This window comes from Curtobacterium sp. MCLR17_039 (genome assembly GCF_003234745.1).
Taxonomy (GTDB): Bacteria; Actinomycetota; Actinomycetes; order Actinomycetales; family Microbacteriaceae; genus Curtobacterium; species Curtobacterium flaccumfaciens.
Map to the genome: position 1 here is coordinate 171,789 of NZ_QKTF01000001.1, position 115,343 is coordinate 287,131.

At 71.4% G+C, this 115,343-nt stretch carries 98 protein-coding genes, 7 tRNA genes, 1 other RNA gene and 1 pseudogene (2 of these 107 cut by a window edge); 33 read left to right on the plus strand and 74 right to left on the minus strand.

Features of this window, described 5'->3' with window-relative positions; genetic code table 11:
* From DEJ00_RS00780 to DEJ00_RS00815, 8 genes and pseudogenes are all read left to right on the plus strand, one after another.
* Nucleotides 1–839: the 3' portion of an exodeoxyribonuclease III gene (locus DEJ00_RS00780; protein WP_111056136.1), read on the plus strand. The gene continues 19 nt to the left of window position 1, outside the view; 839 of the gene's 858 nt are visible here — the last part of the coding sequence; its start codon lies beyond the left edge, outside the window; it ends in the stop codon at nucleotides 837–839.
* A 41-nt stretch (nucleotides 840–880) separates the two neighbouring features.
* Entirely contained in the window at nucleotides 881–1,891 is a 1,011-nt protein-coding gene (gene trpS, locus DEJ00_RS00785) for a tryptophan--tRNA ligase (RefSeq protein ID WP_111056137.1), read from the plus strand.
* A gap of 2 nt (nucleotides 1,892–1,893) precedes the next feature.
* Complete coding sequence (locus DEJ00_RS00790; protein ID WP_181440049.1) at nucleotides 1,894–2,448, plus strand: GNAT family N-acetyltransferase; 555 nt, start codon at nucleotides 1,894–1,896, stop codon at nucleotides 2,446–2,448.
* Nucleotides 2,449–2,503: 55 nt separating this feature from the next.
* Nucleotides 2,504–3,619 carry a bifunctional diaminohydroxyphosphoribosylaminopyrimidine deaminase/5-amino-6-(5-phosphoribosylamino)uracil reductase RibD gene (gene ribD, locus DEJ00_RS00795; protein ID WP_071244344.1) on the plus strand — a complete coding sequence of 372 codons (1,116 nt, stop codon included), beginning with the start codon at nucleotides 2,504–2,506 and terminating at the stop codon, nucleotides 3,617–3,619.
* A 29-nt stretch (nucleotides 3,620–3,648) separates the two neighbouring features.
* A pseudogene (ribA, locus tag DEJ00_RS00800) lies at nucleotides 3,649–4,278 on the plus strand (GTP cyclohydrolase II); the annotation flags it as partial.
* Between the two features lie 219 nt (nucleotides 4,279–4,497).
* Nucleotides 4,498–5,877: an MFS transporter gene (locus DEJ00_RS00805; protein ID WP_071244347.1), complete on the plus strand. Its 1,380-nt coding sequence runs from the start codon at nucleotides 4,498–4,500 to the stop codon at nucleotides 5,875–5,877.
* Nucleotides 5,878–6,137: 260 nt separating this feature from the next.
* Complete coding sequence (locus DEJ00_RS00810) at nucleotides 6,138–6,353, plus strand: hypothetical protein (protein ID WP_027466417.1); 216 nt, start codon at nucleotides 6,138–6,140, stop codon at nucleotides 6,351–6,353.
* 7 nt (nucleotides 6,354–6,360) lie between these two features.
* Entirely contained in the window at nucleotides 6,361–8,214 is a 1,854-nt protein-coding gene (locus DEJ00_RS00815; protein ID WP_111056139.1) for an ABC transporter ATP-binding protein, read from the plus strand.
* A gap of 46 nt (nucleotides 8,215–8,260) precedes the next feature.
* Here the strand turns inward: DEJ00_RS00815 and DEJ00_RS00820 are convergent, their stop codons facing one another.
* The 16 genes from DEJ00_RS00820 to DEJ00_RS00895 form a co-directional block, all read right to left on the minus strand.
* Entirely contained in the window at nucleotides 8,261–9,769 is a 1,509-nt protein-coding gene (locus DEJ00_RS00820; protein WP_111056140.1) for an NAD-dependent succinate-semialdehyde dehydrogenase, read from the minus strand.
* Entirely contained in the window at nucleotides 9,766–10,386 is a 621-nt protein-coding gene (locus DEJ00_RS00825) for an isochorismatase family protein (protein ID WP_173034561.1), read from the minus strand. Before DEJ00_RS00825 ends, DEJ00_RS00820 begins: the two co-directional genes overlap by 4 nt.
* A gap of 23 nt (nucleotides 10,387–10,409) precedes the next feature.
* Nucleotides 10,410–11,921: a D-alanyl-D-alanine carboxypeptidase/D-alanyl-D-alanine-endopeptidase gene (dacB, locus tag DEJ00_RS00830; protein ID WP_111056142.1), complete on the minus strand. Its 1,512-nt coding sequence runs from the start codon at nucleotides 11,919–11,921 to the stop codon at nucleotides 10,410–10,412.
* Between the two features lie 73 nt (nucleotides 11,922–11,994).
* Nucleotides 11,995–12,990 (minus strand): Gfo/Idh/MocA family protein, encoded by a 996-nt coding sequence (locus tag DEJ00_RS00835; RefSeq protein WP_111056143.1) that lies wholly within the window; start codon nucleotides 12,988–12,990, stop codon nucleotides 11,995–11,997.
* A 93-nt stretch (nucleotides 12,991–13,083) separates the two neighbouring features.
* The gene (locus tag DEJ00_RS00840; RefSeq protein WP_051596899.1) at nucleotides 13,084–13,524 is read right to left on the minus strand and encodes a BLUF domain-containing protein; all 441 of its coding nucleotides are present in this window, start codon (nucleotides 13,522–13,524) and stop codon (nucleotides 13,084–13,086) included.
* A gap of 192 nt (nucleotides 13,525–13,716) precedes the next feature.
* Nucleotides 13,717–14,511: a glycoside hydrolase family 16 protein gene (locus DEJ00_RS00845; protein WP_027466412.1), complete on the minus strand. Its 795-nt coding sequence runs from the start codon at nucleotides 14,509–14,511 to the stop codon at nucleotides 13,717–13,719.
* 180 nt (nucleotides 14,512–14,691) lie between these two features.
* A tRNA-Thr gene (locus tag DEJ00_RS00850) sits at nucleotides 14,692–14,764 on the minus strand.
* A 44-nt stretch (nucleotides 14,765–14,808) separates the two neighbouring features.
* The gene (locus DEJ00_RS00855; protein ID WP_035808852.1) at nucleotides 14,809–15,444 is read right to left on the minus strand and encodes a TetR/AcrR family transcriptional regulator; all 636 of its coding nucleotides are present in this window, start codon (nucleotides 15,442–15,444) and stop codon (nucleotides 14,809–14,811) included.
* Between the two features lie 24 nt (nucleotides 15,445–15,468).
* Entirely contained in the window at nucleotides 15,469–16,611 is a 1,143-nt protein-coding gene (locus tag DEJ00_RS00860) for a DNA polymerase III subunit delta' (RefSeq protein ID WP_027466411.1), read from the minus strand.
* Nucleotides 16,612–16,636: 25 nt separating this feature from the next.
* The gene (tmk, locus tag DEJ00_RS00865; protein WP_111056144.1) at nucleotides 16,637–17,272 is read right to left on the minus strand and encodes a dTMP kinase; all 636 of its coding nucleotides are present in this window, start codon (nucleotides 17,270–17,272) and stop codon (nucleotides 16,637–16,639) included.
* On the minus strand, nucleotides 17,269–20,088 hold the full coding sequence (gene topA, locus DEJ00_RS00870; protein WP_111056145.1) for a type I DNA topoisomerase: 2,820 nt from the start codon (nucleotides 20,086–20,088) through the stop codon (nucleotides 17,269–17,271). The genes tmk and topA overlap by 4 nt, the downstream gene beginning before the upstream one ends.
* Nucleotides 20,064–20,543, minus strand: coding sequence for a hypothetical protein (locus tag DEJ00_RS00875; protein WP_111056146.1), 480 nt, complete (start codon nucleotides 20,541–20,543; stop codon nucleotides 20,064–20,066). The genes topA and DEJ00_RS00875 overlap by 25 nt, the downstream gene beginning before the upstream one ends.
* 1 nt (nucleotide 20,544) lies before the next feature.
* The gene (locus tag DEJ00_RS00880; RefSeq protein WP_181440050.1) at nucleotides 20,545–20,850 is read right to left on the minus strand and encodes a TadE family type IV pilus minor pilin; all 306 of its coding nucleotides are present in this window, start codon (nucleotides 20,848–20,850) and stop codon (nucleotides 20,545–20,547) included.
* 10 nt (nucleotides 20,851–20,860) lie between these two features.
* Nucleotides 20,861–21,100 carry a DUF4244 domain-containing protein gene (locus DEJ00_RS00885; RefSeq protein WP_027466407.1) on the minus strand — a complete coding sequence of 80 codons (240 nt, stop codon included), beginning with the start codon at nucleotides 21,098–21,100 and terminating at the stop codon, nucleotides 20,861–20,863.
* An 84-nt stretch (nucleotides 21,101–21,184) separates the two neighbouring features.
* Nucleotides 21,185–22,018: a type II secretion system F family protein gene (locus tag DEJ00_RS00890; RefSeq protein WP_181440051.1), complete on the minus strand. Its 834-nt coding sequence runs from the start codon at nucleotides 22,016–22,018 to the stop codon at nucleotides 21,185–21,187.
* Nucleotides 22,015–22,944: a CpaF family protein gene (locus tag DEJ00_RS00895; RefSeq protein ID WP_111056149.1), complete on the minus strand. Its 930-nt coding sequence runs from the start codon at nucleotides 22,942–22,944 to the stop codon at nucleotides 22,015–22,017. Before DEJ00_RS00895 ends, DEJ00_RS00890 begins: the two co-directional genes overlap by 4 nt.
* Nucleotides 22,945–23,750: 806 nt before the next feature.
* On the opposite strand from DEJ00_RS00895, the gene acs reads away from it, so the two are divergent.
* Nucleotides 23,751–25,712 (plus strand): acetate--CoA ligase, encoded by a 1,962-nt coding sequence (gene acs / locus DEJ00_RS00900; protein ID WP_111056150.1) that lies wholly within the window; start codon nucleotides 23,751–23,753, stop codon nucleotides 25,710–25,712.
* Nucleotides 25,713–25,783: 71 nt separating this feature from the next.
* On the opposite strand, the gene DEJ00_RS00905 is transcribed toward acs, so the two are convergent.
* Complete coding sequence (locus DEJ00_RS00905) at nucleotides 25,784–26,245, minus strand: RidA family protein (RefSeq protein ID WP_027466403.1); 462 nt, start codon at nucleotides 26,243–26,245, stop codon at nucleotides 25,784–25,786.
* The gene (locus DEJ00_RS00910; RefSeq protein ID WP_017888699.1) at nucleotides 26,242–26,400 is read right to left on the minus strand and encodes a DUF4177 domain-containing protein; all 159 of its coding nucleotides are present in this window, start codon (nucleotides 26,398–26,400) and stop codon (nucleotides 26,242–26,244) included. Before DEJ00_RS00910 ends, DEJ00_RS00905 begins: the two co-directional genes overlap by 4 nt.
* A gap of 50 nt (nucleotides 26,401–26,450) precedes the next feature.
* On the opposite strand from DEJ00_RS00910, the gene DEJ00_RS00915 reads away from it, so the two are divergent.
* From DEJ00_RS00915 to DEJ00_RS00935, 5 genes are all read left to right on the plus strand, one after another.
* Nucleotides 26,451–29,015, plus strand: coding sequence for a transglycosylase domain-containing protein (locus tag DEJ00_RS00915; protein ID WP_071247319.1), 2,565 nt, complete (start codon nucleotides 26,451–26,453; stop codon nucleotides 29,013–29,015).
* Complete coding sequence (locus DEJ00_RS00920; protein ID WP_027466402.1) at nucleotides 29,012–29,968, plus strand: metallophosphoesterase; 957 nt, start codon at nucleotides 29,012–29,014, stop codon at nucleotides 29,966–29,968. The genes DEJ00_RS00915 and DEJ00_RS00920 overlap by 4 nt, the downstream gene beginning before the upstream one ends.
* Before the next feature lie 93 nt (nucleotides 29,969–30,061).
* Nucleotides 30,062–30,135: transfer RNA gene (locus tag DEJ00_RS00925), tRNA-Pro, on the plus strand.
* A gap of 156 nt (nucleotides 30,136–30,291) precedes the next feature.
* Entirely contained in the window at nucleotides 30,292–31,326 is a 1,035-nt protein-coding gene (locus DEJ00_RS00930; RefSeq protein ID WP_111056151.1) for a sensor histidine kinase, read from the plus strand.
* Nucleotides 31,323–31,940 carry a response regulator gene (locus tag DEJ00_RS00935; protein ID WP_111056152.1) on the plus strand — a complete coding sequence of 206 codons (618 nt, stop codon included), beginning with the start codon at nucleotides 31,323–31,325 and terminating at the stop codon, nucleotides 31,938–31,940. The genes DEJ00_RS00930 and DEJ00_RS00935 overlap by 4 nt, the downstream gene beginning before the upstream one ends.
* Before the next feature lie 80 nt (nucleotides 31,941–32,020).
* On the opposite strand, the gene DEJ00_RS00940 is transcribed toward DEJ00_RS00935, so the two are convergent.
* The 13 genes from DEJ00_RS00940 to ffs all read right to left on the minus strand — a co-directional run bounded on the left by DEJ00_RS00940 (nucleotide 32,021) and on the right by ffs (nucleotide 54,069).
* Entirely contained in the window at nucleotides 32,021–33,067 is a 1,047-nt protein-coding gene (locus DEJ00_RS00940; RefSeq protein WP_035808847.1) for an LLM class flavin-dependent oxidoreductase, read from the minus strand.
* Between the two features lie 252 nt (nucleotides 33,068–33,319).
* Complete coding sequence (locus DEJ00_RS00945; protein WP_071247330.1) at nucleotides 33,320–33,946, minus strand: thymidine kinase; 627 nt, start codon at nucleotides 33,944–33,946, stop codon at nucleotides 33,320–33,322.
* Complete coding sequence (locus DEJ00_RS00950) at nucleotides 33,946–34,647, minus strand: response regulator transcription factor (RefSeq protein ID WP_071247332.1); 702 nt, start codon at nucleotides 34,645–34,647, stop codon at nucleotides 33,946–33,948. Before DEJ00_RS00950 ends, DEJ00_RS00945 begins: the two co-directional genes overlap by 1 nt.
* The gene (locus DEJ00_RS00955) at nucleotides 34,634–35,905 is read right to left on the minus strand and encodes a hypothetical protein (RefSeq protein ID WP_111056153.1); all 1,272 of its coding nucleotides are present in this window, start codon (nucleotides 35,903–35,905) and stop codon (nucleotides 34,634–34,636) included. Before DEJ00_RS00955 ends, DEJ00_RS00950 begins: the two co-directional genes overlap by 14 nt.
* Nucleotides 35,902–37,122, minus strand: a complete 1,221-nt coding sequence (locus DEJ00_RS00960) for a sensor histidine kinase (RefSeq protein WP_111056154.1) — start codon at nucleotides 37,120–37,122, stop codon at nucleotides 35,902–35,904. Before DEJ00_RS00960 ends, DEJ00_RS00955 begins: the two co-directional genes overlap by 4 nt.
* Nucleotides 37,123–37,292: 170 nt before the next feature.
* Nucleotides 37,293–38,411, minus strand: a complete 1,119-nt coding sequence (locus DEJ00_RS00965; protein ID WP_111056155.1) for an Rv2578c family radical SAM protein — start codon at nucleotides 38,409–38,411, stop codon at nucleotides 37,293–37,295.
* Between the two features lie 58 nt (nucleotides 38,412–38,469).
* A complete protein-coding gene (locus DEJ00_RS00970) occupies nucleotides 38,470–39,957 on the minus strand; it encodes a malate:quinone oxidoreductase (RefSeq protein ID WP_111056156.1) in 1,488 nt (495 codons plus the stop codon).
* A 96-nt stretch (nucleotides 39,958–40,053) separates the two neighbouring features.
* Nucleotides 40,054–41,106, minus strand: coding sequence for an aspartate-semialdehyde dehydrogenase (locus DEJ00_RS00975; RefSeq protein ID WP_111056157.1), 1,053 nt, complete (start codon nucleotides 41,104–41,106; stop codon nucleotides 40,054–40,056).
* A gap of 43 nt (nucleotides 41,107–41,149) precedes the next feature.
* Nucleotides 41,150–42,415: an aspartate kinase gene (locus DEJ00_RS00980; RefSeq protein WP_017888681.1), complete on the minus strand. Its 1,266-nt coding sequence runs from the start codon at nucleotides 42,413–42,415 to the stop codon at nucleotides 41,150–41,152.
* A 116-nt stretch (nucleotides 42,416–42,531) separates the two neighbouring features.
* On the minus strand, nucleotides 42,532–43,131 hold the full coding sequence (gene recR / locus DEJ00_RS00985) for a recombination mediator RecR (protein ID WP_017888680.1): 600 nt from the start codon (nucleotides 43,129–43,131) through the stop codon (nucleotides 42,532–42,534).
* Nucleotides 43,131–45,965 carry a DNA polymerase III subunit gamma and tau gene (locus DEJ00_RS00990; protein WP_111056158.1) on the minus strand — a complete coding sequence of 945 codons (2,835 nt, stop codon included), beginning with the start codon at nucleotides 45,963–45,965 and terminating at the stop codon, nucleotides 43,131–43,133. The genes recR and DEJ00_RS00990 overlap by 1 nt, the downstream gene beginning before the upstream one ends.
* A gap of 164 nt (nucleotides 45,966–46,129) precedes the next feature.
* Nucleotides 46,130–53,740 carry a choice-of-anchor G family protein gene (locus DEJ00_RS00995; RefSeq protein ID WP_111056159.1) on the minus strand — a complete coding sequence of 2,537 codons (7,611 nt, stop codon included), beginning with the start codon at nucleotides 53,738–53,740 and terminating at the stop codon, nucleotides 46,130–46,132.
* 232 nt (nucleotides 53,741–53,972) lie between these two features.
* Nucleotides 53,973–54,069, minus strand: an RNA gene (ffs, locus tag DEJ00_RS01000) — signal recognition particle sRNA small type.
* A gap of 37 nt (nucleotides 54,070–54,106) precedes the next feature.
* Here ffs and DEJ00_RS01005 point away from each other — a divergent pair.
* Nucleotides 54,107–54,781 carry an SDR family oxidoreductase gene (locus tag DEJ00_RS01005; protein WP_027466391.1) on the plus strand — a complete coding sequence of 225 codons (675 nt, stop codon included), beginning with the start codon at nucleotides 54,107–54,109 and terminating at the stop codon, nucleotides 54,779–54,781.
* A 141-nt stretch (nucleotides 54,782–54,922) separates the two neighbouring features.
* On the opposite strand, the gene DEJ00_RS01010 is transcribed toward DEJ00_RS01005, so the two are convergent.
* A complete protein-coding gene (locus DEJ00_RS01010; protein ID WP_027466390.1) occupies nucleotides 54,923–56,119 on the minus strand; it encodes an acetate/propionate family kinase in 1,197 nt (398 codons plus the stop codon).
* A gap of 49 nt (nucleotides 56,120–56,168) precedes the next feature.
* A complete protein-coding gene (gene pta / locus DEJ00_RS01015; protein ID WP_071405020.1) occupies nucleotides 56,169–58,277 on the minus strand; it encodes a phosphate acetyltransferase in 2,109 nt (702 codons plus the stop codon).
* Between the two features lie 121 nt (nucleotides 58,278–58,398).
* Here pta and DEJ00_RS01020 point away from each other — a divergent pair.
* Both DEJ00_RS01020 and DEJ00_RS01025 read left to right on the plus strand, forming a co-directional pair.
* Nucleotides 58,399–58,483 (plus strand) — tRNA-Ser (locus tag DEJ00_RS01020).
* A 301-nt stretch (nucleotides 58,484–58,784) separates the two neighbouring features.
* Complete coding sequence (locus tag DEJ00_RS01025; RefSeq protein WP_027466388.1) at nucleotides 58,785–59,426, plus strand: hypothetical protein; 642 nt, start codon at nucleotides 58,785–58,787, stop codon at nucleotides 59,424–59,426.
* 70 nt (nucleotides 59,427–59,496) lie between these two features.
* Here the strand turns inward: DEJ00_RS01025 and DEJ00_RS01030 are convergent, their stop codons facing one another.
* On the minus strand, nucleotides 59,497–61,539 hold the full coding sequence (locus DEJ00_RS01030) for a helicase HerA-like domain-containing protein (RefSeq protein WP_111056160.1): 2,043 nt from the start codon (nucleotides 61,537–61,539) through the stop codon (nucleotides 59,497–59,499).
* 41 nt (nucleotides 61,540–61,580) lie between these two features.
* Nucleotides 61,581–62,837: a multidrug effflux MFS transporter gene (locus DEJ00_RS01035; protein WP_111056161.1), complete on the minus strand. Its 1,257-nt coding sequence runs from the start codon at nucleotides 62,835–62,837 to the stop codon at nucleotides 61,581–61,583.
* A gap of 225 nt (nucleotides 62,838–63,062) precedes the next feature.
* Between DEJ00_RS01035 and DEJ00_RS01040 the strand changes: the two genes are divergently transcribed.
* On the plus strand, nucleotides 63,063–63,644 hold the full coding sequence (locus DEJ00_RS01040) for a TetR/AcrR family transcriptional regulator (RefSeq protein ID WP_139179218.1): 582 nt from the start codon (nucleotides 63,063–63,065) through the stop codon (nucleotides 63,642–63,644).
* A 105-nt stretch (nucleotides 63,645–63,749) separates the two neighbouring features.
* On the opposite strand, the gene DEJ00_RS01045 is transcribed toward DEJ00_RS01040, so the two are convergent.
* The 5 genes from DEJ00_RS01045 to DEJ00_RS01065 all read right to left on the minus strand — a co-directional run bounded on the left by DEJ00_RS01045 (nucleotide 63,750) and on the right by DEJ00_RS01065 (nucleotide 70,451).
* Nucleotides 63,750–64,322 (minus strand): substrate-binding domain-containing protein, encoded by a 573-nt coding sequence (locus DEJ00_RS01045; RefSeq protein ID WP_027466385.1) that lies wholly within the window; start codon nucleotides 64,320–64,322, stop codon nucleotides 63,750–63,752.
* 30 nt (nucleotides 64,323–64,352) lie between these two features.
* A complete protein-coding gene (locus DEJ00_RS01050; RefSeq protein WP_111056162.1) occupies nucleotides 64,353–65,795 on the minus strand; it encodes an MFS transporter in 1,443 nt (480 codons plus the stop codon).
* Between the two features lie 90 nt (nucleotides 65,796–65,885).
* A complete protein-coding gene (locus DEJ00_RS01055) occupies nucleotides 65,886–67,031 on the minus strand; it encodes a cystathionine gamma-synthase (RefSeq protein WP_017888669.1) in 1,146 nt (381 codons plus the stop codon).
* 13 nt (nucleotides 67,032–67,044) lie between these two features.
* Nucleotides 67,045–68,409, minus strand: coding sequence for a cystathionine beta-synthase (locus DEJ00_RS01060; RefSeq protein WP_027466384.1), 1,365 nt, complete (start codon nucleotides 68,407–68,409; stop codon nucleotides 67,045–67,047).
* Between the two features lie 167 nt (nucleotides 68,410–68,576).
* Nucleotides 68,577–70,451, minus strand: a complete 1,875-nt coding sequence (locus DEJ00_RS01065; protein WP_027466383.1) for an ABC transporter ATP-binding protein — start codon at nucleotides 70,449–70,451, stop codon at nucleotides 68,577–68,579.
* A gap of 126 nt (nucleotides 70,452–70,577) precedes the next feature.
* On the opposite strand from DEJ00_RS01065, the gene DEJ00_RS01070 reads away from it, so the two are divergent.
* Nucleotides 70,578–72,002, plus strand: a complete 1,425-nt coding sequence (locus tag DEJ00_RS01070; protein ID WP_111056163.1) for an amino acid permease — start codon at nucleotides 70,578–70,580, stop codon at nucleotides 72,000–72,002.
* A 162-nt stretch (nucleotides 72,003–72,164) separates the two neighbouring features.
* Here DEJ00_RS01070 and DEJ00_RS01075 read toward each other — a convergent pair whose 3' ends face one another.
* The 6 genes from DEJ00_RS01075 to DEJ00_RS01100 form a co-directional block, all read right to left on the minus strand.
* Nucleotides 72,165–72,455, minus strand: a complete 291-nt coding sequence (locus DEJ00_RS01075; protein ID WP_111056164.1) for a hypothetical protein — start codon at nucleotides 72,453–72,455, stop codon at nucleotides 72,165–72,167.
* Nucleotide 72,456: 1 nt separating this feature from the next.
* The gene (locus DEJ00_RS01080) at nucleotides 72,457–73,077 is read right to left on the minus strand and encodes a hypothetical protein (protein ID WP_111056165.1); all 621 of its coding nucleotides are present in this window, start codon (nucleotides 73,075–73,077) and stop codon (nucleotides 72,457–72,459) included.
* A 293-nt stretch (nucleotides 73,078–73,370) separates the two neighbouring features.
* Nucleotides 73,371–73,754 carry a 50S ribosomal protein L7/L12 gene (rplL, locus tag DEJ00_RS01085; RefSeq protein ID WP_027466380.1) on the minus strand — a complete coding sequence of 128 codons (384 nt, stop codon included), beginning with the start codon at nucleotides 73,752–73,754 and terminating at the stop codon, nucleotides 73,371–73,373.
* 51 nt (nucleotides 73,755–73,805) lie between these two features.
* A complete protein-coding gene (gene rplJ, locus DEJ00_RS01090) occupies nucleotides 73,806–74,321 on the minus strand; it encodes a 50S ribosomal protein L10 (protein ID WP_017888663.1) in 516 nt (171 codons plus the stop codon).
* A gap of 279 nt (nucleotides 74,322–74,600) precedes the next feature.
* A complete protein-coding gene (locus DEJ00_RS01095) occupies nucleotides 74,601–76,115 on the minus strand; it encodes a cell wall metabolism sensor histidine kinase WalK (RefSeq protein WP_051596890.1) in 1,515 nt (504 codons plus the stop codon).
* Nucleotides 76,112–76,852: a response regulator transcription factor gene (locus DEJ00_RS01100; RefSeq protein WP_017888661.1), complete on the minus strand. Its 741-nt coding sequence runs from the start codon at nucleotides 76,850–76,852 to the stop codon at nucleotides 76,112–76,114. The genes DEJ00_RS01095 and DEJ00_RS01100 overlap by 4 nt, the downstream gene beginning before the upstream one ends.
* A 103-nt stretch (nucleotides 76,853–76,955) precedes the next feature.
* Between DEJ00_RS01100 and DEJ00_RS01105 the strand changes: the two genes are divergently transcribed.
* The 5 genes from DEJ00_RS01105 to DEJ00_RS01125 all read left to right on the plus strand — a co-directional run bounded on the left by DEJ00_RS01105 (nucleotide 76,956) and on the right by DEJ00_RS01125 (nucleotide 82,481).
* Nucleotides 76,956–77,990 carry an acyl-CoA dehydrogenase family protein gene (locus tag DEJ00_RS01105; RefSeq protein WP_111056166.1) on the plus strand — a complete coding sequence of 345 codons (1,035 nt, stop codon included), beginning with the start codon at nucleotides 76,956–76,958 and terminating at the stop codon, nucleotides 77,988–77,990.
* Nucleotides 77,987–79,342, plus strand: coding sequence for a bifunctional PIG-L family deacetylase/class I SAM-dependent methyltransferase (locus DEJ00_RS01110; RefSeq protein ID WP_258373477.1), 1,356 nt, complete (start codon nucleotides 77,987–77,989; stop codon nucleotides 79,340–79,342). Before DEJ00_RS01105 ends, DEJ00_RS01110 begins: the two co-directional genes overlap by 4 nt.
* The gene (locus DEJ00_RS01115; RefSeq protein ID WP_258373478.1) at nucleotides 79,339–80,049 is read left to right on the plus strand and encodes a glycosyltransferase family 2 protein; all 711 of its coding nucleotides are present in this window, start codon (nucleotides 79,339–79,341) and stop codon (nucleotides 80,047–80,049) included. Before DEJ00_RS01110 ends, DEJ00_RS01115 begins: the two co-directional genes overlap by 4 nt.
* A gap of 129 nt (nucleotides 80,050–80,178) precedes the next feature.
* Nucleotides 80,179–81,714: an ABC transporter permease gene (locus tag DEJ00_RS01120; RefSeq protein WP_111056169.1), complete on the plus strand. Its 1,536-nt coding sequence runs from the start codon at nucleotides 80,179–80,181 to the stop codon at nucleotides 81,712–81,714.
* Between the two features lie 101 nt (nucleotides 81,715–81,815).
* Nucleotides 81,816–82,481, plus strand: a complete 666-nt coding sequence (locus tag DEJ00_RS01125; RefSeq protein ID WP_258373489.1) for an ABC transporter ATP-binding protein — start codon at nucleotides 81,816–81,818, stop codon at nucleotides 82,479–82,481.
* Nucleotides 82,482–82,515: 34 nt separating this feature from the next.
* Here the strand turns inward: DEJ00_RS01125 and DEJ00_RS01130 are convergent, their stop codons facing one another.
* The 6 genes from DEJ00_RS01130 to DEJ00_RS01155 form a co-directional block, all read right to left on the minus strand.
* Entirely contained in the window at nucleotides 82,516–83,469 is a 954-nt protein-coding gene (locus tag DEJ00_RS01130) for a biopolymer transporter Tol (protein ID WP_111056170.1), read from the minus strand.
* A 146-nt stretch (nucleotides 83,470–83,615) separates the two neighbouring features.
* Complete coding sequence (locus DEJ00_RS01135) at nucleotides 83,616–84,455, minus strand: carbohydrate ABC transporter permease (protein ID WP_017888647.1); 840 nt, start codon at nucleotides 84,453–84,455, stop codon at nucleotides 83,616–83,618.
* Nucleotides 84,448–85,443: a carbohydrate ABC transporter permease gene (locus DEJ00_RS01140; RefSeq protein ID WP_027466372.1), complete on the minus strand. Its 996-nt coding sequence runs from the start codon at nucleotides 85,441–85,443 to the stop codon at nucleotides 84,448–84,450. The genes DEJ00_RS01135 and DEJ00_RS01140 overlap by 8 nt, the downstream gene beginning before the upstream one ends.
* A 217-nt stretch (nucleotides 85,444–85,660) precedes the next feature.
* A complete protein-coding gene (locus DEJ00_RS01145) occupies nucleotides 85,661–86,962 on the minus strand; it encodes a sugar ABC transporter substrate-binding protein (protein ID WP_071247367.1) in 1,302 nt (433 codons plus the stop codon).
* 114 nt (nucleotides 86,963–87,076) lie between these two features.
* Nucleotides 87,077–88,228 (minus strand): Gfo/Idh/MocA family protein, encoded by a 1,152-nt coding sequence (locus DEJ00_RS01150; protein ID WP_111056171.1) that lies wholly within the window; start codon nucleotides 88,226–88,228, stop codon nucleotides 87,077–87,079.
* The gene (locus tag DEJ00_RS01155) at nucleotides 88,225–88,971 is read right to left on the minus strand and encodes a sugar phosphate isomerase/epimerase (RefSeq protein ID WP_111056172.1); all 747 of its coding nucleotides are present in this window, start codon (nucleotides 88,969–88,971) and stop codon (nucleotides 88,225–88,227) included. Before DEJ00_RS01155 ends, DEJ00_RS01150 begins: the two co-directional genes overlap by 4 nt.
* 144 nt (nucleotides 88,972–89,115) lie before the next feature.
* On the opposite strand from DEJ00_RS01155, the gene DEJ00_RS01160 reads away from it, so the two are divergent.
* The gene (locus DEJ00_RS01160) at nucleotides 89,116–90,327 is read left to right on the plus strand and encodes an ROK family transcriptional regulator (RefSeq protein WP_110863395.1); all 1,212 of its coding nucleotides are present in this window, start codon (nucleotides 89,116–89,118) and stop codon (nucleotides 90,325–90,327) included.
* Between the two features lie 67 nt (nucleotides 90,328–90,394).
* Nucleotides 90,395–91,066, plus strand: coding sequence for a YqaJ viral recombinase family protein (locus tag DEJ00_RS01165; protein ID WP_111056173.1), 672 nt, complete (start codon nucleotides 90,395–90,397; stop codon nucleotides 91,064–91,066).
* A gap of 3 nt (nucleotides 91,067–91,069) precedes the next feature.
* Here DEJ00_RS01165 and DEJ00_RS01170 read toward each other — a convergent pair whose 3' ends face one another.
* From DEJ00_RS01170 to DEJ00_RS01195, 6 genes are all read right to left on the minus strand, one after another.
* Nucleotides 91,070–91,678, minus strand: a complete 609-nt coding sequence (locus tag DEJ00_RS01170) for a Pr6Pr family membrane protein (protein WP_071247379.1) — start codon at nucleotides 91,676–91,678, stop codon at nucleotides 91,070–91,072.
* Nucleotides 91,679–91,779: 101 nt separating this feature from the next.
* The gene (gene rplA / locus DEJ00_RS01175; protein WP_017888639.1) at nucleotides 91,780–92,469 is read right to left on the minus strand and encodes a 50S ribosomal protein L1; all 690 of its coding nucleotides are present in this window, start codon (nucleotides 92,467–92,469) and stop codon (nucleotides 91,780–91,782) included.
* A gap of 90 nt (nucleotides 92,470–92,559) precedes the next feature.
* Nucleotides 92,560–92,991 (minus strand): 50S ribosomal protein L11, encoded by a 432-nt coding sequence (rplK, locus tag DEJ00_RS01180; protein WP_017888638.1) that lies wholly within the window; start codon nucleotides 92,989–92,991, stop codon nucleotides 92,560–92,562.
* 158 nt (nucleotides 92,992–93,149) lie between these two features.
* Nucleotides 93,150–94,199 (minus strand): transcription termination/antitermination protein NusG, encoded by a 1,050-nt coding sequence (gene nusG / locus DEJ00_RS01185; RefSeq protein WP_071406319.1) that lies wholly within the window; start codon nucleotides 94,197–94,199, stop codon nucleotides 93,150–93,152.
* Nucleotides 94,200–94,334: 135 nt separating this feature from the next.
* On the minus strand, nucleotides 94,335–94,598 hold the full coding sequence (gene secE / locus DEJ00_RS01190) for a preprotein translocase subunit SecE (protein WP_371830607.1): 264 nt from the start codon (nucleotides 94,596–94,598) through the stop codon (nucleotides 94,335–94,337).
* A gap of 35 nt (nucleotides 94,599–94,633) precedes the next feature.
* A tRNA-Trp gene (locus DEJ00_RS01195) sits at nucleotides 94,634–94,706 on the minus strand.
* Between the two features lie 152 nt (nucleotides 94,707–94,858).
* Here DEJ00_RS01195 and DEJ00_RS01200 point away from each other — a divergent pair.
* A complete protein-coding gene (locus tag DEJ00_RS01200; RefSeq protein WP_071247383.1) occupies nucleotides 94,859–96,085 on the plus strand; it encodes a pyridoxal phosphate-dependent aminotransferase in 1,227 nt (408 codons plus the stop codon).
* Between the two features lie 100 nt (nucleotides 96,086–96,185).
* On the opposite strand, the gene DEJ00_RS01205 is transcribed toward DEJ00_RS01200, so the two are convergent.
* From DEJ00_RS01205 to DEJ00_RS01215, 3 genes are read right to left on the minus strand one after another with little or no spacing between them, the layout of a single operon-like run.
* Complete coding sequence (locus DEJ00_RS01205) at nucleotides 96,186–97,214, minus strand: UDP-N-acetylmuramate dehydrogenase (protein ID WP_111056174.1); 1,029 nt, start codon at nucleotides 97,212–97,214, stop codon at nucleotides 96,186–96,188.
* Nucleotides 97,215–97,216: 2 nt separating this feature from the next.
* Complete coding sequence (locus tag DEJ00_RS01210; protein ID WP_027466539.1) at nucleotides 97,217–97,642, minus strand: MaoC/PaaZ C-terminal domain-containing protein; 426 nt, start codon at nucleotides 97,640–97,642, stop codon at nucleotides 97,217–97,219.
* On the minus strand, nucleotides 97,639–98,088 hold the full coding sequence (locus DEJ00_RS01215; RefSeq protein WP_111056273.1) for a MaoC family dehydratase N-terminal domain-containing protein: 450 nt from the start codon (nucleotides 98,086–98,088) through the stop codon (nucleotides 97,639–97,641). Before DEJ00_RS01215 ends, DEJ00_RS01210 begins: the two co-directional genes overlap by 4 nt.
* A 131-nt stretch (nucleotides 98,089–98,219) precedes the next feature.
* Between DEJ00_RS01215 and DEJ00_RS01220 the strand changes: the two genes are divergently transcribed.
* Together DEJ00_RS01220 and DEJ00_RS01225 are read left to right on the plus strand one after the other, a co-directional pair.
* Nucleotides 98,220–98,618: a hypothetical protein gene (locus tag DEJ00_RS01220; protein ID WP_111056175.1), complete on the plus strand. Its 399-nt coding sequence runs from the start codon at nucleotides 98,220–98,222 to the stop codon at nucleotides 98,616–98,618.
* Nucleotides 98,619–98,730: 112 nt separating this feature from the next.
* Entirely contained in the window at nucleotides 98,731–100,626 is a 1,896-nt protein-coding gene (locus DEJ00_RS01225; protein ID WP_111056176.1) for an ABC transporter ATP-binding protein, read from the plus strand.
* Between the two features lie 93 nt (nucleotides 100,627–100,719).
* Here DEJ00_RS01225 and DEJ00_RS01230 read toward each other — a convergent pair.
* From DEJ00_RS01230 to DEJ00_RS01250, 5 genes are all read right to left on the minus strand, one after another.
* Nucleotides 100,720–100,793: transfer RNA gene (locus DEJ00_RS01230), tRNA-Met, on the minus strand.
* A gap of 32 nt (nucleotides 100,794–100,825) precedes the next feature.
* Nucleotides 100,826–100,897 (minus strand) — tRNA-Thr (locus tag DEJ00_RS01235).
* A gap of 93 nt (nucleotides 100,898–100,990) precedes the next feature.
* Nucleotides 100,991–102,151, minus strand: a complete 1,161-nt coding sequence (locus tag DEJ00_RS01240) for a M23 family metallopeptidase (RefSeq protein ID WP_111056177.1) — start codon at nucleotides 102,149–102,151, stop codon at nucleotides 100,991–100,993.
* A 148-nt stretch (nucleotides 102,152–102,299) separates the two neighbouring features.
* Nucleotides 102,300–103,130 carry an inositol monophosphatase family protein gene (locus DEJ00_RS01245; RefSeq protein ID WP_111056178.1) on the minus strand — a complete coding sequence of 277 codons (831 nt, stop codon included), beginning with the start codon at nucleotides 103,128–103,130 and terminating at the stop codon, nucleotides 102,300–102,302.
* Between the two features lie 58 nt (nucleotides 103,131–103,188).
* A tRNA-Tyr gene (locus tag DEJ00_RS01250) sits at nucleotides 103,189–103,273 on the minus strand.
* A gap of 163 nt (nucleotides 103,274–103,436) precedes the next feature.
* Between DEJ00_RS01250 and DEJ00_RS01255 the strand changes: the two genes are divergently transcribed.
* Both DEJ00_RS01255 and cls read left to right on the plus strand, forming a co-directional pair.
* Nucleotides 103,437–103,925, plus strand: a complete 489-nt coding sequence (locus DEJ00_RS01255) for a YajQ family cyclic di-GMP-binding protein (RefSeq protein ID WP_017888627.1) — start codon at nucleotides 103,437–103,439, stop codon at nucleotides 103,923–103,925.
* A gap of 33 nt (nucleotides 103,926–103,958) precedes the next feature.
* A complete protein-coding gene (cls, locus tag DEJ00_RS01260) occupies nucleotides 103,959–105,419 on the plus strand; it encodes a cardiolipin synthase (protein WP_111056179.1) in 1,461 nt (486 codons plus the stop codon).
* Between the two features lie 36 nt (nucleotides 105,420–105,455).
* On the opposite strand, the gene DEJ00_RS01265 is transcribed toward cls, so the two are convergent.
* The 4 genes from DEJ00_RS01265 to DEJ00_RS01280 form a co-directional block, all read right to left on the minus strand.
* Nucleotides 105,456–106,571: a heparan-alpha-glucosaminide N-acetyltransferase domain-containing protein gene (locus DEJ00_RS01265; RefSeq protein WP_111056180.1), complete on the minus strand. Its 1,116-nt coding sequence runs from the start codon at nucleotides 106,569–106,571 to the stop codon at nucleotides 105,456–105,458.
* Between the two features lie 5 nt (nucleotides 106,572–106,576).
* On the minus strand, nucleotides 106,577–107,950 hold the full coding sequence (locus DEJ00_RS01270; RefSeq protein WP_071247400.1) for an FAD-dependent oxidoreductase: 1,374 nt from the start codon (nucleotides 107,948–107,950) through the stop codon (nucleotides 106,577–106,579).
* Between the two features lie 83 nt (nucleotides 107,951–108,033).
* Entirely contained in the window at nucleotides 108,034–109,110 is a 1,077-nt protein-coding gene (locus DEJ00_RS01275; RefSeq protein ID WP_027466355.1) for a polyprenyl synthetase family protein, read from the minus strand.
* Between the two features lie 31 nt (nucleotides 109,111–109,141).
* Entirely contained in the window at nucleotides 109,142–109,933 is a 792-nt protein-coding gene (locus DEJ00_RS01280) for a demethylmenaquinone methyltransferase (RefSeq protein ID WP_017888622.1), read from the minus strand.
* Between the two features lie 86 nt (nucleotides 109,934–110,019).
* Here DEJ00_RS01280 and DEJ00_RS01285 point away from each other — a divergent pair, with 86 nt between their 5' ends.
* Complete coding sequence (locus tag DEJ00_RS01285) at nucleotides 110,020–111,279, plus strand: isochorismate synthase MenF (RefSeq protein WP_111056181.1); 1,260 nt, start codon at nucleotides 110,020–110,022, stop codon at nucleotides 111,277–111,279.
* Nucleotides 111,280–111,345: 66 nt separating this feature from the next.
* On the opposite strand, the gene menD is transcribed toward DEJ00_RS01285, so the two are convergent.
* Together menD and DEJ00_RS01295 are read right to left on the minus strand one after the other, a co-directional pair.
* A complete protein-coding gene (gene menD / locus DEJ00_RS01290) occupies nucleotides 111,346–113,094 on the minus strand; it encodes a 2-succinyl-5-enolpyruvyl-6-hydroxy-3-cyclohexene-1-carboxylic-acid synthase (protein WP_111056274.1) in 1,749 nt (582 codons plus the stop codon).
* The gene (locus DEJ00_RS01295) at nucleotides 113,087–113,446 is read right to left on the minus strand and encodes a PLDc N-terminal domain-containing protein (RefSeq protein ID WP_111056182.1); all 360 of its coding nucleotides are present in this window, start codon (nucleotides 113,444–113,446) and stop codon (nucleotides 113,087–113,089) included. The genes menD and DEJ00_RS01295 overlap by 8 nt, the downstream gene beginning before the upstream one ends.
* Before the next feature lie 65 nt (nucleotides 113,447–113,511).
* Here DEJ00_RS01295 and DEJ00_RS01300 point away from each other — a divergent pair, with 65 nt between their 5' ends.
* Nucleotides 113,512–113,847: a DUF4229 domain-containing protein gene (locus tag DEJ00_RS01300; protein WP_111056183.1), complete on the plus strand. Its 336-nt coding sequence runs from the start codon at nucleotides 113,512–113,514 to the stop codon at nucleotides 113,845–113,847.
* A gap of 39 nt (nucleotides 113,848–113,886) precedes the next feature.
* Here DEJ00_RS01300 and DEJ00_RS01305 read toward each other — a convergent pair whose 3' ends face one another.
* Complete coding sequence (locus DEJ00_RS01305) at nucleotides 113,887–114,888, minus strand: 1,4-dihydroxy-2-naphthoate polyprenyltransferase (RefSeq protein WP_071247407.1); 1,002 nt, start codon at nucleotides 114,886–114,888, stop codon at nucleotides 113,887–113,889.
* Nucleotides 114,889–114,893: 5 nt separating this feature from the next.
* Nucleotides 114,894–115,343 carry the 3' portion of an AMP-binding protein gene (locus DEJ00_RS01310; protein WP_111056184.1) on the minus strand. It continues 726 nt past the right edge of the window, so only the last 450 of its 1,176 coding nucleotides appear in the window; its start codon lies beyond the right edge, outside the window; its stop codon occupies nucleotides 114,894–114,896.

A 115,343-nucleotide genomic window follows, 5' to 3' on the forward strand; every position in this document is an offset into this window, starting at 1 on the left:
CATCCGTCAACGTGAACGGCGTCCGCGCCGCCTTCCGCAAGGGCATGGGCGACTGGCTCGCCACCCGCGACGTCGACGTGCTGGCCCTGCAGGAGGTGCGCGCGTCGAGCGACGACCTGGCGGCGCTGCTCGGCGACGAGTGGGACATCGTGCACGACCCGGCGACCGCGAAGGGCCGGGCCGGCGTCGCGATCGCATCTCGACACGGTGCTGGTCACAAGCGTGCCCAGCTCCACCGCGTCGCGCTCGGCCCGGACGACTTCGACTCGGCCGGCCGCTGGCTCGAGGCCGACTACGAGATCGGCGGGACGACCGTCACGGTGGTCTCCACGTACGTGCACTCGGGCGAGGTCGACACCCCCAAGCAGGACGAGAAGTGGAAGTTCCTCGACGCGATGACCGAGCGGCTGCCGGCGCTCCGCGAGCACAACCCGCTCGCGGTCGTCGTCGGTGACCTGAACGTCGGGCACGACGAGCGCGACATCAAGAACTGGAAGGGCAACGTCAAGCGAGCCGGCTTCCTGCCGCGCGAGCGCGCCTACTTCTCGCGGTTCTTCGGCGCCGATGGCGAACCGGTCGAGGGTGCCGACGGCTCCACGGGTCCCGGGCTCGGATGGGTCGACGTGGGCCGCGCCCAGGCCGGCGACGTCGACGGCCCGTTCACGTGGTGGTCGTGGCGCGGGCAGGCGTTCGACAACGACACCGGTTGGCGCATCGACTACCAGATGGCGACGCCCGACCTGGCCGCCAAGGTCACGGAGTACACGGTCGACCGCGCCGCGGCGTACGACCAGCGATGGTCCGACCACGCCCCCGTGGTCGTCGACTACGAACTCTGACCCCTCTTCTCTCGCTTCACCTGACGCACCGGAGCACCACCATGACCAAGACCCGCATCTTCTCGGGCATCCAGCCGTCCGCCGGATCGCTGCACCTCGGCAACTACGTCGGGGCGCTCATGCAGTGGAGGACCCTGCTCGACGACTACGACGCCATCTACTGCGTCGTCGACATGCACGCGATCACCTCGCCCCAGGACCCGACCGAGCTCCGCGCGAACACCCGGGCCACCGCTGCGCAGTACATCGCGTCGGGCATCGACCCGTCCAAGGCGACGCTGTTCGTGCAGTCGCACGTGCCCGCGCACGCCGAACTCGCCTGGGTGCTGAACACCCTGACCGGCTTCGGCGAGGCGAGCCGGATGACCCAGTTCAAGGACAAGTCGGCACGCCAGGGCGCCGAGGCCGCGTCGGTCGGGCTCTTCACCTACCCGATCCTGATGGCCGCGGACATCCTGCTCTACGACACCAGGGTCGTGCCGGTCGGCGACGACCAGCGCCAGCACGTCGAGCTCACGCGCGACCTGGCCGGACGCTTCAACTCGCGGTTCGGTGACACCTTCGTCACGCCCGAGGCACGCATCCTGACCGAGACCGCGCGCATCTACGACCTGCAGGACCCGACCAGCAAGATGAGCAAGTCCGCAGCGTCGGACAACGGTCTCATCCGCCTGCTCGACGACCCGAAGCGCACGGCGAAGAAGATCAAGTCGGCGGTCACCGACGCCGAGCGCGAGATCCGCGCCGACCGCCAGGCCAAGCCCGGTGTGACGAACCTGCTGTCGATCCTGTCGGCGTTCACCGGCACCTCGATCGCCGCGCTCGAGGAATCGTTCGCCGGCAAGGGCTACGGCGACCTGAAGGGCGAGGTCGCCGACGCCGTCGTGGCCGAGCTCGAACCGGTCCGCGCCCGCACACTCGAACTCCTCGACGACCCGGCGGAGCTCGACCGGCTGCTCGCCGTCGGCGCCGACCGCGCCGAATCGATCGCGCAGGAGACCCTGGCCCGCGTCTACGACCGCATCGGGTTCGTCCCGCGGTTGCGCGGCTGACCGTGCTGCCCGTCACGCTCGAGTCGGCGCGGGTCCGGCTCGACCTGCCCACCCGCGCCGACACCGCGGCGATCACCGAGGCCTGCCAGGACCCGGAGATCGTCCGGTGGACGACGGTGCCGACGCCGTACCGCGAGCAGGATGCCCGGACCTTCGTCGACGCCCTGGTCGGACCGGGGCGGGCCTCGGACCGCGAGTACACGTGGGCGATCCGACCGGCCGGTTCGACGTGGCTCGTGGGCATCATCAGCTACCGCACCGCGGGTCGTGACCTCGGGTTCTGGCTCGCACCGTCCGCGCGCGGCGCCGGGCTCATGCACGACGCCGTCCGGCTCGTCGTCGACTGGGCGTTCGAGCAGGGCGCGCCGGACGTCTACTGGGAGTGCTACGAGGGCAACACGGCCTCGGCGGCGGTCGCCCGTGCGGCCGGGTTCTCGTACACCGGCCTCGGCGCAGCCCGGGTTCCGGACCGGGACGGCGGCCCGACCACAGCGTGGACCGCACTGCGACGCGCCGACGGCACACCCGCCTCCGAGCTCCCGTGGCCCAGCGCCTGAACGCGCTCACAACCGTGGTGACGTGTCACCCAACCGCCGCCGGTAGGCTCGGCCCGTGAGCGACACGGCACGACCCACCGAGGTCCGGGCAATGCGCCGCGGGCTCGAACTCGCGGCCCTCGGGCCCGTCGTCGGCGACCACGCCCGCGTCGGCGCCGTGATCCTCTCCCCCGCCGGCGAGGTCCTCGCCGAGGGGTGGCACAAGGGCGCCGGCACCCCGCACGCCGAGGTCGACGCGATGGCCAAGGTCGATCCGGCACTGCTGCGTGGCGCGACGGCGGTCGTCACCCTCGAACCCTGCAACCACGTCGGGCGCACCGGGCCGTGCGCCGTGGCACTGCTCGACGCCGGGATCGCCCGGGTCGTCTACGCGATCGACGACCCCGGAGCCGACGTGCACGGCGGCGCCGACCGACTCCGCGCCGCCGGGGTCCAGGTCGTCTCCGGCGTCCTGGCCGACCAGGCCGAGGCGTTCCTCGAACGGTGGCTGCTCTCGGTCCGGCTCGGCCGACCGTGGGTCACCGTGAAGTGGGCTTCCAGCCTCGACGGGCGCGCCGCCGCTGCCGACGGCACGAGCAAGTGGATCACCGGCGCCGCCGCACGGCAGCACGTCCACGAACAGCGCGCCGCCCACGACGCGATCCTCGTCGGCACCGGCACAGTCCTGGCCGACGACCCGAGCCTGACCGCCCGCGGGGACGCCGGCGAACTCCTCGCCGACCAGCCGCTCGCCGTGGTGCTCGGTGACCGCCCGGTGCCGGCCGACGCCGCGGTCCGTCGGCACCCCCGCGGGCTCGTCACCCTGCCCGGACACGACCTGGCCACCTCGCTCGGTGCCCTGCGCGGGCACGGCGTGCACTCGGTCTTCGTCGAGGGTGGTCCCACGGTCGCCTCGGCGCTCATCGCCGCCGGACTCGTCGACGAGTACCTGGTGTACCTCGCCCCGGTGCTGCTCGGCGGACCCCGTGTCGCCCTCGACGACCTGGGGGTGGGAAGCATCTCCGAGCGTCGGCGGTTGGACGTACTATCGACCACCAGCCTCGGCCCCGACCTGCTGGTCCGAGCCCGACCGCACCGTCCGCAGCACCAGAACCAGCACCGCCAGCAACAGCAGCACGCGACACCCGGGCTCGGGAACGACGGGCCCACGAACGACCGGAGCACCCCATGACCGATGCGCTGACCTCCCCCACGCCGGGGAGCCCGGTCAAGTTCGAGGTGTCGACGAACGTGCCGACCACCCACGGCACCTTCCAGATGCGCGCCTACCGCGACCTCGTGACGAGCGCGGAGCACGTCGCGATCATCGGCACCCTGCCGGACGGCTCGATGCCCACCGACGGGGCACTCGTCCGGGTGCACTCCGAGTGCCTGACCGGTGAAGCCTTCGGGTCGTTGAAGTGCGAGTGCGGCCCCCAGCTCGACGCCGCGCTCGACACGATCGCCGCCGAGGGCGGTGTGGTCATCTACCTGCGCGGGCAGGAGGGCCGCGGCATCGGTCTCATCAACAAGCTCAAGGCCTACCGCCTGCAAGAGGACGGTCTCGACACCCTCGACGCCAACCTCGCGCTCGGCCTGCCCGCCGACTCCCGCGCCTACGGCGGCGCCGCGGGCATCCTCGCCGACCTCGGCATCACCCGCGTCCGGCTGCTGTCCAACAACCCGGAGAAGCGCCGCCAGCTCGAGGAGCACGGCATCACCGTCGACTCGCTCGTGCCGCTCGTCGTCGGCATCTCGGCGCAGAACGCCGGGTACCTGGACACCAAGCGCGACCGGATGGGCCACCAGTTGCCGGAGCACCTCGAAGCCGGGGCCGGCGCGGGCGCCTGAGCGCGCGCCGGTGACGGACGCTGCGGCCAGCTGACTCTGGGCTGATTCGCAGGCAGACGACATCTGTCGTATGATCGGGCTTCCGTCACAAGCGGTCCCCCTCAGCCGAACGCACCCGATCGGTGCCCGCGCCACCCCGCGCGAACCGATCGGTGTCCGCCGTTTCGGATCCTCGTGTTCCCCGTCGGGAGCACGCAGCACGGAAGACCCCGCACTGTCATGACCGCCGCCCCGGCACCCGCAACGCCCACCTCCGCTCCGGCACCCGCCGGCAACCCGCGCTCCCGCGTCGTCATCGCGAGCCTCGTCGGCACGTCGATCGAGTTCTACGACTTCTACGTCTACGCGACCGCCGCGGTGCTCGTCTTCCCGACGCTGTTCTTCCCGAACGAGGACCCGACGGCCTCGCAGCTGTCGTCCTTCGTCACGTTCGCCCTGGCGTTCTTCGCCCGGCCGGTCGGGTCGATCATCTTCGGGCACTTCGGCGACCGGATCGGCCGCAAGACCACCCTCGTCGCATCGCTGCTCGTGATGGGCACCGCCACGTTCCTGATCGGCTGCCTGCCGACGTTCGACACCATCGGGGTCTGGGCCCCGGTCCTGCTCGCCGTGATGCGCTTCGCCCAGGGCGTCGGGCTCGGCGGCGAATGGTCCGGCGCGGCCCTGCTCGCGACCGAGAACGCGCCGAAGGGCAAGCGCGGCGTGTTCGGCTCGATGCCGCAGCTCGGCGCCCCGATCGGCTTCCTGCTCGCGAACGGCCTGTTCATCGCGATCAACGCGGCGATGCCCGCCGGTGCCGACGGCACCCCGAACGCCGACTTCCAGGCGTGGGGCTGGCGCATCCCGTTCCTGCTCTCCGCCGTGCTCGTCATCATCGGCCTCTACGTGCGCTTCAAGCTCGTCGAGTCGCCCGTGTTCCGCGGTGTGCAGGAGTCCGGCACGGTCGCGAAGGTCCCGCTCGGCCGGGTGTTCCGCACCTCGTGGCGGGCCGTCATCGTCGGCACCTTCGGCATGGTCGCCACGTACGTGCTCTTCTACTTCATGACGACGTTCACGCTGTCGTACGGCACGACCGGCGCCGAGGCGAGCGCACTCGTCCCGAAGGTCGGCCTCGGCTACACCCGTGGCGAGTTCCTGACGCTGCTCATGATCGGCGTCGTGTTCTTCGGCATCTTCACCCCGATCGCCGGGCTGCTCGCCGACAGGTTCGGCCGCCGCAAGACCCTCATCCCGACCACGATCGGCATCGCGCTGTTCGGCCTGACGTTCCAGTTCTGGTTCGCGGCGTCGAGTGGGCCGATCACCGTGGTGACGTTCCTCATCGTCGGGCTCTCGCTGATGGGGCTGACCTTCGGTCCGATGGGTGCGCTGCTGCCCGAGCTGTTCCCGACGAACGTCCGGTACACCGGCTCGGCCATCGCGTACAACGTCGCGTCGATCCTCGGTGCGTCACTCGCCCCGACCATCGCGTTGGCACTCTGGAAGCCGGACGGCGACATCTTCCTGGTCGGCCTGTACCTGACGATCGCCGCGGTCGTGACGCTGGTCGCGCTGCTCTTCGTGCGCGAGACGAAGTCGAAGGACATCGCCGACGCCTGATCGGCGACCACCTGACGGACGGGAGGCCCGGTGCCAGCTGGCACCGGGCCTCCCGTCCCTCGTGTGCCCCCCCGCCGCGCAACACGCCGTCGTGTCAGCGGGACGCCGCATGCCCTCCGAGACGCCGCCGGATTCGGCGGCGTCTCGCGCGCGTGGCGGCGTCGAACGAAGACGCCGGCGTCTGCGCACCCGGTGCAGCGCGGCGAAACGCCGTCAACGCAGGTTGACGGATGTCGGTGCGTCAATGTAGGTTGACAGGCATGGACCGACCGACCATCACGAGCCTCGCGGCCGGAGCATCGGGGGACGACCCGTTCTCCGCCCTCGCCAACGTGCGGGAGCTGCGCCGTGAGCTCGACCGGACCGAAGAGCTCGCCGCGCGACGTGCCCGCACCGCCGGCGCCTCGTGGCAGGAGATCGCGACGCTGCTCGGTGTCAGCCGACAGGCAGTGCACAAGAAGTACGGCAGAAACTAGGAACACGATGAGCTTCCCCTTCGCACGCCCGAAGACCTCCGACGGCCCCCGCGCCACGTTCGGTCGCCTGCTGTCCTACCTGTTCGAGAACAAGCCCGCGATGGTCGTGATCATCGTGCTGAGCGTCCTCGGTGCGGGGGCCTCGCTCGCGCAGCCGCTCCTGGTCAACCAGGTCATCACCGCGGTGCAGCAGGGCAACACCCTCAGCACGCTCGTGTGGCTGCTGGTCGGGCTCGTCATCGTCGCGGGGGTGCTGAACGGTGTGCAGCACTTCCTGCTGCAGCGCGCGGGCGAGGGCGTCGTGCTCTCCACCCGCCGCAAGCTCATCGCCCGCATCCTCAACCTGCCGATCTCGGAGTTCGACGCCCGCCGGACCGGCGACCTGGTGTCCCGCGTCGGCAGCGACACCACGCTCCTGCGGGCCGTCCTGACCCAGGGACTGATCGAGTCGATCGGCGGCGCGCTCACGTTCGTCGGTGCCATCGTCGCGATGGCGATCATCGACCCGCTGCTGCTCGGCATCGTGATCGTCATCGTCCTGATCGCCATCGTCGTCGTCGGCGGGCTGAGCCGTCGCATCCGGGTCGCCTCGAAGCGTGCGCAGGAGAAGGTCGGCGACCTCACCGCGGCCGTCGAACGCGGGATCGGCGCGGTCCGCACCATCCGAGCGGCCGGCGCCACCGAGCGCGAGGTGCGCGAGGTCGACGGCCACGCGACCGAGGCCTACAAGCGGGGCCTCGACATCGCCAAGATGTCCGCCTTCGTCGTGCCCGTCGCCAGCATCGTCATGCAGGTCGCGTTCATCGCCGTCCTGGGCGTCGGCGGGGCACAGGTCGCCGCCGGCACCATCACCATCGCGACGCTCATCACGTTCATCCTGCTGCTCTTCATGATGATCATGCCGCTCGGCCAGGCGATGGGCGCGGCCGTGGCCGTCGCCCAGGCGCTCGGCGCGCTCGGTCGGATCGAGGAGATCCTGCACCTGCCGACCGAGTCCCAGGACGACGAGTCGGTCCGACCCGCCGCAGCGGTCCCCACCGACGACGCCATCGCGTTCGAGCACGTGTCGTTCCGGTACCGCGCCCAGGCGGACGCCTCGGGTGCCGACGGCGCGGTCGCGTCCGACCCCGCGGACCGTCCAGGAGGCCCGGATCACGTCGACGACGAGCGCCCGGCCGACGACGTGGTGCTCCACGACGTGTCGTTCCGGGTGCCCCGCGGCTCGCGCGTCGCACTCGTGGGCCCGTCCGGTGCCGGCAAGTCGACGACCCTGGCGCTCATCGAGCGGTTCTACGACCCCACCGACGGGGTCATCCGCCTGGGTGGCATCGACGTGCGCGGCATGGATCGCGACGAGCTCCGAGCCCAGATCGGCTACGTCGAGCAGGACGCCCCCGTGCTCGCCGGCACGATCCGCGCCAACCTGCTGCTCGGGTCGCCGAACGCCACCGAGGACGACTGCGTCCGGGTGCTCGAGGCGGTCAACCTCGGCGAGGTCCTGCACCGCGATCCCCGCGGTCTCGACGCGCAGGTCGGTGAGGACGGCGTGATGCTCTCCGGTGGGGAACGGCAGCGCCTGGCCATCGCCCGCGCGCTGCTCGCCGCTCCCCCGATCCTGCTGCTCGACGAGTCGACGTCGTCACTCGACGGGGTCAACGAGCAGAAGATGCGGCTCGCGATCGACGCCGTCGCCGAGGACCGCACCCTGCTCGTGATCGCCCACCGGTTGTCGACGGTGGTCGACTCCGACGTGATCGTCGTGCTCGAGCACGGCCGCGTCGTCGGCAGCGGCACGCACTCCGAGCTCGTGGAGTCGACGCCGCTCTACCGCGACCTGGCGAAGCACCAGCTGCTCGTGTGAGTTCGGGGACGGCCGCGAGCACCGCGGCCGTACCGTCGACTCGGACTCAGGCGGCGAACGGGTCCGGCGTCAGCACGTAGACGGTCTCGAGGTACTCCTCGATGCCCTCGTGCGATCCCTCGCGGCCCAGGCCCGAGGACTTCACGCCGCCGAACGGGAACGCCGCATTGGACACGACGCCCGTGTTCAGCCCGAGCATGCCCGTCTCCAGGCGTTCGGCGAGCCGCTGGCCGCGCCGGAAGTCGGTCGTGAAGGCGTAGGCGATGAGTCCGTACTCGGTGTCGTTCGCGAGCCGGATCCCCTCGTCCTCGGTGCTGAAGCGCGTCACCGAGGCGACCGGTCCGAAGATCTCCGTCGTCATGATCTCCGAGCCGGGCTGCACGTCGTCGATCACGGTCGCCTCGTAGAAGGTGCCCGGGCGGTCGATCCGGTGGCCGCCGGTGACGAGCCGGGCACCGCGGCCGACGGCGTCGTCGACGAGCGACGCGGCCTTGTCCACGGCCCGGTCGTCGATGAGCGGTCCGAGCGTCGTGCCGTCCTCGGTCCCCCGGCCGACGCGCAGGGCGTCCACCTTCGCGGTGAGGGCGGCGACGAACGCGTCGGCGATGCCGTCCTGCACGAAGAACCGGTTCGCAGCGGTGCAGGCCTCGCCCGTGTTGCGGAACTTCGCGAGCATCGCCGCGTCCACCGCCTCGTCGAGGTCCGCGTCGTCGAACACGAGCAGCGGGGCGTTGCCGCCGAGCTCCATGCTCGTCTTGAGCACGTTGTCCGCCGCCTGCTTGAGGAGCGCCGAACCGACGGGGGTCGAACCGGTGAACGTCAGCTTGCGCAGGCGCGGGTCGGCGATGATCGGCTCCGACAGCCCCTTGGCGTCACTCGACGGGATCACGTTGAGCACACCGTCCGGCAGCCCGGCACGGCGGAACAGCTCGACCAGGAACAGGGTCGTCAGCGGGGTGAGGTCGGCCGGCTTCGCGACCACCGTGCAACCAGCGGCCAGGGCCGGTCCGATCTTCCGGGTCGCCATCGCGAGCGGGAAGTTCCACGGCGTGATCGCGTAGACGGGGCCGACCGGACGCTTCAGCACGATCGCGCGGCCGGTGCCCTCGGGGTTCGTGCGGTAGTCGCCGGTGATGCGGACCGCTTCCTCCGAGAACCACCGCAGGAACTCGCCGCCGTAGACGACCTCGCCGCGGGCCTCGGCCAGCGGCTTGCCCATCTCGAGCGACATCAGGGCCGCGAGGTCGTCGGCGTGCTCGTGCACCAGGTCGAAGGCCCGGCGCAGGATGTCCGACCGTGTGCGCGGGGCCGTTGCTGCCCAGGACTCCTGCGCGGCGGCCGCGGCGTCGAGGGCGGCGATGCCGTCCTCGGGGGTGGCGTCCGCGACCTCGGCCAGGACGGCACCGGTCGACGGGTCGTGCACGGCGAACGTGGACCCGCTCGACGAGGCACGCCACGTGCCGCCGATGAAGAGTCCGGTGGGGACGCCCTCGACGCGGACGTGCTCGTCGGCGACGGTGGTGGTGGTGGTTTCGTTCGTGGTGGTGTCGGTCACAGTCGTGCTCCTCCTGGGTTTGCGAGGCCCTCGTCCATGTCGCTGCGGTCGACGTGTCCGCCGGCCGCCCGGATCTCGTCGAGCGCCCGGGCGCTGCGCTCGGCGTCGACGCCGGCCACCAGGTCCTCGTACACGGCGACGTCGAGGCCCGCGGCACGGGCGTCGAGTGCCGAGGCCCGGACGCAGTGGTCGGTCGCGATGCCGACGACGTCGATCGTGTGCACGCGGCGCTCGGCGAGCACGTCGGCCAGCGGGACGCCCGCTTCGGTCACGGCCTGGAACGCCGAGTAGTCCGGCGTGCCCTGGCCCTTGAGGACGTCGACGTCGATCAGGGCGGTGTCGAGATCGGGGTGGTAGTCGGCGCCGGGCGTCCCGGCGACGCAGTGCACCGGCCACGTGTCGACGAAGTCGGGTCCTTCGGGTCCGGCGAAGTGTCCGCCGTTGTCGTCGTCCCCGTGGTGCCAGTCGCGGGACGCCACGATGAGGTCGTACTCGTCCCCGTGCCGACCGAGGAACGCGGTGATGCGCTTCGCGAGCGCCGCTCCCCCGGTGACCGCGAGCGCACCGCCCTCGGTGAAGTCGTTCTGGACGTCCACGACGAGCAGTGCTCTTGCCATGGGTCCATCCAACACCCGTCGGCTCAGGAGCCGGTGAGCTTGCTCCCGCACGAGTAGGTCGCGGCGGTCACCGCGTCGAGTGCCGGCAGTGCCGCCGCACGCGGCGAACCGATGGCGTAGAAGGCGAAGGTCAACCGGGACCCGTCGGCGGCGTCGATGTAGCCGCCGAGCGTGTTCGCGCTGTCGATCCAGCCCGTCTTCGCGTGCACCTTGCCACGGGCGACCGCGTTCGCGCCGGTGAACCGGCTGGCGAGGGTACCGGACTGCCCGGACACCGGCAGGGCGTTCGCGAGCGTCCCGAGGCCCTTCGCTCCGGAGGCGACCTGCACCATCAGGTGGGCGACGAACTCCGGTGACACGGCGTTCGAGGCGCTCTCGCCCGAGCCGTCCTTGATCACGATGCCGGCCGGGTCGAGGCCGTAGGAGCGCAGCGCCGACTGGTACACGGACGACAGGGACGCCGCCGAGCCGTTCGACCCGGACTCCTTCGAGGACACCCGGGCGAGCATCTCGGCCAGGGTGTTGTCCGAGTTCGGGATCATCTGCCCGATGAGCGTCGACACCGGCTGCGAGGAGACCGTGGCGATCGTCTCGGTGCCCGTCGTCGCCCGCTTGACGATCTGCGCGGAACCGGCGCCCGCGACTCCTGCGTTCGCCAGTGCCGTGCGGAAGGCGACGCCCGCCCGCCCGACGGGGTCCTCCGACCGCGGTGACGTCGCCGCTGCGGGGTTCGCTCGGTCGCCGTCGACCATCAGCGCGGTGACCTCCGGCTGGTACCCGATGGTGCGCTCGGAGACCGGCCACGTGGGGTCCCAGGCGTCGGCATCGCTCCAGTAGGAGTCGTCGGTGACGATCGTGGTGACCGGGGCGGCACCCACCTTCGCCTTCACCTGCTGCGCCAGCTGGGCGAGGGTCGGGGCGCCCGGGTACACGGTGCCGCCGCCGGCGGACAGCGTCGCGTCACCGTGCCCGACCAGGGCGACGGTGTTCGCGGACTCCCGTGTGACGGTCGTCGGGATGCGGTGGTCACCCCCGAGCACGGAGAGCGCGGTCGCCGACGTCAGGGTCTTCATGACACTGCCCGTCTGGGCGGCCCGCTCGCCGTGCTTCGAGAACAGCACCTTGCCCGTCTCGGCGTCCATCACGTACCCCTCGAAGTCGCCGAGGCCGCTCGCCGACGCAGCCGTCGCGATCGAGCAGGTCCGGAGGGCGGACGGGCCGGCGAGGTCGTTCGGCACCGCGCGGGCGTCGGCGGTCGGCGTCGGGGACGGCTTCGCCGTCGGGCGCTTCGTGGTGGTCGTCCGGTCCGGAGCCGAGGACGCGGTCCGGGTCGAGCTCGGCGCGGCAGCAGTCCGGGAGTCAGGGGTCGTGGCCGCTGCGACGGCGACGGCCCCACCGGAGCCGACCACGAGCAGCGCCGCGAGACCACCCGCGATCCAGGGGACCGGGCGTCGTGCGGCGGAGGCGCGCGCCGCGGTGACGGCGGCGCGGAACCGCTCCGGGACGGAACGCGGGGTGGGCTGCTGCTCGGACATCGTGACCGATCCTACGGAACTGCGGCAGGAGCCTCCAGGCCGGGGGCGGGATCCGTCGAGGACGGGTGCCGGATCAGGGAGCCGTGCCGGGACCGTCGGCGGGGTACCGGACCCCGACCTGGCGACGTGCCTCGTCCAGCACCGGCATGATCGCGACGGTCTCGTCCGGGTCCATCGGGCCGCCGTCGTGGCGGCCCGACGTGATCATCGTCTCGAAGGCGCGTGCCTCGTGCTCGTAGCCGGCGAGCTCCTCGCGACCGTCGAACTCCTCGACCACGGCGCCGTCGCGGTCGCGGATCCGCCAGGTGGTCGGCGTGTACCAGGTGGAGTCGAGGTCGATGCGGCCGGTCTCGCCGATGATCGACGCCGTGTTCGGGCTCCGCAGGTCCATCCCGAAGTGGATCATTGACTGCGCGCCGCCCGGGTGCGTCATCACCAGGCCCATCTGCTCGTCGACGCCCTGCTCGCTCAGCGTGCCCGCTGCGACGAGCGCGGTCGGCACGCCGAGCACGTCCACCGCGAAGGACACCGGGTAGATCCCGAGGTCGAGCATCGCTCCCCCACCGAGTGCCGGGTCGCGCAGCCGGTGACCCGGGTCCGTCGGGAGGGCCTGGTGGTGTGTCGCCTCGACCACCATCGGGCGACCGATCCGACCCTCGGCGACGATCTCGCGGATCATCGCCATCTGCGGCAGGAAGCGGGTCCACATCGCCTCCATCACCGCGACGCCCGCGTGCCGAGCTGCGTCGACGACCGTACGGGCCTCCTCCGCGGTCATCGTGAAGGCCTTCTCGACCAGGACGTGCTTGCCCGCCCGGATCGCGAGCAGGGCGTCCTCGGCGTGCCGGACGTGCGGGGTCGCGACGTAGACCGCGTCGATGCGCTCGTCCGCCACCAGGTCCTCGTAGGAACCGTGGGACCGCTCGATGCCGAACTCCGCGGCGAAGGCCTCGGCGTGTTCGCGGGTGCGGCTGCCCACGGCGGTGAACACGATGCCGGCCGCGGTGCAGTCGCCCACGAAGGACCGTGCGATGCCGCCTGTGCCGATGACTCCCCAGCGAACCGTCATGGGTCCTGTCTACCAGCGCGAGGTGGGCCGCGGCGGCGCTGTCAGCGGCGGTGGCCGCCTCGGGTCGTCAGCGGCGGTGGCCGCCTCGGGTCGTCAGCGGCGGTGTTTGCCGAGCGCCGCGTCCGGGGCGGCCATCGGGTGGTTCCGGAACCAGCGCAGGAGCTCACGGGCACGGCTCGTGTCGGCGCTCGCGTCGCCCTCGGCGAGGAACGAGTCGAAGCCGTCGGGCAGGTCGGCGTCCGGTTCGCGGTGGAACGCCATCTTCCACTCGCCGAAGCGCCGGGTGTGGATGCGCTCCTCGACCAGCAGGCCGACGTCGGTGTGCCGCGGGTCGTCGATGATGCGCTGGTACGTCTCGAGCACGGCCGCCTCAGGGCCCTCGAGCAGCTGCATGAACCGGCCGTCCTTGTAGACGAGCAGACCGGACAGGCCGGACGCGGTGTTGCGGACCCGTGCGTGCTCGAGCAGCGCGTCGAGCCGCTCCTGGTCGAACACCTCGTTCGCCGCGCTCATGTAGACCAGGGACAGCAGCATGACGACCTCTCGGTGACGACGGAACGTGTTCCCTCTCATCGTGGACCGCACCGAGCCCGTCGGGCAGCCCCAGAACGGGGATCGTTCCCGTCCGCGCGCCCGCGTCGAGGTTCGGGTCATCGACGCGAGCACACGGGTGTCGGGTCGTACGACCGGACTGATTCGGAGCCCCCGTCCGGGGGGATTGGTCACTCACCTGTCGTAGGTGCGGACCCAGTCGATCTGGACGTGCCCCGGGTCGCCCCAGTTGCCGGTCTGGAACATGTAGCGGTGCGGAGTGGTGGGGACGTTGCGCGGCACCGTGAACACGAGCTTGCCGTCGAGGTAGTACCGGACGCTCTTGCCCGGCACCCACTCGGTCGTGTAGGTGTGCCACTCGTTCCAGGACACCCGGGTGTTGTAGTGCTCGAAGCGGCGCTCCAGCCCGGGCAGCATCGAGTGGTGGAAGACACGGGGCGACCCGTCGAACTGTCCCTCCGGGTAGCTCAACTCGCCGTCGGCCCAGGCGTTCGACGTCGGCCACAGCATGACCGCGATCCCGTTGCCGTCTCCGCCGGTCGCCCGCGCTCGGATGCTGAAGGTGCCGCCGACGTGTGACCACGCGCCGGTGGGTGTGCCGAACGTTCCGGCAGCACCGTGCTCACCGTCCATCGCGACGTCCAGGTAGCCGTCGTGGGCGCTGACGACCTCGTTCGAGTAGTACTTGCCGCCGGTGCCGTCGGGGTACGGCTGCCACGAGTTCCGGTACGTCTCGGCGAAGGGGCCGCCGGCTGCGGCGGGGGTGTCGAAGTCCTCGGAGAAGGTCGGCTCGCGGTCCGCCAGGTACGCGGGGCCGGTCGCGGACGCCGTCGGGGTCGCGGACGAACCGGTGCTCGGCGACGAGGTCGACGCGGACGTCGCGACGGACTCGGGCACGGCTGCCGCGGTCACCGCGAGGGCTCCGGCGGTGGCGGCGACCACGACGATGACCAGGACACGCTTCAGCACTGCGTCATCGCCGGTGGAGCGCTGGGCTGGTGGTCGGTCATCGTGTCCCCCGTATCGCGGACAAGGCTAGCCCGCGATCACGCCCGACGTCTGCCCCTCGGGCGAGGGACACGGATTCGTCCGGAATACGAAAACCCCGGTCAGAGCCACTTCGAGTGGACCTGACCGGGGTGTTCACGGAGCCGCCTGTCGGAATCGAACCGACGACCTATTCATTACGAGTGAATCGCTCTACCGACTGAGCTAAGGCGGCGCACACTCCATGTCCGGAGTGGCACGAGCAATGACTATACAGGTTCAGACGAGTGAACGCGAAACCAGCACGCCGAGCTCGGCGAAGGACCGTTCGAGCTCGTCGACCAGGTGTGTCCCGGCTTCGGAACCCGACCACTCCCACCATGCGTGGCGCAGGGCGGCGAGGGCGACGATGGCCGCGAGACCGGCGCGGCGACGAAGCGCCTCAGGGTCCGCGGCGAGCTCCGGGTCGGCGTCTTCGAGCCGCCGTGCGACGGCCGCCTGCAGCTCCGCCTGGAACTCCTTCATGGACGCCATCCGACGGCTGAACAGCTCCGGGTTCGCGCGGAGGACCTGCTGACGCTCCTCGATGAGCCCGCGCTCCTCGATCAGTTCGCGCGTGGAGTGCACGAGGAGCGTGCCGATGTCCGCGAGCAGGTCACCGCTCGGACCACCGTCGACGAACGCCTGCAACGCCGCGTCGTCGGGTAGCTGCGGGTCGTCCCCGAGGATCGCCTGTTCCTTGCTCGGGAAGTAGTTGAAGAACGTCCGCGGCGAGACGTCGGCTCGCCGGGAGATCTCGTCCACCGTGACCGCGCCGAGGCCGTCCTCGAGGGCGATCCGGAGCGCAGCCTGCTGGATGGCGCGCCGGGTGGCGCGGCGCTTCCGTTCGCGCAGGCCGGGTTCAGCGTCGGGCATGCCGTGATTGTCGCACGCCGTGCCTCAGCGGCGGGCGCGGGCGATGGTGACGAGCAGTGCTTCGAGCGCCAGGAGTGCCGCCACGTTGGCCGCGATGCGCTGGCGCGCCAGGGCGACGGCGTCGAGGACCTCGAGCGCGGCAGCGGGCGGTGTCGTCGGCAGCGCGTGCTCGAGCTGGTCTCGCATGGCCAGGTTGACCGGTTCCGCCGGGGCTCCGAGCCCCAGCAGGAGCAGGTCGCGGTACAGCGAGGAGACGTCCACCAGGATCCGGTCGAGGCCGTCGCGCAGGCTGCGGGTCGCACGGCGTTTCTGATCGTCCTCGAGGGCGCGGAGCTGTGACCGGAGCGCCGGCGGGATCGTCCCGCCGGGTTCGACCCCGAGCGAGCGCAGGGCCGCGTCGCGCTCTTCGGAGTCGCGCTGCTCGGTGATGGACTTGGCGTCTTCGTCGGCGACGGCGAGGAGCTCGGCGGCCGCCATGACGGCGTCACCCACGCTCCGCACACCGAGCACGGTCGTCAGGGTGCGGCGTCGGCGGTCACGTGCGGGCTCGCTCGTGGCCAGGCGCTGCGCCATGCCGATGTGGCTCTGCGCCTGACGAGCAGCATCCATCGCGAGGGCGCGGTCGACACCGGTCCGGGCGACGAGCAGGTCGGCGACGGACTCGATGCCGGGCACGCGCAGACGGACCGAGCGGACGCGCGACCGGATCGTCGGCAACAGGTCGGCTTCACTCGGGGCGCAGAGGATCCAGACCGTGCGCTCCGGGGGTTCCTCGAGCGCCTTGAGCAGCAGGTTCGAGGTGCGCTCGGTCATGCGGTCGGCATCCTCGATGATGACGACGCGGTAGCGCCCGACCGACGGCGAGTAGTACGACGAGGTGACGAGCTGCCGGATCTCGTCGATCGTGATGATCACGCGCTGGGTGGTGAGCACCGAGACGTCGGGGTGGGTCTTCGCGGTGATCTGCCGCAGGGTGTGGTCGTCGTCGGGGCCGTTGCCCACGAGCGCCGCGGCGAAGGCGGTCGCCACGTTCGACCGACCCGACCCGGGCGGGCCGGTGATGAGCCACGAGTGCGTCATGCCACCGGTGCCGTCGGTCGACTCGGCCGCGTTGCGCAGCGACGCGACCGCTTCTTCCTGCCCGGTCAGGCCGTCCCACACGCTCACGGGACCATCCTGTCAGTGACCACCGTCATGCCGGGTCGATCCCGACGAGCGGAGCGACCGCTCGACGGACCGCGTCCTGCACGGCGTCGGTCGGGTCCGAGGCGTCGACCACCAGGAAGCGCGCCGGCTCAGCCTCGGCCATCTCGAGGAAGGCCTGACGGACGGACTCGTGGAACGCCGCGGCCTCGGACTCGAGGCGGTCGAAGGTGTCCCCCCGTGCCGCGGCCACCCGGGCGCGTCCGACAGTGACGTCGAGGTCGAGCAGGATCGTGAGGTCCGGTGCCAGACCGTCCGCTGCCCACTCCGAGACGGAGCGGACCTGCTCGGCGCCGAGCCCGCGCGCGACGCCCTGGTAGGCGACGGACGAGTCGATGTAGCGGTCCTGCAGGACGACCTCGCCACGGGCGATCGCCGGACGGACGACCGTCTCGACGTGCTGGGCACGGTCGGCCGCGTACAGCAGCGCCTCGGCCCGGGGAGCGACGTGGCCCCGCTCGTGCAGGACCATCTGCCGGATCTGGACGCCGAGGTCCGTGCCGCCGGGTTCGCGGGTGCGCACCACGGTCCGGCCGTGCGCGCCGAGCCACGCCGAGAGCAGCTCCGCCTGGGTCGTCTTGCCCGCGCCGTCGCCGCCCTCGAGCGTGATGAAGCGACCGGTCACTTCTTCTTGGCCGCCGTCCGACGAGCCGGGGTCTTCTTCTTGACCGGCCCCTTGGCACGCTTGTCGGCGATGAGCTGCACCGCGCGGGCGTGGTCGACGGCCTCGACGTCCTCGCCCTTCGGGATGGTCGCGTTCGTCTCACCGTCGGTGACGTACGGGCCGAACCGGCCGTCCTTCATCTTGATCGGCTTGCCGGACACCGGGTCGGCGTCGAACTCCTTGAGGGCGGCGCTGGCGGTGCGGTTGCCGCCGTACTTCGGCTGCGCGAACAGCTCGAGTGCACCGGGCAGGTCGATGTCGAAGATCGCGTCCTCGCCGGGCAGGGTCCGGGTGTCGGTCCCCTTCTTCAGGTACGGCCCGTACCGGCCGTTCTGCGCCGTGATGTCGTTGCCCGTCTCCGGGTCCTGGCCCACGACGCGGGGAAGGTCGAGGAGCTTCAGCGCGGTCTCGAGGTCGACGGTCTGCGGGTCCATCGACTTGAAGAGCGAGGCGGTGCGTTCCTTCGGCGCCGCGGCCTTCTTCGTCGTCTTCTTCGCGGGCGCCTTCTTGGCGGGGGCCTTCTTCGCCGTCGCCGTCTCGCTCGTCGCGGTCGCAGCAGCTGCCTCGGCCGCCGGGGCCTCTGCCGCTGCGGGTGCCTCGACGACCTCGCCGGTCTTCGGGTCCACGGTGGGTTCGGGCTCGGGGGTGCGCTCCGTGACGTAGGGGCCGAAGCGGCCGTCCTTCGCCAGGACTTCTTTCCCGGTCTCCGGGTTGATCCCGACGACGCGGTCCCCGATCACCGGGGCGTCGACGAGTTCCTTCGCCTTCTCGACGGTCAGTTCGTCGGGAGCGAGGTCCTCGGGGACGTTGACACGCCGCGGCTTCTCGGGGTCATCGCTCGGCACCTCGATGTAGGGGCCGTACCGACCGATCCGGAGCGTGAGGCCCGGAGCGAGCTCGACCGAGTTGATCTCGCGGGCGTCGATCTCACCGAGGTTGTCGATGACGGTCCGCAGGCCGCGCTGGTCGTCGTCGCCGCCACCGAAGTAGAAGCCCTTGAGCCAGTCCACGCGGTCGGCGTCGCCGCGGGCGATGCGGTCGAGGTCTTCTTCCATCTCGGCGGTGAAGTCGTACTCCACGAGCTCGCCGAAGTACTCCTCGAGCAACCGCACCACGCTGAACGCGATCCAGTTCGGCACCAGCTGCGTGCCGCGGAGCGAGACGTAGCCACGGTCGATGATCGTCGGGCTGATCGTGGGGTAGGTCGACGGACGCCCGATCCCCAGCTCTTCCAGCGTCTTGATGAGGCTCGCCTCGGTGAAGCGCGGCGGCGGGGTGGTGTCGTGCCCCTTCGCCTCGACGTCGGTGACCGCGAGGTGCTCGCCCTGGGCCACGTTCGGCAGGGCGACGTCCTGGCCGGCACGCTCGGAAGACTCGTGGCGGTCCTCGTCACGGCCTTCTTCGTAGGCGCTGAGGAAGCCGCGGAACGTGATGACGGTGCCCGAGGCGGTGAACTCGGCGTCGGTGCCGTTCGCGGTCGACGCGATGCCCTCGACCGACTCGGCGGAGGAGATGCCGAGCACGATCGACGCGGTCGAACCCTTGGCGTCCGCCATCTGGGACGCGATGGTGCGCTTCCAGATGAGGTCGTAGAGGCGCCACTCCACACCGGTCAGGGTGCCCTGCAGGTCCTGCGGGGTGCGGAAGGAGTCGCCGGCGGGACGGATCGCCTCGTGCGCCTCTTGCGCGTTCTTGCTCTTGCTCGCGTAGAGACGCGGCTTGTCGGGCACGGTGGCCGAACCGTACAGGTCGGCTGCCTGCTTGCGAGCGGCGTCGATGGCCTGCTTCGAGAGCGAGACCGAGTCGGTGCGGATGTAGGTGATGTAGCCGTTCTCGTACAGGGTCTGCGCAGCACGAGCGGTCTGTCGCGGGGACAGACGGAGCTTGCGCGCGGCTTCCTGCTGGAGCGTCGACGTGGTGAACGGGGCGGCCGGGCGTCGCGTGTACGGCTTCGAGTCGACGCTGCGGACGGTGGCGTCACCGGCGCGCTCGAGGACCGTCGTCAGCGACGCGGCAGCGGCCTGGTCGAGCCGGACGACGTCACCGCTGAGCGTGCCGCGGTCGTCGAAGTCACGACCGGAGGCGACGCGGGTGCCGTGGATCCGGGCGAGTCGCGCGGAGAAGGAGGACTCGCCGGCCTTCTCGAACCGGGCGGAGAGGTCCCAGTAGTTGGCGGAGACGAAGGCCAGGCGCTCGCGCTCACGGTCGACGACGAGACGGGTCGCGGCGGACTGCACGCGGCCGGCGGACAGACCGGGGGCGACCTTGCGCCACAGGACCGGGGAGACCTCGTACCCGTAGAGACGGTCGAGGATCCGGCGGGTCTCCTGCGCGTCGACGAGGGCGGTGTCGAGCTCACGGGTGGCTTCCTGCGCGCGCTGGATCGCCTCCTTCGTGATCTCGTGGAAGACCATCCGCTTGACGGGAACCTTCGGCTTCAGGACCTGCAGCAGGTGCCACGCGATCGCTTCACCCTCGCGGTCTTCATCTGTTGCGAGGTAGAGCTCGTCGGCGTCCTTGAGGGCACGCTTCAGCTCGGAGACGGTCTTCTTCTTGGCGTCGGACACGACGTAGTACGGCTCGAAGCCGTTGTCGACGTCCACCGAGAACTTACCGAGGGAGCCCTTCTTGAGCTCGGCCGGCAGGTTCTTCGGCTCGACGAGGTCACGGATGTGTCCGACCGAGGCCTGGACTTCGTATCCGTCACCGAGGTATTGCGCGATCGTCTTCGCCTTCGCAGGGCTCTCGACGATCACGAGCTTCTTCGTGCCTGGCACGTGTCTCCTTGATCGATGGTGCTGATCGGCCCTGTCCACGAGCGTGTCCGGGTCGACCGGGACATCGGTGACCGCGGGCCGACAGGCACACCATACACATAGTGTTCGGGCGGGTCGCCTGCCGGACCGGCCACCGCGAGTGCGCCGACGACGAACGGACCCGTGCCCACGACCACGCGGACCCGGGCCGTGGTGGCGACGAGTTCGCAGGCGTCGAGGGCGGCCCCGTTCGCCGTGGCGATCCGGGTGGCGACCGCGCAGGGGTCCCCCGGCACCAGCCCGGTGGCGGCAGCCGCGGTGCCCACGGCGGCTGCGTCGGCGGCGCCCTGGGCCCGGATGGCCTGCGTGCGGTGACCGGCTGCGGCGAGCGCCGACGACCCGACGAGGACACCCACGCCGAGGACCGCCACGAGCAGCACGGTCGCCGAGCCGCGTTGGCCGTCGGGACTCGTCACGTCAACCCCCTCGGGCCGCGGCGCACCCCGTCGCGGTCAGTGGGAGTGCCGCGGCGGGACCGGTCGCGCCGCGCGTGGCGTCGACGCAGACCAGGTCGCCGTCCGACCGGACGACGACCGAGACCCCCGGGACGATCCGGTCGGCCACTGACCGCCCCTGGCTCTCGTCGTCGCGCCCGATCGCCCGGGCGGCGGTGGCTGCGGCGAGTTGCAGACGGCCCTGCGCGTCGACGACGAGGACCGCCGCGACGAGGGCGGTCAGCACGATCGCCACCACGGGGAGCGCCACCGCGAACTCGACGGTCACGGAGCCGCGCTCACAGCGAGAGCGCGCCACGGACGAGGTCGGTGAGGATGGTCTGGACCTCGCCGGAGCGCATGACGGCGACGAGCACACCGGCGAAGGCCACGGCGGCGAGGATGACGACCGCGTACTCGGCGGTCGCCGATCCCCGGTCGTCCCGCAGTCGTGACCCCCAGCGGGCGACGAGGGGGCGCGGGTGACGGTGGCGGATGGTCCGACGGGTGCGGTTGCCGGGGGATGACGTGGTGCTCATGGTGTCCGTCCTTTCTGTTCGGTGGGATCAGCGTGTCCGGGCCGGGGTGTCGACGAGGCGGTCCCGGTGGCATCTGTGGAGAAGTCACGCAGTACCGCCCACCGTGGAGGAGAGGACCCCCACCACCACGGGCACCACCCCCACGAGCACGAACGCCGGCAGGACGCAGACCCCGAGTGGCAGCACCAGTCGGACGGCCAGTCGTTCCGCCGCCACGAGCCCGTCGGCAGCGGCCTCGTCGCGCACGTCCTCGGCGGCGCGGCGGAGCAACCCTGCGGCGGGGACCCCTGCACGCCGGGCGAGGTCGAGGACCTCCCGCAGCCGGTCCAGCTCTCCGGCGGGCGCGGCGGCTCCCGCGGACGCCTCGGCGACGGCCTGCCCGGCGGTGGTCCACGACCCGCCTCCGGCGACCGCCACAGCCCAGGCGTCGAGGAGCACCCCGGGGACGCGGCCGTCGGGCGTCGCGGAACGGACCAGCCGGGCGGTCCACCTCCGACCGGCCAGGACGAGGGCCGCCGCGGTGCACGAGCACGCCCAACCGGCCGGTGAACCGACCAGGACCTCGACGGCACCGGCGCCCCAGGCCGCACCGAGGCCCAACCCGAAGAGCGGCAGCGCGAGCACGACCCGGGCGCTCGTCCGCGGACCGGCCAGGGCAACCCGGATCGCGCGGTCCGAGGCGGCGGCCCGTCGGAGCGCGCCGGCGAGCCCACGGAGGGTCTCCGCGACGGGCGCTCCCGTCCGGTCCGCCACGCGGAGGACGACGACGATGTCGTGCTGCGCGGGTCCCCCGACCCCGGGCAGTCCGCCGACGAGCCGCCAGGCCCGCGGCGGCGGGACCCCCGCCGCGACCAGCGTCGCCACCCGGTCGAGCACCCCGGCAACCCGCGCCGGGCCGTCGGGTGTGGGTCGGCTCACCGCAGCCCGTCCACCGGGCGCACCTCGAGCCTCCCGTCCGGGCCGACGCACAACGTGCCCACGCCGCCGAGCCGCCGCTGTCCTGCTCGTCGTTCCACGTGCAGGACCAGGTCGAAGGCGCTGACGGCCTGCCGGGCGAGCGCCTCGGCACCGAGGCCGGCGAGTGCGCCGAGTGCTTCGAGGCGAGCGACGACGTCGGCGATGCCGTTGGCGTGCACGGTGCCGGCTCCCCCGTCGTGCCCGGTGTTCAGGGCGGAGAGGAGTTCGCGGACCTCGGCACCGCGGCACTCCCCCACGACGATCCGGTCGGGGCGCATCCGCAGCGCCTCGCGCACGAGCCGGTCGAGGCCGAGCGCGCCGACCCCCTCGGCGTTCGCCTGCCGCGCCTCGAGCGCGACGACGTGCGGGTGGGCGATCCGGAGCTCGGCGACGTCCTCCACCGTCACGATGCGCTCGTCGACGGGGACGTTGCCGAGCATCGCCGCGAGCAGGGTGGTCTTGCCGCTGCCGGTCGCGCCGGTGACCAGGACGTTCCGGCGCGCGGCGACGGCGTCCTCGACGACCGACCGCGGGACGAACGCGAAGGTGCCGCCGCGCTCGAGGGTGGCGAGGGAGGGACGCTGGACCTGTGGTAGCCGGATCGACACGGCGGTGCCGCCGACGGACACCGGAGCAAGGACGACGTGGACCCGGACGCCGTCGCCGTGCCGGACGTCCGCGCACGGGGTGGTCTCGTCGACGTGGCGACCGCCGAGCGCGACGAGCCGGGTCGCGAGCTCGCGGGCTCGCGCTTCGGTCAGTCGCGGCTGGACGGCTTCGAGCCCGGTCCCGCGGTCGACCCACGTCCCCACGCCACCGAGCACCAGGACGTCCGTCACGGTGGCATCCGCCACCAGGGCGGCGAGTTCCTCGAACTCGACTACCACGGCGGCCCGGCGACGAGTCGGCTGCGCGGTTCCGGGCAGGAAGGGGGCCGACGGAGCGAAGGGCCGCGCCGGTGCCGAGAACACAGGCGGTGTCGACGCAGCAGGCGCCGAGGCGTGAGACGGCGACGCGGCGGACACCGACGCCGACGCGCGGGGAAGAAGAGGAGCACGGTGCAGGGGCATGCCGCCGACGGTAGGGAGCGCGCCACCGCCCCGGAGAGACGGTCCCCACTTCTGTGGACAACGTCGGAATGCCCTACCAACGGACCGGTTTGTCCCCCGAAACGGAAAGCCGTACCCCGGTCGATGATGCGACACCGACGCGCTCGGGGTGACCCACCACCCCCGCTTCCCCCGGCCGGACTGCACGTAGCACCTGCTACGCAAGAACATGCAGAATGCATGCACGAGCATGGACCGGTCTGTCCACGCGACCGGCGTCCCTGCGCGGATCGGGGCACACGACGGCGCCCGACGAGCAACCCTCGCTCGAGTCGGACCCCGGGAAACAGAAGAGGCGGCACCGGTTGGGGGGAACAGGTGCCGCCTTGACATCGAGGGATTGGGGGGAATCCGATTCGATGCCGCCGGAAACGAGTCCAGCGGGAACTACTGTACCCCACGATCGGCCCTCGAGGGCAACCCCGGACACGACGTCCGGGCGTGCCGCGCCCCGACCCGGCCGAGGGGTAGTCTCCGGATGCACGCACGCACCGGCGACGGATGCACGCAGGCACCGGCGAGGGATGCACGCACGCAACCACGACGGATGCCACCAGAGGCCGCAACGACGCGAAAGGACATCGATGTCCACTCCGACCCAGACCGACCCCCGAGGCGACGACGGAGCGACCTTCGCGCCGCCGCCCGAGTTCGTGGCCGACGCGGTCGCCGGCGAGGACCTCCACCGCGCGGCAGCAGCCGACCGCGAGGCCTTCTGGACCGAGCAGTCCCGCTCCCTGCTCGACTGGCGCACCCCGTTCACGCAGACCCTGGACTGGTCGGGCGCCCCGTTCGCGAAGTGGTTCGCCGACGGCACGCTCAACGTCGCCGAGAACTGCCTCGACCGACACGTCCGCGCCGGCAACGGCGACCGGGTCGCGATCCACTTCGAGGGCGCTCCCGGCGACACGCGCCGCATCACCTACGCCGAGCTGACCGCCGAGGTGCAGCGCGCCGCGAACATGCTCACCGACCTGGGCGTGGGCCGGGGCGACCGGGTCATCGTGTACCTGCCGCTCATCCCCGAGGCCGTCGTGACGATGCTCGCCGTCGCCCGCATCGGTGCCGTGCACTCGGTCGTCTTCGGCGGGTTCAGCGCGGAGAGCCTCCGCGCCCGCATCGAGGACGCCGGCGCGAAGCTCGTCGTGACCGCGGACGGCGGGTGGCGGCGGGGTGCCGTCTCACCGCTCAAGCCCGCCGTCGACGAGGCACTGACCGGCGAGGGCACCGACACGGTCGAGCACGTCCTGGTCGTCAAGCGCGGCGGCAACGAGATCGCCTGGAACGACCGCGACCTCTGGTGGCACGACGAACTCGCCAAGGCGGCACCGACCCACGAGGCCCCGGCGTTCCCCGCCGAGAACCCGCTGTTCATCCTGTACACCTCGGGCACGACCGGGAAGCCGAAGGGCATCGTCCACACCTCCGGCGGCTACCTGACGCAGGCGGCCTACACGCACAAGAACGTCTTCGACATGCACCCGGAGAAGGACGTCTACTGGTGCACCGCCGACATCGGCTGGATCACCGGCCACTCCTACGTCGTCTACGGCCCGCTCGCCAACGGCGTCACCCAGGTGCTCTACGAGGGCACCCCCGACGAACCGAAGCCCGGGCGCTGGTGGGACCTCGTCGACGCCTACGGCGTCACCGTCCTGTACACCGCACCCACGGCGGTCCGCGCGGCGATGAAGGCCGGCCGCGAGATCCCCGAGGCGCGCAGCCTCGAGACCCTCCGCCTGCTCGGCAGCGTCGGCGAACCGATCAACCCCGAGGCGTGGCAGTGGTACCGGCAGGTCATCGGCCACGACCGCACCCCGATCGTCGACACGTGGTGGCAGACCGAGACCGGCGCGATCATGATCTCCGCCCTCCCCGGCGTCACGAAGCTCAAGCCCGGCGCCGCGCAGACGCCCCTGCCCGGCATCGTCGCCGAGATCGTCGACGACGACGGCAACCGCGCCGACCCCGGCGGCAGCGGCTACCTCACCATCACCGAGCCGTGGCCCTCGATGGCCCGCGGGATCTGGAACGACCCGGACCGCTTCGTCGAGACCTACTGGTCACGCTTCCCCGGCCGCTACTTCGCCGGCGACGGGGCACGGCTCGACGGGCAAGGCGACATCTGGGTGCAGGGGCGTGTGGACGACGTCATGAACGTCTCGGGCCACCGTCTGTCGACGGCCGAGATCGAGTCCGCGCTGGTCGGCCACGAGGGCGTCGCCGAGGCCGCCGTGGTCGGTGCCGCCGACGAGACCACCGGGCAGGCGGTGGTCGCGTTCGTGATCCTCACCTCCGAGGCCGCAGCGGACGTCGACCGCCAGGCCGCAGCGACGGAACTGCGCAACTGGGTCGGCACACGCATCGGCGCGATCGCGAAGCCCCGCCAGGTCGTCATCGTGCCGGAGCTGCCGAAGACACGCTCCGGCAAGATCATGCGCCGCCTCCTCCGCGACGCGGCCGAGGGCCGCCGCATCGGCGACACGACCACGCTCGCCGACCCGACGATCATGGCGACCATCGCGGAACTCATGGAGTCCCGGTGACGACGAGCAGGGCCTCCAGTCAGATCCAGACTGGAGGCCCTGCTCGCGTCCTGCGTTCGGCTGACGGTCCGTCAGGCGGTGAGCTCCACCACCAGCTCGACCTCGACCGGTGCGTCCAGCGGGAGCACCGCGACGCCCACCGCGCTCCGCGCGTGGACGCCGGCGTCCCCGAAGACCTCGCCGACCAGGGTCGACGCGCCGTTCGCGACCCCGGGCTGACCGGTGAACGACGGGTCCGAGGCGACGAAGACCGTGACCTTGACGACCCGCGCCACGCGGTCGAGCGAGCCGGCGACCGACTGCACGGCGGCCAGGGCGTTCAGCGCGGCCACACGAGCCTGGGCGGCGGCGGTCTCGGCGTCGACGTCGGTGCCGACCTTGCCGGTCACGGGCAGGGCACCGTCGACGAACGGCAGCTGACCGGCCGTGTAGACGTACTGCCCCGTCACGACGGCGGGGACGTACGCGGCGACGGGCGCGGCGACCGCGGGGATCGTCAGGCCGAGGGCGGCGAGCCGGTCGGAGACGCTCATGCGTCGGCCTTGGGGCGCTTCAGGTAGGCGACGAGACCGCCTTCTGGCCCGGTGACGATCTGGACCAGTTCCCAACCCTCGTCCCCGTAGTTGTTGAGGATCGCGGTGGTGTTGTGGATCATCAGCGGCGTGGTGAAGTACTCCCAGCGAGTCATGCGGTTCCTTGCCAGCCTTTCAGTCGGGGGTGTCGTTTAGGCTGCATCCTATGTCTGCCCAGAAGACGTCTGCATCGCGGACCAAGCCCGTCTCAGCAGTCGGCGCCTTCATCGGATTCGTCGGGTTCAGTGCCCTCGCCGGCCTGCTCGTCACGATCGGTGTCACCCCGGCCATCGCGGTCGCCGGTGTCACGACGACGTCCACCATCGGCGTGTTCGAGTCCCTGCCGGAGTACATCGAGATTGGTGACCTCCCGCAGCGCAACGAGGTCTACGCGTACTCGGGCGGCAAGTCCGTGCACTTCGCGACCGTGTACGACCAGAACCGCGAAGAGCTGAAGTTCGACCAGATCAGCGAACAGCTCAAGAACGCCGCGATCGACGGCGAGGACAAGCGCTTCTACGACCACGGCGGCGTCGACATGACGTCCCTCGTCCGCGCCGGTGTCGGCAGCCTCGCGGGCGGTCTCGGCGACTCCGGCGGTGGCTCCACGCTGACGATGCAGCTCGTCCGCAACATCAAGATGCAGCAGGCCCTCGAGCTCCCCACGAAGAAGGAGCAGGTCAAGGCCTACAACGAGGCAGTCGAGCAGACCATCCCCCGCAAGCTCGAGGAGATGAAGCTCGCGATCGGGCTGGCGAAGAAGTACTCCAAGAAGGAGATCCTCACCGCTTACCTGAACATCGCCTACTTCGGCGACCAGACGTACGGCGTGCAGGCCGCCGCGCAGCACTACTACAACAAGAGCGCGACCGACCTGACCCCGGCCGAGGCGGCGTCACTACTCGCCATCGTGCAGTACCCCGAGGCGCGCAACCTGTCGAACCCGAAGAAGTACGAGGCGAACGTCGCCCGGCGCGACGTCATCCTGAAGTCGATGTACGCCCAGAAGAACCTGACGAAGGCCGAGTACGACCAGGCCGTCGCCTCGAACCCGAAGGACTACGTCCGCCTGACCCAGCCCTCGCAGGGGTGCCGGGCGTCGGTCGGCGACGGATCGCAGTTCTTCTGCGACTACGCCGTCAAGGTCGTCAAGGAGATGTCGCAGCTCGGATCGTCGCAGAAGGCCCGTGACACCGCGTGGCGCAACGGCGGCTACAAGATCCAGACGACGCTGAACATCGACCTGAACGCCGAGCAGAAGCGGCTCGTCAACACCTACGACAACAAGGCCGAGACCGGCCTGGCGCTGGGGGCCACGCTCAACTCGATCGAGGCGGGCACCGGTCGCATCCTGACGATGGCGCAGAACAAGGACTACGACCAGTCGCTGAAGTCCGCGCCGACGTCGACCTCGATCAACTACAGCGTCGACTACAAGTACGGCAACTCCGGCGGCTTCCAGACCGGCTCGACGTACAAGCTGTTCACGCTCCTCGCCTGGCTCAAGGCTGGTCACGGTCTCAACGAGGTCGTCAGCGGCGCACCACGGAACATGTCGTCCGGCTGGACCGCCTGCGGGTCACCGATCACCGCGGGCAACTACAACCCGAAGAACGACAGCCCCGGCGAGAGCGGCAACTACACGGTGGCCGCCGCGACCGCCGGCTCCATCAACCTGGCGTTCCTGAACATGGCGCAGAAGCTCGACCTGTGCGACATCCGCGACACGGCGGAGTCCCTCGGCGTGCACCGCGCCGACGGCGGCGAACTGCAGTACACCCCGTCGTCCGTCCTCGGCGTCAACGAGATCGCACCGATGACGATGGCAGCCGCCTACGCCGCCGTCGCGAACAACGGCATCTACTGCAAGCCGATCGCCATCGAGCAGGTCACCTCCCCCAGCGGCAAGCAGCTCGGCGGACAGACCAAGGACTGCAAGCAGGTGCTCGACCCCGAGGTCGCCCATGCCGCTGTCTACGCCATGAAGGGCACGATCGCCAGCGGTACCGCCCGCGGCGCGCAGACCCCGGACGGTACCCAGCTGTTCGCCAAGACGGGTACCACCGACACCGCGAACCAGATCTGGCTCGTCGGGTCGAGCTCGCGGGTCGCGACGGCGTACTGGCAGGGCAACACCGACGGCAAGCTCAACAACCTGCGGCACTACAGCAACGGGGTCAACGGCACGTACGCCGGTGTCCGAGCGAGCGTGTGGCAGCAGGCGATGACCCCGATCAACGCCGCCTACCCCGCCGGTGCCTTCACCGACCCGAACACCTCCGCCCTCCGCGGCAACAGCAAGGCGCTGCCGGACCTCCGCGGGAAGACGGCCGACGAGGCCCGCGCCGCGATCTCGGGTGCCGGCTTCACCTACGTCGACGGCGGCGCGCAGCCGGGCGCCGGCAAGGCCGGAACCGTGACCTCGACCTCACCGTCGGCCGGTTCGCTGCTGTCGTCCGGGTCGAGCGTCACCGTCTACACCTCCGACGGGTCGCAGATCACCGTGCCGTCGGTGACGGGCAAGCCCCTCTCCGACGCACGCGCCCAGCTGAACCAGGTCGGGCTGACGAACGTCGCCATCGCCGAGCAGTACGCGAAGGGCGGCGGCGACAAGGAGTGCCGTGTCGCCTCGGTCGAGCCCGGCGTGCACACCGACGCCAACAAGGACTCGACGGTCACGCTGACCCTGTACGGCGACAAGAACGGCAAGGCGCCCAAGGACTGCAAGTGACCCGCGGTCGTACCGCACTCGGGGTCCTCGCAGCCGGCGCGGCCGTCGGTGCCGCGTCGGCAGCGTGGGGTTCGCTCGTCGAGCGTCGCCGTTTCGGGATCCGGTGGGAGACCGTCCCGGTGCTCCCGCCGGGCTCCCGTGACGTCACCGTCCTGCACCTGTCCGACATCCACATGGCCCCGTGGCAGGCCGACAAGCAGCAGTGGCTGCGCGACCTGAGCCTGGTCGAGCCGGACTTCATCGTGAACACCGGGGACAACCTCGGCCACGCGACCGCGAACGCCGCCGTGGAGTACGCGCTCGAGCCGTTCCGCGGCGTGCCCGGGGTCTTCGCCTACGGGTCGAACGACTTCTTCGGGCCCTCCCCGCGCAACCCGCTCAAGTACTTCTCCGGGCCGAGCCGGATGCACAAGGCCGCGGAGCCCGTCGGGCTCGACATCGATCGGCAGACGGCGTTCTTCGAGTCGCTCGGCTGGCTCGATCTGAACGACCAGGCGCACGCGATCGAACTCCGCGGCTCCCGCTTCGAGCTGTTCGGCACCTCGGACGCGCACCGCGACTGGGACCGGCTCGACCTGCTCCCCACCAACGTCGACGAGATGCGCAGTGACGTGCCGTGGTCCGAGGACGAGGACGGCCCCGCGCCGGTCGCGATCGGTGTCACGCACGCCCCCTACCGTCGCGTGCTCGATGCCTTCGTGACCCAGGGCGCCGACATCATCTTCGCCGGGCACACCCACGGCGGTCAGGTGGCGGTCCCCGGGGTCGGTGCGCTCGTGACGAACAGCGACCTCCCCCGCCGGTACGCCAGCGGGCTGCACAAGTGGGAGCACCGCAACCACTGGTCGTGGCTCGAGGTCTCCGCGGGCCTCGGCACCTCGATCTACGCGCCCGTCCGGTTCGCCTGCCGACCCGAGGCGGTCGTGGTCACCCTCTCCGCACGGGCGTCCTGACCCGACTCGCCCGGGAGTTCGCCGGATGGTCGTGAGCACCCTGGATCATCGGATAGTATTGTCGGGTTGCTCCGGTACGGAGTGATCACACCGCGGGGTGTGGCGCAGCTTGGTAGCGCGCCTCGTTCGGGACGAGGAGGTCGCAGGTTCAAATCCTGTCACCCCGACACTGTGTTGAGACAGTACGAAGAAGGCCCTGGTTCTCCGGAACCAGGGCCTTCTGCTTTTCCCGGGCGCAGCTCGACCGCCGATGGGTCGCACGACCCACTCGGTCCGTTCGTCCCCCGCTGCGAGCACCACCTCCCGCTACGCTCGCAAACGCCATGCAGAACGACCATCCCCTCGCCGCCGTGCTCACCACGATCGCTGCGGAGTTCCCCGACATCGCGGACGACCCGGTGCTCGCGGGGAACCTGACGGAGAACGTCACGTCGATGATCGCCGAGGCCCACGAGCGCTACGCGGCGGGGACCGACGGCAGCGTCGTGAGCCACACGTTCCTCGACCCCGAGCACCTGGCGACCGGCAGTCTGCACGCCGAGCACGCCCAGCACCCGGCCGGCGCGATGCTCGCGGCGGAGATGCTCTTCGACGCCTACCTGCCGGTCTTCGTCGACGAGGTCGGCGCGGCGTCCACCGCCGAGGTCCTGCGGGCCACCAGAGCCCTGCACGCCGGCATCTGGAGCCGGTTCCCGGCCGGAGCGGTCGCGTACACGGAGGCGCTGCGTCAGCGCGTCACCACGGCACACCTGGACTCCCGCACGCAGATCGCGCGAGACCTGCACGACCGCGTGGCACACGGCATCCTCGCCGGGTTGCAGCGCCTCGACCTCGTCCTGTTGACGGACCCGACCGCGGACGAGCGCGCCGCGCAGCTCGACGACGCGGCACGGTTGCTCCGGAGCGCGCTCGGCGACGTGCAGGACCTCGCGGTGAGCCTGCACGCCCGCGTCGGTGACGCACTGCTGGACGACGCGCTCCGCCGGCACGTGCACGACCTGTTCCCCGACGACGATCGCCTGTCCATCGAGTCGACGGGCACCTCCGGTCCACTGCCGAACTGGCAGGCAGAGGAAGCGCTGACGATCCTGCTCGAGGCGCTCACGAACCGCGGCAAGCACGCCCCGGGGTCGACGACCTCGGTGCGCTTCGCGTGGTCCCGCGCTGCCGTGGTGGTGACGGTGACCGACGACGGTCCGGGCTTCGACGTGCACAGCGATGCCGACGGTCGCCTCGGGCAGCAGACGATGCGGGAGCGTGCCGCGGTGATCGGCGCTCGGCTCGACGTCGAGAGCACCCGCGGCAGCCGACAGCACGGCACCACCGTCCGTCTGAGGATCCCGAGGGGCGCCCTGTGACCGTCACCCACGTCGCCATCGTCGACGACCACCGGCTGTTCCGTGAAGGGCTCGCCACCATCCTGGCCGCGGTCCCCACGATCCGCGTCGTCGCACACGGCGAGCGACCGGCCGAGGTGCTCGACTCCCCCGAGGCCGCCGCGGTCGACGTCCTGTTGCTCGACGTCGAGCTGGACGGTCCTCCGGCACGGACGACGATCGCCACGATCCGCCGCACCCGCCCGGACATCCGGGTGGTGGTGCTCACGATGCACCGGGACGCGGTCCTCCGCCGCACCCTGCTCGACGCCGGCGCGGTCGACTTCGTCACGAAGGACACCCCGAGCCGCGAACTCGTCGACCGGATCGCGCGTGCGGCACATGCCGACGCGGCTCCGGTCACGTTCCCCGTCGACCTGGTCACGGAGGCCCGTGCCGGCTCACCGCTGAGCGACCGCGAGCTCGAGGTCCTGCGACTCATCGCCGCCGCACGCACCAACGCCGAGATCGCCGCCGACCTGCAGCTCGCGATCGGCACCGTCAAGCGGCACGTCTACAACGTGTTCCGCAAGCTCGACGTCGGCTCCCGCGTCGGTGCCGTCGCCGCGGCCACGCGCCTGGGCCTGCTCACCTGAGGCTCCGCGGAACTCCGTGAGCAGCAATGGTCGGGTGCCCAGTGGACACCCGACCATTCCTGCTCACGAAGCGACCCCGACTAGACGGACGCAGCAGCCGCGCCCGCGGGCACGAGCTTGCCGGCGGCGTGCAGCCCGGCCACGACGTCGAGCGCCTGGTGCCGGTACCGCGCCTGCGCAGCACCGGGCGACACGATCACGCCGTTCGCCCCGGTCGACGCCACGAGTGCGTTGATCTTCTCCGCGACCTGCTCGGCGTTGCCGTAGGCCTGACGCTCGGTACGGGCGGCGATGAACCGACGCTCGAGGTCGTTGAACTCGTACGCACGCGCCTCGTCCATCGACACCGGCTCGGGCTTCCGGCCCGAGCGCATCCGGATGAACGAGATCATGCCCGGGGCGCTCTGCTCGTCGATGACGGCGGGGTCCTCGTCGGTGACGACCTGCACGCCGATCAGCGCGTTCGGCGTCTGGCGGAAGCGCGACGGACGGAACGAGTCGCGGTACAGGGCGAGTGCGGCCTCGGTGTTGTCCGACGCGAAGTGGTGGGCGAACGCGAACGAGATGCCGAGCGCACCGGCGACCTGGGCGCTGTAGCCCGAGGACCCGAGCAGCCAGAACTCCGGCACGTCGCCGTAGCCAGGCACGGCGCGGATGCCGGCGAGCGGGTTCTCCGCGCCCATGCCGGTGAAGAACCCGATCAGGTCGGCCAGGCGGTCCGGGAAGTCGTCGACGTCGAGTCGGTCCGTGCGGCGGAGGGCCATCGCCGTCGCGCCGTCGGTGCCGGGAGCGCGCCCGAGCCCGAGGTCGACCCGGTCGCCGTACAGGGCACGGAGCGTGCCGAACTGCTCGGCGACGACGAGGGGCGCGTGGTTCGGCAGCATGACGCCACCCGAACCGATGCGGATGGTCGAGGTGGCCGCACCCACGGCGCTCAGCAGCACCGCCGGGGCCGAGGACGTGATGCCCGGCATCCCGTGGTGCTCGGCGACCCAGAACCGCTCGTACCCGAGCTGCTCGGCGTGCACGGCCATGTCGATGGACCCCTGCAGGGCCTCGGTGTTGGACTGGCCGTACTCGCGGGTGGCCAGGTCGAGGACGGACAGGTGCAGGGTGTCGTCGGTCATGTGGTCACCAACGCACGCGGGCGCGCCCGCATTCCACCCGGGACCGGGACGTCGACCGGTCAGGACATGCCGTCGCGCGGCCGCCGACGGGTCGCCAGGCGTCGCCTGGAGGTCGCGGCATCGACGGTTCGCGACCACTCGGCGGACGCGTGCGGCGCGCCCTGGACGCACCGTGCAGCGGACTGGAGGCCCGTGGCGGGGCCCGTACCGCGCCTCCAGGCCGCCCTTCGGTTGCGTCTCGGGCGCCGAGCGTCAGGCGCCGTCGAGGCGGCCGCCGGACTCCGTCAGGTAGCAGTTGGCGCAGAGCGACTCGTAGGCGACGTCGACGCCGTCGATCGCGACCTGGGAGCCGTCGAAGACGAACCGACCGTCGACCGTGCGGGCGTTGAAGACCGCCTTGCGGCCGCAGCGGCAGATGGTCTTCAGTTCTTCGAGGGAGTGCGCGACCTCGAGCAGGCGGGCGCTTCCGGGGAACGCCTCGGTGCGGAAGTCCGTGCGGATGCCGTACGTGATGACCGGGATCTCGTCGAGCACCGCGATGCGCAGCAGGTCGTCGACCTGCCGCGGGGTGAGGAACTGCGCCTCGTCGACGAGCACGCAGCTGACGGGCCGCACCATGCCGTCCAGGCGGTCCGACTCGGGGTCGACGGCGCCGGCGGCGGTCACGGCCTGGCGCACGTCGGCGTCCGGGGAGAAGACGATGTCGACGGTCCGGGTGACGCCCAGACGGGAGACGATCTCACGGTCGCCCTTGGTGTCCACGGCGGGCTTGGCGAGCAGCACCCGGTGCCCGCGCTCCTCGTAGTTGTACGCGGCCTGCAGCAGGCCCGTGCTCTTGCCGCTGTTCATCGCGCCGTAGCGGAAGTAGAGCTTCGCCACTACGCGAGGAACCCGTCCTCGGCGGCCCGACGGATCAGGTCGGACTTCTTCGAGGCGGGGCGGCCCACCTTGCTGTACTTCTCGCGCACGCGACGCAGGTAGGTCTTGGCGGTCTCGTACTGCACGTTCATCTGCGCGGCGACCTCGTTCGTCGAGTAGCCGGACACGTAGAGCCGGAGCGCCTCTTCTTCACCGGCGCTGAGCTTCGGCCGCTGGTGGGCGGCGGCACCCGTCGGCAGCGGACGCCACTCCCGGGGCTGCGGGGTCTCGCGGGCGACGCCCATGATCTCGCGGGCGACGTCCATGACCTCGCGCATCGGGAGCGACTTCGACAGGAACGCCGCGGCACCGGCGGCCAGGGCACGGTCGCGGGACTCACGGCTGTCGACGCTCGAGAGCACGATCACCTTCGCGCCGGCGGCACGGCAGGTGCGGACGCGGGCCTCGATCGAGACGGGTTCCTTGAGCTGGAAGTCCAGGAACACCAGGTCGGTCGGGAAGCTGTCGCTGTGGACCATCTCGAGCCAGGTGTGCGCGGTCAGGGCCAGGTCGAAGTCGAACGCGTTCACCGCGATCCAGCTCGACAGGCTGTCCAGCAGCACCTCGTGGTCGTCGAGGATGGCCAGCCGCACACGTCGTGCTCCCGGGTTCGGGAGGGACGGCAACCCCTCCGAGAGCCTGTTCGGGTCAGTGCTGGTCATAGGAGAACCTTAGTGCGAGGGCGGAAGGGCGGACCGCGACGTCGAGGTCGGGGAACGTCACGCGGAGGACGGCGAAGTAGGGGTCGAAGGTGCGGTGGATGCCGATGTCGGAGTCCGCCACGGCGAGCTCCATGTCGACGGACACACGAGCGGGTGCGGGCGACTGCGCGGGCCGGGCGGCAAGGGGCGCCGACGCTGCCGGCGACGCCGGAGTTGCCAGGGGTGCCGGGGTTGCCTGGGCGGCCGGGCCCGCCACGGTGTCGGCTCGTCGCACGGTCGCGCGGAACCCGGCCGGGTCGACGGTCGACGCGCGGAGCGCTGCACGGACGAAGGTGCGGACGACCGCCCGCTGGTCGGTGTCGAGCGTCGCGATGAGGCCGTCGGGGTCGTCGACCACCGGCGCCTGGCCGCCGTCGACCCGGACGGCGTGCTCGAACCAGGTGCGATCGGCGTCGGCGACCATGGACGCCCGGATGCCGTCGGCGATCGCGCGGGCACGGGCACGGTCGGCGTCGGTGATGACGTCGCGCGTGCGGAGCTCGGCGAAGAACGGGGCGACGTCGCGGGACAGGATCGTCGAGCGGTCCTGCTGCACGCTCGCCGCGATGCCGTCCCGCTCGGCGCGCGCGACGGAGTACGACCCGGCACGGATCTGCACCCGTTCGGCGAGCCCCGCGAAGGTCCAGGCGAACACCGCGGACGCGGCGGTCAGCACGAGCGTCGGGGCCGCGGCCAGGAACGCCGCGACGGCGACCGGCACCTCGTGCGGGAACTCCGCGGCGCCCGCACCCCAGGTCACGGCGTTCACCGCGGCCAGGACGACTCCGCCGATCGTCAGGTCGGTCCACGGGCGGTACGGCGCGACCATGACGATGCCGGTCGCGGTGATCAGGGACATGAAGTCGTTCAGGGCACTGCGGTCCGGCCCCCACTGCGCCGCGACGCTCGTGACCGACGCCAGGCCGAGCAACCCCACGTGCGCGACGAACGCCGAACGCGGGAACGGCGCACGGAACGGGCTCGAGGCAGCGAGCACCACCACCGCCGAGGCCGCGACGAGCAGCACCGTGAGGGCGCTGAGTGTCGGGCTGCCCACGACGTCGCGGTCGAATATCGACACGAGCAGGGCCCAGACGACGCTGCCGGCCCCGAGCACGAGGGCCAGGGGCCGCGACCCCATCGCACCGAGCGGGTCGTACTGCTGCGCGGTGCGGCGGGACCCCGATCCGGACCCGAGGCGCTGCCGGGCCGCCGTCATCGCTCGGTCCCCCGCTCGTCGCTGACCACCGGCACGGTGACCGCGCCGGTGACCGGTCCGTACGGCACGGTCATCATGACGCTCGTGCCGGAGCCGGGCGACGACCAGATCTGGACGTCGCCGCCGACCCGGCCGATCCGCTCACGCACCGAACCGCGGAGGCCCATCCGGTCGGCTCCGGTGGCGTCCTCGTCGAACCCACGACCGTCGTCGACGACCATGACGGTGCAGGACGCGCTGTCGTCGAACACGCTCACCTCGGCGGCGTCGGTCCCCGCGTGCTTCCGCACGTTGGCCAGGCACTGGCCGACGGCCCGGACGACCGCCGACAGTGCACGCTGGTCCAGGCGTTCCAGCGCGGAGGTGTCACCGGAGACGGTGACGTCGAGCCCGAGCGTCCGGTGCTCGTCGACCATGGCGCCGAACGCCTCGGCCGCGGCCCCGGGACGCGGGCGGGCGGTCGGCGCGAGCCACCCCTTGCCGGTGAGCACCGCGACGTCGGCGTCGACCGTCTCGGCGAGGTGCGGGTCCATCGGGCCGTCCGGCGCGAGGGCGATGGCGCCGAGGTGGTTGAGCACGGTGTCGTGCAGGATCGCGGACGCCTCGGCCTCGACCCCGGCGCGGTAGGCGGACACGTGTTCTTCGCGCGCGGAGCGCAGGAGTTCGGGCTGCACCCGTTCGCTCCGGCCCGTGCTGCGGGTGGTGAAGAGCACGAGCGCGACCACGAAGCCCAGGGTGACCCACGCCAGGATGAGCGGACGGGGCGACTGGTCGGCCTGCACGATGGCGATCCAGGTGGCGAGTCGTCCGGTCAGGAAGCCCACGAAGGACCACAGCACGACGCGGCTCGGCACGGCCCCCGCTCCCCCGACCAGGATGAGCGGGATCACGACGAGGGACATCAGGTACGAGGTCACCCACCCGGTCGGCACCTGCTGCTGGACCCCCACGGCGAACCACCAGGCGCAGACACCGCCGACGGCCAGGAACGCGATCGCCGAGACCCGGGTGCCGAACTGCACGTGCACGCCGATCATGGCGAGCATCGGGACGACCGCCAGCGCGGTGCCGACGACCTGCACCCCGGGCTCGGACAGGCCGTAGAGCACGAGCGTGATGGCCGCGGCCAACAGGGACCCGATGGCGCCGGCGTGGAATGCGCGCACGGTCGACCACGCGTTCACTCGCGGTGCGAGGTGCGTGGGGATGCCGAGCACGAGGTGGATCCTTCCGGGTGGCGAGGGCGCCGTCCACGATCCAACCACCGGAGCAGCGGCCGTGTACCCCGAATCCGGGGCCGTGCGGCGACCCGCACGATGATAGCGGCCCGGACCGGGGTCTTGCTGTCCCCCGAACGTGGACCGGACACGACCCGGACGGACACCCCTCAGAACAGCGTCTGTGCCGCCGCCGGCCGGAGCAGCCGCTGGTCGAACCCGGGGTCGGCGCGCTTCAGCGGTGACACCGTCGGCACCGACTGCTCCTCTGGCACGCCCGACTGCAGCGTTCGCGGTTCGGAGAAGCCCATCGACCCCGTCGCCGGGTCCACCCGCCCCAGTCCGACCCCGTGGGCCGCCAGGATCGGGCGGATGCGCTCCGACAGCCACCGTCGGTAGTCCTTCGGCGCGTAGGTGTTGTCGAGGTACATCGCGCGGTACCGCTGCACCAGGTCGGGTCGCTCGCGGCCGAGCCACTCGAACCACCACGGCTTGACGCCGGGTCGCAGGTGCAGCGCCGAGTACATGATGCTCGTCGCGCCGGCCGCGGTCGCCCGACCGATGGCGTCGTCGAGGTGTGCGCGGGTGTCGGTGATGTACGGCAGCACGGGCATGAGGAACACCGCGCAGTCGAGCCCAGCGTCGCGGATGGCCCGCACGGTCGCCAGCCGGGCCGACGTCGTCGGGGTGCCGGACTCGACCGACTGCTGCAGCGAGTCGTCGTACACGGCGATCGACATCGCGAGATCGACCGGCACCACCTTCGCCGCCTCGACCAGCAGCGGGAGGTCGCGGCGCAGCAGCGTGCCCTTCGTCAGGATGCTGAACGGGGTGCGCGACTCCGCCAGCGCCTCGATCACACCGGGCATCAGGCGGTACCGCCCCTCGGCCCGCTGGTACGGGTCGGTGTTCGTGCCGAGCGCCACCGGGTGGCGGTCCCACGAGGGCTTGCCGAGCTCACGCCGCAGCACCTCGGCGACGTTCGTCTTCACCACGATCTGCTGGTCGAAGTCGGCGCCGCCGTCGAACTCCAGGTACGTGTGCGTCGGGCGGGCGAAGCAGTACACGCAGGCGTGGCTGCACCCGCGGTACGGGTTGATCGTCCAGCCGTACGTCCCCGAGCCGTCCGCGCTCGGCACCCGGTTCAGGGCGCTCTTCGCCAGGACCTCGTGGAAGGTCACCCCGGCGAACTCGGGCGTCGTCACGCTCCGGACGAACCCGCTGTTCGACTCCATCCCGGGCAGCGCGTCACTCTGCTCGGCATCGATCGCCTGTCCACTCCACCGCATGCCGTCATTCGAACACACGTTCGAACGGACCGCAAGCCGGAGCGGTCCGGTGCAGTCCTCAGTGGTGCAGGCCGAGTACCTTCGCGGTGCGCTCGAGCGTGGCGTCCGCCAGCTCCGGGTCGTCGCCGAGGTCCTGCCCGTAGGTCGGCACCATCGCTCGGACGTCGTCCTGCCAGGCGTCCCAGCGGTCCGGGAAGCACCGGTGCAGCATCGTGAGCATGATCGGCACGGCCGTCGAGGCTCCCGGCGACGCCCCGAGCAGCCCCGCGATCGAACCGTCGGCGGCGGTGATGACCTCGGTGCCGAACTGCAGCACGCCGCCCTTGTCCTTGTCGGGCTTGATCACCTGGACGCGCTGCCCAGCGGTGATGCGGTGCCAGTGCTCGGGCTCGGCGCTCGGCATAAAGTCACGGAGCGCCTCGAACTTGGTGTACTTCGACGCGAGGAGCTGGCCGACCAGGTAGCGGACCAGGTCGAAGTTCGAGAACGCGACGCTCAGCATCGGGCGGAGGTTGTGCGGCCGGATCGAGCGGAACAGGTCGAGGACCGAGCCCTGCTTCAGGAACTTCGGGCTGAACCCGGCGTACGGTCCGAACATCAGCGACGAACCACCGTCGACGATGCGGGTGTCGAGGTGCGGCACCGACATCGGCGGGGCGCCGACACTGGCCTTGCCGTAGACCTTGGCCGAGTGCTTCTGCACCACCTCGGGGTCGTCGGTGCGCAGGAACTCGCCCGACACCGGGAAGCCGCCGTAGCCCCGGATCTCCGGGATCCCGGACTTCTGCAGCAGGTGCAGGGCTCCGCCGCCGGCGCCGACGAAGACGAACTTCGCGGCGATGCGCTGCGTCGACCGGCCGATCTCGTTGCGGACGTTGAGCACCCAGCCCTCGGACACCTTCGAGCGGGTCAGGTTGGTGACCTGGTGCGAGGGTTCGAACTCGACACCGTCGATCTCGAGCTGGTCGAAGAGCTGGCGGGTGAGCGACCCGAAGTCGATGTCCGAGCCGGCCGCCGAGTAGGTCGCCGCGATCGGCTGGTCCTTCTTGCGGCCGGGGATGAGCGCCGGCGCCCACTTCCGGATCTGCGCCGGGTCGTCCGAGAACTCGATGCCCGCGAAGAGCGGGTGGTCACGCATGGCCTCGTACCGGGCACGCATGTAGGCGACGTTGGCCTCGCCCCACACGAACGAGATGTGCGGCGTGGGGTTGATGAAGTTCGACGGCTCCGGCAGCACACCGGTCTCGACCAGGTGCGCCCAGAACTGCCGCGAGACCTGGAACTGCTCGTTGACCGTGACGGCCTTCGCGATGTCGACACGGCCGTCCGGCAGTTCCGGCGTGTAGTTCAGCTCGCACAGTGCCGAGTGCCCGGTACCGGCGTTGTTCCACGGGTTCGAGGACTCCTGCGCAACCGTACCGAGCCGCTCGTACACGCGGATCTTCCAGCTGGGCTCGAGCTTGTGGATGATGGCCCCGAGCGTGGCACTCATGATGCCTCCGCCGATCAGGACGACGTCGATGGGGTCCACCTGCTGCTCTGCCACCCGTCGATCCTACCGGCGGCACCCGACAGACGGACAGGAGGCCCGTGGCGGTGTCGCCACGGGCCTCCTGTCCGTCTGCTGGTCGCGCTCGGCGCGCTACGCGTCGACGGAGCGGCGCGCGACGATCGTCTCCGCGATCTGCACCGCGTTGAGCGCGGCACCCTTCCGCAGGTTGTCGTTGCTGACGAACAGGACGAGGCCGCGACCCTCGGGCGCGGACTGGTCCGCGCGGATGCGGCCGACGAACGCCGGGTCCTGGCCGGCGGCCTGCAGCGGGGTCGGGACGTCGGAGAGTTCGACTCCGGGCGCGCTCGACAGGATCTCGGTCGCACGCTCGGGCGACAGCGGACGCTCGAACTCGGCGTGCACCGAGATGGAGTGCCCGGTGAACACGGGGACGCGCACGCACGTGCCGGCGACGAGCAGGTCGGGCAGCTCGAGGATCTTCCGGCTCTCGTTCCGGAGCTTCTTCTCCTCGTCGGTCTCGCCCAGGCCGTCCTCGACGATGCTGCCGGCGAGCGGCACGACGTCGAAGGCGATCGGGCGGACGTACTTGACGGGCTCGGGGAACGTCACGGCGGATCCGTCGTGCGTCAGCGCAGCGGTGTCCTGCTCGAGCGCGGCCTTCGCCTGGCCCAGGAGTTCCTCGACCCCGGCGAGCCCGGAACCCGAGACCGCCTGGTAGGTCGTCGCGACCAGGCGGCGGAGCCCGGACTCGGCGTCGAGCACCTTGAGCACCGGCATGATCGCCATGGTCGTGCAGTTCGGGTTCGCGATGATGCCCTTCGGCGCCCGGTCGATGGCGTGCGGGTTCACCTCGCTCACGACGAGCGGGACGTCGGGGTCCATGCGCCAGGCGCTCGAGTTGTCGACGACGAGCGCTCCGGCTGCGGCGAACTTCGGCGCGAGGGCCCGCGAGGCGGTGGCCCCGGCGGAGAACAGCGCGATGTCGATGCCGGACGGATCGGCGAGCTCGGAGTCCTCGACCACGATCTGCTCGCCCCGGAACGGCAGCGTTGTACCGGCGGAACGGGCGCTCGCGAAGAAGCGGACCCGGTCGGCCGGGAACGCGCGCTCTTCGAGCAGGCGACGCATCACGGCGCCGACCTGGCCGGTGGCGCCGACGACGGCGACGGTGAGGGTGCTCATGCGGTGCTCCTGGTGGTTCAGCGGATCGACGGGTCGGCGGGCGTCAGCGGCCGGTGCCGGCGTAGACGACGGCCTCGGCGTCGGCGTCGAGGCCGAACGCGCTGTGCACGACGCGCATCGCCTCGTTCAGGGTGTCGGCGCGGGTGACGACCGAGATGCGGATCTCGGAGGTGGAGATCATCTCGATGTTGATCGACGCGTCGTGCAGGGCGCGGAAGAGCTGCGCCGAGACACCGGCGTTCGTGCGCATCCCGGCGCCGACCAGGGCGAGCTTGCCGATCTGGTCGTCGTACTGGATGCTCTCGTAGCCGATGTCGGCCTTCGCGACCTCGAGCGCCGTCAGCACGGTCTGGCCTTGGTCCTTCGGCAGGGTGAACGAGATGTCCGTCCGCCCGGTCGACGCCGCCGACACGTTCTGGACGATCATGTCGATGTTCGCCCCGGCGCGCGCGACGTTGGTGAAGATCTCGGCGGCCTTGCCCGGCTGGTCCGGGACCCCCACGACGGTGATCTTGCCCTCGGAGAGGTCTCCGGCGATCCCGGTGATGATCGGTTCTTCCACGGTTTCCCCCTCGGCAGGGTTGTAGACGATGGTGCCCTCGTTGTTGTTGAACGAGGACCGGACGTGCAGGGTGACGCCGTGCCGCCGGGCGTACTCGACGGCGCGGATGTACAGGACCTTGGCACCCGAGGCTGCGAGCTCGAGCATCTCCTCGCTGGTGACGCGGTCGACCTTGCGGGCCTTCGGCACGACACGGGGGTCGGCGGTGAAGATGCCGTCGACGTCGGTGTAGATCTCGCAGACGTCGGCGTCGAGTGCTGCGGCGAGGGCGACGGCCGTGGTGTCCGAGCCGCCGCGGCCGAGCGTGGTGATCTCGCCCGTGGTGCGGTTGAAGCCCTGGAACCCGGCAACGATCGCGACGTGGCCGGAGTCGAGCGCCTCGCGCACGCGCTTCGGGGTGACGTCGACGATGCGGGCCTTGCCGTGCTGGGCGTCGGTGAGCATGCCCGCCTGGCTGCCGGTGTAGGAGGACGCTTCGACCCCGAGGCTCTTGATCGCCATCGCGAGCAGCGCCATCGAGATGCGCTCCCCCGCGGTCAGGAGCATGTCGAGCTCACGGCCGGCGGGGATCGGCGTGACGGAGTGCGCCAGGTCGACGAGTTCGTCGGTGGTGTCGCCCATCGCCGACACCGCCACGACCACGTCGTTGCCGGCCTTCTTCGTCTCGACGATCCGCTTCGCCACGCGCTTGATGCTCTCGGCGTCCGCGACGGATGAACCACCGAACTTCTGCACGATCAAGGCCACTGGCTGGTACTCCCGGAGACGGCGACACCGCGAGGTCACGCGGTCTCACAATGGTAGTCGGTGTTTCGGGGATGTTGCGTGCGAGCGGGCCCCCACGCAAGGATCCTGCGTGGGGGTCAGCCGCCGACGACGCGGCGCCCCTCGAAGGCACGACCGAGCGTGACCTCGTCGGCGTACTCCAGGTCGCCGCCGACCGGCAGCCCCGACGCGAGCCGCGTGGTGCGGATGCCCATCGGGACGAGCAGCCGGCTGAGGTAGGTCGCCGTCGCCTCGCCCTCGAGGTTGGGGTCGGTCGCGATGATGACCTCGGCCACGGTGCCGTCGGCCAGGCGCGTCATGAGCTGCTGGATGCGGAGGTCGTCCGGTCCGATGCCGTCGATCGGGCTGATCGCCCCGCCGAGCACGTGGTACAGCCCACGGAACTCCCGGGTGCGCTCGATCGCCGCCACGTCCTTCGCTTCTTCCACGACGCAGATCGTGGCCGGCGAGCGGCGCGGGTCACGGCAGATGCTGCACTGGACGTTCTCGGTGACGTTGCCGCAGATCTCGCAGAAGCGGACCCGCTCCTTGACGTCGGCCAGCAGCTCGGACAGACGACTCGGGTCGAACGACTCGGTCTGCAGGATGTGGAAGGCGATGCGCTGCGCCGACTTCGGGCCGATGCCGGGCAGGCGGCCGAACTCGTCGATGAGGTCCTGGACGATCCCGTCGTACATCAGGCACCGTCCTGGTGGAGAGCGGTCTCCTCGATGAACTGGGCGTTGAGGATCTCACGCACGACGGCCTCGCCGTACCGGCCGGCGACCGGGGCGCGGCGCGCGGGCGGTGCGGTGCGTGCGGGAGCGGCGGCGGGCTGGGCCGCGCGCTGCGGTGCGGCCTGCTGCGCCGGGGCTGCCGACGCCGCGGCTACGGGCGCTGCTGGCTCTGCTGGCGCTGCGCCGCGTCCGATCCCCGGGTCGGGGAACGGTGCGCCGTCGTCGTACGGTTCGTCGTCGAGCGGGTAGTCGTCGACCGGTACGCCCGGCACGACAGGACCGCCGGGAGGCACGGCGCCCGCTCCGGACGCCGCCTGCGGACCCGGGGTGGTCGGCTGGTCGGGCTTCCCGGCCGTGGCACCGGCCGGTCGCGCGGGTGCGGCCGACGGTGCCGGCTCGGTCGGCTGGGGCGTGCTCGTCTCGGCGGGGGCGACCGGCGCGGACGCCGGCACGGTGCCGAAGGGTGCCGCCCAGCTGGGCTCGACGGACTCCGGGACGGCGTCGGCGGTGGGGTCGCTGGCGGGGATGGTCGCGACCGCCCAGTCCGTCACCGGTGCACCGGAGGGAGCGGGGGTCGGCTCGGCCGGTGCCTGGTCGCGCTGCGGCGCGGACGCGGTCGGCGCTGCCTTCGGCTCCGGCGCGGACTTCGGCGCTGGCGCGGACTTCGGCGCCGGCGCTGCCGTCGGCGCAGGGGCTGCCGTGGACTCGGGTGCTGCCGACGCGGCCTTCGGCTCCGTGGCAGGGGCGGCCGTCGGTGTGGGGGCGGCAGCGGACGCCGGCGCCGGGGCTTCCGGTGCTGTGGGCTCCGGAGCCGGGGCCGGGCTCGCGGCGGCGGGCGCCTGCGCAGCGGGGGCCGGACGCTGGGCCGGTGCGGCCTGCTGCGCCGGAGCCGGCTGCTGCTGCTGCTGCTGCTGCTGGGGACGCTGCTGCTGTCCGGGCCCGCGGGCGACGAACTTCACGCGGAGCCCGAGGACGTCCACGATGGCGGCGCGGAGCAGTTCGCTGACGCTGGCCGAGGGGTCGGACATCTCCTTGAACGAGGCGACGTCCTGCTGGCTCGGGAACGTCAGCGTCAGCACGTCGTCGCGGAGCGCGGTGACCTGCGCCGTGACGACCACCGACCACGCCGAACGCTTGGCGTGCTGCACGTGCTCGACGATCTTCGGCCAGGAGTCGCGCATCTGCTGGAAGCCGACGGCACCGACGGTCCGGACGGCGGGCTCGTCACCGATCGTCGTGCCCTGACCGGTGGACGACGGACTGACCGGCTCGGCAGCGGGCTTCGAAGGCTCGGACTTCGCGGGCTCGCCCGAGGACTTCGCGGGCTCGGCCGAGGACTTCGCGGGCTCGGCCGAGGTCTGCGCGGGTGCTCCAGGGGTGCTCGGAGCGACCGCTGCCCACGACGCTGCGGCGTCACGAGCCACGGCTCCGGAGTCGGCCTGCGGCGCGGCGGGCTGCTCGGCGGGACGCTCGGGCGTCGTGCGAGGCGCTGCCGGAGCGGGCGACGGGGCGAGGGAGGGAGCAGGAGCCGCGGCTGCCGGCTGCTCACGACGCGGTGCAGCGGCGACGGCGGGAGCGGACTGCTCGCCGGCGCCGGCCTGGTGTCCACCGGCGTCGTGCCCACCGGCGTCGCCCACCCCGACACGACGTTCCAGTCGCTCCACCCGGGCGAGGGCTCCGCGCTGGGTGTCGTCGGCCTCGGGCACGAGCATCCGGGCAGTCATGAGTTCGAGGTGCAACCGGGGCGAGGTCGCGCCGGTCATCTCGGTGAGGGCCCGGTTCGCGATGTCGGCGGAACGGGAGAGCCCGGTCGCGCCGAAGACCCCGGCCTGGCGGCTCATGGTGTCGAGCTCTTCCGGTGAGACCCCGCGCAGGACCGCGGCGGCGCTCTCGTTGGTCGCCGCGACGACGATCAGGTCCCGCAGGCGCTCGAGCAGGTCCTCGACGAAGCGGCGGGGGTCCTGTCCGGTCTGCACGACACGGTCGATCGCGGCGAACGCGGACGCCGGGTCGGCGACGGCCAGGGCGTCGACGACGTCGTCGAGCAGGGCGGCGTCGGTGTAGCCGAGCAGGGCCACGGCGCGCTCGTAGGCGATCGCCCCGTCTTCGCTGCCGGCCATCAGCTGGTCGAGCAGGGACAGGGTGTCACGGACGGATCCGCCGCCGGCACGCACCACCAGGGGCAGGACGCCGGGGGCCACCGACACGGACTCCTGCGTGCAGAGCTGCTCGATGTACTCGAGCATCACCGCGGGCGGGACGAGCCGGAACGGGTAGTGGTGGGTGCGCGACCGGATGGTGCCGATGACCTTCTCGGGCTCGGTCGTCGCGAAGATGAACTTGACGTGCTCCGGGGGTTCCTCGACCAGCTTGAGCAGCGCGTTGAAGCCCTGCGGCGTCACCATGTGCGCTTCGTCGAGGATGAAGATCTTGTAGCGGTCGCGGGCCGGGGCGAACACGGCACGGTCGCGCAGGTCACGCGCGTCGTCGACACCGTTGTGGCTCGCGGCGTCGATCTCGATGACGTCGAGCGAGCCGCTGCCGTCGCGGGCGAGTTCCACGCAGCTCGGGCAGACACCGCAGGGGGTGTCGGTCGGGCCCTCGGCGCAGTTCAGGCAGCGCGCGAGGATGCGGGCCGACGTCGTCTTGCCGCAGCCACGCGGGCCACTGAACAGGTAGGCGTGGTTGACGCGGTTCGTGCGGAGCGCCGTGCGGAGCGGGTCGGTGACCTGCGACTGCCCGATCAGCTCGGCGAAGTTCTCGGGCCGGTAACGGCGATACAGGGCGGTGACCACGCGACAAGGGTAGCCGTCACGACCGACAACCCGCGTGCCCGTCCACAGGTCGTCCCGCCGGGCCGGACCACCCACAGGCGGTGGGCCGAGCGCCCGGACGGCACCGCGCCTCCCGTCCGTCTGGTCGACGGGCGGGAGGCGCGGTGTGTGACGCTGGTGCGGACTCAGCCGCGGGTGCGGCGGCGGAACCCGCGGGCGAGGCGGGAGAGCCCCAGCAGCAGGAATCCGAGGGCCACCAGGCCCGCCGCGGTGCCGGCGATCGGGACGACGTCCGCGCCGGTCCAGGCGAGGTCACCGGTGCCGTTGCCGGAGCCAGCGATCCCGGTGCCGGAGCCGTACCCGGAGCCACCGCCGATGCCGTTGCCGGTCCCGATGCCGCTCCCGGAGCCCCCGCCGGTCCCCGGCGTGCCGGGCAGTCCGGGCGTACCGGGCGTACCGGGCGTTCCGGGGGTACCCGGCGTGCCCGGGGTGCCGGGCATGCCCGGCTCCTCCGGGTCCACCGCGTCGTCCATCACCGTGACGCGGAGCATCTGCGCCTGCGAGGTGAACCCGCCGACCGACTGGGTGACGCGCAGCATGTGCCCGCCGACCGGCAGCCCGACCATGACCCACCACGTGCCGTCCTCGTCCGCCGTCGTGGCGACCGCGTCGCGGCCCATCGGCTGCACGGTGACGGTCGCGCCGGGCTCGGCGGTACCCGTGACCATCAGGTCGTGGTCACCGTCCTCGTCCGCCGTGTACTGCGAACCCGGTGTCGGCGAGGTGACCGCGAGCGGCTCCAGGGTGTCGACCACGATCGGCACCTGCGGCGCCGCCGAGGTCGTGCCGTTCACCGACTGCGTGGCGCTGATCGTCCACTCCCCCTCGGGGACGCGCTCGAACACGACGCTCCACGCACCCTCGTCGTCGGCGGTGGTGGCGCGGACCTGCCCCGTGGACAGGGTCACCGTCACCGCGGCGCCGGGGGTGGCCTGACCGGTCACCGTGAACGAGCCGGTGTCCTCGAAGCCGTCCGCCTGGATCAGCTGCCCGGGCTCGGGGCTCGTGATGACGATGCCCGTCTCCTGCGCGGCCACGACCGTGACGTCGGCGGTCACCGGGTCGGAGGTCCGACCGCCGACCGTCTGCGTCACGGACACCGTGTGGTCCCCGAGGGGGACGCCACCGATCGTGACCGTCCACGAACCGTCGTCGCCGGCAGTCGTCGTCGCGGTCCGGCCGTCGACGGCGACCGTGACGGTCGCCCCGGGCTCGGCGGTGCCGCTCACCGGGACCGACCTCGTCGACCCCGTGGTGGGGAACGCCTGGCCGTCGGTCGGGCTCGAGATGACGACCGGCGTCGCGGCCGTCACGGTGAAGCCGACCCGCGGGGCGTCGGTGGTGGCACCGTCGACCGTCTGGCTGGCGGCGATCGTGTGGGTCCCTTCGGCGACGTCCGGCACCGTCACGGACCACGCGCCGTCGTCGTCCGCGGTCGTGGTGACCGCGGTGCCGTCGTCGATGCGGACCGAGACCGTGGCGTTCGGTGCGGAGGTACCGGTCACGCGCACGTCGGTCGAGCCGCCGAGCACCCGGTGGTCGGCACCGTCGGCCGGGCTGGTCACGACGATCGCGTCCGCGGCGGCGACCACGACGGTCACGTCGCGCTCGATCGCATCGGACGTCGTGCCGTTCACGACCTGGGTGACGACGAGCGTGTGCTCGCCGGCCGGCACGTCGACCAGCGTGGTCTCCCACCGTCCGTCGGTGCCGACACGGACCACGACCGGGTCGGCGTCGTCGAGGACGACGCGGACCGTCGCGCCGGGCTGGCCCTCGCCGCCGACCGGGACGGTCGCGGTGGGGTCGGTGCTCGGCACGGTGAACGTGGCGTCGTCCGCCGGGGCGGTGACCGTCAGCGCCGCACCGGGTGCGACGGTGAAGGTGCTGCGCACCGCTGCGGACGTCGAGCCGTCGACCGTCTGGGTCGCACGGATCGTGTGCTCGCCGACGGCGGTGTCCGGCAGGTCGACGCTCCAGGTGCCGGCGTCGGTCGCGGTCACGGTCCGGGCGTCGCCGCCGTCGATCGTGACACGGACCTCGGCACCGGGCTCGGCGGCCCCCGCGGCGGTGAGGGTCGCGAGCGAGTCGCGCTGAGCGACCCGGATCGTGGTCCCGTCCGCCGGGGTGGCGATCGTGATCGGGTCGGCGACGAGGACGCGGACGTCCACCGTCACCGGCGCGGACTCGGTGCCGTCGATGCGCTGCGTGACGCTGACGGTCGTGGTGCCGGCCGGCACACCGGGGACCGAGACGCTCCACGCGCCGTCGTCGTCCGCGGTGGTCGACTCGGTGCGACCGTCGCCCAGGTCGACCACGATGGTCGCGCCCGGCTCGGCGGTGCCGGCGACGTCGACCGTCGTCGTGCCGTCCCCGTCGGCGACCGTGTACTCCTGGTCGGCCGTCGGCTCGGTGATGACGACCGGCGCGCCCGCCTCGATCTCGAACGTCGTCCCGACCGGGGTGGTCGAGGTCGAGCCGTCCACGGTCTGCGTCACCTCGACGGTGTGCTCGCCGACACCGAGGTCCGGCACGTCGACGCTCCACGAGCCGTCGTCACCGGCGGTGACCTCGACGGGGTCGCGGTCGTCGACGGTGACCGTCACCGTGGCGCCGGGCTGGGCGTCACCGGCGACCGTCACGGTCGTCGTCGCGTCACCGTCGGCCACCGTGATGGGGTCGTCGCCGGGCTCACGGATGACCAGGTCGGCAGCCGTGACCACGGACACCGGTCGTTCGACCGCCGCACTCGTGGTGCCGTTCAGGGCCTGCGTGACCGAGGCCGTGAACGAGCCGGTCGGCACGTTCTCGACCGTGGTCGCCCAGCGGCCGTCCTCGTCCACGGTCGCCGTGGCGCTCCCACCGTCGCCGAGGTCGACCGTGACGGTCGCGCCCGGCTCACCGGTGCCGGCGAAGTCGACCCCGGTGGTGGCGTCGTCGTCCGCCACCGTGACGGTGGTGGCACCCCGCGGCGTGGACACGACGAGCGGGGCTCCGGCACGGACCGACACCGCCGCCGTCACCGGCGTCGAGGTCTGTCCGCCGACGACCTGCGTCGCGGTGACGCGGTGGTCACCGACCGGGACGTCCTGGAAGGTGGTCTCCCACCGGCCGTCCTCGTCCGCCGTCACCGTCTCGGTCTCGCCGGTCGAGATCCGGACCGTCACCTCGGCGTCCGGCTGCGCCCGACCGGTCACCTCGACGTCGGCGGTGCCGGACGTGTCGGCGACGGTCAGGACGTCGCCGTCCTCCGGGGTCACGATGGCGAGCGCGGTTCCGGCCCGCACCGTGACGGTCTGGTCCGGACTGGAGGCGGTGGTCCCGCCGACCGTCTGGCTGGCGGTGAGCGTCGGGGTGCCGACACCGACCCCACCGAACGTGACCGTCCAGTCGCCGTCCGCGTCCGCGGTGGTGGTCGCCTCGTCGTCGCCGAGTCGCACCGTCACCGGCGCGCCCGGCTCCGCCGAACCCGCGACCACGACGTCGCGCGTCGCGTCGGCGTCCGGCACGAGCAGGACCGCGTCGGTCCCCGGTGCGGTGATCGTGACGGCTTCGGCGGCCTCGATCGTGACCGTGCGCTCGACCGGGTCGGAGGTGCGCGGGTCGGAGACGGTGCCGGCCAGGGTCTGGGTGACCGTGACCTGGTGCGCGTCGACGCCGAGGTCGGGGAACGTGACCGACCACGTGCCGTCGGCACCGACCGTCGTCTCCTGGTCCTCGGAGCCGGCGAGGGTCGCCGTGACCGTGGCGCCGGGCTGGCCGGTGCCGGTGACCGTGACGTCGCGCTCGACGTCGGGGCCTGCGACCGAGATCGGGTCCGTGTCCGGACCGGTGATCGTCAGCGCGTTGGCCGTGACGACCTCGAAGGTGATCGGGACGGCGCTCGTCACGACGTCCTCGACCTCCTGGCTGGCCGACGCCGTGTAGACGCCGGTCGGGGCGAGACCGGTCGCGTCGACCGCCCACCGCCCGTCGTCACCAGCCGTGGTCGTGAACCGGGTGCCGGGGCCGACCGAGACGGTCACCGCGGCGCCGGGCTCGGCCGTGCCGGTGATCCGGACGGTCGCGGTGGCGTCGGCGTCGACCACGACGAAGCGTGCGCCGCTCGCCGGGGTGTCGATGACGATGGCGTTGCCGGGGACCACGGTGAAGTCACGCGTGACCACCGGGCCGTCGGTGCCGTTCACGGTCTGCACGGCCTCGACGGTGTGCTCGCCGATGCCGAGCTGCGTGGTCGGGAGCTCCCAGTTGCCGGCCGTGTCCGTGACGACCTCGACGGGGTCGCCCTCGTCGATCGTGACGGCGACGGTCGCGCCGGGCTCCGCGGCGCCACGGACGACCACGTTGGCCTGGCCGCCGGTGCCGGCGGGCACCTGCTGGGCGTCACCCGGTGCCACGATGACGAGCTCGTCGCCGGCCTCGACCGCGAAGTCACGGTCCACCGGTGCCGAGGTCGCACCGTCGACGGTCTGGGTGACCGTCGCGGTGTGGTCGCCGGTGCCGACGTCGGTGAGGACCACCGACCAGGCGCCCTGCGGGTTCGCCGTCGTGGACACCGCGTCGCCGTCGTCCAGGACGACCTCGATGCGGGCGCCGGGCTGCGCGGTGCCCCGCACGGTGACGTCGACGACGGAGTCGTCGGTGGCGACCGTGACCGTGGCGTCCTGCGCCGGAGCGGTCACGGCGAGCGGGGCGCCCGCCTGCACCGTGACGACCTGGCGGACGGCCGGCGAGGTGGTCCCGCCGACGGTCTGCGTCGCCGAGAGCGTGTACCGACCGACCGGGACGTCGGTGACGGTCAGCGTCCAGGTGCCGTCGTCGTCGGCCGTCGTGGCGGCGGTCAGTCCGTCGCCGAGCGAGACCCGCACCTCGGCGCCGGCCTCGGCCGTGCCTGCCAGGTCGAGGTCGGTGGTGGTGTCGGCGTCGAGGACGGTGACGACGTCGCCGTCCTCCGGCGAGGTGATCGCGAGCGGGTCGCCCGCCTCGACGGTGAAGGTGGTCTCCACCGGGCCGGACGTGGTGCCGTCGACGCTCTGCCGCGCAGTGGCGGTGCGCTCCCCGACCGGGACATCGGCGAAGGTCGTCGTCCAGGCACCGTCCTCGTCCGCGGTCACCGCGGCGGTGAAGGAACCACCGATGCCGACGGTGACCCGGGCGTTCGGGGCGGCCGAGCCGGACACCGTCACCGGGGTGGTTGAGCTCTCGTCGGCGACGGTGATGGTGCTGCCGTCGGCCGGCTCGTCGATGGTCAGCGCTGGGGCCGCCGTCACGGTGAAGTCCCGGGTGACCGGGGCACTCGTGGTGCCGCCGACGGTCTGGGTGACCTCGGCCGAGTACTCCCCGGCCGGGACGTCCGTGACGCTCGTCGACCAGGTGCCGTCGGCGTTCGCGCGGGTGCTGGCGGTCAGGCCGTCACCGAGGTCGACGTCCACGCGGGCACCGGCCTGTGCGCTGCCGGAGAACGGGACGGACCGGGTGTCGCCGGCGAGCGGGAAGTCCTGGTCCGCCGTGGGGGTGTCGACGGTCAGGCCGGCCGCGGCCACGACCCGGAAGGGCCGGGTCACGGGTGCCGAGGTCGTGTCGCCGACGGTCTGCGTGACGCTCGCCGTCTGCTCGCCGACCGGGACCTCGGGGACGGTGACGCTCCAGGCGCCGGCGTCGTCCGCCGTGCCCGTCGCGGTCACGCCGCCGCCCAGGTCGACGCTGATGCGCGCGTTCGCCGTCGCGGTGCCCGTCAGGGTGACCGGGGCGGTCTCCCCCGTCGTCGCGAAGGTCTGACCGGCCGTGGGGGTGGTGATCGTCAGGGCGCGCTGGGCCACGACGGAGAAGTCCTGCGTCGCGGTGCCGGCCGCGGTGCCGCCGACCGTCTGGGTCGCGGTCGCGGTGCACGCACCGGTGGGGACGTCGGCGATGGTCGTCGTCCAGGTCCCGTCGGCAGCGACGGTCGCGGTGCCGGTCCGGTCCCCGCCGAGGCTGACCGCCACGGTGGCGCCGGGCTCCCCGGCGCCGCTCACGACGACGCTGCGGGTCGAGGTCGCCGACGGCACGGTGAACTGCTGTCCGGCCGTGGGCGCCGTGATGGTCGGAGCCGCGAACGCCGCGGCGCGCACGGTCGACGTGGCGAGGTCCACGGTGGCGACGTTCGCCCCGGGGAGCACGGAGAGCCGCAGGGCGTGCACGCTCCGCGATCCGGTGTCGTACCCGCGGGGGTCGCGGAAGCCGGTGGTGTCCTGCGCGTTCACGGTGAGGTCGACGACCTGACGGAGCAGCAGCACGACGGGGCTCAGCAGGGTGGAGACGGCCGAGGTCGTCGCCGTGAGCGTCGTGCCGAGGTTCGTCAGGGCCGCGCCCGTCACCAGGGGACGCACGATGGTCTGCAGTGCCGGGACGACGACGGTGTTGACCGCCGGGGCGAGCAGGGTGCCGAGCACGTTCAGTCCCAGGGGGCCACCGGTCGCCGTCACCGTCGCGGCGGCGGGCGACGTGCCGGCGAGGGCGCCGAGCGTGGTGTCCGCGCGGAGGGCCAGTGCGGTGAGCGGGATGCCCGCGAGGTTGACGTTCGCGGTGACGTTCACCCGCACGGCGGTCGAGTCGATCGTGTTGACGACCGCGGTCTGCAGCGCTGTCGGGAGCTGCGTGCCGAGGATCGTCGTGATGCTCCGGTTGATCGAGCTCACGGCCGCCTCGGTCAGCACCGACGTGTTCGCCGGCTGACCGTTCAGCGTGGTGAGCCGGTCGAGGTCGACCGTGATCGCGCCGGTCGACGGGGTGACCGTCACCGCACCGTCCGTGAGCGGCTGCTGCAGCACACGGGTCAGGGTGTCGTCGAGGTTCAGGTCGACGGTCGCGGTGACCGTCGTGCCGTTGAGGTTCACGAGTCCGAGGCTCGTCGTGCGGAGGAGCCGCTGCAGCTCGCTCGTCAGCGCCGTGGTCGTGCCGGACAGCGCCCCGTCGGCACCGACCGCGGAGTTCACCGTGCCCGAGAAGGTGCGCAGGTCGTTCCGGAGCGCCGTGCTGAGTCCGGCGACCGCCGGGCTCGTCAGGTTGAGGTCCGCGCCGGCGATCCGGTAGTCGGTCGTCGTCCCGACCGTGGTGCCACGCGTCGCCTGGATCCGGGATGCCAGGGCCCCGACCCGCAGCTGCGCGTTCGACAGCACCGTGGTGTCGGCGCCGACGCGCGAGAACAGCGGGTTGAGGTTGACCGTCGCGGCGCCGGTGCCGGACCCGGTGCCGACCCCGATGCCGCCGTCGTTCGTCAGGAGCCCCGACGACGCGGTCGCGCCCGTGGCCGAGGTCGTGGCGTACTGACCGTCGACGCCGAGGGTCAGGATGCCGTTCGCGCCGAGCAGGTCGACGTCGTTGCCGAGGTCCACCCCGACCGCGTTGAGCGCCGTCAGGTTGAGCGGCTGGTTCGTGGTGCCGCCGCCGGAGCTCGCGCCCCGCGCGGAGTACGCGCCGCCGAGCTGGGCGACCGCGTCGGCGTTCACGATGCCGGAGCCGCTGAGCAGCAGCCCCTCGGCCTCGGCGACGTCGGTCTGGGCGGCCGCAGCGGGTTGGATCGCCACGGTGGCGGCGATGAGCGCCGTCACCGTGGCGACGACGCCGCCGCGCAGGAGGAGCCGCCGACCGTCCGTCGCTCGTCCTCGAGCTCGGCCGTCGGCGCGGGTGATCCGTCGTGTCCGTTCGTCCGCTGCGGAGGGTACGGGGGTACCGGGCAGCGACGCGTGCCTGCGCATGCGTGTCTCTTTTCCTGGCGGGCGCGCCCGCCACCTGATCCTCGGAATCCACCGCTGGTGAGGCGGTGGAGGCTCCTCCGCTGGTGAGGCGGTGGAGGGTCGGAATCCTGGTTGGGGATTCCTGAGGCAGATCTTTACACATGATCAGGAAGCTGTCCGCAAGCATCGAAGAAAAAGGACGCGAGACCTCCCGAACGGGGGGCGACACCGGGGAGCTGACTCGACCCGGAACGAAGAAGACTCCTCACGCACCCGCCAGAGCCTGGTTACCCTTGCTGCGTTTCCGCCCTGGGGGAGTTGGCCTGGATGGCGTCACGTGAGGAGCCGCCGAGAAGTCTACCGGACGCGACGGGCAGACTCGAACACATGAAGATCGCCATCGCCGGAGGACACGGCCAGATCGCCCTGCTCCTCGCCCGCCAGATCACCGACGCCGGCCACGACGCCGTCGCGATCGTCCGCAACCCCGCGCACGTGGCCGACGTCGAGCAACAGGGGGCGCGTGCGATCGTCGCCGACCTGGAGCAGCTCGGCGACGACGACCTCGCGCTCCGCCTGCGCGGTGTGGACGCCGTGGTGTTCGCCGCCGGTGCCGGGCCGAACAGCGGCGCCGAGCGGAAGCTCACCGTCGATCGTGACGGTGCGATCCTGCTCGCCGACGCCGCCGAGCGTGCCGGCATCGAGCGCTACGTGATGATCTCCGCGATGGCGGCCGACACCTACGACCCCGAGCTCGCCGTCGTGCCCGCGCAGGACGACGCCGCGGTGTTCCAGGTCTACCTGCGGGCGAAGGCCGAGGCGGACGCGAACCTGCGGGCCCGACGCCTCCGCTGGACGATCGTGCGTCCCGGCGGTCTGCTCGACACGCCGCCGCAGGGCACGGTCCACGTCGGCCGGACCGTCCCGCGCGGCTCGATCCCCCGCGCGGACGTCGCGACCGTCGTCCTGCACGCACTGCTCGACGACGCCGCGGTCGGCGTGCAGTTCGAGGTCACCAGCGGCGACACCCCGATCCCGGCGGCGCTGGGCGCCCTGACCTGACCGGTCGGCGCCGGCCGCACCGTGCGGTGGACGCGACCCACGGACGGACGGGAGGCACGGAGCCAGCCCGCCCCGCGCCTCCCGTCCGCAGCCTGCCGGCGCGCCGACGCGAGGCGACACGCGCCCCACGCGCCCCACGCGTCAGAGCGCGACCGCGGCCGACTGCCGAGCGATCTCGAGCTCCTCGTTCGTCGGGATCACGAGCACCGCGACCCGTGAGCCGTCGGTGGAGATGCGGCGGGCGTCGCGCGACGCCAGCTCGTTGCGGTCCGGGTCGATCTCGATGCCCAGGTGCTCGAGCCCCGCGAGCACGCGCCGCCGCAGCAGCGCGTTGTTCTCGCCGACCCCCGCGGTGAACACGACCGCGTCGAGCCCGCCGAGCTGCGCCGTGTAGGCGCCCACGTAGCGACGGATGCGGTGGCGGTACACGGCGAGCGCCGCCTCCGCCTGCTCGTCGCCCTTGGTGGCGGCGTCCTGCACGTCCCGCATGTCGCCGTTGCCGGTCAGGCCGAGCAGACCGGACCGCTTGTTGAGCATGGTGTCGAGCTCGTCGAAGGTCATCCCGGCCTCGCGGTGCAGGTGGATGAGCACCGCGGGGTCGAGGTCGCCGGAGCGGGTGCCCATGACGAGCCCCTCGAGCGGGGTCAGCCCCATCGAGGTCTCGATGGACTTCCCGCCGTCGATCGCCGCGACCGAGGCGCCGTTTCCCAGGTGCAGCACGATCGTCTTGAGCTCGGCGAGCGGCCGGTCGAGGAACTCCGCGGCCTGCTCGGAGACGTACTTGTGGCTGGTGCCGTGCATGCCGTATCGGCGGATCCCGTACTCGGCGGCCAGGTCGGCGGGGATCGCGTACGTGTACGCGTGCGGCGGCATCGTCTGGTGGAACGCGGTGTCGAACACGGCGACGTGCGGGACGTCCGAGAAGACCTGCTTCGCGGCGCGGATCCCCTCGAGGTTCGCGGGGTTGTGCAGCGGCGCGAGGCTGTTGAGGTCCTCTATCTGCTGCTCGACCTGGTCCGTGACGACCGTCGCGCGGTCGAAGGTGGTGCCGCCGTGCACGACACGGTGACCGACGACGGCGGGCGGGTGCTCGTCGAACGACGGGCCCACCTTCGCGAACGCGTCGATCATCGCCTGGAACCCCGCCGCGTGGTCGGGCACCGACGCGGCGTCGTTCGACGACGACTCCCCCGTCAGCGCGTTGGTGTGCTTCCAGGCCCCGGCGGACTCGCCGATGCGCTCGACGAGCCCGGAGGCGAGCGTGCGCTCGTCCTCGAGTTCGATGAGCTGGTACTTGAACGAACTCGAGCCGGAGTTGACGACGAGGGCTGCGGTCACGGGGTGGTCACTTTCTGTCGGGCCTGGAGGCGCGGTGCGGGTCGGGCGGTCAGGCCGCGTCGGTCGCGGTGCCGGCCTGGATCGCGGTGATCGCGACGGTGTTCACGATGTCGCCCACCAGGGCGCCGCGCGACAGGTCGTTGATCGGCTTGCGCAGGCCCTGCAGGACCGGGCCGATCGCCACGGCGCCGGCCGAGCGCTGCACGGCCTTGTACGTGTTGTTGCCGGTGTTGAGGTCCGGGAAGATGAACACCGTCGCGCGGCCGGCGACCGGGGAGTCCGGCATCTTCGTCGACGCGACCGTGGGGTCGGCTGCGGCGTCGTACTGGATCGGGCCCTCGACGAGCAGGTCGGGCCGGCGTTCCCGCACGAACGCGGTGCCGGCGCGCACCTTGTCGACGTCGGCTCCGGAGCCACTGTCGCCGGTGGAGTAGCTGAGCATCGCGACGCGGGGGTCGATGCCGAACTGGGTCGCGGTCTCGGCGGACGAGATCGCGATGTCGGCGAGCTGCTCGCTCGTCGGGTCCGGGATCACCGCGCAGTCGCCGTAGACGAGCACGCGGTCGGCGAGCGCCATCAGGAACACGCTCGACACGATCGAGGTGTCCGGACGGGTCTTGATGATCTCGAACGACGGCCGGATGGTGTGCGCGGTGGTGTGCTTCGCGCCGGAGACCATGCCGTCGGCGAGCCCGAGCTGCACCATCATCGTGCCGAAGTACGAGACGTCGGTGACGGTGTCGCGGGCGAGCTCGATCGACATCCCCTTGTGGGCACGGAGCCGGGTGTACTCCTCGGCGAAGCGCTCACGCAGCTCGGGGTCGAACGGCGAGACGAGCTGCGCGGCCTCGAGGTCGAGGCCGAGCTCGGTCGCCCGCGTGCGGATGGCCGCGGGGTCGCCGAGGATCGTCAGCTCGCAGACCTGGCGCTGCAGCAGGGTGGAGGCGGCGCGGAGGATGCGGTCGTCCTCGCCCTCGGGCAGGACGATGCGCTTGCCGTAGCTGCGCGCCCGGTCGAGCAGGCCGTGCTCGAACATGAGCGGGGTGACGACCCCGGACGGGGCGAGCTGCAGGCGGTCGCGCAGGGCCTCGGCGTCGACGTGCTGCTCGAACAGGGCGAGCGCGAGGTCGGCCTTCCGGGGCGAGTCGGCGGCCAGGCGGCCCCGGGTCTGGGTGATCCGGAGGGCGGTGTCGTACGTGCCGAGGTCGTTCTGCGCGATCGGCAGCGAGCTCGACAGGCCCTCGAGCAGCCGGGACACCTGCGGGGCGATCTCGAACCCGCCGTTCAGGATGACGCCGGCCAGGCTCGGGAACGTCTCGGACTGGTTGGCGAGCAGCGTGGCGATGAGGACGTCGCTCCGGTCACCGGGGACGACGACGATGCCGCCCTCGATCAGCCGGGGCAGCACGTTCTCCATGCTCATGCCCGCGACGACGGTACCGAGGGCCTCACGGTCGAGCAGGGCGTCGTCACCGCGGACCAGGGTGGCGCCGGTGGCCTGCAGCAGGGCGCGGACCGTCGGGGCGACGAGCACACGGTCCTCGGGGATCGCCCACACCGGGACGTCGGGGTGGTCGTCGTGCACGGCCTGCTCGACGCTCGTCACGATGGCGGCGAGGGCGTCCGGGTCGGCACGGTTCACCACGACGCCGAACAGCTGTGCGTGTGCCGCCCGCAGCTCGCTCGTCGTGACGTCCGCCACCTGCGCCATGCCCTCGGGCGTGCGGGCCGCCCGTTCGGCGGCGTCGCGGCCACCGAGCACGAGGAGCACCGGAGCGCCGAGGTTCGCGGCGACCTTCGCGTTGAAGGACAGCTCGGTGGGGCTGCCCACGTCGGTGTAGTCGGACCCGAGCACCACGACGGCGTCGCACTGCCGCTCGACCTGGGCGAACCGGGTGACGATGGTGCCGAGGGCCGCCTCGGGGTCGGCGTGCACGTCGTCGTAGGTGACCCCGACCGCGTCGTCGTACGAGATGCCGACGGCCGTGTGCTGCAGCAGCAGCTCGAGCACGTAGTCGGGTTCGACGACCGAGCGGGCGACGGGCCGGAACACGCCGACGCGGCCGACGGACCGGGCGAGGGTCTCGAGGACACCGAGGGCGACGGTGCTCTTGCCCGTGTGCCCTTCTGCTGACGTGATGTAGATGCGGGTCGACACGAGGCCCAGGGTAGTCGCCGCACATGTCACGACATCTGGGAGCACCGTCGCCGACGACACGCGGTCGTGAGCACCTCGGAGAACCTGTACCATTGGGTGTCGCCGTCGCGAGACGGTGTCAGGAGAATTCGCCTAGTGGCCTATGGCGCACGCTTGGAAAGCGTGTTGGGTGCAAGCCCTCGGGGGTTCGAATCCCCCATTCTCCGCAGCGAGCAAGACCGCAACACCCACGAAGGACCCGCACCGCTTGGTGCGGGTCCTTCGTGGTTCCACAGTCGATCGGTCCCCCACCCTGCGGACGAGCGCGTGCCCTGTTCCCCCTCGGTTGGCCGGGAAACGCCGACCAGGGGTGGAACGGGCTGTCCCCGGTACCCGTCGGTCGCCTATGCTGGCCGAGCGAACGGCTCCGGGACGAGCCGACCGCGGTGCATCGAGCGGCAGGGGCGTCGCTCGGAGGGCGTGCTGGTCAGCGTGCCCGGAACACCCGAGGGGACGAGGAGACGCGCCATGGGGGACACCACCGTGCCCGCAGTGCCCGTGCGGCCCGCCGTCTTCGACACGGTCCTCCGTCCACGCCGGTCCCTCGTCCGTTCCACCGCGCTGAGCATCGCCTTCTCGGCCGTGCCGCTCGCCGTCGCCCTGGTCTGGGTCTCGTTCCCGTTCCGCACGTGGGCCGTGTTCGCCGGCATCGTCGTCGCGATGGCCGCGGCCGTCGGCATCGTGTTCGTCCGACTGCACACCGCGTTCATCGGGATCGACGACGACGGTCTGACGATCCGTGGCGTCCTCACGGCGCACCGTCGGATCCCCCGCGACCGCGTGCACAGCCTGGTGCTCGCCACGACCTTCGGCTCGTCCGTGGACCGGACCGTGCGGGAACTCGTCGCGTTCGACCGGACCGGCACCCACCTCTTCCGGCTCCGTGCCGACGTGTGGGGCGACGACGGGCTCGACCGGGTGGTCGACGCGCTCGGCGTGCAGGTCGTCGAAGAGTCGCGGCCGGTCTCCTCCCGCACCTTCGCGAAGCGCTACCCGACGAGCCGCGCCTGGTACGAGCAGCGGTCGGCGTTCCTGCTCGTCGGCGGCCTCGTCGTGCTGGTCGTCGGCGGGTTGCTCGCCGTCGAGTTCGCCGGCCTCAACGCCCCCTGACCCACCGGCGGACGGGCCAGCGGCCACCGCACGGCACCCGTCAGCACGGCACCGGTCAGCGCGGCACCGGTCAGCGCCGACGCCGCAGCGTCGAGAAGATCCCGCGCACCACTTCCTTCGCGATGGTCCCGCCCAGCCCGGAGCCGAGCAGGTCCGACAGCGGGTCCCCCGCGGATCGCCGCGTCCCGGACCGCCGCGTCCCGGACCGCTGCGTCCCGCCCGACCGACCGGAGCCGCCGGACCGACCGGACCGCCGGGCGTCCGACGCTCGCTCGGCCCGCTCGAACTCCCGCTGCTGCCGCTCATACTCCTGCTGGGCATCCGCCGATGCGTCCGCCGCGGCGGCAGCTGCCTCGTCGGCTGCGGCAGCGGCGTCGGCTGCAGCGGCCGCCGCCTCCATCCGGCGCGCGAGCACCTCGCGCGCCGAGTCCGGATCGACGCGGGTGCCGTAGGTCGACAGGAGCGGTGAGGCCTGCACCCGCGCGGCCATCTCGTCGGCCGGCATCGGGTCCATCGACCCCTGGGGTGCGCGCAGCCGGGTCCACGCGACGGGGGTCGGTGCGCCCCGCTCGTTCATCACCGTGACGATCGCTTCGCCGGTCGCGAGCGACGTGAGGACCTCGCCCAGGTCGTAGTCGCTCGTCGGGTAGGTCGACACCGTCGCCCGGAGCGCCTTCGCGTCGTCCGGGGTGTGGGCGCGGAGCTGGTGCTGGATGCGCGACCCGAGCTGCGCCAGCACGTCGTTCGGCACGTCCTTCGGGGTCTGCGTCACGAAGAAGACCCCGACGCCCTTCGACCGGATGAGCCGCACGGTCCGCACGATCTGCTCGGTGAAGTCCTTCGACGCCCCGTCGAACAGCAGGTGCGCCTCGTCCAGGAAGAACACGAGCTTCGGCTCGTCCTGGTCGCCGACCTCGGGCAGCTCGTTGAACAGGTCCGCCAGCAACCACATCAGGAACGTCGAGAAGACCTCCGGCCGGTCCTGCACACCGGGCACCTCGAGCAGGCTGACGATCCCCCGCCCGTCCGCCGCCGTCCGCAGGAACACCTGCGTGTCGATCTCGGGCGCCCCGAAGAACCGGTCGGCGCCCTGGTCGGCGAAGGTGACGAGCTCGCGCAGGATCACCCCCGCGGTCTGCTTCGACAGGCCCCCGAGCTCGGCGAGTTCCCCCTTGCCCTGCTCGCTCACCAGGAACGTCAGCACGCTCCGCAGGTCGTCGAGGTCCACCAGCGCCAGACCCTGCTGCGTCGCGTAGTGGAACACCAGGCCGAGCGAGGACTCCTGCGTGTCGTTCAGGCCGAGCACCTTCGACAGCAGCAGCGGCCCGAACCCGGAGACGGTGGCACGGATCGGCACGCCCGTACCCTGCCCGCCCAGCGAGAACAGCTCGGCCTGGCTCGCGACGCCCTGCCACTGCTGGCCGATGCCCGCGGTGCGGTCGAGCAGCTTGTCGGTCGCCTGCCCCGCGACGGCCAGACCCGACAGGTCGCCCTTGATGTCGGCGGCGAACACCGGCACGCCGTTCGCCGCGATCTGCTCGGCGAGCACCTGCAGCGTGCGGGTCTTGCCGGTACCGGTCGCCCCGGCCACCAGCCCGTGCCGGTTCAGCATCGCGAGCGGGATGCGGACCTGTACCTCGGGCACCGCTGCGCCGTTGACCAGGGCACCGAGTTCGATCGCACCGCCGTCGACGGCGTAGCCGTCACGGATCGCCGAGACCGCGTCCGGTCCGAGCGGTCCGGTCCCACCCCGGACGGGAGGCGCGGCGCCGGTCGCCGCCGTCGCCACCGGATCCGGGGCGGTCGCCTCGACCGCCGCGGCAGGGGTGGTCGGAGCCGGTGCGGCCGCCGCGGCAGGGGTGGTCGGAGCCGGTGCGGCCGCAGGGGCGGGCTCCGCGTCGGGCGTGAGCCGCGCCTCCAGGCCGGTGGGTGGTGGGGACCCGACGACCGCGGGTTCCGCGTCGGCGGTGCGCTCCGTCTGCTCCTCCACCGCCAGTGCGGCGGCGAGCTCCTCGGCTCGTCGCGCCGCTTCGTCGGCGAGCCGACGTGCCTCGTCGGCGGCCTGTCTCGCTGCCTCGGCAGCCGCCCGTGCCCGCTCCGTCGCGTCGCTCATGGGCTCAGCCTAGGGACCGGAGCGCGCGGCGGTCCGGGTCGTCAGTGCGTGAGCGCGGGGACCGTCCGGGGGCGGACCACGAACCAGAGCATCAGGATCGCGACGGCGGCGGTCGACGCCATCACCATCGCCATCGGGGTGGCCGTCGTGATGCCGAGCCAACCGACGACCGGCGAGATGAGCCCGGCGACACCGAAGTTCAGGGCGCCGAGCACCGAGGCGGCGGTCCCCGCCTCTTTTCCGTGGGCGGCGAGACCGATGACCTGGACGAGCGGGAACGAGAACCCGCACGCGGCGATGAAGAACCACAGCGGCACCAGCACGCCGACCAGACCGGCCCCGAGCTGGTCGAGGACGATGATCGCGACCGACGCCAGCAGCAGGGTCGCGGTCGAGCACGCCAGGATCCACTGCGGACCGACGCGCTGGGCGAGCCGCGACGAGATCTGCACGCCGAGGACGACCCCGACCGAGTTGACGGCGAAGAGCAGTCCGTACTGCTGGGCGTCGAGCCCGTAGACCTGCTGGAACAGGAACGGCGACGCGCTGAGGTACGAGAACAGCCCGCTGAACACCATGGCGCCGATGAGCGCGACACCGACGAAGATCCGGTCGGAGAACAGCGCCTTGTAGCGCTGGCCGATGGTGGAGTGCCCGGCCTCGTGCCGGCGGGCCGGCGGCAGGGTCTCGACGATGAGCAGGATCGACGCGATCACCACCGCCAGGCCGTAGCAGGCGAGGAAGACGAAGATGCCGCGCCAGCTGGTGAACTGCAGCATCTGCGAACCGATGAGCGGCGCGAGGATCGGCGCGAGGCCGTTCACCATCGCCAGGCGGGACAGCATCCGCACCAGCGGTTTGCCGCCGAACAGGTCACGCACCGTCGCCATCGCGACGACACCACCGGCTGCGGCGCCCATGCCCTGCAGCACGCGGAACACGGCGAGCAGCTCGATGTCCGGCGCGGTCGCGGCGCCGATCGACGCGGCGATGTGCACCGTCGTCGCGATGATCAGCGGCAGTCGGCGACCCACCTTGTCGCTCCACGGGCCGACCAGGAGCTGCCCGATGGCGAAGCCGAGCGTCGTCGCGGTGAGCGTCAGCTGGACCGCACCGTCGGTGACGCTGAACTGGTCCTTGATCGCCGGGAACGCCGGCAGGTACAGGTCGATCGTGAACGGACCGAGCGCCGTGAGGGCGCCCAGGACGAAGACGTAGACGAGTCGCTGCCCGCGGGAGAGCGAGTCTCCCGGGTGCAGGACGACCCGGAGCGAACCGGTGGTGGCGGGCGCGGTCACGAGACAGGAGTCCTTCGACGATGAGGGGGCGGGGGTGATCGCGGGTCATCGAATCGATTCGTCCGCGGAACCATCCTACGGTCGCCGGTGCGTGCTCGGCGCCGCCGGTGCCGGCCGCCCGCGTGAAGCGGCTCGTGCTGCCCCTCGGCCGCGCGCGGACCATGCGGTAGCGTCGGACTGCTCGGGGGCCTTCCGGGTGAAGCGGATCAGAAGGGGGTGGGCGTCATGGTGGATGCCCGGATCCTGCACACCACTGCAGCGCTGCGCGAGGCGATCCTGCGACTCGCCGCGGACCGACCGGTCTCGGAGATCACCGTCGCCGACGTCACGCGTGCCGCCGGCATCAACCGGGCCACGTTCTACTCGCACGCCGTCTCCCCCGGGTCGCTGCTCGCCGACGTCCTGACGCCGGAACTCGACCGCATCCGGCAGGACGACGCCGACGAGCGCCGAGCCGCCGCCGACCGGGGCGCCGGAGCCGACGAGCTCGCAGCCATCACCCGGCGCGGCATCAACGCCGTCGTCGAGCACGTGACGACGCACCGCGACATCTACGGCAAGGCGCTGCCGGACCCGAACGACGCGTCGCTGCACCGGCTGCTCGTCGAGCACTTCACGGTGTCGAGTGCCCTGCACATCCGCGAGCTCGATCCCGCACGCCGGCCCGAGCTGCTCGACGACGTCGCCGCGGGGTTCGTGGCGCAGGGGTTCGTCGGGGCGATCGAGGCCTGGCTGGCGGGGCCCCGTCGGTCGCGGAAGGCGCTGGTGGAGACGATCACGCTGTCGTTCCCGGCGTGGTGGAGCTGAGCCGGCCGTTCGTTTCGGTCGTGTGATCGCGTGGGTGCTGGCCTGCTGCCGTGCCCGTGCTGCTCGTGCTGCGCGTGCTGTGCGTGCTGCGCGTGCTGCGCGTGCCTACTCGGCGTCGGTCGTGTCGCCGTCTGACGGGTCGGTCTCCGGCTTCTCGCCGCGCTGCAGGGACTGCACGACCTCGACCGCGGTGGCAGCGACGTCCGCGTCGTCGCCCTCCGACGGCACGCGGTAGTCGGCGGAGACCCCGTCCCCACCGGTGCCGGCGGCGGGCAGCGGGTCGCCGAGGGACACCACGACGACCCCGGCGTCGTGGGCGGTCTGGATCACACCGGTCAGGGCGGACGGTCGGGCCGCGTGCACGAGCAGGGCCTTGGCGCCCTTGCGCACGAGCTGGGCGACCGCGGTCTGCTGTGACGCCGCAGCGCCCGATGCCGGAGCGACCCGGACGTCGGGCCGGAACCCGGCGTCGGTCAGGTCGGTGCGGAGCCGGTCGGCGAGGGCCGCGTCGTCGTGGAGCAGGACGACACCGATCACAGCCTGCTGGTCGAAACCGCCGTCGGAGCTCGTCAGGTCGGTGCTCTGCACCGGTGTGGGGGCAGCCGACGTCGTGCCCTGGCACCCGGCCAGGGTCAGGGCCGCCGCCAGGGCGACGGTCACGGCGACGATGCGCAGCACGGGGTCTCCTCTTCGGTCCGGTCTGCCACGCTACCCGGCGGCCGGGCCGTGCGACGACGGAGTCCGCGACGGGACGGATCCGCCCGGGCCCACCGGGGCCGTCGTCGCCGGCGCCGGCACGGGGCCGAGCCGTCGGACGGCCGCGATCGCCAGCGCAGCGAAACCGATCATCGCCGCGAAGACCAGGGGGAACGACACCGTGCCGTCGGCACCACCGGTCGCGGTGAAGAGCAGGCCGGTCACCGCGAGACCGATCACGCTGCCGGCTGCGTCAGCGATCGTCAGGGCCGAGCTCGCGAACCCGTCGTCGCCCTCGCCGGAGAACCGCAGGGTCAGCATCGAGGCGCGCGGGTAGATCGCGCCCATGCCCGCGCCACCGACGAACCAGCCGGCGACCAGCACCCACCACGACAGGTCGAACGTCGCGACCGCGAGCGCGGTCACCAGGCTGACGAGCACCAGCGTCAGCCCGACCCCGAAGGTGCGACGGGCGGTGAGCCGCTGTTCCCCCAGACGACCGTGCGCCCAGCTCGAAGCAGCCCAGCTGAGTGCCGCCACCGTCAGGGCCAGCCCCGCAGCGGACGGTGACAACCCGTGTTCGGCCTGCAGCAGGAACGGCACGTACGCCTCGCTCCCGAAGAACGACGCGGCGACGAGCCCGCGCAGGAGCACGACCGACGGCAGCCCGGCCGCGGCCCGGAACGTGCCGGTCGGCAGCAGCGGCCGCAGGGCGAACCAGGTGCCGACCAACCCGACGAGCACCGCCGCGACCATGCCCCACGGGGTCAGGTCGGGCGCGACGTTGAGCAGCAGGATCGACACGGCAGCGGCCACCGACCAGCCGATCCTGAGCCGCTGCCACGGCGGGCGGAGCGACGCGGCCGGAGCGTGCACCCGGCCGAGGGTCGGCACGAGCAGGGCGAAGGCGACCAGCGCGATCGCCAGCGCCCCGGCGAACACCCAATGCCAGTTCCAGGTGTCGGTGACGATGCCGGCCAGGGCGGGGCCGATCAACGCCGGCACGACCCAGGCCGCGGCGAACCCGGCGAACACCGGGCCGTGCAGCTCGGCGGGGAAGATCCGGGCGACGAGCACGTAGAGCACCACGTCGATGGCCCCGGCGCCGAACCCCTCGATGAGCCGGCCGGCCAGGAACACCTCCATGGTCGGCGCGAGCATGACCACGGCGGTCCCCACCGCGAAGAACGCCGCCGACACCCACGCCACGATCCGGCCACCGGCGCGATCGGTCCAGTTGCCGGCGAGCACCATCCCCGGCACCCCGGCGGCGAGCGGGGCGGCGAAGGCGAGCGCGTACAGGGTCTCGCCGTCGAGGTCGCGGCTGATCACCGGCATGATCGTCGTCATCGCCAGGTTCTGGAACGCCGCGACGCCGACGATCGCGACCATGCCGATCGTCGCGAGGGCGTACGGCCCGCTCAGCAGGCTGGTCCGCGACGCCGTTGTGCTCATCTACGACATCGTAGGGGCGAGGGGTGACGGTGTGGCAGCGGTCCCGCGTCAGCGGTCCCGTGTCAGCGGTCCGCGTCACCGGGCCACGCGTCAGCGCGTCAGCGCCTGCTCCAGGTCCGCCACCAGGTCGCCGGCGTCCTCGATGCCGACCGACAGCCGCACGACGTTCTCCGGTACGGCCAGCTCGGTGCCCTTGACCGACGCGTGGGTCATCTCGCTCGGGTACCCGATGAGCGACTCCACGCCACCGAGCGACTCGGCCAGGGCGAACAGCTCCGTCGACTCCGCGAACCGCTTCGCGGCCTCGGCGCCGCCGGACAGCGCGACCGAGAGCATCCCGCCGAAGCCACGCATCTGGCGGGCGGCGACGTCGTGCCCCGGGTGGTCGGGCAGGCCCGGGTAGTAGACGCGCTCGACGCCGGGCGCGACGACGAGCGCCTCGGCGACGGCCTGCGCGTTCCGCGAGTGCCGCTCCATCCGCACCGCGAGCGTCTTGATGCCACGGGTGGTCAGGTAGGCGTCGAACGGCGACGAGATCGCACCCGCGCCGAACTGCAGGAACTGCACCTTCGCCGCGAGCTCCTCGTCCGCGAGCACGACGGCTCCGCCGACGACGTCGGAGTGTCCGCCGAGGTACTTCGTGGTCGAGTACACGACGACGTCGGCGCCGAGCGACAGCGGCTGCTGCAGGTACGGCGACGCGAACGTGTTGTCGACGACCACCAGGGCGCCCGACTCGTGCCCGAGGGTCGCGAGCGCGGCGATGTCGGCGATCTTCATGAGCGGGTTCGTCGGCGTCTCGACCCACAGCACCGTCGTGGCCGGTGCCCCCTGCAGTGCCGCGCGGACCTGGTCGAGGTCGCTCATGTCGACGACGACGAGCTCGACACCCCACGGAACGTGCAGCCGACTCACCAGGCGGTGGGTGCCGCCGTACACGTCGTTGCCCATCACGACACGGCCACCGGGGACCAGCGCGGCGCGGAGCAGGGCGTCCTCGGCGGCGAGTCCGGACGCGAACGACGACGCCGCGACGCCCCCGTCGAGGTCGGCGAGGAGCACCTGCAGCGAGTCGCGCGTCGGGTTGCCGGCGCGCGAGTACTCGTAGCCGTTGCGCATGCCGCCGACGCCGTCCTGCACGTACGTCGACGTCAGGTGGATCGGCGGGATGACGGCGCCGGTGGTCTCGTCGGGCTCCTGGCCGGCGTGGACGGCTCGGGTGCTGAACTCGGTCATGCTCGGTGGTTCCTTACTCGGAGAGGTAGGTGAGGAGGTCGTGCCGGGTCAGCACGGTGACGGGCTTGCCGTCCTCGACGACGAGGAGCGCGTCGGCCGACTCGAGCGCACGACGTGCCGCGGAGACCGACTCGCCGACGCCGATGAGCGGCAGCGGGTCGCCGACGAAGCCGGTGAGCGCGTCCGACATCTTCGCGGTGCCGGTGAAGACCTGCTCGAGCAGTGCCTTCTCCTCGACGGCGCCGACGACCTCGCCGATGACGACGGGCGGCTCCGCGCTGAGCACCGGCATCTGCGAGACGCCGTACTTGGTCATGATGTCGACGACGTCGCGCACGGTGTCCGCCGGGTGCGCGTGCACCAGGTCGGGCAGGCGGCCGTCCTTGCCGGCGATGAGCGAGCCGACGGTGCGCTCGTCGTCGGTCTCGGCGAAGCCGTAGGAGCGCATCCACCGGTCGTTGAAGATCTTGCCGAGGTAGCCGCGGCCGCCGTCCGGCAGCAGCACGACGACGACGTCGTCCTCAGTCAGGTCACGGGCGGCGCGGAGTGCCGCGACGACGGCCATGCCGCTCGAGCCGCCGACGAGCAGTCCTTCTTCACGCGCCAGGCGACGGGTCATCGCGAAGGAGTCGGCGTCCGACACGGCGATGATCTCGTCCGGCACGCCGGCGTCGTACGCGCTCGGCCAGAAGTCCTCGCCGACGCCCTCGACCAGGTACGGGCGACCGGTGCCGCCGGAGTAGACGGAGCCCTCGGGGTCGGCCCCGACGATGCGGACGCCGCCGTCGGACGCCTCCTTCAGGTACCGTCCGGTGCCGGAGATCGTGCCGCCGGTGCCGACGCCCGCGACGAAGTGGGTAATCTGCCCCTCGGTGTCGCGCCAGATCTCCGGACCGGTGGTCTCGTAGTGGCTGCGGGGACCGTTCGGGTTCGCGTACTGGTTCGGCTTGTAGGCGCCGGGGATCTCCTGCACGAGCCGGTCCGACACCGAGTAGTAGGACTCGGGGTGCTCCGGCGCGACCGCGGTCGGGGTGACGACGATCTCGGCGCCGTACGCCGTCAGCACGTTGCGCTTGTCCTCGCCGACCTTGTCGGGCAGCACGAAGACGCACCGGTAGCCGCGCTGCTGTGCGACCAGGGCCAGACCGACGCCGGTGTTGCCGGAGGTCGGTTCGACGATGGTGCCGCCGGGGCGCAGGTCACCGGAGGCCTCGGCCGCGTCGATGATCCGGGTGGCGATGCGGTCCTTCGACGACCCACCGGGGTTCAGGTACTCGACCTTCACGAGGATGGTCGCCCGCACCCCCTCGGTCACCCGGTTGAGCTTGACGAGCGGGGTGTCGCCGACGAGGTCGACGACGGAGTTCGCGTAACGCACGCCGTCGAGTCTAGGACGCGGTCCCCGCGTCCCGCTGGGATGTGTCGTGTGCGGACAACGCTCCGGGATCCCGCGGCGGACGGCGAGCCCTGGTCGCGCTGCGCGCCGGACGGGAGGCCCGTGCGGACGCCGCCACGGGCCTCCTGTCCGGCGCCCGGTCGCGACCGTCAGGGGCGAACGACGTCCGCCGACGAGTTCTGCTGTCGGTGCAGCTGCGCGTACGTGCCGTCGAGGGCGAGGAGTTCGTCGTGCGTGCCCTGCTCGACGATCTGGCCGTGGTCGAGGACGAAGATGACGTCGGCGTCGCGGATCGTCGACAGCCGGTGCGCGATGGAGATGGTGGTCCGCCCGGCCGCCGCCGTGTCGAGCGCCGTCTGCACGACGTGCTCCGAGATGGAGTCGAGCGCGCTGGTGGCCTCGTCGAGGACGAGCACCGGCGGGTCCTTCAGCATGACCCGGGCGATGGCGATGCGCTGCTTCTCACCACCGGACAGGCGGTAGCCGCGCTCCCCCACCACGGTGTCGTAGCCGTCCGGGAACGACGCGATCGTGTCGTGGATGTTCGCCGCACGGGCCGCACGCTCGAGCTCGTCGTCGGTGGCGTCGGGCTTGGCGTACCGCAGGTTCTCGCCGATCGTGGCGTGGAACAGGTACGTCTCCTGGCTGACGATGCCGACGTGCCGCATCAGGTCCTCGTGCACCAGGTCGCGGACGTCCTGCCCGGCGAACCGTACCGATCCCTCGGTCGCCTCGTACAGCCGGGGCACCAGGTAGGACACCGTCGTCTTGCCCGCGCCGGAGGGACCGACGAAGGCCGCGAACTGCCCGGGGCGGAGCTCGAACGACACCCCGCGCAGGGTCGGCTTGTCGGCTTCGCCGTCGGGGTAGGTGAAGACGACGTCGTCGAAGGCGACGTGGCCGACCTTCGACTCGTCCACGGGCCGGGCGGTCGGCGAGTCGGTGATGGCCGGCTTGAGGTCGAAGTACTCGAAGATGCGGGCGAAGAGCGCACCGGAGGTCTGCAGGTCGAGGACCACGCGCAGCAGCCCGACCGTCGGGAACAGCAGCCGGGACTGCACCGTCGTGAACGCGACGATCGTCCCGGCCGTGATCGGGACGTCGCCGATGATCAGGTACGCGGCGACGACGTAGATGATCGCCGGGATGATCGACAGGAAGATCTGCACGATCGCGAAGAACCACTGCCCGGACATCTGCTGGCGCACCTGCAGGGTGATCTGGTTGCGGTTCTCGTCCCCGTAGCGGCGGGTCTCGCTGGCCTGCTGGTTGAAGCTCTTCGCGAGCAGGATGCCGGAGACGCTCAGCGCCTCTTGCGTGATGGCCGTCATGTCGGACAGCGACTCCTGCGTCTGCGCGGCGATGCGGGCCCGGACCTGGCCGACGCGGCGCTGCGCGATCACGAGCAGCGGCAGCAGGACGACGGCGACCAGCGTCATCTGCCAGCTCAGCAGGAGCATCGCGACCACGGCGGCGATCACGGTCACGGTGTTGCCGAGCACCGACGAGATCGTGTTGTTCAGCACGCTCGCCACGCCGCCCACGTCGTTCTGCAGGCGTGACTGGATGACGCCGGTCTTGGTGCGGGTGAAGAACGCGAGTTCCATCCGCTGCAGGTGCGCGAACAGGCGCATCCGCATCGCACCCATGACCTTGTTGCCGACCGTCGCGGTCAGGTACGTCTGCCAGACGCCGACCCCGGCGCTCGCGATCCAGAGCAGGACCATCGCGGACACGAGCTCGATCAGCACCGGGACGTCCGGGCGGCCCGACGGCGGGAACAGCCCACGGTCGAACGCCTGCTGGGTGAGCAGTGGCGGCACGACCGAGATGGCCGCACCGATCAGCACGAGGACGACCGTGAGCATGATCGCCCGACGGTGCGGCTCGAACAGCGCGGCGATGCGCCGGACCAGGTGCGGGATCCTCGGCGCCTCGGCGTTGGCGGCCTTCTGCGCACGGAAGTCGCCGCTCGAGATGCGCCCACCCCCGCGCGGACCGCCGCCTCGCCCGCCGTGTCCCATGCTCATGGAGCCACCGTAGCCCCGCGCTCGGACATCGACCGCTCTCTCCACAGCACCGCAGTATTTGACCCCGTTCAGGGGGCGTGCGAGCATGTGCCGTCCCCGTCCCCGCACCACCGAGGTCCCATGTCGTCCGCGCCGTCACGTCCCACGTCCCTGGGGGCGCAGCTCGCCCGCCGCAAGCCGATCGAGCAGCTGCAGGCCGAAGCCTCCCGAGGTGTCAACGGTGAACCCCTCCGCCGATCGCTCGGGGTCTGGCAGCTGACGATGATCAGCGTCGGGGCCACGCTCGGCACCGGCATCCTGGTCGTCCTCGGCACCGCGGTCCCGCTCGCCGGTCCCGCCGTCTGGATCTCGTTCGTCGTCGCCGGGATCGCCGCGCTGCTGTCCGCGCTGTCCTACGCCGAGATGGCGGGCGCCGTCCCGACCTCGGGGTCCAGCTACTCGTACACGTACGCCACGATGGGCGAGGGCATCGCCTGGATCTGCGGCTGGTGCCTCGTGCTCGAGTACGCCGTCTCGGTGGCCGCGGTCGCGGTGGGTGCCAGCGAGTACGTCGACGAGACCCTCCGTGTGTTCGGCCTGCACCTGCCCACCGCGCTCGCCGCTCCCCCGGTCGACGGCGGCGTGGTCAACCTGCCCGCGGCGGTGCTGGTCCTGCTCGCCACCGTCGTGCTGCTGCCCGGTGCCCGCGAGAGCGCCTGGGTGAACACGGTCATGGTGATCGTGAAGATCGCCCTGCTGGTCTTCTTCGTCGTCGTGGCGTTCACGGCGTTCCGGGCGCAGAACTTCGAGCCGCTCGCACCGATGGGCGCCGCCGGGGTCACCGCCGCCGCATCACGGCTGTTCTTCTCGTACATCGGCTTCGACGCCGCCTCGACCGCCGGTGAAGAGGCGAAGAACCCCCGCCGCGACCTGCCCCGGGCGATCATCGGCTCGATCGCGCTCATCACGGCGCTGTACATCCTCGTCGCGATCGCCGCCGTCGGGGCCCGCTCGTGGACCGCGTTCTCGTCGTCCGAAGCGTCACTCGTCCGCATCGTCGTCGACGTCACGGGGCAGCCGCTCGTCGCCCTCGTGTTCTCGATCGGCGCCGTCGTCGCCATCGCCAGTGTCGTCCTCACCGTCCTGTACGGCCAGACCCGCATCCTGCTCACGATGTCCCGCGACGGCCTGGTACCGAAGGTCTTCGGGCGGGTCTCCCGTCGTACCGGCACCCCGATCGCGAACACGCTCATCATCGGCATCGCCGTGACGATCGTCGCCGCGCTCGTGCCCCTCGGTGAACTCGCCGACGCCACGAGCATCGGCACCCTCGTCGCGTTCGCCCTGGTGAACGTGTCCGTCATCGTGCTCCGCCGCTCGCAGCCCGACCTGGAGCGCTCGTACCGGGTGCCGCTGTTCCCCGTCGTGCCGATCCTCGGCACCCTGAGCTGCGTGCTGCTCGCGGTGTTCCTCGGCGCCACCACCTGGATCGCCTTCGGCATCTGGATGGTCGCTGGCGCCGTGCTCTACCTGGCCTACGGCCGCCGCCACAGCACCCTGCGCTGACGCGCCGCCGCGGCGCGCCCGCCGCGCGACGACCTCACGCGCTCGCTCCTGCCAAAGCGACAGATGTACGCGGAACGTTCGCGGCACTCTGTCGCTCTGCCGGGAGGCGTGACTTCCTTCCCGCGAGAAGTGTCGCTATGGCAGTACCAAGATGCCAGGTCGTCATCGGCACGGCACACCGTGCTGACGGAACAGGGTTCGAAGGCGCTCCGGCACGACGAGGTGCTCCCAGTACACGCGGACGAACCCGTTGACCTCGCCGCGAGCACGGACCCGGTCCTCGCGCTGCTTCTCCCTCCAGACGGCGTCGGCGCCGCTCCTCCCCCGCAGCATCTCGCGGTCCTCGTACTTCTGCCGGCCGTCGAACTCGATCACGATCCCCTGCCTCGGCAACCAGAAGTCGACCCGGTCGACGGCACCGTCCACGCCGACGAACTCGTGCTGCGGTTCCATGTCAGGGCAGCCGAGCTCGGCCCCACGCGCTGCGAAGTAGGACTCGCCCACCGACGCGGACATCGCAGATCTCCAACGCGTGCTCAAGGCGGACCGCGCCCCACGGACCGGCAATCAGCGCCAGGTGCTCGAGGTCTTCGTGCCGGACTCCGTTGCGGAGTGCGTGATCCAGCCCGACGACCGCCGCGGCCAGGGATCCCCGACGAGCAAGCTCGATAGTCGTCTGCGCGAGAGCGGTGTACTCGACGCCGTGGAAACGGTGCCCCGACACGTGCGAGGACCCGGCGTGCATCGTCAGCCCGGTACGTCGGAGGTCATGCTCCAGCCCGGGCACGTTCGCATGGACGCGCTCCGGCCACTGGTCGAGACGAGGTGCGCCGAGGATCGCAGCCGCTGAGTCGAGCGACCACACAGCGCCTCCGCGGAGCAGCGGGAGAGCGGCACGCATGCGGACGAGGTGTCGGCTCCGGCCGTCGAGCGCGTCCCACGCCGAGCGGTCGACGTAGACGCCATGCCGCACGCGGACGAGTTCGCCGGCCAGCTTGCGGCGCTGCAGCTGTCGTGCGTCCGCGCGCTCGAGTCTGTTCGTCCGGAACAGCGCGATGGCATTGGCAGGGTGCATGGCAACACTCTGTCGGCCAGCGCAACCGATGTCGGCGACGTTCGACGGTCTGTGGAGAACCCACGCGCCTCCAGGCAGTCGTGCGGCGATGCCAAAACGACGACTCTCCAGAAGCGGGCACAGTCAAAGGCGCCGAAGCGACAAGAATCCGTGATCTTCCAGGGCCCATCTGTCGCTTCGGCGAAAGCGACAAAAAGCGCGAAACGTCGCCGCGCCCGCCGCGCGCGGCACCCGCACACGACGAAGGCCGCCGCCCCGAGGGGCAGCGGCCTTCGTGACCGGAACGGTCGAGACTACGCGAGCTCGATCGTGGCGCCAGCGGCCTCGAGGGTTGCCTTCGCCTTGTCGGCGGTCTCCTTGTTCGCACCCTCGAGGATCTTGGCGTCGGCGGTCTCGACGAGCGCCTTGGCCTCACCGAGGCCGAGCGACGTCAGGCCACGGACCTCCTTGATGACCTGGATCTTCTTGTCACCAGCGGACTTGAGGATGACGTCGAACTCGGTCTTCTCCTCAGCGGCCTCGGCCGGAGCAGCTGCGCCGGCGGGGGCGGCAGCGGCGACCGGGGCGGCCGCGGTGACCTCGAAGACCTCTTCGAACTTCTTCACGAAGTCCGAGAGCTCGATGAGCGTGAGCTCCTTGAAGGCCTCGATGAGCTCGTCCTGCGAAAGCTTCGCCATGATTTTCTCCTACTACTAGCTAGTACGTGTGGTTGATGAACGCGAGCCTGATCAGGCCGCGGACTCCTGCTTCTCGCGAAGGGCGTCCACGGTGCGGACGGCCTGCGAGAGGGGTGCCTGGAACAGGTACGCAGCACCGAACAGCGAGGCCTTGAGTGCGCCGGCGAGCTTGCCGAGCAGCACTTCACGGGACTCGAGGTCGGCGAGCTTGTCCACCTCGGTCGCGGTGAGCGGGTTACCGTCGAAGTAACCGCCCTTCACCACGAGCTCGGGGTTCGCCTTGGCGAATGCACGCAGCGACTTCGCGACGGCGACGGTGTCACCGTGGACGAAGGCGAGAGCGGACGGACCGGCGAGCTCGTCGTCGAACGACGAGATGCCGGCGTTGTTCGCCGCGATCTTGGTCAGCGTGTTCTTCACCACGGCGTACGTGGCGTGCTCACGGATCGAGTTGCGGAGCTCCTTGAGCTGCGCGACCGTGAGACCGCGGTACTCGGTGAGCAGAACGGCGTTCGAGCTACGGAAGGACTCCGTGAGCTCGGCGACCGCAGCTTCCTTGTTCGCCATGGTTCTCCTTGGGGGTCTTGCCGGCAGCCCCAGGTCCACGAACGAAAAAAGCTCCGGCGCAGAGGCTCGGAGCTGCTCTCACCAGATGGTGGGAGTGGTTCGGAACACCTGCGCGGGATGCCTCACGAGTGAGGACCTTCGGTCACGATGTTCACAAACACGTTGCGAGCAGCACGACATCCGGCGGTCTTTGGCTTCGAGAACTGTACCAGACGCCGTGGGCGTCACCAAACACCACACTGGAGGCACGGGGCGGCCCCGCCCCGCGCCTCCCGACCGTCAGTGGGTACGGTCCACCGCAGCGGGTGTCGCCGACCAGTCCGCGGACCCGGCAGGGTCAGCCGACGACGACGCGACAGCCCCTGCCGCGGCGGCAGCCGCAGCAGGGTCGCGCGGCAGGTGCACCGTGAACACGGTGTCTCCCGGCTCGCTCGTGACCTCGACCCGGCCACCGTGCGCCTGCACCACCGCGTCCACGATGGCGAGCCCGAGGCCGGTCGACCCGACCGTGCGGGACCGCGAGCTGTCGGCCCGGGCGAAGCGCTCGAACAGCTTCGGAAGGAACTCCGGGTCGATCCCCTGGCCGGTGTCGCGCACGGTCAGGTCGACTCCGCCGTCGACCGGCGCGAGGCCCACCGTGATGCGGGTGCCCTCGGGCGTGTGGGTCCGGGCGTTCGTGACGAGGTTCACGATGACCTGGTGCAGTCGTGCGGCGTCGCCCGTGATGGTCACCGGCTCCGGCGGGACGTCGACCTCGATGGGGTGTTCCGGCGAGGCGGCGTGTGCGTCGTTCACCGCGTCGAGCACCAGGCCGGTCAGGTCGACCTCGGCGAACTGGATCTCGCGGCCTTCGTCGAGCCGGGCGAGGAGCAGCAGGTCCTCCACCATCGAGGTCATCCGGATGGACTCGGACTCGATGCGGCTCATGGCGTAGACGACGTCCTTCGGCAGGTCGCCGCCCATCCGCCGGGTGAGCTCGGCGTACCCGCGGACCGAGGCGAGCGGGGTCCGGAGCTCGTGCGAGGCGTCGGCGACGAACTGCCGCACCTTCTGCTCCGAGCGTTCCCGGGCCTGCATCGCACTGCCGATGTGCCCGAGCATGCGGTTGAACGCGCTGCCGACCCGGCCGACCTCGGTTCGGGGGTCGGTGTCGGGCACGCGGACACCGTCGAGGGCGTCGCTGCGGTCGAGCGGCATGCGCGCGACGGTGGACGCGGTCTCCGCGACGCGCTCGAGCGGTCGGAGCGACTGCCGGACCACGAACGCGGCGACGACCGAACCGGCGACCAGTGCGGTCGCCACGACGGCGAGGACGACCCCGAAGAGCTTCCAGACGCTGTCGTAGACGGGGGCCATCGGGAGCCCCACGACCAGGACGGCCGGGCCGACGTTGACGGCGGCGAGGCGGTACCGCCCGACGTCCGAGCCGAGGTCGATCGTCTCCGGGTCGGCGTCCACGCGGACGGACCCCAGTGCCTCGGCGCTCGTCTGCGGGACCCCGCTCGGGCGGCCGTAGTCGTCGAGCACGTTCGCGATGACGACCTGCCCGTCGACGAAGTACGCGGTCAGGGTTCCGGCGGCCTGCCCGGACGGTCGGGACAGGTCGATGCTCGGCTGGCCCGACTGGTTCTGCTGCAGGTACCGCTGCGCCCGGTGGGTGGCGCTCGTGATCTGCTTGTCGATCGCGCTGGTCTGGATCGAGGCGAGCGCGATGATGCTGGCCGCCCCGATCACCGCGCTGACGGCGACGACGAGGGCGACGATGCTCAGGACGAGCCGGCGCCGCAGGGTCACGAGGTCGGCTTGATGACGTACCCGACGCCTCGCACCGTGTGGATCATCGGGGTCTCACCGGCGTCGATCTTCTTGCGCAGGTAGGAGATGTAGATCTCGACGACCGACGACTTGCCGCCGAAGTCGTACGACCACACGCGGTCCAGGATCTGCGCCTTCGACAGCACGCGGCGGGGGTTCCGCATCAGGAAGCGGAGCAGCTCGAACTCGGTGGCGGTCAGTTCGATCGGACGGCCAGCGCGGTGCACCTCGTACGACTCCTCGTCGAGCACCAGGTCGCCGACGACGATGCGGGAGTCGCCGGCCTCGGAGATCGAGATCTGCGAGCGGCGGATGAGCCCGCGCAGACGCGCCACGACCTCCTCGAGGGAGAACGGCTTGGTGACGTAGTCGTCACCGCCCGCGGTGAGTCCGGTCACGCGGTCCTCGACCGAGTCCTTCGCGGTGAGGAACAGCACCGGGGTGTCGTCGTTGTTCTGCCGCAGCCGGCTGAGCACCTGCAGCCCGTCGAGGTCCGGCATCATCACGTCGAGCACCATCGCGTCGGGCTTGAACTCCCGCGCGGTCGTCAGGGCGTCCTGGCCGCCGTTCGCGCTCTTGACGTCCCAGCCCTCGTAGCGGAGCGCCATGGACAACAGGTCGGTGAGGCTGGCTTCGTCGTCGACGACCAGGATGCGCAACGGGGTTCCGTCGGCACGCGTGAGGCGCGGGGCTGCTGCGGGCTGGGAGATGGTCACGTCTTCGAGTATCGAGAAGTTCCTATGAGTTGTCTGTGGCACGGCCCAGTGCGTTCTGTGGATTGAGGACACGTCCACGTGTGCCGCTCCGTACGTTGGGAGCATGTTGCGATCTGCAGCCTGGCCCCCGTCGGCCCGGCACCTGGACACCGCGCGGATCGAACGGACGACCGGGAGGCCCGGCTCGACACCGACGGACCGCCTCGCGGTCGCGCGAGCGGTTGCCGCCACCACCCCACCCCTGTCCGCCGGGACGGCCGGCGGGTTCTTCGGCACGCTCGCCGCGGTCGCCGCGGCGGACGTCGCCACCGCCCGCACCGTGGAACCGCACCTGGACGCGCTCGGGATCCTGGCACAGGCCGGGGTGGACGCCGCGGACGGCTCGACCTGGGGTGTCTTCGCCGCCGAGGGCCCGGGCCTCCGGCTCGATGCCGCGCCCCAGAACGACGGCACGGTCCTGCTGCACGGCACGAAACCGTGGTGCTCGCTCGCCTCGACGCTCTCGCACGCCCTGGTCACCGCGCACCTGGGCGACGAGCGGGTCCTCGTCGCCGTGGACCTGCGACAGCCCGGCGTCACCGTGCACGACGACGCCTGGGTCGCACGCGGCATGCCGGACGTGCCGAGCGGACCGGTCGACTTCGACGGCGTCCGGGCACGAGCCGTCGGCGATCCCGGTTGGTACCTCGGCCGTCCCGGCTTCGCCTGGGGCGGCATCGGCGTCGCGGCCTGCTGGTGGGGCGGTGCGGTCGGGCTCGCCCGGGTGCTCCGCGAGACCGCGGCCGCACACCCGGAGTCCGAGCTGCTGCAGGCCGCCCTCGGCGCCACCGTGACCGACCTCGCCGACGCCGAGGACGCCCTCGCCGACGCCGCCGCCCGGATCGACGGGTCCGACCCGGGTTCCGACGACACCGACTGGCGGTTGCTCGCCCAGACCGTCCGGTCTCGGGTGCGCCGATCGGTCGACGCCGTGCGCGAGCGGGTGGTCGCCACCATCGGCCCGGCTCCGCTGACCGCCGACCGCGCCGTCGCCGCGCGGGTCGCCGACCTCGAGCTCTACGTCCTGCAGGACCACGGAGCCCGCGACCTGGCCCGGATCGGCCGCATGGTGCTCGAGCGGGGCGGTGTCGCGTGGTGAGCTTCGACCACCGCGAGCCGGGCACCGACCCGGCGGCGTGGACGGGGTTCCTCGACGGCCTGAACGCACCGGCGATCGACCTGGCCGGCACCGGATCGGTGGTGGTCGTCGCGCCCCACCCCGACGACGAGACCCTCGGCGCCGGTGGGCTGATCGCGGCCGCTGCAGCGGCCGGCGTCCCCGTGCACGTGCTGCTGCTCACCCGCGGCGAGCGCTCCCACCCGGACTCCCCCACGACGACCCCGGAAGCACTCGCCGCCGCCCGTGACGACGAGTTCGTGGCGGCCCTGCGCACCCTGCACCCCGACGTGACGTCGACCTCGGTGGGGATCCCGGACGGCGCGACCCGCGAACACCGAGACCGTGTCGTCGACACCCTCGACACGGTGCTCGCCGGCGCCGCCCACCCCGTGCTGCTCGTCGCGCCGTGGCGCGGGGACGGGCACCGCGACCACCGCATCGCCGGCGAGGTCGCCGAGGCCGCCGCGGCGAGCGCCCCCGACGTCGACCTGCTCGCGTACCCGATCTGGGCCTGGCACTGGGACGACCCGGACCGTTCCGTCGCCCCGTGGGACGACGTCAGGGCCCTGTCGCTGCCCGACGACCTCGTCGCCCGGAAGCGTGCCGCCCTCGGCGCCTACCCGTCGCAGACCCGGCCCCTGTCGCCGGCGCCGGGGGACGAGGCGATCGTCGACGACCGGCACGCCGCCCACCACCTGCGGACGACGGAGTGGTTCTTCGCACCGGGGCCCGCCCCGTCGCGGTCTCGCGAGTCGTTCGACGCCCACTACGACCGGAAGCCCGAGGGGTGGGACTTCGACGGGTCCTGGTACGAGCAGCGCAAGCGGGCCGTGACGCTGGCGGCGCTCCCCCGCCTGCGCTACCGGTCGGCGCTCGAGCTCGGATGTGCCACCGGGGTCCTGACGGCCGCCCTCGCAGAACGCGCGGACGACGTGCTCGGCACCGACATCTCGGCGGCACCGCTGGAGCGTGCTGCCCACCGTGCCCCGACCGCGCGGTTCGTGCAGGCGGCCCTGCCGGCGGAGTGGCCGGACGGGCGCTGGGACCTGGTGGTGATGTCCGAGGTCGGGTACTACCTGTCGCCCGCCGACCTCGACGCGACGATCGACCGTGTGCTCGGGTCGCTCGATGACGACGGCGTGCTCGTGGCCTGCCACTGGCGGCATCCCGACGACGAGGCCGTGTCGAGCGGTGACGCGGTGGACGCGCGGCTGACCGAACGATGGCCGCGTCCCGCTCTGCTCCGGCACGTGGAGGAGGACTTCGTCCTGAGTGTCCTTCCCGGCCCGGCGGTCACCTCGGTGGCCCGGGCCGAGGGGATCATCCGGTGACGCGACCGGAATCACGTGCACGCATCGACGTCGTCGTCCCCGCGCACGACGAGGCGGATCGGATCGCCGCGTGCCTCGATGCGCTCCTGGTGGCCGTCGACCGGCTCGCCGCCGAGCGACCCGGAGTCGACGCCGCCGTCACGGTGGTGCTAGACGGTTGCACGGACGGCACCGCTTCGGTGGTCGCGCGGTACCCGGTCGACGTCCTGACCACGGACCGTGTCGGGGTCGGTCGGGCACGGACGATCGGGGCGACGCACGCCCTCCGTGCGCACGACGGCGACCCGGCGGCCCGGTGGCTCGCCCACACCGACGCCGATTCCCGGGTGCACGAACGGTGGCTCGTCCAGCAGTGCGACGCCCTGGCGTCCGGCGCGCAGGTGCTCGTCGGCGCCGTCGTCCCCGACCCGGACGACCTGGCGCCCGTGGTGCTCGACCGCTGGACGCTGGCGCACCCGCCCGGTGCTGCCCTCGGCCACGTGCACGGCGCGAACCTCGGCGTGCTCGCCGCGGCGTACGTCAGCCTCGGCGGGTTCGACCCCGTGCCCGAGCACGAGGACGCGCGGCTGGTGGCCCGGGCGCGGGCGCTCGGCTTCCGGGTGGACGCCACCGTCGACCTGCCGGTGGTGACGAGCGGGCGTTTCTCCGGCCGGACCCCCGGCGGGTACGCGGAGCACCTGCGCCAGCGGTACGGCGACGTCGGCTGATGCGCCCTTAGCCGGCACATAGGTGCGCGATGGGTCGGTCATCGACAGCGTGCCTAGGTTCTCCTCCGTCGGCCCCGCCGCGTGCTCTGCGCGGCCGGTGACCCCAGCCGGCCACCACCGAGGAGAACCATGTTCCTGACCTACCTCAGGCGCGAACTCACGAACCGCAAGAAGCAGACAGTCATCATCGCGATCGGGATGGCCCTGGCCATCGCCCTCGTGGTGATCGTGTCGTCGATCTCGGGTGGCGTGCAGGCAGCGCAGTCGAGCGTCCTGCAGTCCGTGTACGGCGTCGGCACCGACATCACCGTCACCAAGACCGCGACGGCGTCGACGAACGGCGGGCGTCCGAGCTTCGACTTCGGCAGTCAGGGCGACAGCGACGACGACAGCGGTTCGACCGACCTGTCGCAGTCGCGGCTCGCGGTCGCGCGCGGCACGAGCACCCTGGACGCCGCGAACCTGTCCACGATCACGAGCACCGACGGCGTCAAGGCCGCGACCGGTGTCCTGACCCTCGAGAACAGCACGTTCTCCGGCCAGGTCCAGCAGCAGTCGACCGACGACAGCAGCAGCGACTCCAGCAGCGACAGCACGACCCAGCAGGGTCCGCCGAGCGGGGACACCGGCGGTGGCGGCGGGTTCGGCGGTGGGTCGTTCAGCGTCGACTCGTTCACGGTGACCGGCATCCCGGTGTCCGGCGCGACGGTCGGTCCGCTCACGAGCACCGAGCTCACGAAGGGGCGCACCTTCGCCGCGAAGGACGCGGGCAAGGACGTCGTCGTGCTCGATGCGTCGTACGCGAAGAGCGAGTCGAAGGCGGTCGGCGACACCGTCGACATCGGCGGCACGGACTTCACCGTCATCGGCATCGTCAGCTCCACCGGCTCGGCCTCGACCACGGGCTCGAACACCTACATCCCGCTCGACACCGCACAGGCGCTGGCCGACCTCGACGGCAAGGTCACCTCGATCTACGTCTCCGCCGAGTCATCCTCCGACGTCAGCACCATCAAGTCCGCACTGCAGGCGAAGCTGACGAGCGCCACCGTCTCCACCGAGGCCGACCTGGCCTCGAGCGTGTCCGGGTCGCTCAGCACCGCGTCGAGCCTCGTCTCGAACCTCGGCAAGTGGCTGTCGATCGTCGTGCTCGCCGCGGCGTTCCTCATCGCGATCCTCTTCACGATCTCCGGCGTGACCCGCCGCACCCGCGAGTTCGGGACCCTCAAGGCGCTCGGCTGGTCGAACGGCCGCATCACCCGACAGGTGGCCGGCGAGTCCCTGGTGCAGGGCCTGATCGGCGGCGTGCTCGGCGCCGCGGCCGGCCTGATCGGCATCCTCGTCGTGAACGTCATCAGTCCGACGATCTCGGCAAGCGCCTCGAGCACGACCGGCGGGGGTGCCGGTGGCGGTGGTGGCATGCCCGGCGGCGCAGCGACCGCGGCCGCGGGCAGCGGCACGACGGGCGGTGCACCGGCCGGGGGCTTCGGCGGCGGCGCGAGCACCGCGTCGACGACCGACGTGGTCCTGCACGCCCCGGTGACCGTCGAGATCATCCTGCTGGCGATCGGCCTGGCGATCCTCGGCGGCCTCATCGCCGGCGCGCTCGGCGGCTGGCGGGCGAGCCGGCTCCGTCCGGCCGAGGCGCTCCGGAGCGTGGCCTGATGCCCGGCCGCACCGACACGACCGAATCGACGACAGGAGCAACCGTGACCAGCACCGACACCGCGACCGGCGAGGCGGAGGCGAGCCGTGCCTCCAGTCCGATGTACCGGCTGACCAACGTCAGCAAGACCTACAAGCAGAAGAACCGGACCGTCACCGCCCTGACGAACGTCCACCTGACGATCCCGCAGGGGCAACTCGTGGCCGTCCAGGGGCCGACCGGCGGCGGGAAGTCGACGCTGCTGCAGATGCTCGGGGCGCTCGACCGGCCGAGTGCCGGGTCGATCCACCTCGGTGGCGACCGCGACGTGGCGAAGCTCGGCGACGGCGCGCTGACCGACCTGCGGGCGACCGAGATCGGCTTCGTGTTCCAGAGCTTCAACCTGATCCCGACGCTGACGGCCCTCGAGAACGTCGAGACGGCGTTCGCGGGGTCCCTCGCGAACCGGTCCCGGAGCGAGGTCCGCGAGCGTGCGGTCGCTGCCCTCCGCGAGGTCGGACTGGGTGAGCGGATGGAGCACCTGCCGGCCGAGCTGTCCGGCGGACAGCAGCAGCGCGTGGCGATCGCCCGGGCGCTGGTGAAGAACCCGAGCGTGCTGCTCGCCGACGAGCCGACGGGTGCGCTCGACGAGTCGACCCGCGACGAGATCATGGCGCTCATCGAGAAGCAGTGGCGGGGCTGCGGGGTGGCAGGGCGTCCGCGCGCGTTTCGCGCTGAGCGACAGTCCACGCGTCCGGCGGCGCGTGGACTGTCGCGCAGCGCGTGAGGACGCCGCCGCCCCGGCGCGGCAGACGCCGCCGCTACCCGGCCACCGGGTAGTCGCAGTACGCGAACCACGCCGAGTCGGGGGCCCACGGCGGCACGTTGACCGTCCCCTGCCCGCCGTCGAGGGCCACCAGGGTCTCGGGCCGGACCGCGATCCGTGCGCCGCGGACGAGCGAACCCGGCAGCAGCCGGAGTTCGACGCGGTGGTCCGCCGGGTGGCCCTGCACGCCGGGCTCGTACGACAGGTAGAGCAGGTGCGCGCCGTCCGGCGACAGGTGCGGGAACCAGTTCACCCGGTCGTCGTTCGTCAGGCGGACCGGGCTGTCGTGCCCGGGCCAGCGCACGGCCAGCTGCGCGGTGCCGGGGGTGAACCGCTCCGTGTTCCAGAGCAGGATCCCGCCGGCCGGACTGATGGTGCAACCGTCGTCGGGGTGCTCGTCCCGCGTGACGAACGTCGGCTCGCCGGTCTCCGGGTCGACCATCGCGACGTCGGTCGTCCAGACGCCGTCCTCGGACAGCTCCCCCACGATCGCGGCGAGGGCGCTGCCGTCGGGGGCGATGCCGTGCAGGTAGAACTTCCGCTTGGTGGGCAGGGCCGCTGCGACGTCGGTGATCCGGGTCGCGGGACCGCCCTCGGGCAGCGGGACGCGGTAGAGCTCGCCGTCGCGGGCGCTCACCACGATGGAGCTGCCGGACGGCTCGAGCACGTGGTCGTTGTTGATCTCGTCGACGCCGTCCATCGGCACCGGCACGAGCGCCGTCTCGTCGAGCACGGTGCCGGTGCCGCTGTCGGCCGACGGCAGCCGCAGCAGCCACAGGTCGCCGTCGCCGTTGAGCACCAGGGTCTCGGCGTCCAGGACGTTCGGCGCCTCGACGAGCACCGTGGCCGACTCGAACACGAGCCGCGAGGTGCGGGATTCGACGTCGTACACGTGCACGCGGCTGGTCTGTCCGGGCAGCAGCTGCCGCCCTCGGGTCTCGTCGCTCATGGTTCCATCCTGTCGGTCGTCGGGTGGTCGTGGTCGGGGTCGGTGGGGTCGGTGGGGAACGGCAAAACACCGGTGTTCACGCTGCGCACCGCGTCATGCGGGGGCGTCGAGCGCGAACACCGGTGTTTTGCGGAAGGGGCGACCGCCTACTTCACGGCACCGGCGGTCAGGCCGGCGACGAACTGGCGCTGGACCACGAGGAACGCGGCCACGACCGGGATCGACACGACGAGCGACGCCGCCATGACCTGGTTCCAGTACACGTTCGTCTGCGTCGAGTACTGCTGCAGACCGACCGCCAGGGTCGAACCGAGGCCGTTCGTCATGACCGAGGCGAAGAGGACCTCACCCCAGGCCGTCATGAACGAGTAGATCCCGACCGCCACCAGACCCGGGCGGGCCGACGGCAGGATGACCCGGAACAGCGCACCCATCGGGCCCGAACCGTCGACCATCGCGGCCTCGTCGAGCTCACGCGGGATGGTCTCGAAGTACCCGGCCAGCATCCAGATCGAGAACGGCAGCGTGAAGGTCAGGTACGTGATGATCAGGCCGAGCCACGACCCGACGAGCTGGATGCCCAGGGTGTTGCCGAGGTTCGTGAAGATCAGGAACAGCGGCAGCAGGAACAGCACGCCGGGGAACATCTGCGTGGAGAGCACCGCGGTGGTGAAGGTGCTCTTGCCCTTGAAGTTCCAACGCGAGACACCGTAGGCGGCGAACGTCGCGATGATCAGCGAGAACACCGTCGCCACCGTACAGACCACGAGCGAGTTGATGAAGTACCGGCCGAGCGGCACCGTCGACCACATGTCGATGAACGGCTGGAAGGTGATCCTCGACGGGATCCACGTGAAGTTGTCCTGCACGTCGCCGAGGGGCTTGATGGCCGTGGTGATCATCACGTAGAGCGGCACGACCGTGAACAGCGTCAGGACGACCAGGGTGATGATCTTGAAGGACTTGGCGCCAGTTGTCTCACGCACGGACGGACCTCCGGTTGGTCACGGCGAGGTAGATGCCGGTGACGACGAGCAGGAAGAGCAGGAGCAGGACGCTCATCGCGGCACCGGAGCCGAAGTTCCAGGTGATGAACGACGCGTTGTAGATGTGGAAGCTCAGCAGGTCCGCGGCGGGCGGCTGGGCGGTCGAGCCGAACAGCACGAACGGCGTGTTGAAGTCGTTGAACGTCCACAGGAACATCACGAGCACGAGCGTCACGTTGACCGGGCGGACCATCGGCAGCGTGATCGAGCGCCACTGGCGGAACGGCTTGGCACCGTCGACCGAGGCTGCCTCGTAGACGTCGTTCGGGACGGACTGCAGACCGGCCATGAGCATCAGGAACGCGAACGGCCAGGTCTTCCAGATCGCGACGACGACGACGGCCACGAAGGCGTTGTTGCCGATGAGCCAGAAGGGGGCGTCCCCGCCGAACAGGTGCAGCTGGTCGACCAGCAGGTGGTTCAGGGCCCCCGAGTCACGCTGGAACATGAACTTCCAGGTGATGACGCCGGCGTACATCGGCAGCGCGTAGGGCACGAGGAACAGGGTGCGGAAGAGCCCGCGTCCGGCGAACGGCTTCTGCAGCGCGACCGCTGCGGCCATGCCGAAGGTCCAGGAGAGCCCGACCACGAGGACCGTGAAGGCGCACGTGATGAGGAACGAGTTGAGGACCCCGCGGCCGATCGCCTGGTCGAAGTCGACGACGACCTGGTAGTTCCGGAACCCGGCGAAGGGCGCGGCCCCCCAGTTCGCGATGAAGTACTTGGTGAGCTGGATGAACGAGATCCAGATGCCGGTGAGCATCGGGACGATGTGGATGAGCAGCTCGAACAGGATGGCCGGCGCGACGAGCGCGTAGGGCAGCCAGTGGGTCTTGCGCTTGCGACCTGGCGGACGGCCCGACATCGTCGGGGCCTTCGTGTGCGTCAGGTCGATGCGCTCCGAGTCGGGCAGGACCGTCGTGGACATCTGATGGGCCTTTCGGCAGGAGGGGCGTGCAGGTGCGGTCCGCGCGGGGCGTGGCAGCGGCCGGGAGGCGCGGGGTGCGTGGGGCGTCAGCCGCACGGCCGACGCGTGGTCGGCCCTGGGGCGTCCGCCTCACGGCCGACGGGTGGTCGGCCCTGGAACGTCAGGGGCTGGAGGCCCGGGCGCGTCCGGCGGACGCGACCCGGGCCTCCAGGGTGGATCAACCGGCGGCCTGGGACACCTGGTCCTGGGCGGTCTGCAGTGCCGACTTGATGTCGGCCTCGGAGACCTTGGAACCGGTCGCGATCTTGGCGAACATGTCGTTCATCGCCTTGCCGACCGTGGACTCGAACTGGTCCTCGGCGGGCACCAGCGGGAGCGGCTTCGCCTTGTTGTTGTAGATGTCGAGGAACGTCTTCGTCTGCTCGTCCGTGACGGAGTCAGCAGCCTCGGCGAGCACCGGCAGAGCCGAGTACGGCTTGTCCAGCGTCGTCTGCGTGTCCATGCTCGTCATGTACTTGACGAACTTGAGCGCGCCGTCCTTGTTCTTCGTGTTCTTGAAGACCGACAGGTTGATGCCAGCCGGGAACGAGGCGATCTGCTCGCCACCGCTCGGAGCGGGCAGCGCCACGACGCCGTACTCGTCCGACTTCATGCCGAGCGACTCGATGGTCGCGTTCGCGTTGTTCTGGTTGAGGATGAACGCGGCCTTCTTCTTCGCGAAGTCCGTGGTGGACTGCGTCGCGTTGTCGTACTGCGCGTTCGACAGGTTGGCGACCTTCGAGTCCTGCATCAGGTCGAGGTAGCGCTTGATGCCGTCGACGTTGGCCTTCGAGGTGAAGGTCGGCTTGCCGTCCTTGTCGAACCACTCGCCACCGTTCTGCGCCGAGTTGATGAACGCGAAGTGCGAGTTCTCGGTGTACGAACCACCCGCGAGGCTGAAGCCGTAGGTGTCACCCTTGGTCAGCTTCTCGGCGTCGGAGACCATCTCCTCCCACGTGGTGGGCGGGGTGATGCCGGCGTCCGACAGCATCTTCTTGTTGTAGTACAGGCCGTAGGCGAGGCCGTAGAGCGGGACGCTCGTGACCGTCTTGTCGGGCGCGCCACCGGTGGACAGGGCGACCTTGCCGAACTTGTCCTCGCCGCCGATCGCCTTCATCTCAGCGTCACCGAACTCCTGGAAGGCGCCGGTGGCCTGGAGCGAGGTCGCCCAGGTGTTGCCGATGTTGACGACGTCCGGGCCCTGGCCCGAGGTGACGGCGGTCTGGATCTTGTTCTGCAGGTCGTTCCAGCCGATGACCTGGAGGTCGACCTTGATCCCGGTCTCCTTGGTGAACTTCTTGAGGACGGGGGTCAGCACCTCCTTGTCGTTCTGCAGGGACGTGCCCTGGTTGGACGCCCAGTAGGTGAGCGTCTTGGAGTCGCCGGAGTCGCCGGACGATCCGGAGGAGCAGGCTGCGAGGCCGGACACGGTGAGTGCGGCGGCCGCGGTGATGGCCAGTGCGCGGATGGCAGTGCGCATGACTCTCTACTTTCTCGTCGTTGAGATGGTGCAGGGGATGGTGCAGAGGTGGAGCTGGTGCTGCGGATGGTGCTGGTCGGGTGCTGCTGTGGGTTGCGGGCAGCGCCCTGGCGGTCAGGCCAGGGTGCGTTCCGCGGGGTCCCAGCCCTCGGGGAGGGTCGGGGAGGGCGACACGGTGCTCTCGACGAGCACCGCCTCGCCACGTTCTGCCGCCTCGGCGATGGAGACCATCACGTCGAGGACGTGGAAGGCGAGCGCACCGGGGACGCGGTTCTCGTCGCCGGCCCGCAGGGAGCGGGCCAGGTCGACCACGCCGGTGCCGCGCGAGTAGGTGGAGCCGACCGCGGGGATCGTCTCGGGCTCCTCGGAACCGAGGGCGTACAGCTCGGTGTCGCCGTCGAAGTTGTTCGGGTCGGGGAACACGACGGTGCCGGTCTCCCCCGCGATCTCGACGAAGCCGGTGCGGCCGCGGTCGGACTCGAACGAGAAGACACTCTGCGCGCTGCCGCCGTTCTCGAACTCGATCAGCGCGGAGTGGTTCGTCGGGACGTCCACCGGGAACTCGGTGCCGGCCTTCGGCCCGGAGCCGATGGTGCGGGTGGCGCGGGACTTCGACGCCGTCGCCGTGACCTTCTTCACCGGTCCGAACGTCTGGACGAGGGTGGTGATGTAGTACGGGCCGATGTCGAACAGCGGACCGGCGCCGTACGCGAAGAGGAACTCGGGGCTCGGGTGCCACGACTCGGGTCCGGGACTCTGGAAGAGCGTCAGGCCGTTCAGGGGGGTGCCGATGCGGCCTTCGCGGATGGTGCGGAGCGCGGTCTGCAGGCCGGCGCCGAGGAACGTGTCCGGGGCGACGCTGACGGTCTTGCCCGCGGCGGCCGCGGCGTCGCGGAGCTCGGCGGCGCTGGCACGGTCGAGAGCGTAGGGCTTCTCGCCCCAGACGTGCTTGCCGGCGGCCAGGGCCTGCAGCGCGACCTCGACGTGGGCGGCCGGGATCGTCAGGTTCACGACGATCTCGATGTCGTCGTCGGCCAGGAGCTCCTCGACGGTGCCCGATCCGGGGACGCCCCACTTCTCGGCCTGGGCGGCGGCGCGCGGCAGGTCGATGTCGGCGATGAAGCGGACCGTCACGTCGGGGAAGACGGTGAGGTTCGACAGGTACTGGTCCGAGATGACCCCGGCGCCGATGACGCCGACGCCGACGGGGCCGGTGCGGGTGCTGCTGTCGGTCGCCGTTGCGGCAGCGGTCGTGGTGTCGGTCATGCGCGGGCCCCCTCGAGGAACGTGTAGGAGTCGGCGACGGCCTGGAAGACGTCACCCTCGTGGTCGTCGAGCTCGACGACGTGCAGTGCGTCGGGCGCCGCGGCGATGATCTCGCGGATCGGCATGATGCCGTTGCCGACGGCGACCTGCTGCTTGTCGTCGTGCGAGCCGTCGCCGTCCTTGACGTGCAGGAACTGGACCTTGTCGCCGTACTTGCCGATGACCGCGACCGGGTCGTCCCCGCCGACCTGCACCCAGTAGGTGTCGAGCTCGAGCACGACGTCGTCGGACAGGGCGTCGGCGAAGACCTCGTAGGCGCTGACACCGTCGATGCGGTTCGAGAACTCGAACGCGTGGTTGTGGTAGCCGAGCAGCAGGCCGTGGTCGGCGGCGCGCGGGGCGAGGGCGCTGAGTTCGCGGGCGATCGCCTCGACGTCCTCGCGGGTGGTCCAGCGGGACTCGTCGATGTGCGGGTCGATGAGGGTCCCGAAGCCGAGGGTGGTGGAGGCGTGGAAGATGCGCTCGAGGTCCTGCTCGCCGGCGTCCAGCAGACGGGCGTGGCCGCTCGGGGCGGCGAGGCCGGCGTCGCGGAGGGCGGCGGCGAGTTCGTCGGCGTTGTCGACGAAGCCGAAGGCCTCGACGTTCGTGTAGCCGATGTCGGCGATGCGCTGCAGGGTGCCGGGCAGATCAGCACTGAGGGCATCGCGGACCGTGTAGAGCTGGACCGAGAGCGGTTGGGTCACCAGGGGTTCTCCTCGTCGAGATGGTGCGGTCGTCACTGACCGATCGTCACACTACGAGCACTTTTGTCGGCGGTCAAGCAGAAGTCCGAGGAATGTCGACGGACTTCATTGCGTGGCGCGAACGATGTGTGCTTCACTCCCCACATGGTCGACTTGAACCGGACGGCAGCGTCGCCTCCGGTCGGGACGAGCGAGCTCTTCCAGATCCTCCGCGACGGTGTGCCGCGCACCAGGGCCGAGCTCGCCGCACTGACAGGACTCGCACGCTCCACCATCGGCGTGCGCCTCGACTCCCTGATCGACATCGGGCTGGTCGGCGCCGTGGACACCGCCGTCTCCACCGGCGGCCGTCCGCCCGCCCAGGTGGCGCTGAAGCCCCGCGCCCGCCTGGTGATCGCCGCCGACCTCGGCGCCTCGCACGGTCGCGTCGCCGTCACCGACCTGGTCGCGGCACCGCTCGCCACCCGCGAGGCCCGGATCGACATCGCCGCCGGTCCGGTGCCGACGCTGTCCTGGCTCGTCGAGACGATCGACGACCTGCTCGCCGAGGTCGGGCGCAGCCGACAGGACGTCATCGCGATCGGGATCGGGGTCCCCGGGCCCGTCGAGTTCTCCACCGGCCGCCCGGCCAACCCGCCGATCATGCCCGGTTGGGACGGCTTCGACGTGCCCTCGTGGCTCCGTCAGCACATCGCCGCCCACGTGCTGCTCGACAACGACGTCAACATCGCGGCCCTCGGTGAGCGGGAGCACGGCTGGCCGGACGTCGACCACCTGCTGTTCGTGAAGGTCGCGACCGGCATCGGGTCCGGCATCGTCTCCGAGGGCCGGCTCCAGCGCGGCGCCCAGGGCACCGCGGGTGACATCGGCCACGTGCGGGTCTCCCGCGCCGGCGACGTCCCCTGCCACTGCGGCAACACCGGCTGCCTGGAGGCCGTGGCCTCCGGTCCGGCCATCGCCCGCGCACTCCGCGCGAAGGGGCACGACGTACACACGGGTGCGGACGTGATCGACCTGGTGAACCGGTCGGACCTCGACGCGATCTACGCCGTGCGACAGGCCGGTCGCGACATCGGCGAGGTCCTGGCGACCTGCATCTCGCTCATCAACCCGTCCGTCATCGCACTCGGCGGCTCGATCACGCAGGCCGGTGAGCACCTGCTCGCCGGCGTCCGCGAGGTCGTCTACTCCCGCTCGATGCCCCTGGCCAGTGAGCACCTCGTCATCGTGCAGTCCCGCGCCGGGTCCCTCGCCGCGCTGCAGGGGGCTGCGGCCCTCGCCATCGGGTACGCCCTCTCCCCCGCCGGCGTCGACGAGCTGGTCGCGTTCGCCGAGGGCCGCGAACTGGTCTCCTGACGCACACCCGCGGTCGCGTGAGCGCGTCGGTTTCGGTCTTGCCGGTGGTCGGGGGGACAATCGTCGGGTGACGATCGTGCAGCCCACCCTGTGGGGCGACCTGGACCCCGGTCTGGAGTCGTCCGCGCCGGTCCCGGCTGCGCGTGATGCGTTCACCGCCCTGCGCGGCCACACCGAGCGCATCGTCGCGCACTCCTCGGACCGCGTCGCCTGGCTCCGCGCCCGCGCCATGGGCATCACCGCCACCGACGTCGCCCGGCTCGCCTCGCTGCGCGCCGTCGACGCCGTCGTCACCGACAAGCGCTACGGATCCCGCTTCTCCGGCAACGCGTTCACCGAGCACGGCAAGGACCGCGAACCGGTCATCGCCGCCTGGGTGGCCGCCACCCACGGCATCCAGCCCTCGGCGCACCTGTTCCACGCCGCTGCGAACCGCGCCCACCTCGCCACTCCGGACGGCGTCGGGGTCGACGAGTCATCCCGCGTGGTGCTCGCCGAGATCAAGACCACCGGCAAGGCCTGGCGGAGCATCCCCCGGCACTACCTCCGGCAGATCTGGTGGCAGCAGTACGTGCTCGGTGCCGACCGCACCCTGTTCGTCTGGGAACGCCACGACGGGTTCGTACCGGTCGCCGACGAGCCCGAATGCCGCTGGGTCGACCGCGACGACGACCAGATCCGCGGGCTCGTCCAGCTCGCCGACCTGGTGCTCGACAAGCTGCGTGGCTTCCGCTCCTAGCCCCTAGACCTTCACCAGTCGCAGCCGGCTCATCCCGACGACGAGGATGCCGAGCAGGGTGATCGAGACCGCGATCCCGACCACGTAGATCGCGACGACGCCGTAGCCCTGCGCCGGATCGAGGAACGGGTACGGCACCCACCCGTCGGTCGCGCCACGGACGAGCACCACGGTGGTCCAGACGGCCGGGTAGAGCAGGAACCACCACACGTGGCGGAGCAGCAGCCGCGCACGGTCCGAGAACAGCAGCCAGTCGAGCACCGCGTACACCGGGATGATCTTGTGCACGATGTCGTTCGACCACGGCACCGAGGCCGACACGTTCGCGCCCGTGAGCAGTGTGTTGTAGACGATGCCGGTCGTCGCGATGTACACCGTCGCGGCGCCACGGAGCACCGAGACGGCGAGGTCCGCCCGCTTGCGTCGGACTGCGGCGACGAGCGTCACCGCGAGGGCCACGGCGACGATCAGGTTCGACTGGATCGTGAAGTAGCCGAAGAAGTTCCAGAACGAGTAGGTCGGGGTCTGCGAGCTCTCGAGCCACTGCGCCACGACCGCGACGACGATGGCGATGACGGCGATCAGTCGGAGCGAGTTCACGAGGGTGCGCACGGCACCACGCTATCGGGACACGCGCCCCACATGCGGAAAGGACCCGCACCGTTGCCGGTGCGGGCCCTTCCATGAGTCCGAGGACTCGTGAGTCAGTGGACTCAGATGCTGTTGACGTCCAGCGGGATGCCGGGACCGAAGGTCGTCGAGACGGCGCCCTTCATGACGTAACGGCCCTTCGAGGACGACGGCTTGAGGCGGTTGATCTCCTCGAGCGCGGTCGAGATGTTCTCGTCGAGCTGCTCCGGCGTGAACGAGGCCTTGCCGACGACGAAGTGCACGTTGGCGTGCTTGTCGACGCGGAACTCGATCTTGCCGCCCTTGATGTCGTTGACGGCCTGCGCCACGTTCGGGGTCACGGTGCCGGTCTTCGGGTTCGGCATGAGGCCACGCGGGCCGAGCACCTTACCGAGACGACCGACCTTGCCCATGAGCTCCGGGGTCGAGACGGCGGAGTCGAACGAGGTGTAGCCCTCGGCGACCTTCGCGATGAGCTCGTCGCCACCGACCTCGTCGGCACCGGCGGCGATGGCGGCCTCAGCAGCCGCACCCGTCGCGAAGACGATGACGCGGGCGGTCTTGCCCGTGCCGTGCGGCAGGATGACCGTGCCGCGGACCATCTGGTCGGCCTTGCGGGGGTCCACGCCGAGCTTCAGCGCGACCTCGACCGTGGAGTCGGTCTTCGAGGAACCGGTCTCCTTGGCCAGGGCGACGGCCTCGGTCGGGGTGTAGAACTTGTCGGCCTCGATCTTCGCGGCCGCGGCCTGGTAGGCCTTGGACTTCTTCGCCATGGTGGTCTCCTTGCGAGATACGTGGTTGGCGAGCCGGCGAGGCTCTCCCACGGAAAGGTGTCTGGTGGTGGGCCGGAGCCCGATCGGTGCTTAGGCCTCGACCGTGATGCCCATCGAGCGTGCGGTGCCGGCGATGATCTTCGCGGCCTGCTCGATGTCGTTGGCGTTCAGGTCGGCCTGCTTGGTCTCGGCGATCTGACGGACCTGGTCCATCGAGATCTTCGCGACCTTGACCGTGTGCGGGGTCGAGGACCCCTTCTGCACACCAGCAGCCTTCTTGATGAGCTCGGCGGCCGGCGGGGTCTTCAGGACGAACGTGAACGAACGGTCCTCGTAGACGGTGATCTCGACCGGCACGACGTTGCCACGCTGCGACTCGGTCGCGGCGTTGTACGCCTTGCAGAACTCCATGATGTTGACGCCGTGCTGACCGAGCGCCGGACCGATCGGGGGGGCCGGGTTGGCGGCTCCCGCGTTGATCTGCAGCTTGATCAGGCCCGTGACCTTCTTCTTCGGTGCCATGACTTGTCTTCCTCCTGGAATCGAACACACGGGGATCCGTGCACTCTCCCGCTGGTCCGGCCGTTCCGGACAGCGGTGAAGGCCCGCTCGCACGAGGCGCGCGGGCCCAAACCCGTTCAGTGTAGTCGATCTCGGTGATCGCTACATCTGGGTGGTCGCTAGAGCTTGGTGACCTGGTCGAAGCTGAGCTCGACCGGGGTCTCGCGCTCGAACAGCGAGACGAGGACGGTGAGCTTGCCGCTCTCCGGCTTGATCTCGGAGATCGAACCCGGCAGGCCCGCGAACGAGCCTTCCTTGATCGTGATCGTCTCGCCGATCTCGAAGTCGACCTCGGCTGCGGGCTGCGCCTGCAGGCCACTGCCCTTCGCGCCACCCTTGGTCGGGGCGGCCTCGGCGACCTGCACGAGGGACTTGAGCATGCCGAACGCCTCGTCGAAACGGAGCGGCGTCGGGTTGTGCGCGTTGCCGACGAAGCCGGTGACGCCCGGGGTGTGCCGGACGACGGACCACGAGTCCTCGTTGAGGTCCATGCGGACGAGCACGTACGAGGGGATCCGGACGCGGGTGACCAGCTTGCGCTGCCCGTTCTTGATCTCGACGACGTCCTCCATCGGGACCTCGACCTGGTAGATGTAGTCCTCCATCGACATCGAGACCATGCGGTTCTCGATGTTCGACTTCACGCGGCGCTCGAAGCCCGCGTAGGAGTGGATGACGTACCACTTGCCCGGCTTCATCCGCAGCTCGGCCTTGAAGGCCTCGTACGGGTCGACCTCGGCGGGCTCGTCGTCCTCGTCCTCGGCGTCGAGTGCCTCGTCGGCGGCGAGCGTCTCGTTCGCCTCGGCGGCGGTCTCGGACTCGAGTTCGACTTCTTCCTCGTCCTCGACGGCCTCGACGGCGGCCTCGGCCTCGTCGGTGGAGTCGATCTCGAGGGCGTCGTCCACGACGGCGTCGGCCTCGGGGTCGCGGGCTTCCTGCAGGGCCGTCAGTGCTTCGTCGAGGCCTGCGTCGACGGTGCCGTCGTCGGGCTCGGAGCTGAGGCCGAGGGACTCGTCGTCGTCGCCCTCGATCGAGATCGCACGCTCTTCAGCGGACTCGACGGAGCGTCCTTCGCCGGTCTCGACGTCGCCTTCCTGGTTCTCCTCGACCTCGGAGGACTGCTCGGCAGCCGTCGCGAGGTCGATGTCATCGCGGGAGTTGTCAGACACAGTCGATTCTTTCCGTTCGGTGGTTCGGGTCGGGTTGGCGTTCGTTCACGGTCACGAGCGACGCCGTCACGATCGACGCCGTCTCGGGCGACCGTACTCCTCGAGGACGACCGCACACGGCAGTCGACGTCAGGGTCAGGCCGTGGGCCCGTTGCCGAAGACGTACCCGACGCCGAGACCGAACACGAAGTCGAGGATCGACACCAGGATCATCATGACGACGACGAACACGAGCACGACGCCCGTGTAGCTGAAGAGTTCCTTGCGGGTCGGCGTCACGACCTTGCGCAGTTCGCCGATCACCTGACGGATGAAGAGCACGATGGCAGCGATGGGCCCGCGGCGCTCGGCCCGGTCCTGCTTCGCCTTGGCGACGACGTCGTCCGCCGTCGTCTCCATGTCTTTGCTCGCCAACTTCTACCCTTCCAGAGTTGCAGGGCGGACAGGACTCGAACCTGCAACCTGCGGTTTTGGAGACCGCTGCTCTACCAATTGAGCCACCGCCCTTCGCAACACGGTTCGTCACCGATCCGCGTTCCAGTGGACGAGTCTACGGGAGTCCGTCACACGGTGTCCACTTGGCCCCTCCCACGGCGTGCCGCGCCGGTAGGCTGGACCCCGTGAGCACCGCAGCCCCAGGCCCCGAGTCCACCGCCCACGTGTCCGTCGACACCCTCGCCACCGCGCCGGCCGATCGTCCGCGCATCGCGTCCCGCATCGCGGCCATCGCCGAGTCCGCGACGCTCAAGGTCGACGCGAAGGCCAAGGCGCTCAAGGCCGCCGGGCGGCCGGTGATCTCGTTCGCCGCCGGCGAGCCCGACTTCGCGACCCCGCAGCACGTGGTCGACGCGGCCGTCGCTGCCGCGCAGGACCCGAAGAACCACCGGTACACGCCCGCGACCGGCCTGCCCGAACTCAAGCAGGCCATCGCCGACAAGACCGCCCGGGTGTCCGGCATCACCGTCGAGCCGTCGCAGGTCATCGTCACGAACGGTGGCAAGCAGGCGGTCTACCAGGCGTTCCAGACCATCGTCGACGCCGGTGACGAGGTCCTGCTGCCCGCGCCGTACTGGACCACCTACCCCGAGGCCATCCGGCTGGCCGGCGGCGAGCCGGTCGAGGTCTTCGCCGGCAGCGACCAGGACTACCTGGTGACGGTCGAGCAGCTCGAGGCCGCCCGCACCCCGGCGACCAAGGCGCTGCTGTTCTGCTCGCCGTCGAACCCCACGGGCGCCGTGTACTCCGCCGAGCAGACCCGGGCCATCGGCGAGTGGGCGCTCGAGCACGGCATCTGGGTGATCAGCGACGAGATCTACCAGGACCTGGTGTACGACGGGGTCCGTTTCGCCGGCATCCTGGCCGAGGTCCCCGCCCTCGCCGACACCACGATCCTGGTGAACGGCGTCGCGAAGACCTACGCGATGACCGGCTGGCGCGTCGGGTGGTTCATCGGCCCGACCGACGCCGTCAAGGCCGCGTCGAACCTGCAGTCGCACCTGTCGTCGAACGTCTCGAACGTGTCGCAGCGCGCCGCGATCGCCGCCCTGACCGGTCCCCAGGAGCCCGTCGCCGCCATGCGCGAGGCCTTCGACCGCCGACGGAAGGCCATCGTCGACGGCCTCAACGCGATCCCGGGCTTCCGCACGCCGACCCCGCAGGGTGCCTTCTACGTCTACCCGGACGTCACCGCGCTGCTCGGTCGCGAGTGGGCCGGCACCACCCCGACGACCACGCTCGAGCTGGCCGACCTGATCCTCGAGCACGCCGAGGTCGCGGTCGTGCCGGGTGAGGCCTTCGGCCCCTCCGGCTACCTGCGCCTGTCGTACGCGCTGGGCGACGACGACATCGCCGAGGGCGTCGCCCGACTGGCGGCGTTCTTCGCGTAGACCTCGGGAACACAGAACGGGCCACCTCGTCGAGGTGGCCCGTTCTGTGTGCCGGGAGGCCCGTGGTGCGTCGTGCTCGTCCGTCCCGTCGCGCGGACGATCAGCCGAGCAGGTCGCCCACCACGACGGGTTCCGGGACGAGCGATACCCCGAAGCGGTTCAGGACGGTCACCTGCACGAACCGTGCGAGCTCGGCCACCTGCGCGGCCGTCGCCCCGCCGCGGTTCGTCAGCGCGAGGGTGTGCTTCGACGAGATCGCCGCACGGGAGCCCGGCACCGCGTAGCCACGGTGGACGCCGGCGTGCTCGATGAGCCACGCGGCACTGAGCTTGACGTCGTCACCCGCGGGCCAGCGGGGCGCGTCCGTCGGCAGGGTCTCGGCGAACGCCGGCGAGACGATCGGGTTGGTGAAGAACGACCCGGCGCTCCAGGTGTCGTGGTCGTCCCCGTCGAGCACCATGCCCTTCGAGCCGCGCAGCCGCAGGACCTCGTCGCGGACGGTCGTGGGCGGCACGAGCGCACCGAGCTCGACCCCGAGCGAACCGGCGAGCTGCGCGTACCGCACGGGCACACCGTGCTCCCCCGCGAGCCCGAGCCGGAACTCGACCGTCAGCACGACACCGCGCCGACCGTGCTTGAGGGTCGACGTTCGGTAGCCGAGCGCCAGCTCGGCTGCGGGGACCCACGCGCGCTCCCCCGTGGCCGCATCGAGGAACTCGACGCGGGTGAGCACGTCGGCGAGTTCGACCCCGTAGGCGCCGATGTTCTGCACCGGGGACGCACCGACCGTGCCCGGGATGCCGCTGAGGGCCTCCAGGCCGGTCCAGCCGTTCGCGACGGTCGTGGCGACGAACGGGTCCCACGGTTCCCCCGCAGCGACGCGCACCGTGACGCCGTCGGCGTCGCGGTCGGCGTCGACGCCCGTCGTCCGGATCAGCACGACGGTGCCGTCGAAGCCCTGGTCGGCGACCAGCAGGTTGCTGCCGCCGCCGAGGACGAGCCACTCGTGGTCGTCGAAGGCGTCGAGCGCGTGGGTGACGAGCTCGTCGGTCGTCGTGGCCGTGAGCAGCCGGGTGGCGGCCCCGCCGACGCGGAGCGTCGTCAGGTCGGCCAGCACCGGCTCGGACACGGTCAGCGGAACACCACCGTGACCTGCGCCTTGCCGAGCACGGTCTGCCCGGCGGCGGTCACGGTGAGGTCGATGCGCTTCGGCCGGCCGTCCTCGTCGACGGTGCCGACCTTCGCGACGATGCCGACGGTGGCACCCTGCTCCGGGTCGACGACGACGGGGCGCGTGAAGCGGACGCCGTAGCCCGCGACCCAGCCGCTGTCGCCGAGCCACTCGGCGACCGGCTGCACGGCGATGCCCATCGTGAGCATGCCGTGGGCGAGGACACCGGGCAGACCGACCGAGGCGGCGACGTCGTCGCGGTAGTGGATCGGGTTGAAGTCGCCCGAGGCGCCGGCGTACCGGACCAGCGAGTCGCGCGTGATGTGCACGTCACGCTCGGCGACGACGGTGCCGACCTCGAGCGCGGTGGCGGGTGCGGCGGTCATGCGTCGTCTCCTCGGACCACGAGGGTGGAGGTCGCCGTGACGACGTGCTCCCCCTCGGCGTCGTTCATGGTGCTCTGGGCGGTGACCATCGCGTTGCCGCCGAGGGTCTTCACGCTGGTGACCGTCAGGGTCGCGGTGAGCTCGTCACCGGCGACGATCGGCCGGTCGTACGTGAAGGACTGCTCGCCGTGGACGACGCGGGAGAAGTCGATGCCGGCGTCGGGCTCGTTCAGGAGCTGCGCGAGCGTGGCCTCCTGCACGACGACGGCGAACGTCGGGGGCGCGACCACGTCGTCGTACCCGGCGGCACGTGCGGCGCCCGGATCGTGGTGGACGGGGTTGGTCGCGAAGACCGCACGCGAGAACTCGCGCACCTTCTCGCGGCCGACCAGGTAGGGCTGGGCCGGCGGGAACGTCCTGCCGACGAGCTCGGGGTTCACTGACACCACGGCAGTCTACCGAGGCCCGTCCGGAGGCCGGTGATCGATGAGAACGCTTCAGCTAGACTGTCTGAGACCGATTCGGGGGAATCGGAGCGTGCCGTGCGGCACGGGTTCGTTCGGGACGGGGAGGGCCGATGGACACCACGACGGAGTTCGCCGTGCACACGGGAGACCGGTGCACCGCCATGGAGGTCGCGGCCGCCGCGCTGCGCCGCACGGGCCACCACGTCGAGTCGACGGGTGGCACGATGACCGCGACGGCGGGCAGCCGCACGCTCACCATCCTGCTCGGTGCGCTCGTGCAGCCGGCCCGGGAGTACCGCCGGTACGAGCTGTCGACGGTCGTGGACGGTGCCACCACCACGATCACCCTGCGCCGGGCCGGGCACGGCACGGCCGTGTCGGGCGGCAGCATCGGGGCGAACCGGCGACGGGCCGCCTGGCAGCACGTCACCGCCGCGGTCGAGGACGCGTTCCGTACGGCCGGGGTGCTCGCGACGCGCACGGACACCGGCTCCCACCGCACGCAGTAGGCCGGCCCGACGGCCTCCGGCGGGTGGCCGCGCGGCGCACCGCCACAGGAGCGGTCACCGGGGACCCGGCCAGCCATCTAGGTTGGGCCAGGGGCCCCGGAAAGGAACCGCCATGAGCATGGAGAGCGCAGCCTGGAGCTCGCTGTACAAGATCTCGTCCGCGCAGGGCGGCAAGCACGGGTTCTCCCGCGCGTCCGTCCGGCGGATCCTGACGTTCGCGGTGCCGTACCGGGCGAAGCTGCTGGTGTTCATCGGTCTGTCCGTCGTCGGCGCCTTCCTCGCGGTCGCGACGCCGGTCCTCGCCGGGCAGGTGGTCGACGTCATCGTCGCCCGCGGAGAGGTCTCGACGATCGTCCGGCTCGCCGTGGTCATCGCCCTGGTGGCCGTGGCCGACGCCGCCGTGTCGCTGACGACGCGGTGGTACTCGGCACGGATCGGCGAGGGCGTGATCCTGGACCTCCGCACCGCCGTCTTCGACCACGTGCAGAAGATGCCCATCGCGTTCTTCACCCGCACCCGGACCGGTGCGCTCGTGAGCCGCCTCAACAACGACGTGATCGGCGCCCAGCAGGCCTTCAGCGGCACGCTGTCCGGCGTGGTCACGAACCTCGTGGCGCTGGTCCTCACCCTGATCGTCATGCTCAGCACCTCGTGGCTCGTGACGGTCCTCGCCGTCGTCATGCTCCCGGTCTTCCTGGTGCCCGCGCGCCGGATGGGCAGCCGCCTCGCCGCCCTGCGCCGCGAGGCCGCCGACCACAACTCCGCGATGAGCACCCAGATGACCGAGCGCTTCTCGGCTCCCGGCGCCACCCTCGTCAAGCTGTTCGGCCGACCCGACGAAGAGGCCGAGGAGTTCCGCGTCCGCGCCGCCCGGGTCCGCGACATCGGTGTCCGGACCGCGATGCTGCAGTTCGTCTTCTTCACCGCGCTGATGCTCGTCTCCGCGCTCGCCCTGGCGCTCGTCTACGGGCTCGGCGGCTTCCTCGCGCTCGCCGGCCGGCTGGACACCGGCGAGGTCGTCACCCTGGCACTCCTCCTCACCCGGCTGTACGCCCCGCTGACGAGCCTGGCGAACGCGCGGGTGGAGATCATGAGCGCCGTGGTCAGCTTCGAGCGCGTCTTCGAGGTGCTCGACCTCGAACCGCTCATCCGGGAGCAGCCCGACGCGGTGACCATCGCCGACGGCCCCGTCTCCGTCGAGTTCGACGACGTCCGGTTCGCCTACCCGTCTGCCGACAAGGTGTCCCTCGCCTCGCTCGAGGAGGTCGCCACGCTCGACACCCGCGGCGGCGAGGAGGTGCTGCACGGACTGTCCTTCCGGATCGAGCCGGGGCAGACCGTCGCCCTGGTCGGCTCGTCCGGGGCCGGCAAGTCCACGGTCGCACAGCTGCTCGCGCGCCTGTACGACGTCGACAGCGGCGCGGTGCGCCTGGCCGGGACGGACGTCCGCGACGTCACGTTCGCCTCGATGCGGCACACCCTCGGCATGGTGACGCAGGACGGCCACCTGTTCCACGAGACCATCCGTTCCAACCTGCGCTTCGCACGGCCCGAGGCGTCCGACGACGAGGTGTGGGACGCCGTCCGCCGTGCGCGGCTCGAGCCGCTCATCCGGTCCCTCCCCGACCAGTTGGACACCATGGTGGGCGAACGCGGCTACCGGCTGTCCGGGGGCGAGCGCCAGCGGATGACGATCGCCCGGCTCCTGCTCGCCCAGCCACGCGTCGTCATCCTCGACGAGGCGACGGCGGCACTCGACTCGACGTCCGAGGCAGCGGTGCAGGCTGCGCTCGGCGAGGCGCTCGAGGGGCGGACGGCGATGGTGATCGCGCACCGGCTCTCCACGATCCGCAGCGCGGACATGATCCTGGTGGTCGAGGACGGATCGATCGTGGAGCGTGGCACGCACGACGAACTGCTGGCCGCGGGTGGCCGGTACGAGGAGCTGCACCGCACCCAGTTCGCCGCGCAGGAGAACGTCGCGGCCGATGTGCAGGCGGCGGACTGAACGCGCGGTGGGTGGGCCCCAGCAATCGAAGTGGGGCCGGCAACAGAGAAGGCCCCCTGACCCAGGGAATCCTGGACGAGAGGGCCTTGCGTGTAGCGAGGGCGGGACTTGAACCCGCGACCCCACGATTATGAGTCGTGTGCTCTAACCAACTGAGCTACCCCGCCAGAGATCCGGAGCGGCACGCGCACCGGGTCGGAGCCCCGAGTCAGGATTGAACTGACGACCCCCTCCTTACCATGGAGGTGCTCTACCACTGAGCTATCGGGGCGATGTGCCGCGAACGGCACCACACGAGGATAGCAGACCTCCGACGCTGCTCCGGAACCGGACGAGACGCCCGGGCGTGCCGCGTCGTGGGCCGCTAGTTCGCGTTGGTCCGGAGCCACGCCAGCGGGTCCACCGGGACCCCGTCGACGTGCACCTCGAGGTGCAGGTGCGGGCCCGTGGAGTTGCCCGTGCTGCCGACGAGACCGAGGATGTCGCCGACCTCGACGTGCTGGCCGGTGACGACCTTGAAGGAGTTGTCCTCCATGTGGCCGTAGACGCTGACGAACTGCTTGCCGTCCACGTCGTGCTCGACCCAGACGTCGTTGCCGAAGCCGCCGTCGTTCGCCTGCACCTTGATCACGGTGCCGGCGGCGATGACGCCGATCGGGGTGCCCTCGCCCGGGGCGAAGTCGATGCCCATGTGGTTCGTCGAGCAGAACGAGCACCCGGCGACCTGGCGTCCACCGAAGCCCGAGGTGATCGGGACGCCGGTCAGGAACGGCCACTGGATGGTGCCGGTCGGGTCGTTCGTGAAGGTCGAGGAGTCGACGTTCGCGTACTGCGTGGCGTCGGAAACCGTGTACTGGTCACGGGCGGTCGATCCGTCGGCCGAGGCACCGACCTGCATCGACTGGGTCGCCCCGTCGACGGTGGCACGGGCCGCGGTCGAGCCGGACGCCGGGACCCAGAGCGCCTGCGCCGGCAGCGAGGTCGAGACGACGAGGCCTGCTGCGAAGAGCAGTGCGCCGACCGCGGTCACGCGCGAAGCAGCACGGCGGAACGACGCGCCCTGCTTCGGGGACCGCGCTGCTGCGGCGGTCGTGGTGGCCGTGGACCGGATGTGACGGGTTGCGCGGTCGACCGCGGTCTTCGTGGCCGGACGGCTGCTGCGGCGGCGCGATGCGGGGACCTGCCCCGCGACACGACGGGGCTGCGACGCCGGGGCGACGGAAGCGACCCGCAGGGCGTGCACGACGGGCGAGGTGGGGGCCGGCGGCGTCACGATCCGGGAAGCCGGGCGCACGGGCGATGCCGGTGCGAGGTCGATCGGCGACACGGGGGCCGCGGGGGTTCCCGGCGTGACCGCACCGATCACGTCGTCGAAGCTCGGACCCGTCGAGCCCTGCGCCACGACCGTGCCCTTCGCCGCGGCTCGCTCTGCCTCGATCCGAGCGCGTCGGGTCTGGTGGACGACCGGGGTGGCGTCGTCGACGGAACCGTCGGTGGGAGCGGACGACAGAGGAGTACGGGGCATGCGTGCGGTGGCGATCCTGATCAGAGAAGGGCTCACTCGTTGGTAACGAGCAGATAACGGGACCTGAGCACGCTAGCAGGCGAGGTCGTAGGTCGCCAGTCGTGGTCAGGTCCGCCCGACACCCCCGGACCCGGGGATCGGCACGTCGTCAGGCCCGCACGGCTCCGAGCGCACCGGCCTCGAGACCACGCACCAGGGCCTCGAGTTCGTCGGCGACGGCGGGGCTCGCGAACAGGAAGGAGCGCGTCCCTCCGGCCTCCCAGATGCGGATGGCCGCGCCGGCCTCCTGCGCGACGAGGGCCCCGCCGGCCATGTCCCACGGGTTGATCCCGCGCTCGTAGTACGCGTCCACCACGCCCGCCCCGACGGCGCAGCAGTCGAGCGACGCCGCTCCCCCGCGGCGGATGTCCCGCACCTCGCCGATGAGTCCGGCCAGCACCGCGACCTGCTCCCGGCGACGGTCGGCCGTGTACCCGAACCCGGTGGCGACGAGCGTCTCGGCGAGCGAGCCGGGCGCGGCGACGGACAACGGTTCCCCGTCACGGGTCGCTCCCTGACCGACGGCCGCGCGGAAGACGGTGCCCGTCGCCGGCGCCACGACGACGCCCGCGATCGGCTCCCAGGTCATCGGGTCGGGTGCGCCGCGCACGACGCCGATGCTCACGCCGTACTCGGCGCTGCCGTACAGGTAGTTGACCGTGCCGTCGATCGGGTCCACCACCCAGGTGATGCCCGAGGCACCGGAGGCCGACCCGGACTCCTCGCCGTGGAAGGCGTCGTCGGGGCGGGCCTCGGCGATGCGGGCGCGGATGAGTGCCTCGACCTCGCGGTCGGCGGCCGTGACCACGTCGACGATGCTCGACTTCCGGTCCGCGACCTCGACCCCCTCGGCACGGCGGCGTGCGGCCAGCGCCGCTGCGTCACGGGCGATCGACTCGGCGAGGTCGGCGAACTGGGACGGTGTGGGGTCGGATGCCATGCACCCATCCTCCCGGAAACACCATCGGCCCCGTCCGCAGTGGACGGGGCCGATCAGATGGTGGCAAGTGAGGGATTCGAACCCCCGAAGGCTACGCCGGCTGATTTACAGTCAGATCCCTTTGGCCGCTTGGGTAACTTGCCATGCGCACCCAGCCGGTGTGATCACCAACCGAAGGCGCGCACAAAAGCATAGCGGATGGCTGACGGTGGTCGTGACCATCGGCCCTGGACGCGAGCACCCACCCACCAGGGCCCGCGCACGGGGGCCGAACCGGGCCTCCCGTCCGCCGTTAGGCTGTTCCGCATGGCAGACAGTTCCTTCGACGTGGTCAGCAAGGTCGACAAGATGGAGGCGGAGAACGCCCTCAACCAGGCGGCCAAGGAGATCGAGCAGCGGTACGACTTCAAGGGCGCCGACGCCTCGGTCGCGTTCAGCGGCGAGGACGTCCTGATCAAGGCGAACTCGGAAGAGCGCGCCAAGGCGGTCCTCGACGTGCTGCAGAGCAAGGCGATCAAGCGGAACATCAGCCTGAAGAGCCTCGACGCCGGCGACCCGTACCCCTCGGGCAAGGAGTACCGCATCGAGGTGAAGTTCAAGAACGGCATCGAGCAGGACGTGGCGAAGAAGATCGGCGCGTTCCTGCGGGCCAACGCCCCGAAGACGGTGAAGAGCCAGATCCAGGGTGACGAGCTCCGCGTCTCGTCGAAGAGCCGTGACGACCTGCAGAACACGATCCAGCTCCTCAAGGGTGAAGAGTTCGACGTCCCGTTGCAGTTCATCAACTTCCGCTGACCCGCGGCCCCTGCGAACGACACCCGACACCCCGTGGAGCACTGGCTCAGCGTCGTCATCACCGTCCTGCTCGTCCTGCTGGACCTGGCGATCCGCGTCTTCTCGATCATCTACGTCCCGATCAACCGGAAGCCGCAGACCGCGACGGCGTGGCTGCTCGCGATCTTCCTCATCCCCTACATCGGCTTCATCGTCTTCCTGGTCATCGGGTCGACGAAGCTCCCCCGCGCCCGTCGCGAGAAGCAGACCGAGATCAACGCGTACATCCTCGAGCAGACCGAGGGCATCGAGCGGGTCCGGCGCGACCACCCGTGGCCCGCGTGGCTCGAGAGCGTCACGCGGCTGAACCGCGAACTCGGCGCGATGCCGTTGGTCGGCGGCAACTCCGCGGAGCTCTACCCCGACTCCGAGGAGTCCATCGCCGAGATGACCCGGGCGATCGACCAGTCCCGCCGGTTCGTGCACGTCGAGTTCTACATCGCGACGCTCGACGACACCACGCGCCCGTTCTTCGAGGCGCTCGCGCGGGCGCAGGCCCGTGGGGTGACCGTGCGGTTCCTGCTCGACCACTGGGCCAGCCGCGGGTACCCGGGCTACAAGGACACCCTGTCGTTCATGGACCAGGCGGGCATCGAGTGGCACCTGATGCTGCCCCTCCTCCCGCTGCAGGGGAAGTTCCAGCGCCCCGACCTCCGCAACCACCGGAAGATCATGGTGATCGACGGCTCGGTCGCGTTCACCGGCTCGCAGAACCTGATCGACGCGTCGTACGACATCAAGTCGCACGTCGAGAAGGGCATGGTCTACAAGGACCTGTTCGCCCGGTTCGAGGGACCGGTCGTCGCGGGGCTCAACGCCCTGTTCGTCACCGACTGGTACAGCGAGACCGACGAGCTGCTGCTGCGCGAGAGCGACCCCGTCCAGCGGGCCGACCGCGGCGACGCGCTCGACTGCCAGGTGGTGCCGTCCGGCCCGGGCTTCGACGGCGAGAACAACCTGCGCCTGTTCAACGCGCTGCTCTACTCGGCGCAGCAGAAGGTCTCGATCACGTCGCCGTACTTCGTGCCGGACGACTCGATGCTCTACGCCATCACCACGACGGCGCAGCGCGGGGTCGACGTCGAGCTGTTCGTCGGCGAGATGGGCGACCACGCGATGACCTGGCACGCGCAGCGCTCCTACTACGAGGAACTCCTGCGGGCCGGTGTGCGGATCTGGCTGTACCGCGCGCCGACGATCCTGCACGCGAAGCACTTCACGATCGACGACGAGGTGTCGGTGATCGGGTCGAGCAACATGGACATGCGCTCGTTCAGCCTGAACCTCGAGGTCTCCGTGATGGTGCGCGGGCACCGCTTCGTCGACGCCCTGCGCGAGGTGCAGGACTCCTACAAGGAGCACAGCTTCGAGCTCACGCTCGACGAGTGGGTCGACCGTCCGCGCCGGTCCAAGGTGCTCGACAACGTCGCGCGGCTCACGGCGGCGCTGCAGTAGCCGCCTGGAGGCCCGGTGCGGCTCCGCCAGGTGCGCTCAGCGCATCGGGACGAGGGACACCAGGGCCCCCACCACCCGCTCGAGCGGGCCGCGACCCAGGAACCGCCGCCACAGCATCGCGAAGACCACCGAGCCGAGGGCGAACCAGCCCCAGGCCTCGACCGACTCGGGGGAGGTCGGCAGCATCGCGATGACCACGAGGTGCCCCGAGTACACCGTCAGCGGCATCGAGCCGACCGCGGCCAGGGGGAACGCGATCCGCTCGGCGACACGCCCGCGGCCGTCGAACACGAGCAGGCACAGGGCGATCACGGCGACCGCCACCCCGGCCGTCCCCACCACGTCGACGACTGACGACGAGTGGTCACGCGGGGACAGGAACAGCTGCGCAAGGGCCTGGCCGGGGGTCGAGCCCTCGCCCGCGTACGGGACCCCGGGGAACGCCAGGGCCGCGTCGTCCGGCAGCGGGGCGAGGACCGACCCGGCGACGTACGCGGTGGCGGCGACCAGTGCGCCTGCCACCAGGAGCGCGACCTGCCGGCCCCGTTCCTCCAGACCGCTGCGGGCGACCGCGAGCCCCACCAGGACGTACGCCAGGAAGGTGACCACGGGGTAGACCAGGCCGAGCTGGACGCCGATCATGCCGGCGTCCGCGTAGGCCGGCGCGATCGTCAGCGCGGCGAGCGGCGACAGCACCGCGCAGAGCGCGGCGATGCCGAGCAGCGCCGCCGGTCGGACGCGGAGCACCGGGACCACCAGCAGGAACAGCACCCCGTAGGTCGGCAGGATCACGTACACGGGGGTGTCGAGCGCCATCAGGGCGAACCCGATGACGACGACCACCACGGCGCGGATGGCGAGCCGGGCACGGATGCGGCCGATGGTGGGCGGGCCGGGCGGGTCGGCACGGCCGCTCGTCAGGCCGATCGAGACCCCGGCGAGGACCGCGAACAGTGTGGACGGGCGGCCGTGGGCGACGGCGGTCCAGGTGGCGGGGTCGGTCCAGTCGAGCTGCTCCGCGATGCCGCCGACGTGTGCGGCCATCATGCCGAGCAGCGCGACCGCACGGGCCACGTCCACGCCCTGCAGCCGTGACTCCGACGCGGACGCGCCCCGCACCGCGGTGGGCGGGACGGGGCGCGTGTCGGTCATGGTCGTCAGCTGGTCGGGGTGTCGACGCGGCCGAGCGAGACGTCGATCATCTCGTCGCGCGGCACCACCTTGATGCGCTCGCGCCCGTCGACCGCACCGAGCGCCTGCTCGTGGGTGTCGAGGTGGTGCCAGCCCTCGAGGTCGGTGTACTCGACGCCGCGCTCGCGGAGCAGGGCCGGGATGGCCTCGTCGGACGGGTCCTCCGGGGTCCACCAGCTCGCCTGGTCGTTGACGATGTGCTGCACGGTCTCCATCGCGTCGGACTTCGTGTGTCCGATGAGCCCGACCGGACCGCGCTTGATCCAGCCGGTGGCGTACACCCCGGGGATCTGCTGGTTGTCGTCGTCGAGGACCTGGCCCTCGTGGTTCGGGATGACACCGTGCCGCTCGTCGAACGGCACCCCGGGCAGCGGGGAACCGAAGTACCCGACCGCGCGGTAGGCGGCCTGGATCGGGATCTCGCGGATCTCGCCGGTGCCCTCGACGCCGCCCTCGCCGTTCGGACGGGTGCGCTCGTAGCGGATGGCGGTCAGCTTGCCCTGCTCGTCGCCGACGAACTCGATCGGCTTCGCGTAGAAGTGCAGGTGGAGCCGGCGGCTGGCCTGGCCGACCTCGCGCGTGCGCCACTGCTCGAGGACACGGTTGATCACCATGACCTGCTTGTTCGTCGCGATCGCGGTCTTCGACGCCTCGTCGTGGTCGAAGTCCTCGTCGTAGACCACCATGTCGACGTCGCGGACCTCGCCGAGCTCGCGGAGCTCGAGCGGCGTGAACTTCACCTGCGCCGGGCCGCGGCGGCCGAAGACGTGCACGTCCGTGACCGGCGATGCCTTCAGGCCCTCGTACACGTTCGCGGGGATCTCGGTCGGCAGCAGGTCGTCGGCGTGCTTCGCCAGGATGCGCGAGACGTCGAGGGCGACGTTGCCGACGCCGATGACCGCGACGCTCTCGGCGTGCAGCGGCCAGGTGCGCGGGACGTCGGGGTGGCCGTCGAACCAGCTCACGAACTCGGCTGCGCCGTACGAGCCGTCGAGGTCGACACCGGGGATGTCGAGGTCGGCGTCCTTGATCGCACCGGTCGAGAACACGACCGCGTTGTAGTGCTTCTTGAGGTCCTCGAGGGTGATGTCCTCGCCGTAGCGGACGTTGCCGAACAGCCGGACGACACCGCGGTCGAGGACGTCACGCAGGGCGTTGATGATGCCCTTGATGCGCGGGTGGTCGGGGGCGACGCCGTACCGGACAAGACCGTAGGGCGCGGGGAGCTGCTCGAACAGGTCGATCGACACGTCGTAGCCGTGCGCCTCGCGCAGCAGGATGTCCGCGGCGTAGATGCCGGCCGGGCCGGCGCCGACGATGGCGAGTCGGAGGGTGGGCACTGATCGTCTCCAGTTCGTTCGGGTGGGGGTTCCCGGGGGCCTCCCGACCGGGCCGCCGTGGGCGTGCGCGTCGGGAGGGGTGTTCAGCGGCTTCGGTCGACGACGGAGTCCGCGAAGCGGGTGAGTGCCCGTTTCACGGTGCCGTCGGGGAGCGGGGCGAGGGCGGCGACAGCTTCGCGGGCCCAGGCGACGGCGACGGCGCGGGTCGCCGCGGTCGCCTCGTGTTCGCGGAGCGCGGCGACGGCCGACTGGTACGGCGCGGAGTCGACCACGTCGTCGGGCGCACCGTTGACGTCGCGCTCGATGCGCTCGACCAGGTGCTGCGCGGACGGATCGGTCGCGGCCATCCGTCGCAGCTGCAGGACCGGCAGGGTGTCCACGCCAGCGCGCAGGTCGTTGCCGGCGATCTTGCCGGTCTTGTCCGTCGCCGGCGCGAGGTCGATGACGTCGTCGACGAGCTGGAAGGCCACGCCGACCTTCTCGCCGAAGGTACCGACGGCGTCGAGGTAGGCGCGGTCGGCACCGGAGAACATCACGCCGGCGCGTGCCGCGGTGGCGATGAGCGAACCGGTCTTGTCGCTGAGCACCTGGATGTAGTGCTCGAGCGGGTCGTCGTCCGGCTGCGGCCCCGTCGTCTCGTGCAGCTGCCCCATGCAGAGGCGCTGGAAGGTCTCGGCCTGCATCCGGATGCCCTCGGTGCCGAGGTCGGCCGTGATCAGGCTGGCGCGGGCGAAGAGCAGGTCACCGGTCAGGATCGCCACGTTGTTGCCGTAGGTGATCTGCGCGGCGGGGACCCCGCGGCGGACGGGTGCCTCGTCCATGACGTCGTCGTGGTACAGCGACGCCAGGTGCGTGGTCTCGATGCTCACCGCGGCCTTGACCACGGCGTCGGTCACGCCGTCACCGAGCTGGGCGATGAGGAGCGTCAGGGTCGGGCGGATGCGCTTGCCACCGGCGGACAGCAGGTACCGGCTGGTGGTGTCGGCGAGGGTGTCGGTGGAACGCATGGCGTCCTCGAGCCCCTGCTCGACGAGTTCGAGCCCGTCGTCGACCGCGGAGATGAAGCGTCGGTCGGCGGGCGTGGCGAACAACCGCTCGCCGATGCCCAGCGATGCGCGCAGGCTCGGCGCGCGACGTGCGACCGGGACGCTCGGATTCAAGTGCTGCTCCGTCTTCGGGGGTGGTGACCGGTCAGTCGGCGGCCGGGTCGACGCGCGGCTGCTCGCCGGTGTTCTGGTGGTCGCGGCGGGCCTTCGCACGCCGTGCCGCGGACTCGCGCACCGTGTCGGCGACGGGCTTGCGGCCACGGTGCAGTGCGACGATACCGGCCGTCAGGTTGCGGTAGGCGACCACCGAGAAGCCGACACCGCGGAGCCACTGGGTGAGCACCTGCTGGTCGGGCCACGCGTCGATGGACTCGGCGAGGTAGCGGTAGGCGGCCGGGTTGCTGCTCGAGAGCCGCGCGATGCCCGGGAGCACGCGCTTCAGATAGGTGCCGTAGCCGAAGCGCAGCAGGGCACGGGGCGGCGTCGAGAACTCACAGATGACGACGCGGCCACCGGGCTTCAGGACGCGCAGCATCTCGGCGAGCGCCTGCTTCGGGTCGTTCACGTTGCGCAGCCCGAACGAGATCGTGACGGCGTCGAACGTGTCGTCGTCGAAGGGCAGCTGTTCGGCGTCGCCCTCGACGAAGGTGATCTCGGGGTGGCGTTCACGGCCGACGGCGATCATGCCGGCGGACAGGTCGAGCGCGGTGACCTCGGCGCCCTTCTTGGCGAAGGCCGCCGCGCTGGTCCCGGTGCCCGCGGCGATGTCGAGGACCTTCTCGCCGGGCTGCGGGTCGACCGCGCGGACCGTGGCGACACGCCACAGCGGGGCGTTGCCCGCCGACAGGATGTCGTTCGTGAGGTCGTACTTGGCCGCGACGTCGTCGAACATCGCCGCCACCTCGTCCGGGCGCTTGTTCAGGTCCGCTCTGCTCACACGATCAATCCTAGAGGTCCCGACCGAGCGTTCACCGGACTCGCAGCCACCCGGGCGGTGCGGGATCGGCGCGTAGCATCGGAGCCGTGACCCGAACCACCACGGCGGCGCCCCCGCTGACGGTCTCGACCCGGATCCTCGACGACCCGGGCGCCGTCCTCCGCCACACGCTCCGCGACCGTCCCCTCGCCTTCGTCCGGAACGGCGACGGCATCGTCGGCATCGGCGAGGCGCTCCGGTTCACCTTCACCGGCCCCGACCGGATGCGTGACGCCGCGGCTCTCTGGCGCAGCGTCGTCGAGACCGCCGTCGTCGACGATCAGGTGCAGCTGCGCGGTTCGGGGCTCGTCGCGTTCGGGTCGTTCGCCTTCGCCGACGACTCCGCCGACGAGAGCGTGCTCATCGTGCCCCGGGTGGTCCTCGGTCGGCGGCGCGGCAAGGCCTGGCTGACCGCGATCGACACGACGCTCGGCGCAGAGCCCCTGGCCTTCACCCGGACCTCGGTCCCGGTCCCCCACGTCGGGCCGCACGTCTCCGTGGCGCTGCGTCCCGGGCACATCGACGAGGACACCTACGCCGCCAACGTGTCCGAGGCCGTCCGCCGCATCGTGGCCGGGAGCGCCCGCAAGGTGGTGCTCGCCCGCGACCTCGTCGGCACGCTGCCGCCGGGAGCCGATCGACGGGCGGTCCTGCTCGACCTCGCGGCCGCCTACCCGCAGTGCGTGACCTTCGCGGTCGACGGGCTGATCGGCGCCACCCCCGAGACCCTCGCCCGCACCGACGGCACGCGGCTGACCGCACGGGTGCTCGCCGGCAGCGCCGCACGGGGCACCGACGAGGTGTCCGACCGGGCTGCAGCAGAGGCCCTGGCCAGCAGTGCCAAGGACGTCGAGGAGCACACCTTCGCGATCGACAGCCTGCTCGCGGCCCTCGCCCCGCTCGCGACGGACCTGCGCGCCGACACCGAACCGTTCCGGCTGCAGCTGCCGAACCTGTGGCACCTGGCGACCGACGTGCAGGCCACGCTGCCGCCCGACACCACGTCACTGGACGTCGCCGACGCCCTGCACCCGACGGCCGCGGTCGCCGGCACCCCGACGGACGTGGCCGTGCGGTTGGTCGCCGAGCTCGAGGGCGTCGACCGCGGCCGCTACGCCGGGCCGGTCGGCTGGATGAGCGCGACGGGTGACGGCGAGTGGATGCTCGCGCTCCGCAGCGCCCGGATCGACGACGACGGCACCGTCCGGGCCTGGGCGGGGGCCGGCATCGTCGCCGGTTCGGAGCCCGCGCGCGAGGTGGCCGAGACCGCCCTGAAGTTCCGGCCGATCACCGACGCGCTGGCCTGAGGCAGCCGCGCGACCCGCGCGGGCGCGCAGTTGCCCGACCCGCGCAGGGCGCAGCTGCGCGACCGGTCAGTCCGCCAGCGGGACCTCGATCACGACCCGCTCGGCGGGGTCGGTGAGCACCCGCTCGAGGTCACCCCACGTCGCCGCCCGGCGGTACTCCCACCCGAGACCCGTGACGACCCGCTCGACGTCGACGTGCTGCGGGGTCGACATCATCCGCCGCATGTCGGCCTCCGGCGTGGTCTTCGCCACCTCGAGCCCGCGGAAGATCGCGCCACCGTGGTCGTTGCCGACGACGACCTGCACCCGGTGGGTGCGTTCCTCGGTGCCGGTGACGAACGCTCCGAGGTCGTGCAGCAGCGTCAGGTCGCCGAGGAGCACACGGGTGGTGCCCACCGAGGCCGAGGACTGTTCGAGCGCCGCGGCGATGCCGAGCGCGGTCGAGACGGTGCCGTCGATGCCGGCGAGCCCGCGGTTCGCGTGCACCCGGATCTTCTTGCCGAGCACCCGGGCATCGGCTTCACGGATGAGCTGCGACGCCCCGAGGACCAGCCGGTCGTGCGGCCAGGTCACGCCCCAGACTGCCTCGGCGAGCATGGCCCGGTCGACGGGTCGGCGACGGAGCGCGACCTCGTCACGCAGGAACTTGTTCCGCTCGGCGCGGTCGGCGGAGCGCTTGGCGTCGAGGTCCGGGCCGGCGTCGCCGTCCCCCAGGATCCGCCGGCTGGAGCCGACCCAGCGGCCGACCCACGCGCGGTGCTCCGGCCGGGTCCGGCCCGTCACGCGGACGTCGGACACGAAGGTGGTCACGGCGTCCGGTCGGGAGGCGCGGGCCGGGTCGAAGGGGTCGGCCGCCGGTCCGCGGACCACGATCGTCTCGACCCCGTCGCGCTGCAGGAGCGCGGGGACCTCCCTGCTGAGGGTCGGGTGGCCGAGCACGACGGCCCGGCGGACGGCACCGCCGTGGTCCGGGTCGCGCAGCAGCTCGCGGTAGGCCACGACCAGGTTGCGGCCGAAGCGCGCGCCGCTCGAGACCTCGGCGAGGAGCGGCGCCCCGAGTTCCCAGGCGATCCGCTCGGCGTCCTCGCCGGCGTCGTGCCCGGCGATGACGACGGTGCCCGGTTCGTCGTCCGGGGTGAGTTCGGCGACCGGCAGACCGGTGTGCGCCCGGCGGGTGGCGAACGCCAGGTCGACCTCGTCGTCCGGCACGGGGCTGACGTGCTCCGGGGCGAGCCCGGCGGACAGCGGCTCACGGAACGCGACGTTGAGCTGCGCGGGACCGGGCTGCCCGGTGTGCCCCGCTGCGGCGGCGACGGCCTGTCGGGCGAGGGTGCGCAGGGTGTCGCGGACCGAGGCGTCGACGCCGTGCGCCGACGGGGCCTCGACGTCGCGGACGAAGGCGACGGCCTGGCCGAAGATCCCGGGCTGGACGGTGGTCTGGTTGCTGCCGATGCCGCGCAGTTCGTCGGGGCGGTCGGCGCTCAGCACGATCATCGGCACGCCGGAGTGGTGCGCCTCGAGCACGGCGGGGTGCAGGTTCGCCACCGCGGTGCCCGACGTCGTCACCACCGCTGCGGGCCGGTGCGTCTCGACCGCGAGCCCGAGTGCGAAGAACCCGGCGGTCCGTTCGTCCAACCGCACGTGCACGGTCAGCCCACCGGCGCGTTCCAGGGCGACCGCCGCGAGGGCGAGTGCCTGGGAACGCGAACCGGGGCTCACGACGACGTCGGTGACGCCGGCACGCACGAGTTCCTGCAGGAGGGCGAGCGCGGTGTCCGTCGCCGGGCTGCCCGAACCGACGGGGCCGTCAGCGATCGGTGCGGCCGTCGTCGTCGCGCTCGTGGAACTGGTCTTCGAGGTCTCGGAGGGTCGCGTCGTCCTGGTCCTTGTCCGTGAGGGTGGTGCCCGGCTCCGGCGTGGTGCCGAGGAAGTCCGGGTCGTCTTCGGGTCCACGGTAGCGGGCCGACGCACCGGGGTCGGCCGCCGGGGTGCGACCGAGCAGGAACCAGAGCACGCCACCGAGGACGGGCAGGACGATGACGAGCAGGAGCCACACGCCGCGACGCAGGGAACGGACACGCTGACGCGGCATCGTGCCGCAGTCGATGGCCGCGTACACCGTGAAGGCGACGGCGGCCACGGCGACGATCAACCACAAGCGGACCATGCGGTGAAGTCTAGGTCGCGACCCTGTGATGCCCCTGCCGGTCGGCGCTTCCGTAGACTCACCGTGTGAAAGCGTGGCTCCTGTACACCCTGGCTCGGCTCGGCATCTTCGTGGTGGCGCTCGTGCTCCTCCTGCTCCTGACGCCGATGCCGTGGTACTGGGCGACGATCGTGGCCGCCCTGGTGGGCCTGCTCGTCTCGTACATCGCCCTGTCCGGACTGCGCACGCAGGTGGCCCTGAGCCTGGCGAACCGCCGCGGCACCCCGGAGCGCGACGCCGACTCGGACTTCGAGGACGACTTCGTCGACGCCGCCGACTCCGACGCGGCGGCCACCCCGACGGACCGTCCGGTGTCCGACGCCGACCGGCACGGAGCGCGCCGGGACACCGACGCCGACTGACCCCGGGCGCGGGGCCGCCCGGTCGAGCAGCCGGAACGGCTACGGCTGGACGGCCAGGGTGATCCCGAGCACCACGCCGAAGGCGAGCGAGGCGAACGACGACAGCTGCAGGGCCGTGATGAGCTCGCGGGGCTTCCGTGACGACACCCCGATCGCCAGTGCCGGCAGGGCCAGCAGCAGCGAGAAGTACGTGAAGCCCGTGCGGAAGTACAGCAGCACGAACCAGAGCAGCACGACGTACGGCAGCATCAGGAACAGGCCGAAGAGGACGCGGGCCACCGGACGGCCGACGACCACGGCGAGCGTGCGCTTGCCCGCCAGCTGGTCCTCGTCGATGTCGCGGATGTTGTTCACCATCAGGACCGCGCAGGCGAAGAACCCGGCGGCGACGGCGGCTGCCCAGCCGTTGACGGTGACCTCGCGGATCTGCACGAACTGGGTGCCGAGCACGGCGACCAGTCCGAAGAAGACGAAGACGAAGACCTCGCCGAGGGCGTTGTACCCGTACGGCTTCTTGCCACCGGTGTAGAACCAGGCGGCGACGATGGCGGCGGCCCCCACGAGCAGCAGCCACCACAGCTGGGTGAGCAGCACGATGACCAGGCCGGCGACCGCGGCCAGGCCGAAGAACGTCAGGGCGACGGTGAGCACGGTCCGGGGCTTGGCCAGGCCGGCTCCGGTGAGTCGTGCCGGACCGACGCGGTACTCGTCGGTGCCGCGGACCCCGTCGGAGTAGTCGTTGCTGTAGTTCACGCCGATCTGCAGGAACAGCGCCACGGCCAGGGCGAGCAGCGCGACCGCGAGGTGGCCGTCCTTCGCCAGGTAGTCGCCGAAGTCGCCGGGCTCACCGCTGTCGACGAACGCGACGGCGGTGCCGAGCACGACCGGGACGACACCGAGGGTCAGGGTGCGCAGGCGTGCGCCGCCGATCCAGTCGCGCGCAGTCGCCTTCCGCTTGGTGCGGGCGGGGGCAGCGGCCTTCGCCGGGTTGCCGGACCGGCCCTGCTTCTGCGTCGAGTTCTTCGTTCGTGCCACGAGCACCGATCTTATTGCCGATGCGACCGCCCGGCGGCTCGCGGTCCCGACGAACGGACCGGGTCGACCAGCGCCTGCACGGCCCGACGGTCGGGTTTGCCCGACGGCAGCATCGGGATCCGCTCCACCAGGACCACGTCGGCGGGGCGGGCGGCACGCCCCAGGGTGGCTCCGACGTGGGCACGCACGGCCTCGAGGTCGAGCGGCTGCTCGGTGGCGACGACCGGGACCTCGCCCCACTCCCCCGCCGAGCGCCGGGCGACGACGGCGCTCTCCTGTCCGGGGAGCCCGCGGACGAGCCGTTCGACCGCACCGAGCTGGACCTTCTCGCCGCCGGAGATCACCACGTCGTCGAGGCGTCCGAGCACGCGGACCACGCCGTCCGACAGGGTCGCGGTGTCGCCGGTCCGGTACCAGCGCAGCCCGTCCCGCTCGACGAAGGCCGACGCCGTGCGGGCGTC

Coding starts and splice junctions, on each gene's coding strand:
- trpS (WP_111056137.1), top strand. CDS start 881: ATGACCAAGACCCGCATCTTCTCGGGCATCCAGCCGTCCGCCGGATCG.
- DEJ00_RS00805 (WP_071244347.1), top strand. CDS start 4,498: ATGACCGCCGCCCCGGCACCCGCAACGCCCACCTCCGCTCCGGCACCC.
- DEJ00_RS00810 (WP_027466417.1), top strand. CDS start 6,138: ATGGACCGACCGACCATCACGAGCCTCGCGGCCGGAGCATCGGGGGAC.
- DEJ00_RS00815 (WP_111056139.1), top strand. CDS start 6,361: ATGAGCTTCCCCTTCGCACGCCCGAAGACCTCCGACGGCCCCCGCGCC.
- DEJ00_RS00825 (WP_173034561.1), bottom strand. CDS start 10,386: ATGGCAAGAGCACTGCTCGTCGTGGACGTCCAGAACGACTTCACCGAG.
- dacB (WP_111056142.1), bottom strand. CDS start 11,921: ATGTCCGAGCAGCAGCCCACCCCGCGTTCCGTCCCGGAGCGGTTCCGC.
- DEJ00_RS00835 (WP_111056143.1), bottom strand. CDS start 12,990: ATGACGGTTCGCTGGGGAGTCATCGGCACAGGCGGCATCGCACGGTCC.
- DEJ00_RS00840 (WP_051596899.1), bottom strand. CDS start 13,524: ATGCTGCTGTCCCTGGTCTACATGAGCGCGGCGAACGAGGTGTTCGAC.
- DEJ00_RS00855 (WP_035808852.1), bottom strand. CDS start 15,444: ATGCCCGACGCTGAACCCGGCCTGCGCGAACGGAAGCGCCGCGCCACC.
- DEJ00_RS00885 (WP_027466407.1), bottom strand. CDS start 21,100: ATGAGCACCACGTCATCCCCCGGCAACCGCACCCGTCGGACCATCCGC.
- acs (WP_111056150.1), top strand. CDS start 23,751: ATGTCCACTCCGACCCAGACCGACCCCCGAGGCGACGACGGAGCGACC.
- DEJ00_RS00905 (WP_027466403.1), bottom strand. CDS start 26,245: ATGAGCGTCTCCGACCGGCTCGCCGCCCTCGGCCTGACGATCCCCGCG.
- DEJ00_RS00910 (WP_017888699.1), bottom strand. CDS start 26,400: ATGACTCGCTGGGAGTACTTCACCACGCCGCTGATGATCCACAACACC.
- DEJ00_RS00915 (WP_071247319.1), top strand. CDS start 26,451: ATGTCTGCCCAGAAGACGTCTGCATCGCGGACCAAGCCCGTCTCAGCA.
- DEJ00_RS00930 (WP_111056151.1), top strand. CDS start 30,292: ATGCAGAACGACCATCCCCTCGCCGCCGTGCTCACCACGATCGCTGCG.
- DEJ00_RS00940 (WP_035808847.1), bottom strand. CDS start 33,067: ATGACCGACGACACCCTGCACCTGTCCGTCCTCGACCTGGCCACCCGC.
- DEJ00_RS00950 (WP_071247332.1), bottom strand. CDS start 34,647: ATGACCAGCACTGACCCGAACAGGCTCTCGGAGGGGTTGCCGTCCCTC.
- DEJ00_RS00955 (WP_111056153.1), bottom strand. CDS start 35,905: ATGACGGCGGCCCGGCAGCGCCTCGGGTCCGGATCGGGGTCCCGCCGC.
- DEJ00_RS00965 (WP_111056155.1), bottom strand. CDS start 38,411: ATGCGGTGGAGTGGACAGGCGATCGATGCCGAGCAGAGTGACGCGCTG.
- DEJ00_RS00975 (WP_111056157.1), bottom strand. CDS start 41,106: ATGAGCACCCTCACCGTCGCCGTCGTCGGCGCCACCGGCCAGGTCGGC.
- recR (WP_017888680.1), bottom strand. CDS start 43,131: ATGTACGACGGGATCGTCCAGGACCTCATCGACGAGTTCGGCCGCCTG.
- DEJ00_RS00995 (WP_111056159.1), bottom strand. CDS start 53,740: ATGCGCAGGCACGCGTCGCTGCCCGGTACCCCCGTACCCTCCGCAGCG.
- DEJ00_RS01005 (WP_027466391.1), top strand. CDS start 54,107: ATGAAGATCGCCATCGCCGGAGGACACGGCCAGATCGCCCTGCTCCTC.
- DEJ00_RS01025 (WP_027466388.1), top strand. CDS start 58,785: ATGGGGGACACCACCGTGCCCGCAGTGCCCGTGCGGCCCGCCGTCTTC.
- DEJ00_RS01030 (WP_111056160.1), bottom strand. CDS start 61,539: ATGAGCGACGCGACGGAGCGGGCACGGGCGGCTGCCGAGGCAGCGAGA.
- DEJ00_RS01040 (WP_139179218.1), top strand. CDS start 63,063: ATGGTGGATGCCCGGATCCTGCACACCACTGCAGCGCTGCGCGAGGCG.
- DEJ00_RS01050 (WP_111056162.1), bottom strand. CDS start 65,795: ATGAGCACAACGGCGTCGCGGACCAGCCTGCTGAGCGGGCCGTACGCC.
- DEJ00_RS01055 (WP_017888669.1), bottom strand. CDS start 67,031: ATGACCGAGTTCAGCACCCGAGCCGTCCACGCCGGCCAGGAGCCCGAC.
- DEJ00_RS01065 (WP_027466383.1), bottom strand. CDS start 70,451: ATGGGACACGGCGGGCGAGGCGGCGGTCCGCGCGGGGGTGGGCGCATC.
- DEJ00_RS01070 (WP_111056163.1), top strand. CDS start 70,578: ATGTCGTCCGCGCCGTCACGTCCCACGTCCCTGGGGGCGCAGCTCGCC.
- DEJ00_RS01075 (WP_111056164.1), bottom strand. CDS start 72,455: ATGGAACCGCAGCACGAGTTCGTCGGCGTGGACGGTGCCGTCGACCGG.
- DEJ00_RS01080 (WP_111056165.1), bottom strand. CDS start 73,077: ATGCACCCTGCCAATGCCATCGCGCTGTTCCGGACGAACAGACTCGAG.
- rplL (WP_027466380.1), bottom strand. CDS start 73,754: ATGGCGAAGCTTTCGCAGGACGAGCTCATCGAGGCCTTCAAGGAGCTC.
- rplJ (WP_017888663.1), bottom strand. CDS start 74,321: ATGGCGAACAAGGAAGCTGCGGTCGCCGAGCTCACGGAGTCCTTCCGT.
- DEJ00_RS01105 (WP_111056166.1), top strand. CDS start 76,956: ATGTTGCGATCTGCAGCCTGGCCCCCGTCGGCCCGGCACCTGGACACC.
- DEJ00_RS01120 (WP_111056169.1), top strand. CDS start 80,179: ATGTTCCTGACCTACCTCAGGCGCGAACTCACGAACCGCAAGAAGCAG.
- DEJ00_RS01125 (WP_258373489.1), top strand. CDS start 81,816: ATGTACCGGCTGACCAACGTCAGCAAGACCTACAAGCAGAAGAACCGG.
- DEJ00_RS01130 (WP_111056170.1), bottom strand. CDS start 83,469: ATGAGCGACGAGACCCGAGGGCGGCAGCTGCTGCCCGGACAGACCAGC.
- DEJ00_RS01140 (WP_027466372.1), bottom strand. CDS start 85,443: ATGTCCACGACGGTCCTGCCCGACTCGGAGCGCATCGACCTGACGCAC.
- DEJ00_RS01145 (WP_071247367.1), bottom strand. CDS start 86,962: ATGCGCACTGCCATCCGCGCACTGGCCATCACCGCGGCCGCCGCACTC.
- DEJ00_RS01150 (WP_111056171.1), bottom strand. CDS start 88,228: ATGACCGACACCACGACCGCTGCCGCAACGGCGACCGACAGCAGCACC.
- DEJ00_RS01160 (WP_110863395.1), top strand. CDS start 89,116: ATGGTCGACTTGAACCGGACGGCAGCGTCGCCTCCGGTCGGGACGAGC.
- rplA (WP_017888639.1), bottom strand. CDS start 92,469: ATGGCGAAGAAGTCCAAGGCCTACCAGGCCGCGGCCGCGAAGATCGAG.
- rplK (WP_017888638.1), bottom strand. CDS start 92,991: ATGGCACCGAAGAAGAAGGTCACGGGCCTGATCAAGCTGCAGATCAAC.
- secE (WP_371830607.1), bottom strand. CDS start 94,598: ATGGAGACGACGGCGGACGACGTCGTCGCCAAGGCGAAGCAGGACCGG.
- DEJ00_RS01210 (WP_027466539.1), bottom strand. CDS start 97,642: ATGACCGCCGCACCCGCCACCGCGCTCGAGGTCGGCACCGTCGTCGCC.
- DEJ00_RS01220 (WP_111056175.1), top strand. CDS start 98,220: ATGGACACCACGACGGAGTTCGCCGTGCACACGGGAGACCGGTGCACC.
- DEJ00_RS01225 (WP_111056176.1), top strand. CDS start 98,731: ATGAGCATGGAGAGCGCAGCCTGGAGCTCGCTGTACAAGATCTCGTCC.
- DEJ00_RS01240 (WP_111056177.1), bottom strand. CDS start 102,151: ATGCCCCGTACTCCTCTGTCGTCCGCTCCCACCGACGGTTCCGTCGAC.
- DEJ00_RS01245 (WP_111056178.1), bottom strand. CDS start 103,130: ATGGCATCCGACCCCACACCGTCCCAGTTCGCCGACCTCGCCGAGTCG.
- DEJ00_RS01255 (WP_017888627.1), top strand. CDS start 103,437: ATGGCAGACAGTTCCTTCGACGTGGTCAGCAAGGTCGACAAGATGGAG.
- DEJ00_RS01265 (WP_111056180.1), bottom strand. CDS start 106,571: ATGACCGACACGCGCCCCGTCCCGCCCACCGCGGTGCGGGGCGCGTCC.
- DEJ00_RS01295 (WP_111056182.1), bottom strand. CDS start 113,446: ATGGTCCGCTTGTGGTTGATCGTCGCCGTGGCCGCCGTCGCCTTCACG.